This window comes from Pseudomonas sp. QLc11A (assembly GCF_052112305.1).
In the GTDB taxonomy this organism is placed as follows: Bacteria; Pseudomonadota; Gammaproteobacteria; order Pseudomonadales; family Pseudomonadaceae; genus Aquipseudomonas; species Aquipseudomonas laurylsulfatiphila.
The window spans coordinates 114,470-229,115 of record NZ_JAVAJJ010000006.1; the positions used below are offsets into that span (position 1 = coordinate 114,470).

Sequence of the window (114,646 nt, forward strand, 5' to 3'; positions counted from 1 at the left end):
GCCGAGTGCCGACCATGCGCAAAACCCGTCCGTTCTCGGCACGCTCGACCGCCCGCCCACGGTCCTCGATCCAGACCCAGTGGCCATCGCCATGGCGCACGCGATACTCGATTTGATAGTCCTCGGTGCGACCCTTCAGATGCTCGACCAGCGCCCTTTTCAGCGCTGGAAGGTCCTCGGGGTGAAGACGCGGCTTGAGATGACGCAGGATTGCCGTGACCTGGTCCGGCTCCAGGCCGAACAATTCCTGAATCTGCGTGTGATGGACTTCGTCGGTTTGCAGATTCCAGTCCCACAACCCCAACTCGCTGGCCTTCAATGCCAGCGCCAGGCGGGCTTCACTCTTGCTCAGCGCCTGATTGGCGGCGTCCAGCTCCAGGCTGCGCTGAGCGACGCGGTTTTCCAGGTCGACCTGGATCTCTCGCAATTCGTTCTCGGCGCGTCGACGCTGTTCGATCTCCTTGGCCAGCTTTTGATTGAGCTGGTCACTGCAGCTTTGCGCCTGCTGCAGATGCTCGATCAGTGCCTGGTTCTGAAAGCGTCGCATCAAGCCCCGATCGATCAATCGATTGACCTGCCAGGCAACCACACTCAATGCACCGAGCAGAATCAGCCCGAACCAGCCCCAGCCCTGCTGCTGTTCGTCACCGCCCCAAAACATATAGGCAATGGCCGGTAGCAGGCAGGGCAAAGTGAAAGACAGAAAGGCCGGCAAACTGACGGCATAAGCCACGCTGGCCGAAAGCGCTGCGGCACCGATGAGGCCGAAGACCCAGGCTTGCTGAATGAAGTTATCGGCGGGAACCAGGGCAATGCCGGCACCGGCCAGGGTCAGACCGGTGAGGCCGGAACCCAGCAAAAACATCCGCCGCCAAATGGGCTGGGCTTGACGATTGGGGATGGCCGAATCGAAGGCTGCGACCTGAATCACCCGCAATGCCACCAAGGACAACAACCACACCAGCCAGACACTGACCAGGAAATAGCGCTGCGGACTCCAGAGCAAACCGGCACAGACCAGGCCATTGATCAGCATGAACAACGTGGGCAGCAGCGAGCCCTGATACAACAGGCGCGTGCGTTCGACCGCCATTTCCATGGCGTATTGCTTTCTGATAACCCGGGGCTCCACAGTGGGGCCCGACAGGTCGAAGCTGAGGGTCATAGGCGATGTTCTTGTTCTTATAATGATGAGCATGGGCCCGAAACTGCTCGGAGCATACACAAGCAATTGCCCGGACCAAACTGCTGTTGATCAATAAATCGCCAATTTTTTCAGCCGCCGCCCCACCCTGAAAACCCTAAAGGCACGCCCCGCCAACGCCTGCAGCCGATGACTGACCGGTCGTCCCTCGCGTAACTTTCATCGGTTAATGCGAAGCGGAGTTTGCCCGGTGTGTCGCGGCCCCCTAGAATGCCCCGATGCGCGATGATCTCTCCCTTCTGCTGAACTCCCTCAACGATGCCCAACGCCAGGCCGTAGCGGCCCCCGTGGGTCGTCAGTTGGTCCTGGCCGGTGCTGGTTCCGGTAAAACCCGAGTGCTGGTGCACCGTATCGCCTGGCTGATCCAGGTTGAAAACGCCTCGCCCCACTCCATCCTGTCGGTGACCTTCACCAACAAGGCTGCTGCCGAGATGCGCCAGCGCATCGAGCAACTGATGGGCATCAACCCGGCCGGCATGTGGGTCGGCACCTTCCACGGCCTGGCGCACCGCTTGCTGCGGGCGCACTGGCAGGAAGCAGGCTTGAGCCAGACTTTCCAGATTCTCGACAGCGATGACCAGCAACGGCTGGTCAAGCGGGTGATCCGCGAACTCGGCCTGGACGAGCAACGCTGGCCGGCCCGTCAGGCCCAATGGTTCATCAATGGGCAGAAAGACGAAGGTCTGCGCCCGCAACACATTCAAGCCAGTGGCGATCTGTTCCTGGCGACCATGCGCGGCATCTATGAGGCCTACGAGGCCGCGTGCCTGCGCGCCGGTGTCATCGACTTCTCCGAACTGTTGCTGCGCGCCCTCGATCTGTGGCGCGATCACCCAGGCCTGCTCGCTCACTATCAAAAGCGCTTCCGGCACATCCTCGTGGACGAGTTCCAGGACACCAACGCCGTGCAGTACGCCTGGTTGCGCCTGCTGGCCAAGGGTGGCGACAGCCTGATGGTGGTGGGCGATGACGACCAGTCGATCTACGGCTGGCGTGGCGCGAAAATCGAGAACATCTACCAGTATTCCGAAGACTTCCCGGACGCCGAAACCATTCGCCTGGAGCAGAACTATCGCTCCACCGCCGGCATCCTGAAGGCAGCCAACGCCTTGATCGCCAACAACACCGGACGTCTGGGCAAAGAGCTGTGGACCGACGGTGGCGACGGCGAGGCAATCAACCTGTATGCAGCCTTCAACGAACACGACGAAGCACGCTACGTTGTCGAAACCATCGAAAGCGCGCTGAAAACCGGCCTGTCTCGCAGCGATATCGCAATTCTGTACCGCTCCAACGCCCAATCGCGGGTTCTGGAAGAAGCGCTGCTGCGTGAACGCATTCCGTACCGCATCTATGGCGGCCAGCGCTTCTTCGAGCGCGCCGAAATCAAGAACGCCATGGCTTACCTGCGATTACTCGAAGGGCGGGGCAACGACGCCGCGCTGGAACGGGTGATCAACGTGCCGGCCCGCGGCATCGGCGAGAAAACCGTCGAAGCGATCCGCGACCATGCGCGCCACAGCGATGTATCGATGTGGGAAGCGATGCGCCAATTGGTGGCCAACAAAGGCCTGACCGGTCGTGCGGCCGGTGCCCTTGGCGCGTTTATCGAGTTGATAGAGAACCTCGCCGCCAAGTGCATGGAAATGCCGCTGCACCTGATGACCCAGACCGTCATCGAGCAATCGGGCCTGATCGCCTATCACGAAGCGGAAAAAGGCGAAAAAGGCCAAGCCCGGGTGGAAAACCTTGAGGAACTGGTCAGCGCCGCGCGTAACTTCGAAAACAGCGAAGAAGACGAAGACCTGACGCCATTGGCAGCGTTCCTCGGTCACGCGTCGCTGGAGGCCGGCGATACGCAGGCCGACGAGCACGAAGACAGCATTCAACTGATGACCCTGCACAGCGCCAAGGGCCTGGAATTCCCTTACGTGTTCCTGGTGGGCATGGAAGAAGGCCTGTTTCCGCACAAGATGAGCCTGGAAGAGCCCGGCCGCCTTGAGGAAGAGCGTCGCCTGGCCTACGTCGGCATTACCCGGGCGATGCAGAACCTGGTAATGACCTACGCTGAAACCCGACGCCTTTATGGCAGCGAGACCTACAACAAGGTGTCGCGCTTCGTACGCGAAGTGCCCAAAGGCCTTATTCAGGAAGTACGTTTGTCCAACAGCGTCAGCCGGCCGTTCGGTGGCAACCAGTCGATGAGTGGCAGCAACCTGTTCAGCGGCAGCGAAATTCCGCAAACCGGCTTCAGTCTGGGCCAGACCGTACGCCATTCGATCTTCGGTGACGGCGTGATCCTCAACTTCGAGGGCGCCGGTGCTCAGGCCCGGGTGCAGGTGAACTTCAGCGAAGGCAGCAAGTGGCTGATGCTGGGTTACGCCAAGCTGGAAGCGATCTGAACCAGACAGAGGACCTTTGTGGGAGCGGGCTTGCCCGCGAAGAACGATGACGCGGTATTACTGCACTACCGCGGTGTACCCATTCGCGAGCAAGCCCGCTCCCACAGGGTTCCGTGTGGTCTTGCAGATATTGATCTGAATAAGGTGCAAAAAAGCATGGGCTCAGGCTTTTTTTCCTCCTGGACATTCTGGGCCCTGTTATCGGCGGCGTTCGCGGCGATGACCGCCATTTTCGCGAAAGTCGGCATCGAAAACGTCAATTCCGACTTCGCCACCCTGCTGCGTACGATCGTGGTATTGGTCAGCCTGGCCTTGATTTTGTACGCTACGGGCCAATATCAGTCATTAGGATCGATCTCGGCAAAGAGCTACCTGTTCCTGCTGTTGTCTGGCCTGGCCACCGGTGCGTCGTGGATCTGCTATTTCCGTGCACTCAAGGTCGGTCCAGCGTCACTGGTTGCCCCGGTGGACAAACTCAGCGTGGTGTTGGTGGCCGTACTTGGCGTAGTCCTGCTGGGTGAAAAACTCGACTTGCGCCAATGGGGCGCAATGGGTCTGATCACGGCCGGAGTCGTCATGCTGGCATTACGTCGCTAAGCGAGCGTCCTACAGAACTTATCCATTCATCTGACAGACCAAAGTCAAAAGGCCCTATTGCACTGATTGAAGCTGAATAAAACCTGTCAGGCAAAAGCCCGAAACACTCTGCCGCTAGCCAGTAACACTTCAGCTGTGCAACATGGCGCGCGTGCCTTCCACAAATGGGAATTCCCTTTATGAAACGTTTTCTTAGCATCGCCATGGCGTTGTGCATCGGCCTGACGATGAGTCTCGACGTCAATGCCGCCAAGCGCTTCGGTGGTGGCAAAAGCGCAGGCGCTGCGCCGACGCACCAGACCAGCCAGATGGCTCCTTCTTCTCCAGGCATGGGCGGCGCTGCGGCGACCGCTGGTGCTGCCGGTGCCGCTGGCGCCGCTGCCAAGGCCGGTGGCGCTTCGCGCTGGCTCGGCCCTCTGGCCGGTATCGCTGCCGGCGGCCTGCTGGCCTCCATGTTCATGGGCGACGGCTTCCAGGGCATGCAGATCCTCGACATCCTGATCATGGCTGTCATTGCATTCCTGGTCTTCCGCTTTATCGCCGCCCGTCGTCGCAAGCAGCAGGAGCATTACGCTCCGGCCGGTCACGCACCGATGCAACGTGAAGCGTTCGAACAAAAGCCTGCCGGCGGTTCGATTTTCGGTGGTTCGCCAGCGCCTGTTGCCGCTCGTCCAGTGATCAACGCTCCAGCCTGGTTCAACGAAAGAAACTTCGTCGAAGCAGCGCGCAATCACTTCCAGTCCCTGCAACAGCACTGGGACGCCAATGAAATGGACAAGATCGCCGAGTTCGTGACCCCGCAAATGCTGGAGTTCCTCAAGCGTGAGCGTGCCGACCTGGGTGACGGTTTCCAGTCCACCTACATTGATAACCTCAATGTACAGCTGGACGGTGTGGATGATCGCGCCGACAAGACCATTGCCACCCTGACCTTCACCGGCGTGTCGAAAACTTCGCGTTTCGACCAGGGCGAAGTCTTCAGCGAAAGCTGGAACATGGAACGTGCACAGGGCGAAAACCAGCCTTGGCTGGTGGCAGGTATCCGCCAGAACGGCTAATCCCGCACCGCGCTTCACTTGCTGAAAAGAAAACCCCAGCCCTGGCTGGGGTTTTCTATTTCGCGGTTGCATCTATAGCAAGCTACTGTATAAACCGCCCCATATAAACCGCGCCATACAAGCAAGAGGATCCCGGACGTGGAAGAAATCATCGAACAACTGCGTGAAGCCAACGAACCGGTACCGGTCCCCTTGGAGTTGCCTGACGAAGACCTGCTGGTCGAAATCGAAGAACAACTGTTCATCGACATTCCATTCGTCTTCAGAGAGTTTCTGCTGACCGTCAGCGACGTGGTCTACGGTAGCCTGGAACCGGTCACCGTGACTGACCCGCAATCCCACACCTACCTGCCCGACGTTGCCGCCAACGCCTGGGACGCCGGTGTCGATCGCAGCCTGATCCCGATCTGCCAGGACGGTGACGACTACTACTGCGTCGAAGAAGACGGCACCGTGGTGCTTTGGCAGGCCGAAGAAGAGCTGATCGCCGAAGAAACCTGGGAGTCGGTGTGGCACTGGGCACGGGACGTCTGGCTGGAAAGCTGATCCAGTCAACGCCGCGGGGTGGTCAATGCCCGGACGACTCCTTGTGATTATCAAGGGTTTCCAGCAGCGCCACCTGCATCCGCGTATGCACACGTATGAACCAGCGCCATAGCAGCGCCGCCACGGCGGCCGCGACCACGGCGATCAGTACCAGCAACTTGTTGGTCGGCAGAATACTGGCCGACAAGGCTGCCAACAGCAAAAAGATCACCAGCAGCGACAGGATCGGGATCACTTCGGAGATCACCCTGCGCACTCGCTGCGTATGGCGCCCGGCCATCTCTGGCTTGACGCCCATTTCCGCCAGCAACATCGACAGGGCTTTGAGCTTGCGGTATGCCGCAATCAAAAAAGGCAGCGACAACAATAGCGCCCCACCCCAGATCAATGCCTTCTGCCAGCTCGGGTCGCTGATCCAGCCTTGCACGTAAGCCGACATGCGCTCGGCGAAGTACGCGCCCGAGAAGAAAATCGCGATCACCAATGCCAGGTTGACCCCAACCTGCAGCAAAATCCTTCTGATCATCGACGCCAGCAACGCTCCCTCGCCCTGAGGCTGGATGCTGCGCAGCCATTCGCCGTACATCCCCAACACCCGTCCCAGGCGTTCCGGCATGACGCCCGCAAGCTTGATCGACAATGGATCAGCCGCGCGAATCAGATAAGGCGTCAGCAAGGTGGTGATAACCGACACAGCCACAGCCACCGGGTATAAAAAGTTACTGGTGACCTGCAACGTCATGCCCAGTGCAGCAATGATGAAAGAGAACTCGCCAATCTGTGAAAGACCCATCCCGACCCGCAGCGACGTGCGCCCGTCATTACCGGCGATAAATGCACCAAGGCCGCAGGACAACATCTTGCCGAGCACCACGGCTACGGTGATTACGGCGATTGGCCAGGCGTACTGAAGCAAGATCGCCGGATCGAGCATCAGCCCGATGGCGACAAAGAAAATCGCGCTGAAAAGATCTCGAACCGGTTCAATCAAGCGCTCGATTTTCAGCAGTTGCCGGGATTCAGCCATGATCGCGCCGATCAGGAACGCGCCGAGGACCATGCTGTATTCAAGCCTGACCACCAGCAGGCAGAAGCCGAAACACAGGCCCAGCACGGTAATCAGCAGCATTTCGTTGCTCTCGAACCTCGCCACGTAGGCCAGCAACCGCGGCACCAACAGAATGCCGATGACTAATGCGACGATCATGAACAGCGACAGTTTGCCCACTGTAGAAAACACTTCGCCCGAGCTGACCGTACCACTGACGGCGATGCTGGACAGAAGCGCGATGATGCCGATGCCCAGAATGTCTTCGACGATCAGCACACCGAATATCAACTGCGCAAACCGCTCGTTCTTCAACTTCAGATCATTGAGTGCCTTGACGATGATGGTGGTTGAGGAAATCGCCAGGATCGCGCCGAGGAACAGTGAATCCATGGTGTTCCAGTCAAACCAGCGACCGATCTCGTAGCCGATCCAGATCATCAGCACGATTTCCAGGAATGCCGCGATGAAGGCCGTGGCACCGACCTTGAACAACTTGCGCAGGCTGAACTCCAGGCCCAGGCAGAACATCAGGAATATCACCCCGAGTTCGGCCAGGGTCTTGATGGTTTCTTCGTCATGGATCAGGCCGAATGGCGGGGTGTGCGGGCCGATGATGAAACCGGCGACGATGTAGCCCAGCACCACCGGTTGTTTCAGGCGATGAAAAACCACGGTCACCACACCTGCGATCAACATGATCACTGCCAGATCCTGAATGAAACTGATGGCATGCATGGCGAGCGGCTCCCTGATTGAAGTTGCCCGACTCACAGACGCAGGAATGGTCTGATCAAGCCGAGCAAAAGTCTGCTTTGCGCGTAGGAAATACCCCTGTCTCCGGGCTTTTTGCAGGGTAACACCGCGACTTCTGGCAGAAAGGCGGTGCAATATATGGAAACAGATCGATCCGGCGTGACGGCGACTCCGCACCCGGCGTCCCGATAACTGTTGGTTTGAAAAAACCGCAGAGGCACCCGCAGAGGTGCATCCCTCAAACCTGGCCTTGACCCGTGAGAATGCTATGGAACCCGGAAACGCCCAGCTGTCGATGACGGTATTGATGACCCCAGACATGGCCAACTTCTCTGGCAATGTTCACGGTGGCACCCTGCTCAAATACCTCGACGAAGTGGCCTACGCCTGCGCCAGCCGTTATGCCGGCCGTTATGTGGTGACCCTGTCGGTGGACCAGGTCATTTTCCGTGAGCCGATCCATGTCGGCGAACTGGTGACCTTTCTCGCCTCGGTCAACTACACCGGCAACACTTCCATGGAGGTGGGCATCAAAGTGGTCACCGAGAACATTCGCGAGCGTTCGGTGCGTCACACCAACAGCTGCTTCTTCACCATGGTCGCGGTGGATGACCAGCGTAAACCTGCCCAGGTACCGCCGCTGCAACCGGACAACAGCGAGAGCAAGCGCCGCTTCATCCAGGCCCAGCAGCGCCGGCAGATTCGCCAGGAACTGGAAAAGCGTTATCAGGAGATCAAGGGCGACGCCTGAGTTTGTTCAGTCAGGTTGACGGTGTTCTCTAGATAGCCTTCGCGAGCAAGCCCGCTCCCACACAGGATTGTGCAAGCGGGCTTGCTCGCGAATGGGCTCAACACTCAATCAGAGGCTGATCGGGGTCGCCTCGAACCGCACCCGCGGATGGGCAATCCGGTCCTGAGCCCGAACCAGTTCCAACTCGTAGCTGGCACAGGCCTGGGTTTCCAGCAGCACTTCATGCACCGCCGACGCCGCGAACTCGAACGCGGCCACCAGGCTGTCACCCAACAGCACGCGTGCCAGGAACAGCCCGGACGTCAGATCGCCCACACCCACCGGCTGACGCGGGAACGCCAGCAACGGGCGCTGCAAATGCCAGCTGCCTTCGGCTGTCACCAGCAGCATCTCAAAGACCTCTGCCGACTTGCCTGGGTAGTCCAGATGCTTGACCAGCACCGCTTTCGGGCCGCGCGCCAGCAATGCACGCGCCATGGCCAGGCAATCGAACAGCGATTGCGGCTTGCGCCCGGAGAAACTGTCCAGCTCCAGCTGGTTCGGGCACATGAAGTCCGCTACGGCGGCGGCCTCCTCCAGCAGAAAATCACTGACTTCCGCCGGAACACTGCAGCCTTTCTCCGGATGCCCCATCACCGGGTCACACAGGTACAGTGCCTTGGGATTCATCGACTTGATCCGCGTCACACCCGTCAGGATCGCCCGGCCCTGGGCCGCACTGCCGAGGTAACCGGAGAGCACCGCATCGCAGTTGCCCAGCTCGCCAATCGCCGCGATACCCTCGACCAGCTCAGGTATCTGATGCGGCGCCAGCACTTCGCCGGCCCATTGACCGTACTGGGTGTGATTGGAGAACTGCACGGTGTTGAGCGGCCAGACATTCACCCCGACCCGTTGCATCGGGAAAACCGCGGCACTGTTGCCGGCGTGACCGAATACCACGTGGGACTGGATAGCGAGCAAATGCGGTGTACGTTTCATGCGGTGGATTTCCGTAAAACGATTGAAATTCTAGCCGCGCAGTATGCGACTAAACGCAGCCTGTACGACAGACCAGCGACGCAGTTAAGCTGACACTATCTTGTTGGAGCACCCTGTTGATGCTGACCCTTGGAAATATATTCGTGCTGATGCTGTTCGCCACTGCCGGCGCATGGCTATGGCACAACCACGGCTTGCGCGAGCGCGCGCTGGAGCGGGTCAAGCAGCATTGCACCAAGCTCGGGATCGAATTGCTGGACGGCAACGTGGCGTTGAAAAGAATCGCGTTCATCAGGGATGCCAGTGGGCGGCGACGCCTGGCCCGTGTGTATAACTTCGAATTCACCGTGACCGGCGAAACCCGCCACAACGGCACCATCACCCAGTTTGGCGCTCACAGCGCACAGATTGAACTGGCGCCCTACCCGGTCCCGTTCGACGAAACCGAACCGGTGGTCGATGTGGTAAAGCCTCGCGCAGAAGTGATCGAGCTGAGCCAGTGGCGTCAGGAACATACCAAGTGGCGGCCGTAAGCCGTTAAGCCGATTCGGCTCGGCACGCTGCCAGTTCACTCTGCAACAGTTCTGCATCCCGGGGCTCACTGAAAATCAGCTCGATGCGTGAATCCTGCCGCCACTCACTGGGCTGCCAGTCCAGCGCCGAGTTATCCACCGCGTTCGCCGAGATCCATCCGTTGGCGCCGTGGATAACCAGCTTCGCCCGCCTCCAGCCAAGGCTTTCAAGCCACTGGCCAACCAGCGCAGCATCAAATACCTGGCTTGGGTGCCAACGCCATCCGATGCTCCAGCCTCCGTCCTGCTCCTGACTCAGGCAAATGGGCAACGCGGGATCGCTCCAGACCGCCGGCAGCTGCGCCAATCCCTTGGGCAAAACGAAGTTATCCACACCTGCCTGCGCTTTGGCATTCAGCCCCGGCAACTCGCTCAAGGATAAAACAGCCTGTTGCGTCCAGCACAGAGGCGTCGGCGGCAATAGCGCGGCGACTTGCTGGCGACTGTCTTCCTCGAGACCTTCGGACTTGTTCAGCAGTAACAGTCCCGCATGGCTCAGGGCTTGCTGTTGTGCATCCGGCAACGGTTTGCCAGCGGCGAGCGCCTGGGCGTCCAGCACCAACACACAAGGCTGAACAGCCAACACGCCTTGCCAAGGTGCTTCGCTCAATTGCCTGAGCAACTGCGCCGGATGCCCCAGCCCCGAGGGCTCGATGAACAGCCGATCCGGTTGCGCCTTGCGCAACAAGCGCCCAAGGCCAATCTGAAAGGGTGCACCGTTGACGCAGCACAGGCAGCCCCCGGCCACTTCACCCAGTGCGATACCATCGGCGTCCCGGGTCAGCAGCGCAGCGTCGAGACCGATCTGGCCAAACTCGTTGATCAACACCGCCCACCGCTCGCCTGCCGGGCGCTGGGCCAACAGGTGCTTGATCAGGCTGGTCTTGCCGGCGCCCAACGGACCGGCAATGACATGAGTAGGGATATTCTGCAGCATGGTCGATGATTTCTGAGGAGGTAGTGGATGCGGTTGATTGGCTTGTCGTTGCTCCTGGCACTCGTTTCAGGCGAGGCGCTGGCCCAGGCCTGCGTGGTTCACAGCCAGGCCGAGCGGCTTGATGTCCAGGTTTGCCAGCAGAACCGCAACATCCCGCCAAAACTCTTCGCCGATGGTTTCTGCCAGCCGAATCTGGCGGGGCAGAAAGTCGATGTGCAGTATGTCGATCAATGCCCCGGCGGCGCATTTGGCATCTGCAGCAACGCCCAAGTCGCCAATATGCCCTACCGCCAGGATATTCACTATTACGGCGTTGCCACCGACGCGGCATATTTGCAGCCGTACTGCGAGGCCCAGAGCCAGGGCACCTGGCTCAAGCCATGAAGCGCCATCAGAGGATCAGGCAGCGTCTTCGTACCAAGGGCCGAATGGATCAGGCAGCAAACGCCAGCCCTCTGCGCCCAACGCCATTTCCTCATCGCTCAGCAGGCAGGCGTCCAGTTCGGCGGTGAGCTGCGTGAAGTCGATGTTCTGGCCGATGAACACCAGTTCCTGGCGACAATCCCCGCTGTCGGCGGTCCAGTTTTTCATGATCCCGGTGGTACTTTCTTCGTCCTGCGGCCATTGGTTTTTCGGTACGAAACGCCACCAGCGCCCGGCAAAACCATAGCGCATCAGTCCACCGGCCTGGGACCAGCTGCCGGCGTCCATATGCTTGCTCGCCAGCCAGAAAAAGCCCTTTGAACGCAACAGCTTGCCGTTGTCCCAAGGGCCGTCGATGAAGTTGAAGAAACGCTGTGGATGGAACGGCCGACGTGCCCGGTAAGCGCTGGAAGCAATGCCGTATTCTTCGGTTTCCGGCAGGTGCTCCCCGCGCAACTCCTGCAACCATCCCGGCGCCTGGGCAGCCTTTTCGAAGTCAAAACGACCGGTGTTGAGAATTTTATCCAAGGGGATTTCGCCCATCGTCATCGCAATGATTTCCGCCCGGGCATTGAGCCGCTCGAGGATGGCGATCAATTCCTCGCGTTGGTGGCTGCTGATCAAGTCGATCTTGCTGAGCAGAATCACATCGGCGAACTCGACCTGCTCAATCAACAGATCGGTAATCGAACGTTCGTCTTCTTCGCCAAGTGTTTCTCCCCGGGAGGCCAGGCTTTCGGCAGCCTGGTAATCGAGAAGGAAGTTCATACCGTCGACCACCGTGACCATGGTGTCGAGACGCGCGATGTCGTTGAGGCTCTGGCCGTTTTCATCGCGAAAGGTGAAGGTTTCCGCCACCGGCAGCGGTTCGGAAATGCCGGTGGATTCGATCAGCAGATAGTCGAAGCGGCCCTCCCTGGCGAGTTGGCTCACTTCCTCGAGCAAGTCTTCACGTAACGTACAGCAAATACACCCGTTACTCATTTCCACCAACCGCTCTTCAGCCCGATTAAGGCTGACATCACGCTGGACTTCGGTGCCATCGACGTTGATTTCGCTCATATCGTTGACGATGACTGCAACCCGCAGACCATCGCGATTACGTAGTATGTAATTAAGAAGTGTACTTTTTCCGGCGCCAAGAAAGCCGGAGAGAACGGTCACGGGGAGTCGGTTGGACATCTGCATATTCCTCACAGGGATGCCCGGTCGCTGTGTCGGGCTTACACAATGTTATACTGTAACAACACAAATAAACCATCCCTCTTGCCCGGCCGGGCAAAGGACAGGATCCTGAACGCCGCTTCCGACGCGATAAAGCCCATGCACAACGCCCTGAAAACTGCACTGTTCATGCTTTCCCTGCTGGTGGCAGCCGACGCGATGGCACAGGTCCCGAGCCTGGCCAGATGCACCCGCAGCGCCAACCTGCTGGCCTGCGTGGATGCGGATGGCAACACCTACAGCGTGAACACCGCTGGAAACACAATCTATCTGCGAGGTTTCGAAATGGTTGGAAAGCGCCATTGGGTGCAGACCAACAGCCGATACGGTCAGCTGGTGTTTTTCACCGGCATCGCTTCCGATGGCGAAACCTGGGTTGGCTACAACCAGCGCGTCGGCTGGACCACGATCAACCGGTTTTCCAGCTCCGGTGGCAGCAGCGCGAAGTTCACCTGCAACCGGATCACTGGCTGTTAGGCCCGCACCGGCCAAAATCAGGCTAAGCACATGGCGCCTGGGCATGATGGAGAGCTGCTCATAAAAAAAGCATCGTCGACTTGATTGTTATACTATAACATGACAAATCAACTCCCACGATGGACCTGCTCATGAATGCGCTGACTCTGCCGGATATCGCCGCGCAGGCCTCACGCCAAGCCCTGCCACTGGAGTGGGTGGGCATGTGCGGCATTGCTCTTCCCGTTTTGTTTGATGGCCAACGCTTGAATGCAAAGGCTGATGCCGGCGTGAGCCTCGACGATGGCAATGCGCGCGGCATTCACATGTCACGGCTCTATCTGGCGCTTGAATTGCTGGAGCAGGAAAGCCTTTCACCGGCTTTATTGCGACGGGTTTTGCAGCGTTTTCTTGAGAGTCATGAAGACCTGTCCAGTAGTGCGCACTTAACTATTCACGCCGATGTACTGCTGAAAAGACAGGCGCTGATCAGTCCATTGGCAGGCTGGAAAAGCTATCCGGTGAGCATCGAAGCGCGTTTGAAAAACACGATGTTCCACGTGGAACTAAAAATCGACGTGCCTTATTCCTCAACCTGTCCGTGCTCCGCGGCCCTTTCTCGACAGTTGATACAGCAGCAATTCGTCAATGATTTCGCCAACAAGTCACTGCAACACGCTGACGTTTTAGCGTGGCTGGGCTCCACGAACGGCATTGTCGCCACACCTCACAGCCAGCGCAGCAGCGCAAAGTTGCGCGTACGGTTGGCTGATTTCCTGGATAACCTGCCTCTGATCGCCATCATCAACGACGCCGAAGCCGCACTCGGCACAGCCGTTCAAACAGCGGTAAAACGCGCCGACGAACAGGCCTTCGCCTTGGCCAATGGTCAGAACCTGATGTTCTGCGAGGACGCCGCGCGCCGTTTGAATCTGGCCCTGAAACGTTCCACAGGCATCAATGCCTTCCACATTCGTGTGATCCACGCAGAAAGCCTGCACGCCCACGACGCCGTTGCCGAGACCCGTTTCAACTGGGGACAACCTCAATAACCTGTACAACGCATTGAGCAAACCATGATCCGCAAGAATCCATCCGGAGATTTACCGCTGATTGCCGAGTCTGCTTACGTCGACAAGACGGCAATCATTTGCGGCAAAGTGGTGATCGGCGAGAACGTGTTCGTCGGTCCCTACGCCGTGATCCGCGCTGACGAAGTCGACGAATCGGGCGACATGCAGCCGATCACCATCGGCGCCAACTCGAACATCCAGGACGGCGTGGTGATCCACTCCAAATCCGGCGCGGCAGTGACCATTGGCGAATTCAGTTCCATCGCCCACCGCTCGATCGTGCATGGCCCCTGCACCGTGGGTAATCGGGTGTTCATCGGCTTCAACAGCGTGCTGTTCAACTGCGTGGTCGGTGACGGTTGCGTGGTACGACACAACTCGGTGGTCGACGGGCGTGACCTGCCTGAAGCCTTCTACGTGCCCTCCACCATGCGGATCGGCCCCAACACCGATCTCTCGCAATTCCCGCCGGTAAGCGTCAGTGCTTCGGAGTTTTCCGAAGACGTGGCGCGCACCAACGTCGATCTGGTGCGCGGCTACAAAGCCCTGCAAAACGAGTTCTGACCATCAGCAGCGTGCTGATTGGCAATGCCCGGCTAGTGAATGCGCCGATACAAATTGCCTGGCAAGACGAAGGTCTTAATGACAGCGGCAAGGAATTAGCACTAGGTTTATCCGATAACGCTCGCTAGCAGCACCTGAGTACGCCGACCATGATCCAGATCACTCTGCCCGATGGTTCATTGCGTGAATTCGACCAACCGCTGTCCGTGCACGAGTTGGCCGCCAGCATCGGCCCCGGACTGGCCAGCGCGGCCGTAGCGGGCCGGGTCGATGGTGTACTGGTGGACTGCGAATACATGATCGAGGCGGATGCCCGGGTCAGCATTGTCACCCCCCGCGAGCCGGACGGACTGGAGATCCTGCGCCGCTCCTGTGCCTTGATGCTGGCCATGGCGGTCAAGCAACTCCACCCGCATGCACAAATGCGCGCGGGCAGGGAGTTGGGTGATGGCTTCTTTTACGAATTTGTCGTCGAGCGACCGCTGACTCCGGCAGACCTGCCCCTCATCGAAGCGCGCATGCAGTCACTGGCAGCGACCAATCACTCGATCCGGCGTCGGCCACCACGCGAAGAGGTATCCCTGTACCGTCTGGGGGACACCGAATACCAGAGCCATGGACCGCACGTCCCCACCACCAAAGTCTTGCAGGCGTTCGCCCTCGATCACATCAGCGGCACATTGCAACAACGGATCTACGGCACATGCTGGTCCAGCCATCAGGAGCTGCAGCACTGGAGCCTTCCACCCCATGTGGTCGTCGTCAGCATGGACGACCGCCAGGCGACTTATGCACAAGCGGTGACTGAATCCTTGCGCCAAAGGGGTGTGCGCGCAAGGGCCGACCTGCGCAACGAAAAAATCCGTTTCAAGATTCGCCAGCACAGCCGGACCGTGCCGTACCTGGTGGTGGTCGGCGAAAAAGAACAGGCCGGGGGGTTTGTCAGTGTGCGCAGCCGAACGGGGGAGGATTTTGGCCGGATGGCTGTCGAGGCGGCGTGTGAGTGGTTGAGTCAGTCGGGGATTCAGGGCGGCTGAATTGACGCCTTCGCGAGCAGGCTCGCTCCCACATTGATTTCATTAACACCACAGATCAAATGTGGGAGCGGGCTTGCTCGCGAAGCTCTTAAGCTCTCGGCTTCACAGTGCCGCAATCCTGCCCCAACCAGACAGCGCGGGATTCAAGGCTGCCCTTCTGTTGAATGCCGGTGGCGTTGAACGTCCCGTTGACCTTGGTGGTGAACTCGCGGTCGCTGAGGAATGTTGCCACGCCTGCGCCCTGGGCTCTCGGGCAGCTGAAGCGGAATTTCCACTGATTGCCTGAGCGGTCGGTGATTTCCTGCTTGCAGCCCGACTGCGGATCGGTCAGCGGAATGTCATCGGTCTTGACCTGCTCCGGTGTCAGGCACGCCCGGATCCCTTTGCCCCCCATGGTGATCCCCTGCTTTTCCAGCTGCGCACGCTGCTCAGGGGTCATCTGGCTCTGGAGCTGACCGAGGATCAATTGCAGGTCCGGCATATTCTGCTCATCGACCTTCATGTTGCTCGTGGTCAGCTCCCACAATCCCGGTTGCAGCATTTGCGCGTGAGCCGCCACAGGAAGTGCCAAACCCAGTGCCATGGCCAAACCCAGCAGACGAACGTTCATCGAGTAACTCCTGATCAGTAGTGGCCGTTAGACGTCAGCCGCAGGCTTCGGTTCAGGGGCCAATTAATTAGCGACATTCTGCACGGAACATGGTCTGTTAAGCACTGAATCTTCAGGAGCAAGGCAGCCCCCATGGATTATTTCGGACCGCATATTTTCGGTTATACCATCGCCCTGCTGCACACGCTGGGCATGATCGCGGCCATCCACGCCGTGTTGACCGTCCGTACCGCCCAGGGCTCGATCGCCTGGGCCTTGTCGCTGTTTTTCATCCCATACCTCACGCTGATCCCGTACCTGATGTTCGGCCGCAGCACCTTTGATGGCTACATCAAGGCCCGACGGCAGGCCAACGAGGAGATGCGCAAGGCGGTTTCCGAACTCAACTGGCGACCCTGGGTAGAAGAAGCCCTCACCGCCCGCGCCTCTTCTGCCTACGCCTCACTCAGAGCGATGCCCAAGCTCGGAAACATGCCCTGCCTGGCCAATAACCAGACGCGGCTGTTGATCAACGGCCAGTCGACGTTCGAGGCCATTTTCGATGCCATCAGCCAAGCGAAAGAGGCCGTGCTGATCCAGTTTTTCATCGTCCACGACGACCGCCTCGGCCAACGCCTGCAAACTTTGCTGCTGAAAAAAGCCGCCGAAGGTGTGGCGATCTATCTGTTGTATGACCGAATCGGCAGCCATTCCCTACCCAACGGCTACGTGCAGGCCCTGCGAGATGGCGGGGTCGAGGTCAAGGCTTTTGGCCCCCGTAGTGGCTGGTTCAATCGCTTTCAGGTGAACTTCCGCAACCATCGCAAGATCGTGGTGGTGGACGGCATTCTCGGCTTCGTTGGCGGGCACAACGTCGGTGATGAATACATGGGCGAGAAACCGCCCCTGGCCCCTTGGCGCGATACCCACGTGCAAGTGCGCGGACCAGTGGTGGCGTGCATGCAGGAGTCTTTCGCTGAAGACTGGTTCTGGGTGGCTCATGCCCTGCCGCCACTGATCCTGCCCGAGGTTTATCCGGAAGACGGCGTACTGTGCCAGTTGCTTGCCAGTGGGCCGGCAGACGCCTACGAAACCTGTTCTCTGTTCTTTGTCGAAGCGATCCATGCGGCGACGGAACGGGTCTGGATCACCAGCCCGTATTTCGTCCCCGATGAAGCCGTGTTCGCAGCGTTGCGCCTGGCGGTCCTGCGGGGTGTGGATGTGCGGCTGCTGTTGCCGTCGAGACCCGACCATCGAATCGTCTACGCCGCCTCCAGCCTATACGCCTTCGAAGCCGTGCGCGCCGGTGTGCGGGTGTTCCGTTACGAGCCCGGATTCCTGCACCAGAAAGTGGTGTTGATCGACCGCGAAATCAGCGCCATCGGCAGCGCCAACCTGGACAACCGTTCGTTCCGGCTGAATTTCGAAGTGATGTTGCTGACCGTCGACAGCGTCTTTGCCGCCGAGGTGGAACAGATGCTCAACGATGACTTCGCCAACGCCCACGAAATCGCCAAAGGAGAAGGCCGGGAGACCCACCGCCTGCAGCAGCTCGGCATGCGGGTCGCCCGGCTGATTTCGCCGATTCTTTAAAGGTAGATATCGTCCCGGGTCCATGGCAGTTCATGACTGCCATCGGCGTGGGCCTTCACGGCGAGAATCTGATGCAGGTTGATCCAGCCGCGGGCGAACGCGTAGGCGCAACCGGCCAGGTACAGCCGCCAGATGCGCAGGGCTTGTTCCGGTACCAGTTTGGAAGCCGCTTCGAGATTGTCTTCGAGGCGTTCGCTCCAGTGATCGAGCGTGCGGGCGTAGTGCAGGCGCAAGCTTTCGACGTCGACGATTTCCAGCCCGGCCTCACTGATCTGCGCAGAGATCATCGACAGGTGCGGCAGCTCGCCGTTGGGGAACACATATTTCCCGATGAATTCACCGGCACCGCGCCCCACCGGACGGCCATCGGTGTACTTGGCGGTGATCCCGTGATTCATCACCAGGCCGCCCTCTTTCACCGCGCCGAACAGAGTCTTGCAGTACTCCGCGAGATTGGCGTGGCCCACGTGTTCAAACATGCCGACGCTGACTACCTTGTCGAAGCGGCCATCCTGCGGCAAATCGCGATAGTCGAGCAGTTGCAGCTCGACCAGGTCCTCCAGGCCCTCCGCTTTTACGCGCTCCCGGGCCAGAGCCAACTGCTCCTTGCTGAGGGTGATACCGAACACTCTCGCGCCAAACTCTCGCGCAGCAAAACGCGCCAATCCGCCCCAACCACACCCAACATCCAGCAGGTATTCGCCGGGTTGCAGGCGCAGCTTGCGACACAAATGACGGAACTTGGCTTGCTGGGCCTGCTCGAGGCTTTCGCTGCCGGTCTCGAAGTAAGCGCAGGAATACGCCATGTCGCTGTCGAGCCACAGCTGATAGAACGCGTTGGAAAGGTCGTAGTGGTAGGAAATCGCCTTGGCGTCTGTATCTTTGTCGTGAACGCTACGAACAGGCTGATTGTCATCGTCTTCGTCCAGCAACGCCTGGCTCCATTCATCACAGACGCGGATCACATCGCTGATGGAGCCTTCGAGCTCCAGTTTGCCTTCGACAAAAGCAGCACCGAGGGCATCCAGGCTTGGATGGGTAAACTGGGAGACCATTTGTGGGTCCTTGACCACAATCGTGACGCTGGGCGTCGGCCCCAGATTGAATTCATGGCCGTCCCAGAGTCTCAGGCGAAGCGGTAACTGCAGATTCTGTAAGGCCGGTGGAAGTTGCGCGAGCATGGAGAATCCCCCTTGTTTCAGACGTCTGATCAGAGGGTAGACCATCCTTGAAAAATAGCTGGCTATCGAATTAATCGCCGTTTTCAATGATTCGCGACGCCAGAACCGACCGCCGCGAACGCACAAAATGATGTGCCCTCACTTCCAATGACTACACACCACGCCCACAGTTCTAAAAATATGAAGACGCGTAATCACCCGGTTTAGAGCATTCGCATTCAGACTTCGTCCTTGAGTTTGAGTAAGGGCTCCTGAAATCGCAGCAATCGACCGGCATTGCCCAGGACCAGCAAGGTGCTGAGGTTATGCAACAACGCTGCAATCATCGCCCCGGCAGCGCCGAGCCAGCCGAACGCGGCGAAGGCCACAATCGCCAGGGTCCAGCCCAGCCCGATGATCACATTGACCTGCAACGTCTGGCGGCACTGGCGACTCAGGCGCACGCAGGTACCGAGGCGACGCAGGTCACTGCCGATCAGCACGATGTCAGCCGATGCCAGGGCGATGTCTGCACCGCCCGCGCCCATGGCCACACCGACCACACCCGCCTTGAGGGCCAGTGAATCATTGATGCCATCTCCGACCACCATGGGCCGGAAGCCGCTGTCGATCTCCTTGAGTACGCGGTTCAGTTTGTCTTCGGGCAGAGCTTGCGCTTCGACGTCGCTGATTCCGACATCCCGGGCGAGCGTCTGTGCGACGCTGTGTCGATCGCCGGTGAGCAACAACTGGCGACCCAGACCCAACTCACGCAACTCACCCAAGGCAAACTGCGCCTCGGGTTTGACGCTGTCGGCCAGCAACAGCCAGGCTAGAAACTCCCCGTTGAGCGCCAGCCCTGCAATCGGACCATCGTGATCGGGAACTGCCGTTGTACTGATGCCCAGTTGCGCAAACAACTCCGGCCGGCCGAGCGCCGCTTCGCCCTGCCCCGTCATCGCCACCACACCCAGGCCCTGGCGTTCATGAATGTCGGTCAGCAGCAGAAAATCTTCCTGGGCCACCAACCCCGCCAGGGCGCGGCTGACCGGATGACTGCTGGCCGAGCCTAGGCTCGCCGCCAACGTCAGCACATGGCTGCGATCCTCCAGCGGGCTGTCGATGGATTGCAGACGCAAGGTGCCGAAGGTCAGCGTCCCGGTCTTGTCGACCACCAGCGAGGTCAGGTCCGCCAACTCTTCGAGGAATGCGGAACTGCGGATCAGAATCCCGTGGCGTGCCGCCACCGCCACACCCGCAATCGCCGTGGCCGGCGCCGACAACACCAGCGCACAAGGACAGGCCGCCACCAACACCGCGAGCATCGCCTGGGCGTTGTTGGTGATGAACCAGGTCACGGCCGCCAGCAGCAAAACCAGCACCATGTAGCTGCCGGCGTAGCGCTCCAGCAAACGGGTAATGGGCGGCTTCGAACGCTCGGCGTTTTGCATCAGGGCAATCACTTTGCCGAGGGTCGACTCATGGCCGGTGCGGGTCACTTCGATTCGCAGCAGACCATCGAGGTTGATCGCACCACCGAACACCGACATGCCGACACCGGCCTCCATCGGTACCGACTCGCCGGTAATGGAGGCGGTGTCCAGACTGGCCTGGCCGGACAACACCCGGCCATCCGCCGGTACCCGGTCCCCGGCGCGCACCTCGACCCGATCGCCGGCCTTGAGCGTGCCGTTGTCGACTTCGATGATGGAGCCGTCCGCCTGAATCTTGCGTGCGTGGCTGCGGGTCAGTTTGCCGAGGGCGTGAATCGCTTCCTGGGAACCGATCACGCTGCGCTCCTCCAGCACGTGACCGAAGATCATGATGATCGGCAACAGGGCCGCCGTCAGCAGATCCCCGGTGGCCCAGGCACCCAGCATGGCCAGGGCAATCAATTGATCAGTGATGCCGTGCAGGCTCGGATAACGCAGGCTGTACCAGGCCGAACGCATGACCGGTACAGCAACCAGCAACGAAGCAAGCCCCAGCAGCAACTGACTGACACCGGTCTGCTCCGGCGCCAGCCAACGCCAGATCAGGCCCAGCGCAAGCAGGCCCAATGCGAGCATGGCCAGGGTCAGCTGGCGTGCGGCGCGGCGCTGTTCAGCCGAAGACAACAGGCTCGGTGCAGCGGTTTGAGCGGTCATTGTGCAGCTCCCTGAATGATCAGGCGAGAATCGTCTTTGGGATCGACCGTGGTGACGGAACCTGCCTGGTCGAGAATTTTCGGCATGCGCTCGCGATAAATGCGCAGCAGCATTTGCGGGTCGATACCTTGCCGCTCCGCCTTGGCCAGGCTCAACACGGTAGCCGTATCGGCAGACGCTTTGGCCAGCCGTTCACTCGCCTGGGCATGGGCCACTTGCAGCGTACGGTCGGCTTGCTCGTTGGCGGCTTGCGTCAACTTCTCGGCTTCGGTGCGAGCATTGGCGACCGCCTTATCGGCTTGCTGGCTGGCGGTCAGTACCGCGTTGAAAGCGTTAACCGCAGGGCTTGGCAAACTCGATTGCACATCGACCCGTGCCACTTCGATGCCCAAGCCTTGCCCTGTTGCTGTGAGTTCGGCCAGCCGTTGATTGATGCCCTGCACCAGATCACCGCGCAAGCGCTCACGCCGCTCCGCCGCCTGGCCATCGGCGCCGATCAGTTCCGGACGAGCGACCAGAATGGTGTCCAGATCCCGTGCGGCCGTGAGCGCTAGCGCGCTGCGGGTCACCAGCCGATCCAGAGCCGGCAACACATGTTCGCCCTGAAGCACAAACGCATAGGGCTCGGTGACCTTGTAGAAAACCCGCACATCGAGTTGCACCACGCCGGCGTCACCCGTTAACAGATAACCGGAGCCTGCGAGGGCATCGCTGATGGGCGTGGCAAAACTGGCCACGCGATCAGCCTGCGTCGCGGCATCACTACGCAACAGGCTTTCCACTCGACGCTCGATCACCCGATCCGCCGCCGGCAACAAAATCACCTGCTCGAAGGGTTGCGGCCAAGCCAGAAGCAGCCCGGCATTCTGAATGCGATCCAGCGCGCCAAAATGCAAAACCACGGCGCGATTTTGTGGATCGATCTGCCGCACATTGGAAAACGCCCACGCCAATGCCGCCAACACCGTCACCGCATACAGCGCAATAAACGCCAGACGCCCGGCCTGAATCCAGGGGCTGCTCAACTCATTTGTTCCACGTGGAACCAAACTCATGGCTGCGATCCGGACTTGTTGTCGAGACTCGGCGGACCGTCAACCAGCACCCGGAACGGTGCGGCATCGGTACGCAGAATCAGCTTGGTCCCCGGCGTCACCACAGTGCCCAAGGTGTCGAGCGAACGCAGCAGGTTGTAAAGCTGCGGCGACGCCGCATAGGCGCGACCATAAATCTGCGCCGCTTCGACGCGTGATTGCGCTTCGATATCTGCCGCTTTCACTGTGGCATCAGCCTGCACAATTCGCGCATCACGTTCGGCGGCAGAACGAATTTGTGCGGCTTCACGCTTGCCGATGGCCGTACGTTCGGTGGCGATGGTTTCACGCTCGGCGCGCATCCGGTCGACGGTCGCGGTGAGCGTTACCGAAGGCAGCGTCAGTCGTTCGATGCCGACCTGCAATACGCGCACGCCATAAGTGCTGAGCAACTGCTGATCGATTTGCTTGCGCAGTTGCGCTTCGAAATCGGCGATGCGTACCTGGCTGGCATCGGTATTGACCAGGTTCGACAGATCAAAACTGCTGGCGGTGGTCTCCAGCGCGGAGCCGACAAAGGTACGAATCTGCCGCGCAGCCTCATCAGGCTGGTTCTGCACTGCACGCATGAAGCGTTGCACATTGCCCGGATCGCCCTGCACCTGCCACGCCACGTAGGCCTGGACGATGATGCGCAAACCGTCCCGGGTGCCGACATCCTGCAAACCGCTGGACGTGGTGCGCAGCCGCAGATCCACCGGGATCGCCGCCTCGAACGGTGCCGGCCAGCGCCAGCCCAGCCCCGGCTCCAGCAAGACCCGTGAAGGATTGCCGAAGCGCGTGATCACCGTGGCCTCCCCCGAACGCACCTGCACCAGGCTCGCGGCGGCGACGGCAAACGCCACCAGCAATGCCGCCCAGCCCATGCGGCGCCACGGGAATGGACCGGCCTCCTGCGGATCGCCGTGGTGATGATGGTGATGGCCGTGATGGTGGTGCCCGCCATGGCCGTGATCGTGGCCACTGTGGTCAGCGTGATCGTGCGTATGGGACTGGCTCAATTGGCAGCTCCTGGCTGAACGGTTTTACGCGACTGCGCAGGATCAACCGGCAGCGTGAAAGTACGGAGGTCGATGGTCGGCGCATTGCTGCTGCCGCCCAGACGATGATCGAGCACCAGCAATCTGGCGTTGGCCAAACCCTGGGACAACTGACTGAAATACTGCTCCAGCACGAAGGCCTGGCCAGCGCTGGCATAGGCTTTCTGCTCGGCGTTGAATTTCAGGTCCGCAGCCTGGGCGCCAGCATTGATTTCACGGGCGCTGGCCGTCGCCTGATCGCGGGCGATGCTGGCCTGCAACTGCGCCTGGTGAGTGACTTCGGCGGCGGCACCGCGCTCACGGGCAATCAAGGCTTGCACCCCAATCTGTGCCGCTTGCACGCCGTGATAGGCGTTGGCGGCACCGGCCGGCGGGTGAATCGCCTCGACCACCGTGGCGAGAATTTCCACGCCGCTGTCGAGTTTTTTCAGGTCCGCCTGTACGGCGCGGCCGATTTCTTCCGCCAGCCCTACCCTGTCCTCACCCAGTAAATCGTCGAGGGTGCGCGAGGCAAAATCGTGAACCAGGATTCGGCTGGCCGTGCTGCGAATCAACATCGGCACATCGGCACTGTTGTAGGTCGCGGCCAATGCCGCCTCATCACTCAGACCGATGCGATAGACGAAGCGCACATCCATGTTGACGATCTGAAAGCTCTGCCTGTCGGCTCGGCTGCTGGCGATCACCTGGGATTTATCGTTCACATGGCTGGCGTCCCACAGGCGATTGGCAATTGCCGGGGCCGGGCCTTCGGCAGGGTCGGCCTGAGCAGGGGACGTGGTTTCGCCAACACTGGTGGCCAACTCGTGAACTACGCCATTCTCGACGCTCAACACCCGGCCCAATGGCCAAGGCAAGCCTAGATGCAAACCCGGGCCAAACACTTCCACCGGCTTGCCGAATCGTTCATAGATACCGCGCCCTTGCAGCGCAATTTCGTGAATGCCTGTCAGCGACCAGCCAACCAACGTAACCACCCCCAAAACCGGCATGAACGCCCGACGCATGTAAGTGAAGGCCCAGATCTGCCGCAGATCTATACCGAAGCGGTTGTGTAATTCGTGCTGCAACGCCAGCAACGGCTGTGGTGGCCAGCGCAGCATGTCGGCGACAAAGCTACGCGCCAGTAACTCCGGCTCAAGGCGTTCGCGGCGAGGACTGAACAATGACAACACCGCACGCAGCAACAGCTCTGCCGCCACCAACCCCGGCAGGAGTCCGGACAACACCGCCAGGCGTACGGGCCATATCGACGACTCATCGGCAAACAACATACAAAACGCAGCGAGTAGCAGGCTGATGATCGGCACACGGGTCAATTGCGCCAACGCGGCGGCCTCAGGCCATTGCGCGGTGTTTTCTTGCGCCAGATGACGCTCCATAACCAACAGGCCGAAGGCCAACAGCAATGAGCACGCCGCCCCGACAGTGGCCGCCAGCCCCAGCCCTGCGGGGGGTAACGAAAGATCCCAGGCCTGTTCGACACCCAACACCGCCAACAACGCCCAACCGCCAAGCCACAGCGTCGGCGCGCCAATTTGCCCGAGCAGGTTGTGCGATTGCCGACTGATCCGGTCCAGCAAACGTTCATACCAGCCCAAAGGCTCGGCAGATTCCTCGACAACCACCGCCGGCGCCACGGGATTCATGGCACGAGCACGCCATTGGGCAACCCACCCGGCCGATTGCAAACCCGCCATCAGCACCACAAACGCAGCGCTCAAATTCAGCAACAACGCGGACCACAACATTTTCGAGGCGAACAGCCCGGCAAAAAACGCCAGCAACGCACCCACGGTGGCGAGTACGCCCGCACCGATGGCGAACTGGCGCAAACGCCGCCCTTGAATGAACGCCTGCTGAAAGCGCGGCAACCCGGCCAGCGGCGTTTCATCAACATCGAGATCGACTTGCATACCACCCCAGAGTGTCTTCGCTAACATGGCAATTCGTTACGATATAACGGAAATGGTGAAATTTCCGTATTCAAGCGCGCTATCTAAAGATGCCCAAGCTGTCGCTAACCTGAAGCCTTGACCGAAAGGTTGTGGCGAGCACATATTACGTTCGTAATTTTATTCAGGAACTACTTTTACCCATCCCCTTTCAATCCAGGAGTACATCCATGAGCACTTATGACGTCGTGATACTCGGCGGTGGCCCCGGCGGTTACAACGCGGCGATCCGCGCCGGACAACTGGGTCTGAAGGCGGTCTGCGTGGAAGGGCGCGCCACACTCGGCGGCACCTGCCTGAATGTCGGCTGCATGCCATCCAAGGCATTGCTGCATGCCTCCGAACTGTACGACGCGGCCATGGGCGCGGAGTTCGCCAACCTGGGGATCGACGTCAAGCCCAGCCTCAACCTCGCCCAGATGATGAAGCAAAAGGATGAAAGCGTTACCGGGCTGACCAAGGGCATCGAGTTTCTTTTCCGCAAGAACAAAGTCGACTGGATCAAGGGCTGGGGCCACATCGACGGGCCGGGCAAAGTCACGGTGACCGACAGCGCCGGCGGCAAGACCGAGCTGAGCGCCAGGGACATCATTATCGCCACCGGTTCCGAACCCACTCCCCTGCCCGGCGTGGACATCGATAACAAACGCATCCTCGACTCCACCGGCGCTCTGTCACTGACCGAGGTACCCAAACATCTGGTGGTGATCGGCGCTGGCGTGATCGGCCTGGAGCTGGGTTCGGTCTGGCGACGCCTTGGGGCACAGGTGACGGTGGTCGAGTTCCTCGACCGGATCTGCCCCGGCGTGGACATCGAAGCCGGCAAAACCCTGCAACGCTCCCTGAGCAAGCAAGGCTTGAGCTTCAAGCTGAGTTCGAAAGTGACCAGCGCCACCACCTCCGCCACCGGTGTACAGCTCAGCATCGAGCCTGCCGCCGGCGGCACTGCCGAGTTGCTGGAAGCGGATTACGTATTGGTGGCCATCGGGCGCCGACCTTATACACAGGGCCTGGGCCTGGAGAACGTCGGCCTCGCCACGGACAAACGCGGCATGCTCGCCAACAAGGGGCATCGCACCGAAGCCGCCGGGGTCTGGGTGATTGGTGACGTGACCTCCGGCCCCATGCTCGCGCACAAGGCCGAGGACGAAGCCATGGCCTGTGTCGAACAGATCGTCGGCAAGGCTGGTGAGGTTAACTACAACCTGATTCCCAGCGTGGTCTACACCAGGCCGGAACTGGCCAGCGTCGGCAAGACCGAGGAGCAGCTCAAGGCCGAAGGCCGTGCGTACAAGGTGGGCAAGTTTCCCTTCACCGCCAACAGCCGGGCGAAAATCAACCACGAGACCGAAGGCTTCGCCAAAGTGCTGGCCGATGAGCGCACGGACGAAATCCTCGGCGTGCATCTGGTCGGCCCGAGCGTCAGTGAAATGATCGGCGAGTATTGCGTGGCCATGGAATTCAGCGCCTCGGCCGAAGACATCGCCTTGACCTGCCACCCACACCCGACCCGCTCCGAGGCGTTGCGCCAGGCGGCGATGAATGTGGAGGGGATGGCGACGCAGATGTAAGACTTGAAGCGTTGCAGTGACTGATCCATAGCATTCGCGAGCAGGCTCGCTCCGACAGGTACAGCGCAACCCCTGTGGGAGCGGGCTTGCTCGCGAATCAGGCGACTCGGTTTAGAGCGGCAAATGCCCCAACGGCAACGCCCCCGGCGCCTTCACCGTGTGAATCGCAAAATTGCTGCGGATGTCGCTCACACCCGGCAGCTTCAGCAAACGCCCGGTGAGAAACCGGTCATAGCCACGCAAATCCGGCACCACCACCTGCAGCAGAAAGTCCGACTCCCCTGATACCAGGAACGCCGAAATCACCTCGGGCAATGCCGTCACCGCCAGGCGAAAGGCTTCGGCCTGTTCGTCGTTATGGCGCTCGACCTTGACCCCGACAAACACCGTCAGCCCCAACCCCACTTCGTCGCGATCCAGATTGGCCTGATAGCCGCGAATCACCCCCGCCTCTTCAAGCATACGTACCCGGCGCAAGCACGGCGATGCCGACAGGCCGATCTCGTCTGCCAGTTGCACATTGCTCAGGCGGCCGTCCCGTTGTAGTGCGGCGAGAATCTTGCGGTCGTAGGCGTCAAGTTTCATGGTTTGGCAGATTCCGATAGTGCACTCGAAAGAAAGTGGCAGATTATGCCAATAAAGCCCCCGATAGAAGCTGATAACGCAAGCACCTGCCCTGCCCTCCGGCCCTAGACTGGCATTACCGAATCGACAACGAATGGGGGTGCAACGTGGACGGACTCTGGATGTTTTTCATGGCGCTGGCAGTGGTCTATCTGTTGCCCGGGCCTGACATGATCCTGCTGTTGCAGACGGGTGCCCGCCAGGGCAAAGGCGCCGCGCTGGCCACCGCCGTGGGTTTGGGCATCGCCCGGGGTTGTCATGTTGGATTGGCAGCGCTGGGGCTGGCGGCACTGTTCAAGGCGGCGCCCTGGACCTTCGATGTGGTGCGCCTGACAGGCGCCGCGTACCTGCTGTGGATCGGCATTCAGTGCCTGCGGACGACGATGCTGCCGAACCTCGGAAGCGCCGACACAACCGGCGAAAAACCGCGCTGGAGCATAGCCATCCGGCGCGGACTGCTGACCAACCTGCTCAACCCCAAGGCACTGTTGTTCTGCTCGGTACTGCTGCCGCAATTCATCAACCCACAGTTGGGGCCAGTGCTCGGACAATTTGCGACCCTGGGTGTGGTGCTGGTCGGTGTCGGTCTGCTGTTCGACAGCGCTTACGCCCTGATCGGCGCGGCACTCGGCCGCTGGCTGCAACGCAGCCCTTCAGCCCAGCGCCTGCAACAATGGTTGTTCGGCAGCCTGTTGATCGGTTTCGCCGTGCGGCTGACCTTTGTGCAACAGGCTTAAACCTCAAGGCGCCTTGCGGCGGCGACGCTTGAACAGCAACAGCGCGGCTGCCGCGAACGCCAGTAAACTACCGACCTGCAACGGCGTCTTGTACGGGCGCAAGGCCGAACGCGCTGCGTTGGTGACTTGAGTCACGTAGCGCTTGTCGGCGTTCTCGAAGTCGGGGTATGGGCACTGGTGGCCGAAGTCGGCAGCCCATTCCACGTAAGGCCCTTCTTTGACATAACGCTGATAAATCGCACTTTGCTCTTCAAGGCTGCTGTTCCACCCCGAGGCCTCGCACAGCACCGCCGCAAACGCCTGACTGGTGTGAGGCAGGTTATCCGCCGCCCTGCTCGCCAGCGCCGTGGCCACGAAGCGATAGTGATAACGCTGATCGGGCTGGGCGGCGCTGGCCTGCTGACGCTTCACTTCGTCCTCGGCCATCAATGGACCGACCTTGAGTTCGGCGTTTTCAAGGCTGTAATTGCCACCGAACGTGGCGTAATCCGGCGCCATTTCGTAGCCCAGGATATCCATGCCCCACTCGCGCGCCGTCCAGGCGGCATTGAACAGCGCTGCGGCGCGACGGGTCGGCCACCAGGCTGAATCTGCCGCCTGGCGTTGCTCGCCATACAACCTGGCCTTGTGCCGCAAGCCGTCATTATCGAAGTACGCCAGCGCTTGCTCGTAGTGGCCTTCACGCAACAAACGCCGCCCCAGCAAATTGCGCAGGCTCGCCGCTACGGGCAAGGGCACGTAGTTGTCGCGTTCCTGCTGGCTGAGCGGTGGCGGGGCCGGCACTTGCGTGTCGACGTAGTGCTTGAGCTCTTCGAGGGTCAATACGCGCTCGGCAACGGTGGCGGCGTCGAACCAGTAAATGCTTTGGCTGCGATACAGCTGGTCGAAGGCTTGCAGGTAATCCCCGCGTTGCAGGGCGAGGATCGCACTTTCACCCTCGACCCGACATTTGGGCTGGAGCGTTTCGTAGTCGTAGTCCGGAGTCCGTCGCTCGCCCCAGGATTCATTCTTCGGGAAGGCCTGGGCCGCTTTGGCATAGGCTGCGGCGGCTGCGTTTTTATCGCCGTCGCGCACCGCCAGTTTTGCCCGCAGCCACCAGGCCAACCCGCCATCGCCGGCATGCTCGAGGAACGCCTTGGCGCTGGCGTAATCGCCCTGTTGATAATTCATCGCCGCCAGTCGGTCGGCGTTTTCGAGACTGCCGCGCGTGCTGTTTTGCAACAGCTTGATCATTTTCTGTTCGTTCGGTGGTTGCTCGCCAAACGACCAGCCCAAGCGGCTGATCAAGGACGCGGTCACCAACTGCTGCACGGGCTGGCCCTTGAGCAACTCGGCCACTTGATCATCCGGCAGCGTCATCAAGTCCGCCATCAACAGCTTCAACGAGGAATAGCCCACCGCGGAACCGTGCAGATTCTGCGTGGCGTACAGTTCGATGGCACGGTTCCAGTCGCCGGCAGCGCGCACGACCCGGGCTTCTTCGCCGAGGCTCGCGACGCCCAGTTCCAGCGGATCGCTGAAGCCGTCGATGCTCAGCTGCCGGGTGTGCTCGAAGGCTTTGCGGGATTGTTCGAGCAGATCCGGCGCCGCATTCGCTTCGGCACTCATGGCGAACAACGCGCGCCCCAGCGAGTAAGCCGCCCAGGTGCTGCGCGAAGCCCGTTGCTCGGCGGGCAAGGCCAGCACTTTCTTGAAATACCCGGCGGCCAAGGCATTATCACCCGCGCCAAATGCCACAGCGCCGGCCAGGTACCACCTGATCTCGGGCGGCAGTTGCGCGCCTTCGGTTTCAACCTGATGAGCATCCGTCAGGCCGCGCAGGTGTTTCACCAGCACTTGTTGCTCTGCGGAAAGTCCCGCCTGTTCGGCCTGATCCCGTAGCGCTACCGCGTCAGGTTGATCGCTGTAGTCGGCGCCAGCGGTGACGTTCTTCAAGCCATTGATGGCGTGGCCGAGGCGGCTGATTTCAAAGCTGAAGTTGCCTTCGGGCAGTTCCGCCAGCGACTGGCCACGGTTATCCAGCAGGCGCATGGGGAAGTCCGGGCCGCAGGCCAGCGCCGAACCCAGCGGCAGGCTGAGGCTCAGGCAAAGCAAATGACGCGGCCAGTTACGGGTGAACATTCGAACCTCCTTGATCAATGTGTGCGCAGCGAGCCCAACCGATGGCACGCTGTCCGCCGGCCGGAATCCGGCCATCGCGCAGGCGGGTGAAGGTAAGCAGATCCGGACGCTGTTGCAACGCGTAACCGGCCAAGGCATCGGCCCCTTCACAGCCGCTGACGGCGAGCGTCAGGCGTTCGGGCCAGGCGCTGTCGAGGTTGCCCTGGTTGCTGATGACGATGTCATAGAGGCCATTGTTGGCCGATAGTTGCAACGTCAACTGACTGTCGAGGACTTCAGCACGCGCCACGGCGCGCAAGGTAGTCAGGCTCCAGGCCCGGCGGTCGTTGGCCAATGGCAGACGAAACCAGATCAGGCCCGCCAGATGCTCGGGTGGATCGGCACGCAGTTCGGTGCCGAGGGTGCGCAGTGACTGCGGATCGGCGAGTAATTCCCGGCGCAGGCCTTCGCGCTCCAGCGTCACTTCACTTTCCACAACCGGTGCGCCGTCCGTCGACGGCAGCAACGCCACGCCATAAGCCGGCAGCGCCAGATAGAAAGGTTTTGTCGTGACACGGCTCCAGGCCTTCGCCCATTGCCGGGCCTGATCGGCATCAAACAAGCCACGACGCGGATCGCTCACCGCGTGCACCTGCAACACGCTGCTGTCGACTGTGGATAACAACGCTGGTAGTTCATGACTGTCGAGCCAGGACGGCAGCGCCGTGATGCTCAGCGGCAACGAAGTCGGTAATGCTTCACGCAGATGCGCGAGAAATTCGCGGTACGAAGGTAGCCGGACATTGCCGGCATCGTGGTCGATTTCTACGCCGGCGAGGTTCAACCCTTGCCCCTGCCAGTCGCTGATCACCTGGCGGATCTGCGCGGTGACCTCTTCCTGATCGAGTGCCTTGAGCTGCCCGTCCAGGCGCACCACCGCAATCACCGGCCGGCCATCGTGCCTGAGCAATACCGGATCAATGCGGGCGCGGCTCCAGCCGGCATTGGGGAAGGCCTGCAAGGCCAACACCCGCAACGTTGAAAATTCGGCACGGCTGTCCCTGAGGGCAGCGTCGTGGGCCGGCGTCCACTGCCGCTGCCAGACGTAGAGTTGCTGATCCAGCGGCGGTGCGTCGTGCCTTTCGCATCCGGCGGTCAGCACCAGCGCCAGCAGCAAGGCGATCGAGCGAGTGAAAAAAACCATTGAAACGCCTGTTCCTGAAATGCAGAAAGGGCCTCTGCGGCCCTTTTCGTTCTGCCACTACCCTACCCAGCCATCAACCAGCGGGCAATGCTCACGGGTAATCTTCCTTCAGATATCGAGCACCAACGGCTGCGCCCCCTGCGCCGGAATCGCACAGCAAATCAACACCTGTCCGTCATCCGGAACCTCCGCTGGCGGCAGTGGGTAATGCACCTGACCGCTGACCAGGCGCGTCTTGCAGGTGCCACAGGAGCCGCCGCGACAACTGAATTCCGGGCGCAGGCCACGGCTTTCCGCCAACTCCAGCAAACTGCCGCCCTCCGGCTGCCAGCGCGCTTCCTTGGCCGAGCGCTGGAACACCACGGGCACCGACGTGGTGGCGGCAGGTGGTTGCTCGATGACCACCGCATCGGGGTCCGGACGCCGGCGCAAGGTGGACGGGCCAAAGGTTTCGGCGTGAATCCGCGAGTCGCGAATGTCCAGCTCGCGCAAGCCGTCGTACAGCGCCTGGGTAAAACTTCCGGGGCCACAGACGACAAAGTCCGGCTGATCGTAGTCCTCGACGGTCAGCAGCTCCTTGAGCAGCGCGACGTCGATCCGTCCACTGAGGTCGAAGTCCGCGCCTTGCACCGCCTCGGCTTCCGGTTGGCTGAGCAGACGCACCACCCGCACCGCGTCACCGGCATCTTCGAGCAAGCGATCCAGTTCGCCGCGAAACGGCTGGTCGGCCAGCGTGCGCGAACTCTGGATAAACCATGTCGGGCGGATACGGCGGGTGCGCAATCCCTGGTAAACCACCTCGCGCAGCATCGACAACAGCGGCGTGATGCCTACCCCGGCCGCCAGCAACACCAATGGCCGACGCTCATGGGACGCCACGGTGAAATGCCCTTGCGGCGCCCGCGCCTCCAACAGGTCGCCGACCCGAATCCGCTCATGCAAATGGGTAGAGACCCGCCCGTCGCGCTTTACGCTGATGCGGAAAAAATCATCGGACGGGGCGCTCGATAAACTGTACGTGCGGATGTGCACTTCACCGTCAATGTTCAAGCGCAGGGGCAAATGCTGCCCGGCCTGGAAAAGCGGTAATCCGGCTCCGTCGGCGGGCTCCAGGTAAATCGAGCGAATGCTGTGGCTTTGCGCTTCAATGCGTGTCACCCGCAACGGCCGCCATTGATCGCCCAGGGCTTTGGCCTGCAAACGCGCCGCGGCCTGCTCCCAGGTGCCGGTGAGCAAACTGGTGGGTGATACGCCGTCGAAGCGCCAGCGTAACGCCAGGGCGGCGGGGCGACGTACGACGTGTTCGACATCGATTGTCCACAGGCGCTCAGCTCCCTGAAACGCCTCGACCTGCGGGCCCTCAAGGATGATTTCGGTGCGCCCGCTGAGCTGCAGCAAATCCCCGGTATTGAAATCGATGAACAACAACCCGGCCCGGGGATTGAGCAGCAGGTTGCCCAAGGTGTTGAAATGCAGATTGCCGGCGAAGTCCGGAATGGTCAGGCGATTGCCTTCCACGTGTACGAAACCGGTCTGACCGCCACGGTGCGATACATCCACCGAGCGCTCGCCGTCGACCTCCACATAACTGGCAACGAAGAACGTGTCCGCCTCGGCGATCATGGCCTTGGCCGCTTCATCCAGTTCGTTGAAATGTTGCGCGACTCGCGTCGAAGGGTCGGCCAGCGGCACCGAACGAAACTGGCGCAACTGAATATACTGCGGGCAATTGCCGAAGGACTGATCCACCGTCACCGCGAAACCGCCGGTCGTCATGGCGCGCACATGTCCATTGATGCGGTTGCGACGACGGGTATGCAACTCGATACCCAACAGGCCGATGGCCGCGCGATCACTCAACTGGGCGGGATCATCAAAGGCAGGCAGGCTGCTGAACTGCAACAAGCCAGGTGCTGGTGAGTGTGCGAATCCGGGCTGGCCTTCAAGGATGCTGGCCCAGGGATGACCGTCGGCATCTACCGCTCCGTACAACATGAACGGCAATTGCTGATAGAAGGTGCGGTGCTGGTCCGGCATCTCGCTGCGAATCACCTTACGACCGAAAACTTCCATTCGTTCGGCAACGCCTACATGCGCCTGCAATTGTTTCTCGCCGGCATGCCAGGGTGAACGGTCCATACGGCTTCTCCCTTGCGCCACTGGCGCAGGTCGGGGCGGCCCGGCAATACCGGGCCGCGAGCATCAGGCAGTTTTTTGCAGGCCGGCGACGGTGCGCGGCATGCCGACAAAACCTGGCAAGGCTTCGATACGGGCCAGCCACGCGCGAATATTGGGGTACTCGTCCAGCGACACATTGCCCTCCGGCGCATGGGCGATGTAGCTGTAGGCGGCGACGTCGGCAATCGTCGGTTCAGTGCCGACCAGATACGCTGTATCGGCCAGTTCGTGATCGATCACTTTGAGCACGGTATGGGCGTAGGCAATCACTTCTTCAGCGTTGTAAGGCGCACCAAATACAGTGATCAATCTGGCCCGGGCCGGGCCGAAGGCAATCGGGCCGGCAGCCACCGACAACCAGCGCTGGACGTTGGCCGCCCCCACCGGATCCGCCGGAAGCCAACGGCCGTTGCCGTACTTTTGCGCCAGATACACCAGAATCGCGTTGGAATCGGCCAATACCACACCCTCGTCATCAATCACCGGCACCTGACCGAATGCATTGAGCGCCAGGAACGCCGGTTGCTTGTGTTCGCCCTTGGCGAGGTCAACGAAGATCAATTCGGTCGGCAATTTCAGCAGGGACAGCATCAACTCGACACGATGCGCGTGGCCGGAACGTGGGAAGTTGTAGAGTTTGATCGCTTGCATGGTCGACACCTCGGGTCTGTGGTGCTGCTCAGGAAGATCAGCGCCGGTGGGTCGTATCTTCCACTCACAAGCAAATCAACAGAATCACCAGCAAACGCAATCCATTATTTCACTGGGTGAAATAAATCAACGCTCGAGCGACGGGTGCTCGCGCAGTGTCTTGACCGCGAAATCCACAAAACTGCGCACCCGGGCCGGGGCTTTGCGCCCGCCTTGATAGAGCACGTGGATGGGCAATGGCGGCAGTTCGAAGTCAGCCAGAACAATCTCCAGCTCACCGGCAGCCACCTTGCTCGCCACTTGATAAGACAGCACCCGCGTGAACCCCAACCCCAGACTGGCTGCCGTGATGGCAGCCTGATTCGCCGTCACCACCAGTCGCGGTTCAGCCCGCACACTCAGGGTTTCGCCGTCTTCAATGAATGGCCAACTCCTGAGCTGGCCAATGGCCGATGTCGCAATGATCGGCGCCTGAGCCAGTTCCTGTGGATGTCTGGGCCGACCATGGCTGGCCAGAAACTGAGGCGAGGCGCAGATCACCCGCCGCACCTCACCCACGCGGATTGCATGCTGATTGCTGTCGGGTAGCTCGCCGATACGGATGGCCACATCGACGCCCTCCTCGACCACGCTCACCACCCGGTCCACCAACAGCGCGTTGATGCAGACCTCGGGGAACTGCGTCAGGTAGCTCACCATCAGCGGCGTGACAAACAGTTCGCCAAACAAGACCGGTGCGGTGATGGTCAGTTGCCCACGAGGATGGATATGGCTACCCGCTGCCGAGTCCTCCGCTTCCTGCACCTCGGCGAGAATTCTCCGACAGTCCTCCAGATATCGCTGACCGGCCTCACTCAAATACACGCTGCGCGTCGTACGCGTGAGCAGTTGTGTGCCAATACGTTGCTCCAGCGCCGCCACTGCTCGGGTGACACTGGCCGCCGACAGCCCCAAACGCCGCGCCGCCGCCGAAAAACCCTGGTCCTGGGCGACGGCAGCGAAGACCTGCATTTCCTGGAAGCGGTCCATGGGCATGTCCTCATTTCAGATAGATAAATCACAACCGAAGGCCGGGATGTTAAGCGCGGGCGCCCAACAACATGGCTGGGCACCCGACCATCAACTAAATCAACGGGCTACTGCACTCTAGCGCCTCCACCGTAAAAACGAAGCGTGGCCCCCACAAAGAGCGGACCGGGGATTATTGATAATTAATGAGGGTTATTTTCTTGCGACGGGTGCGACTGTCCGCAATGATCCGGCCCCGCCCGCTGAAGCGGCTAATGCCAGACCGGGAAAAAGCGCCTTTGGCTCCACTCCCCACTCGCTTGCGGCATGGGTTCGTCAGCGGACTATATCCACAGCGGCAGAATTGCAGCCTGAGTAATCAGGCGGAATATTCGTCTGCTCCTATACTACAAGCCACCCTGTTACCTATTGAGATTTAGTAGGTACCTCGTTGAATTTTCCCTACATGAAAGAAGGCGTTAGTTGTTAACGCATGGATGACGGTTTATCGATCCTGCTTTCAAGATTCACCGTAGGGAAGAGTTGAACTTCAACGGCCTGGCTAACCTGTGTGACACCGCAAGGAGTTCGACAATGTTGCGCACTAACATTTCCGCTAGAGCACTGTCCGGTGGTTTGCTCGATGTACTGATACGCGCCGGGCTCATCACGGTGCTGGTACTGTTCTGCTTCCAGATCTTCCACCCCTTCCTCAACCTGATGCTCTGGGCAATGATTCTGGCGATCACCCTGTATCCACTGCATGCGCTCATCAAGCGCAAGGTGGTCAACAAGGACGGTCGCGCTGCCACCCTGATCGTGGTGGTCGCCCTGGCTTTGCTGATGGTACCGATCTACCTGCTGGGCACCTCGATCAGTGAATCGGTCCAGGGCACCCTGGCTGTGCTCAAGTCCGATACGCTGCAAATTCCGCTACCCAGCGAAAAAATCGCGTCCCTGCCGCTAATTGGCCAGCCGCTCTACGACTATTGGATGCAGGCCGCCACCAACATGAGCAGCGTGCTCATGAAGCTGATGCCCTATATCAAGTCCATCGGCCTGACCTTGTTGGGCAAAATGGCCGACGTTGGTGTGGGTTTTCTGTTGTTCATCGGCGCCCTGATCATTGCCGGCGTGTTCATGGCCTATGGCGAAAACGGCGAAAGAAGCGCCCTGGCCATCACCTCGCGCCTTTCCGGACCGGAGCGCGGCCCACGCATCACCGAGCTCTGCACCGCAACCATCCGCGCGGTGGCCCAGGGCGTGGTAGGCATCGCGTTCATTCAGATGTTGCTGGTCGGTGTGGGTTTCGTGCTCATGGGCGTCCCCGGTGCCGGACTGCTGGCGATGGTTGCGCTGCTGATGGGGATCATGCAATTGCCGGTGCTGCTGGTGACCCTTCCGGTGATCGCTTATGTCTTCGCCACCGAAGGGACGAGCTTGGCCACTGTTGTGTTTGGCATCTATAGCCTTATCGCCGGGATGGCCGACAACGTCCTCAAACCGTTGATGCTTGGCCGCGGCGTCGATGTCCCCATGCCGGTGATTCTGATTGGCGCCCTGGGCGGCATGGTCAGTGGTGGTTTCATTGGTTTGTTCATCGGCCCGGTTGCGCTGGCAGTGGGCTACCAACTGTTCTGGCAATGGGTCCAGGACCAACCGTCCGCCGAGCTACTGAACGAAACACCAGAGATCGAGGCCTTGAACGAGACACCGCACATCGAGGCCATAAACGATCAGCGTCCCCTCTGAGGAGTTTGCGCTTGATGCCATGTCCTGCTCGCATCAGCCGGCTGCTGCTCTGTGGGACTGCCTTTCTGGGGGGCTGCGTGCAACTGGGCCCGGACTTCCAGTCGCCGGCCCAGCCTTGGGTCGATCACTGGAACAGCCCGGCCCTGGAGCTCGCCGGCCAACAACACGCGCAACCTGACAGCCGCCAATGGTGGCGCGTGTTTAACGACCCGGTGCTGGACCACTTGATGGCCGAAGCCGATGCCCACAACCCCGACCTGCACGTCGCTGGCCTGCGGGTCATGGAGTCGAGAGCGCAATTGGGCATCGCCCTGAGTGGACGCTACCCGCAATTGCAGCAGGCCAGCGCCGACAGCCTGTACCTGAACCGTCGACAATCGGGCGGCGCCAACCCACAGGACACACATTTCTGGCAACACAGCGTCGGCTTCGATATTGGTTGGGAGCTGGATTTCTGGGGTCGTTTCAGCCGAGCCATCGAGTCAGCCGACGCCTCCTGGTTTGCCGCCCAGGCCAACTATGAAAATGCCCTGGTGCTGTTGCACGCCCAGCTTGCGCAAAACTACTACGCCTTGCGCACCGCCGAGGCACGCTTGGCCATCGCCCGCAGTAACGCTGCCTTGCAAAAACGCAGCTACGAGATCACCGAGCGCCTGTTCAAAAGCGGGGCCGAGGCTGAACTCGACCTGCAACAGGCCAAGACCCAGTACCTGGGCACCCTGAGTACCATCCCGGATTTCGAGAGCCAGGTGGCGAGCTTGCGAAATGCATTGTCCACCCTGATCGGCCAGCCACCCGGCTCCATCCCTGAACTGGATCGCTACACCGGGGTGGTGCCATTACTCGATACGGCTGTGCTGCAGGATGTACCGGCGAATCTGCTGGTGCGGCGTCCCGATGTTCGTGCGGCCGAGTTGCAAGTGGCGGCGCAGTCGGCGTTGATCGGTGTGGCCGAGACTGACTTGTACCCCTCCATCAGCCTGCTGGGCAGCATCGTCTGGTCTGCCAGCTCGCTCAACGGTGCATCCAATACCCTCGACATGGTGGCCGGTCCCAGCCTGCGCTGGGACATCTTCGACCATGGCCGGATCACCAACAACGTCCGCGTGCAGGATGCGCGCTTGCAGCAGTTGATCGTTATCTACCAGGACAGCGTACGCCAGGCTGCACGCGAGGCAGACGATGCCGCGACCGGTTTGATCAAGGCGCTGGAGCGCGACCGGATCCTCAGCGATGCATCGGTGGCCGCCGAACGTTCGGTGACCCTGGCCAATGCCCAGTACCGCGAAGGCTATTCGGATTTCCAGCGCGTACTGGATGCCCAGCGCGCCCTGTTTGCCCAGCAGGATATCTACCTGGTCAACCGTGGCACCGCCGTCAACAGCCTGATCGCCCTGTACAAGGCGCTGGGCGGTGGCTGGTACAGCGACCAGCCGATGATCGACCCGGCCACACGCCAACAGATGCAACAACGGACCGATTGGGGCGACCTGCTCGACGAACCGAAGGAAAATGCCCATGAATGACAGCCCACAACCGGCCGCCGAGAACACCTCGGCACCCGCCGCCGACCCGGCCAGAAAAGCCATCAACTGGGTAGTACTGCTGATCATCCTGAGCCTGGTCTGGTACCTGATGGCCGACCGTTACACGCCCTACACGCAACAGGCACGGGTGCAGGCCTTCATTGTGCCGGTGGCGGCCGAGGTATCCGGCCGGGTGACCAAGGTGCACGTACGCAACAACCAGGACGTCAAGGCTGGCGAATTGCTGTTTGAAGTCAATCCGGAGCAGTACCAGATTGCCGTCGATCGCGCCCGCGCCGACCTTGAGTCGACCCGTCGCCAGGTGGGCGCCAACACCGCTGGCGTCGATTCCAAGCTAGCGTCCCTGCGCGCGTCCCAGGCCAATGAGCTCAAGGCTCGCCAGGATAGCCAGCGGCTGGAGCGGCTGTATCGCGAAGACCCGGGCACCATCTCGCTGCGCCGCCTCGAGATCTCCCGCGCCACCCTGGAAGAGTCCATCAGTCAGGTCGCTGCGGCCAAGGCCGAAGTGCAACGGGCGCGGGAACAACAAGGCGGTAACGAAGACGAAAACGCCCAGTTGCTCAGCGCCGCCAGCAACCTCGAAAAAGCCGAGCTGGATTTGAGCAACACGAAGGTCCATGCACGTTCGGCCGGCCTGATCACCGATCTACGCACCGACGTCGGCCAATTCGCTGCCGCCGGTGCGCCGGTGATGACCCTGATCGCCATCCACGACGTGTGGATCAGCGCCGACATGACCGAAAACAACCTCGGCAGTGTCCAGCCCGGGACGCCGGTGTCCATCGTCCTCGACGCCCTGCCAGGGAAAATCTACAAAGGCCATGTGCGCAGCGTCGGCTATGGCGTCGATATCGGCCAGACCACCCAGCCGGGCAGCCTGCCGAAGGTGGAGAACAGTCGCGACTGGCTCCGCCCGGCCCAGCGCTTCCCGGTCATCATCGAGTTCGAACCCGGTGAGTTGACCGGTCCACAAGGCATCCGCTCCGGCGGACAGGCCGAAGTCATGGCCTTCCCGAGCGAAGGCAACCCGCTGAATGTTCTTGGGCGCGTGTTTCTGCGCCTGATGAGCTGGATGTCCTATGCGTACTGAGCGCCCGGCCCGGGTCCAGCGCGCGCTGCGCCTGGGTTTCGGTACAGCGCTGTGCCTGGCGGCGAGCTTCGGTCTGGCCCTGCCCATTCCGTTCCTCGCACCGATGCTGGCGCTGATGATGCTGGCAGCGATGAACCGGCCGTTGCCGTTCAAGGCCAGCCTGGGCCTGATCCTGATCCTGATGTTGACCACCGGGACCGGCCTGCTGCTGATCCCCCTACTGCGTTACTACCCGTTCAGTGGCGTGTTGCTGGTCGGACTGTGCCTGTTCATGGCTTTCGGTTACGGCCTGCGTGGTGGCAACCCGCTGGTGGCGACGTTCCTGGTGGTGGGCCTGACCTTGATCAGTGCCGCCGGAACCGCTGAATTCGCCCTGGCGCTCGAGGTGATCGTGGCCCTGGTCAAGGGACTGTTCCTGGCCGTCATGACACTGACCATCAGCCATTGGCTATTTCCCGACCCCGCCAGCGCCCCACCGGCCAAGCCCGGCCCGAACCTTACGCCCACCGAAAGCAGCTGGCTGGCGCTACGGGCCACGCTGGTGGTGCTGCCGACGTTCCTGCTGGCCATGATCGACCCGGCCAGCTATCTGCCGATCATCATGAAAGCCGTCAGCCTCGGCCAACAGAGCTGCGCAACCAGCGCCCGCAACGCCGGCCAGGAATTACTCGGCTCGACCCTGCTCGGCGGCCTGATGGCGATCCTTTTCTGGTGCGCGCTGAGCCTGTTCGTGAACCTGTGGATGTTTTTTCTGTGGATGCTGCTGTTCGGTTTGCTGGTGGCCAGAAAACTCTACGGCCTGGCCCAAACCCGACAACCACCAAGTTTCTGGCTCAACAGCCTGGCAACCCTGATCATTCTGCTCGGCCAATCGGTACAGGACAGCGCAGCGGGCAAGGACGTCTACACCGCCTTCGCCATCCGCATGGGGTTGTTCATTCTGGTGACTTTGTATGCCTGTGTGATGGTGTATTTGCTCGACACGCGGCGGCGACGGCGAATTACGCTCTCCTAGAAACAGAAAAACCCCCTGAAGAGGGGGTTTTTCGTTGTGGATAACTTATTCCACAGTAACCGACTTCGCCAGGTTGCGCGGCTGGTCGACGTCAGTGCCTTTGAGTACGGCAACGTAATACGACAGTAGCTGCAGCGGGATGGTGTAAAGGATCGGCGACAGGATGTCGTGGATGTGCGGCATGTGCACCACGTGGGTGCCTTCACCGTTGGTCATGCCGGCCTTCTCGTCGGCGAAGACGATCAACTGGCCACCGCGGGCGCGAACTTCCTGGAGGTTGGACTTCAACTTCTCCAGCAGCTCGTTGTTCGGCGCCACGGTCACCACGGGCATGTCGTTATCCACAAGCGCCAACGGGCCGTGTTTCAGCTCGCCGGCCGGGTAGGCTTCGGCGTGGATGTAGGAGATTTCCTTGAGTTTGAGTGCGCCTTCCATCGCTACCGGGAACTGCGCGCCACGACCGAGGAACAGAGTGTGGTTTTTCTCGGCGAACAGCTCGGAGATTTTTTCCACAGTGCTGTCCATGGCCAGCGCCTCGCCCAGGCGGGTTGGCAAACGACGCAGTTCTTCGACCAGGGTTGCTTCTACGTCTTTGGCCAAGGTGCCACGAACCTGGCCCAGGGAAAGCGTCAGCAACAACAGGCCGACCAATTGCGTGGTGAAGGCTTTGGTCGAGGCCACGCCGATTTCGCGGCCGGCCTGGGTCAACAGGGTCAGGTCGGACTCACGCACCAGCGAGCTGATGCCGACGTTGCAGATCGCCAGGCTGGCGAGGAAGCCCAGCTCCTTGGCGTTGCGCAGCGCGGCCAGGGTGTCGGCGGTTTCGCCGGACTGGGAAATGGTCACGAACAAGGTGTCGGGCTGCACCACCACCTTGCGGTAGCGGAATTCGCTGGCGACTTCGACCTGGCAAGGAATGCCGGCCAGCTCTTCAAGCCAGTAACGCGCGACCATGCCGGCGTGGTAACTGGTGCCGCACGCGACGATCTGTACGTTGCGCACTTTGGCAAACAGCTCGGCCGCCTGTGGGCCGAATGCCTGTACCAGCACCTGGTTCTGGCTCAGGCGACCTTCCAGGGTGCGCTGCACCACGGACGGTTGCTCGTGGATTTCCTTGAGCATGAAGTGGCGGAACTCGCCCTTTTCAGCGGCTTCGGCGCCATCACGGTATTGCACGGCTTCGCGCTCGACAGCCTTGCCGTCAACGTCCCAGATCTGCACGCTGTCGCGGCGGATTTCGGCGATATCGCCTTCTTCCAGGTACATGAAGCGATCAGTGACCTGACGCAGGGCCAACTGGTCGGAGGCCAGGAAGTTTTCCCCAAGGCCCAGGCCGATCACCAGCGGGCTGCCACTGCGGGCCGCGACCAGGCGATCAGGTTGCTTGGCGCTGATCACCGCCAGGCCGTAAGCACCATGCAGCTCTTTGACGGTCGCCTTGAGGGCCACGGTCAGGTCGTTCAGATCCTTGAGTTTGTGGTTCAGCAGGTGGGCGATGACTTCGGTGTCGGTGTCCGAGGTGAACACATAACCCAGGGCCTTGAGTTGCTCACGCAGGGCTTCGTGGTTTTCGATGATGCCGTTGTGCACTACCGCCAGGTCACCGGAGAAATGCGGGTGGGCATTGCGCTCGCACGGGGCACCGTGGGTAGCCCAGCGGGTGTGGGCGATGCCCAGGCGACCCACCAGCGGTTCGGTGGTCAATGCCTGCTCCAGCTCACTGACCTTGCCCGGGCGACGCAGACGCTCGAGTTTTTCATCGTTGGTGTAGACCGCCACGCCAGCGCTGTCATACCCACGGTATTCGAGGCGTTTCAGGCCTTCGACGAGGATGGCGGTGATGTTACGTTCTGCGACTGCGCCGACAATTCCACACATGCTATTTCTCCTGACTGACAGCCGCGCATATCAAATTGATGCCGCGGGCCTGAATCTGAGCGCGAGCCTCAAGCGGCAGGCGTTCATCGGTAATAAGGGTATGGACGCTGCTCCAGGGCAGCTCCAGGTTGGGAATCTTGCGGCCGATCTTGTCGGCCTCCACCATCACGACCACTTCGCGGGCGACTTCGGCCATGACCCGGCTCAGTCCGAGCAGTTCGTTGAAGGTGGTTGTACCGCGAACCAGATCGATGCCATCGGCACCGATAAACAGCTGGTCGAAGTCGTAGGAGCGCAGTACCTGCTCGGCAACCTGCCCCTGGAAAGACTCGGAGTGCGGGTCCCAGGTGCCACCGGTCATCAACAGCACCGGTTCATGCTCAAGTTCGCTCAAGGCATTGGCGACATGCAGCGAGTTGGTCATCACCACCAGGCCGGGTTGTTGGCCGAGTTCCGGGATCATGGAAGCGGTGGTACTGCCACTGTCGATAATGATGCGCGCATGCTCGCGAATCCGCGCGACGGCGGCACGGGCGATGGCTTGTTTGTACTTGGAAACCGGCTGACCAAGATCGGCCACCAGTTCCTGAGGCATGGTGATCGCCCCGCCGTAACGACGCAGCAACAGACCATTGCTTTCAAGTGCCGCCAGATCCTTGCGAATCGTAACTTCCGACGTTTCGAAACGCTTGGCCAACTCATCCACACTGACTTCGCCCTGCTCAGTGAGCAAGGCGAGGATGTTGTGACGGCGTTGAGGCGTGTTGCGCTTCGACATGACTTGGTAAGTTTCGATTCGAAAGATAACGGAAGCAATCAAAACCTATCGGCGAAATTTCGTCAAGCGCGGAGTGATGAAAAGACCTGTGGATAACTTGTAGGAGCGAGCTTGCTCGCGATGGGCGTGAACGATAATGCATTCTTTCTGGAAAAATGCGCCGCTCTCGAAATCATCGCGAGCAAGCTCGCTCCTACAAGGAGGGTTGTGGATAACTCAGCCCTTCTTGACCTTCTCCGGCCGCTTCCAGCCATCGATGTTCTTCTGGCGAGCACGCCCGATGGCCAACTGGGATTTATCCACAGTCGACGTAATGGTCGAACCAGCCGCTGTGGTCGCGCCGTCGAGGATATCCACAGGCGCCACCAACGAGTTGTTGGAGCCAATGAACACATCTTCGCCCAACACGGTTTTCCACTTGTTGACGCCGTCGTAGTTGCAGGTGATGGTGCCAGCACCAATGTTGGTGCGCGCGCCGATCTCGGCATCGCCCAGATAAGTCAGGTGACCGGCCTTGGCGCCTTCGCCCAGGTGCGCGTTTTTCAATTCGACGAAGTTACCCACATGCGCGCGGGCTTCCAGCACGGTACCTGGACGCAGACGAGCGAACGGACCGGCGTCGCTGCCTTCACCCAGGATTGCACCTTCGATATGGCTGTTGGCCTTGATGACCACGCCTTTGCGCAGGGTGCTGTCCCTGATCACGCAGTTCGGGCCGATCACCACGTCGTCTTCGATGACGACCTTACCTTCGAGGATCACGTTGATGTCGATCAGCACGTCGCGGCCAACTGTGACTTCACCGCGGATATCGAAACGAGCCGGGTCACGCAGCGTCACACCTTGAGCCATCAAACGACGACCGGCGCGCAATTGATAATGCCGTTCCAGTTCGGAAAGCTGCTTGCGATCGTTGGCGCCCTGCACTTCCATGGCGTCGTGCGGTTGCTCGGTGGCCACCACCAGACCATCGCTCACGGCCATGGCAATGATGTCGGTCAGGTAGTACTCGCCCTGGGCGTTGTTATTGGAGAGACGGCTCATCCAGTCGCCAAGACGGGCAAAAGGCAGCGCCAGAATGCCGGTATTGCCTTCGGTGATTTTGCGCTCGGCTTCATTGGCATCTTTCTGCTCGACAATGGCCGTGACCTTGCCCTGCACATCACGAACAATGCGGCCGTAACCGGTCGGGTCATCCAGCTCTACGGTCAGCAAGCCCAATTGCTCTGGCCCCACCTGCTTGAGCAGACGTTGCAGGGTATCGACTTCGATCAACGGCACATCGCCATAAAGCACCAGCACGGTGTCGGACTGAATGAACGGCACGGCTTGAGCAACGGCGTGACCGGTACCCAGCTGCTTATCCTGCAGGACGAAGTTCAGATCATCCGCCGCCAGACGTTCGCGCACGGCATCGGCGCCGTGGCCGATCACCACGTGAATGCGCTGTGGATCAAGTTGCCGGGCGCTGTGGATAACATGGCCGAGCATGGAGTTGCCGGCAATCGGGTGCAAAACTTTCGGCAAAGCTGAACGCATACGCGTGCCTTGGCCAGCAGCGAGAATAACGATTTCAAGTGACATGACTGGCTACCAATCCTGGGTGGTCAGCGGCTGCGACCAGGTTGTAAAAAACGGAAAAGAAAAAAGGGTAGCCGAGGCTACCCTTTTTAATCAATCGCACAACAAGCGCAACCTTAGTGGCCGAACTTCTTGCGGATCTGCTGGACGGTGCGCAGCTGGGCTGCAGCCTCGGCCAGACGTGCGGCAGCAGAACCGTAATCGAATTCAGCGCCACGTTCATGCAAGGCCTTCTCGGCAGCCTTAACGGCTTCCTGAGCGGAGGCTTCATCCAGATCGGCAGCACGTTGCACGGTGTCGGCAAGTACCTTGACCATGTTCGGCTGAACCTCGAGGAAACCACCGGAGATGTAATACACCTCCTCTTCCCCGCCCTGCTTGACCAGGCGGATCGGACCTGGCTTCAGATTAGTGATCAGCGGCGCGTGACCCAGGGCGATACCAAGATCACCCAGTGCACCGTGCGCAATCACCATCTCGACCAGACCGGAAAAGATTTCCCCTTCCGCGCTGACGATATCGCAATGGACTGTCATAGCCATCTGATTGCCTCAACCTAAATTAGCGCCCGTTGCCGGGCGCCGGGATTACAGTTTCTTGGCTTTCTCGATCGCTTCTTCGATGCCGCCAACCATGTAGAACGCTTGTTCTGGCAGGTGGTCGTAGTCACCGTTGAGGATGCCTTTGAAGCCAGCAATGGTGTCTTTCAGGGAAACGTATTTACCCGATGCACCGGTGAAGACTTCAGCCACGAAGAACGGCTGCGACAAGAAGCGCTGGATCTTACGAGCACGGTTTACCAACTGCTTGTCGGCTTCCGACAGCTCGTCCATACCCAGGATCGCAATGATGTCCTTCAGTTCTTTGTAACGCTGCAGCACGTACTGAACACCGCGAGCGGTTTCGTAGTGGTCGTTGCCGATCACGTTCGGGTCCAGCTGACGCGAAGTCGAGTCCAGTGGGTCTACCGCCGGGTAGATACCCAGGGAAGCGATGTCACGGGACAGAACGACGGTGGCGTCCAAGTGGGCGAAGGTGGTCGCTGGCGACGGGTCGGTCAAGTCGTCCGCTGGTACGTATACCGCCTGGATCGAAGTAATCGAACCTTGCTTGGTCGAAGTGATGCGCTCTTGCAGCACGCCCATCTCTTCAGCCAGGGTCGGCTGGTAACCTACTGCCGAAGGCATACGGCCCAGCAGTGCGGATACTTCAGTACCGGCCAGGGTGTAACGATAGATGTTGTCGACGAACAGCAGAACGTCGTTACCTTCGTCACGGAACTTCTCGGCCATGGTCAGGCCGGTCAGTGCTACGCGCAGACGGTTTCCCGGCGGCTCGTTCATCTGACCGTAAACCAGTGCCACTTTGTCCAGAACGTTGGAGTCCTTCATCTCGTGGTAGAAGTCGTTACCCTCACGAGTACGCTCACCCACACCGGCGAACACGGAATAACCGCTGTGCTCGATGGCGATGTTACGGATCAGTTCCATCATGTTTACGGTCTTGCCTACACCGGCACCACCGAACAGACCGACTTTACCACCCTTGGCGAACGGGCAAACCAGGTCGATAACCTTGATGCCCGTTTCCAGCAGCTCGTTGCCACCGGCTTGTTCAGCGAAGGTTGGCGCAGGACGGTGAATGCCCCAACGCTCTTCTTCGCCGATCGGGCCAGCTTCGTCGATCGGGTTGCCCAGTACGTCCATGATCCGGCCCAGGGTCGCTTTACCGACCGGTACGGAGATGGCTGCGCCAGTGTTGTTGACGTCCAGACCGCGCTTCAAGCCTTCGGTGGAGCCCATCGCAATGGTACGAACCACGCCGTCGCCCAGCTGCTGCTGAACTTCCAGAGTGGTTTCGGCGCCTTGAACTTTCAAGGCGTCGTAGATGCTCGGTACGCTGTCGCGTGGGAATTCCACGTCGATAACGGCGCCGATGATTTGAACGATACGTCCGCTACTCATAGCTGGATCCTCTGAATATTTGAACCGTTAAACCGCGGCAGCGCCGCCGACGATTTCCGAGATCTCTTGGGTGATCGCAGCCTGACGCGCCTTGTTGTAGACCAGCTGCAAATCGCTGATCAAATCACCGGCGTTGTCGGTAGCGTTCTTCATCGCGATCATCCGCGCAGCTTGTTCAGCCGCGTTGTTCTCGACCACCGCCTGGTAGACCTGCGACTCCACGTAACGGACCATCAAGCCGTCGAGCAGCTCCTTGGCATCCGGTTCGTAGAGATAGTCCCAGTGGTGCTTGAGTTCTTGATCCGGGGTTGCCACCAGTGGAATCAACTGCTCCACGGTAGGCTGTTGCGTCATGGTGTTGATGAACTTGTTGGACACCACGGACAGGCGGTCAATACGGCCGTCCAGGTAGGCATCCAGCATCACCTTGACGCTGCCGATCAGATCATTGATCGACGGCTCTTCACCCAGGTGGCTGATAGCTGCAACGACGTTACCGCCGAAGTTGCGGAAGAAAGCCGCACCCTTGCTACCAACTACACACAGATCGATCTCGACGCCGTTTTCGCGGTTTACCGCCATGTCCTTGACCAAAGCCTTGAACAGGTTGGTGTTCAAGCCACCACACAGACCACGGTCACTGCTCACTACGACATAACCGACACGCTTTACTTCACGGTCGATCATGAACGGGTGGCGATATTCCGGGTTAGCGTTGGCCAGATGGCCAATAACCTGGCGGATGCGCTCCGCATAAGGACGGCTAGCAGCCATGCGCATTTGTGCCTTGCGCATTTTGCTGACCGCCACTTTTTCCATGGCGCTGGTAATCTTTTGCGTGCTTTTGATGCTCGCAATCTTACTGCGAATCTCTTTTGCGCCTGCCATGTAACACCTATCAGGTTAGCAAGCGGGAGCCGCTAGGCTCCCGCTGCGGCTTACCAGGTTTGGGTGGCCTTGAACTTCTCGATACCGGCTTTCAGGCCGCCATCGATTTCGTCATTGAAGTCACCCTTCACGTTGATCTTCGCCATCAAGTCGGCGTGATCGCGGTTGAAGTAAGCAATCAGCGCTTGTTCGAAGCTGCCGATCTTGGCGATTTCAACGTCGGTCAGGAACCCACGCTCAGCGGCATACAGCGACAGCGACATGTCGGCGATCGACATTGGCGCGTATTGCTTCTGCTTCATCAGCTCGGTAACGCGCTGACCATGCTCAAGTTGCTTACGGGTCGCTTCGTCCAGGTCAGAAGCGAACTGGGCGAATGCCGCCAGTTCACGGTACTGAGCCAGAGCGGTACGGATACCACCGGACAGCTTCTTGATGATCTTGGTCTGAGCGGCACCACCCACACGGGATACCGAAACACCGGCGTTCACTGCAGGGCGGATGCCCGAGTTGAACATGGCCGATTCCAGGAAGATCTGACCGTCGGTGATGGAAATCACGTTGGTCGGAACGAACGCGGAAACGTCGCCAGCCTGGGTTTCGATGATCGGCAGTGCGGTCAGGGAACCGGTTTTGCCGGTTACTGCGCCGTTGGTGAACTTCTCTACGTACTCTTCCGAAACGCGGGATGCGCGCTCCAGCAGACGGGAGTGGAGATAGAACACGTCGCCTGGGTAAGCTTCACGGCCTGGTGGACGGCGCAGCAGCAGGGAAATCTGGCGGTAAGCCACTGCTTGCTTGGACAGATCGTCATAAACGATCAGCGCGTCTTCACCGCGGTCGCGGAAGTATTCGCCCATGGTGCAACCGGAGTACGGAGCCAGGAACTGCAGTGCTGCAGATTCCGAAGCGCTCGCTGCAACGATGATGGTGTTAGCCAGTGCACCGTTTTCTTCCAGCTTGCGAACAACGTTGGCGATGGTCGATTGTTTCTGACCGATCGCTACGTAGACGCAGAAAATGCCGCTGTCTTTCTGGTTGATGATCGCGTCGATCGCCAGAGCGGTTTTACCGATCTGACGGTCACCGATGATCAGCTCACGCTGGCCACGGCCGACAGGGATCATGGCATCGACAGCCTTGTAGCCAGTCTGTACAGGCTGGTCTACCGACTTACGCCAGATCACGCCTGGAGCAACTTTCTCGACCGCGTCGGTCTCGGTGTTGTTCAGCGGACCTTTACCGTCAACTGGGTTACCCAGTGCGTCGACTACGCGACCCAGCAGTTCCTTACCAACCGGAACTTCCAGGATGCGGCCAGTGCACTTGGCGCTCATGCCTTCAGCCAGAGTCTGGTATGCGCCCAATACAACGGCACCTACAGAGTCTTGCTCAAGGTTGAGGGCCATACCGAAGACGCCGCCCGGAAACTCGATCATCTCGCCGTACATTACGTCGGCCAGACCGTGAATCCGCACGATGCCGTCAGATACGCTGACGACAGTGCCTTCGTTACGGGCTTGGGAGGTCACATCGAGCTTGTCGATGCGGCCCTTGATAATTTCACTTATTTCGGAAGGATTGAGTTGCTGCATTGCTCTGCTGCCCCTTCAAACTCAAGATTTCAATGCTTCGGCAAGTTTCGCGATTTTTCCGCGAATCGAGCCATCGATAACCAGGTCGCCGGCGCGGATGACAACACCCCCAATAAGGGATGAATCTTCCTCGACTTGCAGGCGCACTTCCCGGTTGAGTCGTGCACTGAGAACCTTGGCGAGTTTGTCTTGCTGTTCTTGGTTCAATGCGAAGGCACTGGTCACTTCAACGTCTACCGATTTCTCTTGTTCGGCCTTGTACAGGTCGAACAGAGCGGCGATCTCCGGCAACAGCGGGAGACGGTCGTTTTCGGCAACGACGTGAATGAAGTTCTGTGCCTTTACATCAAACTTGTCGCCGCACACGTCAATGAACGTGGCGGCCTTTTCTGCGCTCGTCAGTCGCGGGGCCTTGAGCACGCGCTGCATGGTGTCGTCTTGCGACACCGCTGCTGCCAGGCCGAGCATGGCTGACCAATTGGCCAGTTGCTGGTGGGCCTGAGCGTGCTCGAAGGCCGCCTTAGCGTAAGGTCGGGCCAACGTGGTCAGTTCTGCCATGATCGCCCTCGCTTAGATTTCAGCAGCCAGTTGGTTAACCAGCTCTGCGTGCGCGTTTTGATCGATTGCTTTGCCCAGGATCTTCGAAGCACCGCCAACGGCCAGGCTACCCACTTGGGCGCGCAGCGCGTCTTTGACGCTGTTCAGTTCCTGTTCGATCTCGGCCTGAGCCTGAGCCTTCACACGGTCAGCTTCGACGCGAGCCTGTTCACGGGCTTCGTCGACAATCTGGGTACCGCGTTTCTTGGCTTGCTCGATGATTTCAGCTGCCTGAGCTTTCGCTTCGCGCAGTTGCTGACCCGCTTTTTCTTGGGCCAACTCCAGGTCGCGAGCTGCTCGGCTGGCAGCGTCCAGACCATCAGCGATCTTCTTTTGACGTTCGTGCAGAGCCGTGATGACCGGAGGCCATACGAACTTCATGCAGAACAGTACAAAAATCAGGAACGCAACGGACTGGCCAATCAGGGTCGCATTAATGTTCACGCCAACACCTCGCAGTTACGTTGTCCATCACACCAAATTACCCGGAAGATCCGAGTAATTAGCCAGCGATCTGACCAACGAACGGGTTCGCAAAGGTGAAGAACAGAGCGATACCAACACCGATCATGGTTACGGCGTCGAGCAGACCGGCAACGATGAACATTTTAACTTGCAGCATTGGAACCATTTCTGGCTGACGCGCTGCGCCTTCCAGGAACTTGCCGCCCAGCAGGCCGAAACCAATTGCGGTACCCAGTGCGCCCAGGCCGATCAACAGTGCAACAGCGATAGCGGTTAGACCAACTACAGTTTCCATCTTTCCTCCCGACTTTTACGTCGTATGGTTTAGGTTTTTTTAATTTAAAGCGGTAAAACAAATCGTTTCAGAGGCCCTGTGAAGAGCCCCTTCCCGTTTGACCGGGAAGGACATCAGACTAGTCGAGACTGGTCTTAATGGTTTTCTTCGTGCGCCATCGACAGGTAGACGATGGTCAACATCATGAAGATGAACGCCTGCAGGGTGATGATCAGGATGTGGAACACAGCCCACGCCCACTGCAGAACGACGCCCAGGCCGCTGAGCCAGAGCAGACCGCTGCCGAACATAACAGCAATCAGGATGAAGACCAGTTCGCCGGCATACATGTTGCCGAACAGACGCAGAGCCAGGGAGATCGGCTTGGCGATCAGGGTCACGAATTCCAGCAGGAAGTTCACCGGGATCAGCAGGGCCTGAACGAAGATGTTCTTGCTGCCGAACGGGTGCAGGGTCAACTCGCCGATGAAGCCGCCGAGGCCCTTGACCTTGATGCTGTAGAAAATGATCAGTGCGAAAACCGAGAACGCCATGCCCAGGGTCGCGTTCGGGTCGGTGGTCGACACGGCACGGAACGGGATGTGTGCGTCGCCGGAGATCAGGATGGCCAGTTGAGGAATCCAGTCGACCGGTACCAGGTCGACGGCGTTCATCAGGAACACCCAGACGAAGATGGTCAGCGCCAGCGGTGCAATCACCGGGCTACGGCCATGGAAGCTGTCTTTCACGCTGCCATCGACGAATTCGACCAATACTTCAACGAAGTTCTGCAAAGCACCAGGCTGACCCGAGGTCGCTTTCTTTGCCGCCATGCGGAAAAGAAGAACGAAGATCAGACCCAATGCGACCGACCAGCCGAGGGTATCGACGTGGAAAGCCCAGAAGCCCATTTCCTTGGCTTCTGCTGCGGTGTGGGCAAAGCCCCAGCCGCCGGTAGGGTGCTGACCGAAGGTCAGGTTCTGCAAGTGGTGCTGGATATAGCCCGAAGCGGTTGTTTCTGCCATGGTTGCCTCAAACGCCCTAAGGTCTCGAAAGTCTTGTTCTCATCAGCAGGGGAGCGAACCAGCTGACTGACTGAGTCAGCACGAAGACACCGAATACTGCAATCGGCGCCAATGGCTTCACACCTGCAAACACCAGTGCAAACAGCACTGCCGTCAAAATCAGTTTGCCTGCCTCGCCGGCATAAAAAGACCGGACGATGGACTGGGCTGCTCGGGCGCCGGAAAACCGAAATGCCCTGTGAGCGAAATAAACATTGGGCAGCAAGGCTATCAGGCCTCCGCAAAGTCCCGAGTACCCGGCAACGACTCCCCGCCATTGCCAGAGCGCCAAAGCAGCGATGAGCAAAACGACAAATTGAGCCATTAACACCGGAAAAACTGCCAGGCGATGGAAGGGCAAGCGGTTTGGCGTGCGGGTTTCCATCACTTTTACTCTCCAATGGTCGGCTGCCAGAATTCAATAACTTGGCATAATTTGTGCCGACAAAATGCGCGCAGAGTATAGGGGCGGTTCTGCCCCTATTCAACTGTCAGGTAGTGATTTCCGACTGCGCGCTACATGAGGAAATGTTTCAGCGTATATGTGCAAGTACGCCTTGAAGCTCATCCAGGGAGTTGTAGCCAATCACCAACTGCCCTTTACCCTTCTTGCCGTGGCGGATCTGCACCGCAGAGCCTAGGCGCTCGGCCAGGCGCTGTTCGAGGCGGGCGATATCCGGGTCCGTTTTTTGGGGTTCCACAGGCTCCGGTTTGCCACTCAACCACTGGCGAACCAGTGCTTCAGTCTGGCGCACGGTCAGCCCGCGTGCGACAACATGTCGCGCCCCTTCAACCTGTTGATTTTCCGGTAAACCGAGCAAAGCACGGGCATGACCCATTTCCAGGTCGCCGTGGGACAACATGGTCTTGATGACTTCCGGCAAGGAAATCAGGCGCAGCAGGTTGGCCACGGTCACCCGGGACTTGCCCACGGCCTCGGCGACCTGTTGCTGGGTCAGCTGGAACTCCTGCTGCAAACGCTGCAGGGCCACCGCCTCTTCAATCGGGTTCAGGTCTTCGCGCTGGATGTTCTCGATCAGGGCGATGGCGATCGCGGTTTCATCGGGTACATCGCGAACCATCGCCGGGATGGTTTCCTGCCCCGCCTGCTGGCTGGCACGCCAGCGACGTTCGCCAGCAATGATTTCAAAACGACCACTACCGATCGGGCGAACCACGATGGGCTGCATGACACCCTGGGCCCTGATCGACTGCGCCAGTTCTTCCAGCGCCTGCGGGTCCATGTCACGACGCGGCTGGTATTTGCCGCGCTGGAGCAGATCCAGGGGAAGGTGTTGCAGCTCACGCTGATCGGCTTGCGCCGCTTGTTCTTCCAGCGAGCTGACAGTCGGACCACTCAACAGAGCATCCAGTCCACGTCCGAGACCTCGTTTCTTGACGGCCATGGGGATTCCTTAAGTTGCCTGAGCGGCGGCGATGCGTGAGTTTTTGCGTTGACGACGAACCATTTCGCCCGCCAATGCCAGATAGGCAACGGCACCTCGCGACGATTTGTCGTACGCCAGCGCCGGCATGCCGTAGCTTGGCGCTTCGGCCAGACGGATGTTGCGCGGAATGACGGTGTCGTAGAGCTGTTCGCCGAAGTGTTCCTTGAGCTGCGCCGAGACATCGTTCATCAGGCTCAGGCGCGGGTCGTACATCGTCCGCAGCAAGCCTTCGACCTTGAGGTTCGGATTGAGCAGTTCAGCGATACGCTTGATGTTATCCACAAGGTCGCTCAAGCCTTCGAGTGCGAAGTACTCGCACTGCATGGGGATAATGACCCCATCGGCGGCAACCAGTGCGTTCAAGGTCAGCATCGACAGCGACGGCGGGCAGTCGATCAGGATGTAATCGTAGTTTTCCCGGATCGGCGCCAGCGCACTGCGCAGACGGCTTTCCTTCATCTGCATTTCCAGCAGCACCACTTCGGCCGCGGTAAGGTCGCGGTTGGCCGGCAACAGCTGGTAACCACCGTGTTCGGAGAAGTGCATGGCCTGGGCCAGGTCGCACTCACCGATCAACAGGTCGTAGACCGAGTTTTCCAGACCATGTTTATCCACACCGCTACCCATGGTGGCGTTGCCCTGTGGATCGAGGTCGATCAACAGCACCCGGCGCTTGGTCGCGACCAGGGATGCTGCGAGGTTGATGCAGGTGGTGGTTTTGCCCACGCCACCTTTTTGGTTCGCTATCGCGAATACCTTAGCCATTCTTGCTTGTGTTCCCAATCATGCCGTGCGGCGCAGTATCAGCAGATGGCGTTGGCCTTGGCAACCAGGTACGGCCAGGGCGTGTTCGCTATCGAGGTGGAAGTCTGCCGGCAATGCTACCAGCTCATCGGCCGGATGAACGCCCTTCATTGCCAGCCAGCGTGTTTCGGCGTCGCCGAGGTGGCGAGTCCAGTTGCTGAAGTTTTCCATGCTGCTGAACGCCCGGGAAATGATCCCGTTGAAGGGCTGGGCAGGCTGGAACGCTTCGACGCGACTGTGGATAACTTGCAGGTTATCCAGTTTGAGTTCGAGTTTGACCTGGGTCAGGAAGCGGGTTTTCTTGCCGTTGCTGTCCAGGCACGTCACCTGGGACTCGGGAAACAGGATAGCCAGCGGAATGCCGGGCATGCCGCCGCCACTGCCAACGTCGAGCCAGCGTCCGTTTTCGATGAATGACATCACGCTCAGACTGTCGAGCAGGTGACGGGAGACCATTTCGTCCGGATCACGCACGGCGGTGAGGTTGTAAGCCTTGTTCCATTTGATCAACAGGGCCAGATAACCCAGCAGTTGCGCGTGCTGGGTTTCTGTCAGCGTGACGCCAAGCTGGCGGGCACCTGTGGATAACTCTTCTGCATGTTGCGAAGTGACCAACGAACTCAAGCGCTTTGCTCCAACTGACGGCCCGCGCCGCGTTTTTTCAAATGAATCATCAACAGCGAAATGGCTGCCGGCGTTACGCCCGGGATACGCGAGGCCTGGCCCAAGGTTTCAGGGCGAGTCGCACCGAGCTTGCTCTGGATCTCTTTGGAGAGACCGGAAATATTCGTGTAATCGATATCCACAGGCAGTTTGGTGTCTTCGCTGGCGCGCAGCCGGGCGATTTCATCCTGTTGACGATCGATGTAGCCGGCGTACTTGGTCTTGATTTCGACCTGTTCGGCGACTTGTGGATCTTCTGCGCCGCCTCCGGTCACGGCGATCAGACCAGCGTAGTCGATTTCCGGACGACTCAAGAGATTCAGCAAGTTGTATTCGTGGGTCAGCGGCGTGCCGAATTTTTCGGCAATCGCATCGCCCTGTTCGGTGCCCGGGCGAACCCAGGTGCTTTTCAGGCGCTGCTCCTCCAGTTCGATGCTTTCGCGTTTTTTGCAGAAAGCCGCCCAACGCACGTCATCCACCAGGCCAAGTTCGCGACCTTTTTCGGTCAAGCGCAGGTCGGCGTTGTCTTCGCGCAGGATCAAACGGTATTCGGCGCGGGAGGTGAACATCCGGTACGGCTCTTGGGTGCCGAGGGTAATCAGGTCGTCGACCAACACGCCGATATAGGCCTCGTCGCGACGCGGGCACCAGGCGTCTTTGCCCTGCGCGCGCAGTGCCGCGTTGGTTCCGGCGAGCAAACCCTGGGCGCCGGCTTCTTCGTAACCGGTCGTGCCGTTGATTTGCCCGGCGAAGAACAGGCCGCCGATCACTTTGGTTTCCAGGCTGTACTTCAGGTCGCGCGGATCGAAGTAGTCGTACTCGATGGCGTAGCCCGGGCGCACGATGTGTGCGTTTTCCATGCCGCGGATCGATTGCACGATCTGCAATTGCACATCGAACGGCAAGGATGTGGATATCCCGTTCGGGTACAGCTCGTTCGTGGTCAAACCTTCCGGTTCGATGAAGACCTGGTGGCTTTCCTTGTCGGCAAAGCGATGAATCTTGTCTTCGATCGACGGGCAGTAACGCGGACCGATGCCTTCGATCTCGCCTGCATCGGAATACATCGGCGAACGGTCGAGGTTCGCCGCAATGATCTCGTGGGTACGGGCGTTGGTATGAGTAATCCAGCAACTGATCTGCCGTGGATGCTGCTCTTTGGAACCCATGAACGACATCACCGGGATCGGCGTATCGCCGGCCTGCTCGGTCATCACCGAGAAATCCACAGAACGGGCGTCGATACGCGGCGGCGTACCTGTCTTCAGGCGACCGACCCGCAAAGGCAATTCACGTAGACGGTGAGCCAGGGCAATCGACGGAGGATCACCGGCACGGCCGCCGGAGAAATTCTGCAAACCAATGTGGATAAGTCCACCAAGGAAGGTGCCGGTGGTCAAAACCACCGAGTCGGCGAGGAAACGCAGGCCCATCTGGGTCACTACGCCGCGCACTTGCTCCTGCTCGACGATCAGGTCATCAGCGGCCTGTTGAAATATCCACAGGTTCGGCTGGTTTTCCAGGATTTCGCGGACAGCGGCCTTGTACAGAATCCGGTCGGCTTGTGCACGGGTTGCACGCACGGCCGGGCCTTTGCGGCTGTTCAACACACGAAACTGGATGCCGCCTTTATCGGTAGCGATGGCCATCGCGCCGCCGAGGGCGTCAATTTCCTTGACCAGGTGGCTTTTGCCGATCCCGCCAATGGCCGGGTTGCAACTCATGGCACCGAGGGTTTCCACGTTATGCGTCAGCAAAAGGGTTTTCACCCCCATACGTGCTGAGGCCAGTGCTGCCTCGGTACCGGCATGACCGCCGCCGATGACGATCACTTCAAAACGGGAAGGGAAATCCACCACGCACCTCGTGCCTGCTTAAGTAGGTAATTCAGGAATAGTTTGAGCTCAGGTTTTCGGACCTGGTCGACAAGTATAGGGACTTCGCCCTTCCTAAAGAACCCTTTGCACAAAATTTAACCAGCTGTGGAAAAGTCGGAGTTATAGAAATTAAAAAGAGAGAAATTTATTAAATCTTTGTTTTTATGTTTATTTCTATGCACCTGCCTTTCTGTGGATAGATCTCTACAGGCCTTTATTTTCAATATGTACAGCGATTCAAAACCCTGTGTTCATGTACCAATGAGGCCCTTGGATAACCGGTGTAAGCCTGTGGATGAAAGGGGTGGTTATCCACAGTGGCGGTTATGTTCAGTTTTCAGGCCCTGTTATCAACTGACCTTAGCGGCGGTTATTCACAGGGCTTAATCCACAGAAAAGTGTCGTTTGCCCGAAATTCAGGCACGAGAATTCCGCTCAAGCAGGCAAAGTCCGCTCGGCACTGGAGGGGTTATTCAGAAAAAGAGAGAGCAGACAGGCACGAACGGCCTGTCTGTGAATACCAGGAGGGCTACTTGCCGATACAGAAGCTGGAGAAAATTCGCCCCAACAGGTCGTCAGAGCTGAAGGCGCCGGTGATTTCTCCCAGCGACTGCTGAGCCTGGCGCAGATCTTCGGCCAGCAACTCGCCAGCACCGGCCAAGGTCAACTGGGCACGACCATGCTCGAGGGCAGTACTGGCATGACGTAGCGCCTCCAGGTGGCGCCGGCGAGCACTGAAGCTGCTTTCGGACGTTTGCTCGTAGCCCATGCAGGCCTTGAGGTGATCACGCAGCAGCTCCAGACCGACACCTCCGGACCTGGCGCTCAGGCTGATGGTGACGTGGCCGTCGTCGCTGATCTCCATGGCAGTGGCTTCGCCCGTAAGGTCGGCCTTGTTGCGGATCAGGGTAACTTTCGCGGGATCGGGACGGGTTTCGAGAAATTCCGGCCACAGTGCGAACGGATCGATGGCTTCCGGCGCGGTGGCATCGACCACCAGCAGTACCCGATCCGCTTCACCGATGGCTTTCAAGGCACGTTCCACGCCGATTTTTTCCACATGGTCATCGGTATCGCGCAGACCGGCGGTATCCACCACATGCAGCGGCATGCCATCGATGTGGATATGTTCACGCAGTACGTCCCGGGTGGTGCCGGCAATTTCGGTCACGATCGCCGCTTCGCGCCCGGCCAGTGCATTGAGCAGGCTGGATTTACCGGCATTCGGACGACCTGCAATGACCACTGTCATGCCGTCTCGCAGCAAGGCACCCTGCCCGGCTTCACGCATGACAGTGGATAACTCGTCGCGCACTTTGTCGAGCATGCTCAGGACATGGCCATCGGCGAGGAAGTCGATTTCCTCTTCCGGGAAATCGATGGCCGCTTCGACGTAGATGCGCAGGCCGATCAGTTGCTCGGTGAGGTTATGCACACGTGACGAGAAAGCACCTTGCAGGGAGCGCAACGCATTTCGCGCAGCCTGGGCAGAACTGGCTTCAATCAAGTCGGCAATGGCCTCGGCCTGGGCCAGGTCAAGCTTGTCGTTGAGGAACGCACGCTCGCTGAATTCCCCCGGCCGGGCAAGCCGGCAACCCAGTTCCAGGCAGCGCTTGAGCAACATATCCAGAACAATCGGGCCACCATGTCCCTGGAGTTCCAGCACATCTTCCCCGGTAAACGAGTTTGGCCCCGGAAAATACAGCGCGATGCCCTGGTCCAGCACCTCGTCGTGTTCACCAAAAAAGGGACCGTAGTGGGCAAATCGCGGCTTGAGCTCGCGACCACTGAAAGCCTTGGCCGCAACGCTGGCCAACGGCCCGGAGATACGCACGATGCCTACACCGCCACGACCTTGAGCGGTGGCGACGGCGGCGATGGTTTCACGAGGAACGCTCATAAACCGGTATCCAGACAAAAGTGACAGATAGCAAAACGCCCCACTAGGGGGCGTCTTGAGTGGTTATCCACAGTGTAAATCAGGCAGCTGCTTTGGCAGCCGCTTCGATCTTACGAGTGATGTACCACTGTTGGGCGATCGACAATACGTTGTTCACTACCCAGTACAGCACCAGACCCGCCGGGAACCACAGGAAGAAGAAGGTGAAGATGATTGGCATCATTTTCATGACCTTCGCCTGCATCGGATCCGGAGGAGTCGGGTTCAACTGCTGCTGGATGAACATGGTTGCACCCATGATGATCGGCAGAATGAAGAACGGATCCTTGATCGACAGGTCAGTAATCCACAGCATGAACGGCGCCTGGCGCATTTCAACGCTTTCCAGCAGAACCCAGTACAGCGAGAGGAAAACCGGCATCTGCACGAGGATTGGCAAGCAACCACCCAGCGGATTGATCTTCTCTTTCTTGTACAGCTCCATCATGGCTTGCGACATTTTCTGCCGGTCATCGCCATGTTGCTCTTTCAGCGCGGCCAGTTTCGGTGCCACTGCACGCATGCGCGCCATGGATTTGTAGCTGGCAGCCGACAACGGGAAGAAGATCCCCTTGATCAGCATGGTCAGGAAGATGATCGACCAGCCCCAGTTACCGACCAGCGCGTGGATATGTTGCAGCAACCAGAAGATTGGCTGGGCAATGAACCACAGAATGCCGTAGTCGACGGTCAATTCCAGACCTGGGGACAACTCTTTCAGCACGGCCTGGCTTTTCGGGCCGGCGTACAGAACAGCGCTGGTCTCGGCCTTGGCGCCCGGGGCAACACTCATCGATGGGCCGGTGTAGCCGATGATGTAGTTGCCTTTGCTGTCTTTACGGGTCTGGACGACGTTGTTTTCGCCCTTGGCCGGAATCCATGCGGTCACGAAGTAGTGCTGCAACCAGGCAACCCAACCGCCAGTGACGGTTTCTTTCACCGGCGCCTTGTCCATGTCCTTCATGGACACTTTCTTGTACGGCTCCGAACTTGTCCACAGGGCGGCGCCCAGGTAAGTCGCGGTGCCGGTGGCCGTGGTCGACGAAGGATCGGCGCTGGCGTCACGCTTCAACTGGGCGAACATCGCACCGGTCCAGGGCTGGGCGCTCTGGTTGTCGATCAGGTAGGAAACGGTTACGTCATACAAGCCGCGTTTCAGGGTGAAACGCTTGATGTAGTTGACGCCGTCCTTGCTGAACTTCAGGTCCACGACCAATTGGTCCTGACCGTCAGCCAGCTGATAAACCTTCTTCTCCGAGGAATAAACCGGACGACCGGCCGGATTTGCATCCGGACCGTTGGTGCCGATCAGACCGCTTTGTGCCAGATAAGTACGTTCGCCGCCGTTATCGAACAGCTGGAACGGAATTTCCGGGTGATCCTGACGACGCGGATACAGCGGCAGGGTCAACTGGGCAACATCACCACCTTGTGGATCGATAGCCAGGTCCAGTACATCCGTTTTGATCTGGATGAGGTCCTTGCTCACAGCCACCGGTGTTTCGGCAGGTGCGCTGGTGTCGCTAGCAGCACGTGGAATGTCGTCACTGGCGGAAGCGTTGGAGCCAGATGCCGTATCCGGCAGGCCCGATGCAGTCGTATTGGTGGCAACATTCTGAGTCGGCAGGGCAGCCTGGCCATAGTCCTGGTTCCATTTAAGAACCATAACGTAGGACACGATTGCCAGGGCGACGATCAGGATCGTGCGTTTGATATCCATGATTACTCGGCCATCGAAGAAGAACGGGAGGTAGGGATAGGTGGAACCGGGTCATAACCACCGGGATTCCACGGATGACAGCGACCTAAACGACGAAAGGTCAGCCAGCCACCGCGAAGAAGGCCATGATTTTCGATGGCTTCTAACGCGTAGCAGGAACAACTGGGGTAGAAACGACAGTGACTGGCCATCAGGGGACTAATGGCATAGCGATAAAACTGAATCGGAACGAGTGCCAGTTTACGCATCTGGACTGTCTACCCCTACAGTTTCGGTTTTGACTGCTGGTACCGGCGAACTGCGAGCCAGGCGTTTCCAGAGTTTGCCGAAATGCTGAATCAATTCGGGGTTTTCTACGTCACCCAAACCTTTGCGCGCGACGATAACAATGTCCCAGCCGACCAGTGAATCCTGGTTCAGACGAAACGATTCGCGCATAAGACGTTTGAGGCGATTGCGCTCGACGGAGAGCTTTACGCTCTTTTTCCCGATAACCAACCCGAGACGGGGGTGATCAAGATCGTTGTTGCGCGCAAGGAGCAGGAGATTTTTCCCCGGAACCTTGCCGGTAGGGGAGTCAAAGACTGCCTTGAAATGCCGGGGAGTAAGCAGACGCTTTTCCCGACTGAAGTCCTGACTCACCTCCAGTGCCGGCTTATCAAACTGCCAGACGCGCACGACCTTTGGCGCGACGACGCGACAGTACGGCACGACCGTTCTTGGTAGCCATGCGAGCACGGAAACCGTGGGTACGAGCGCGTTTGATAGTGCTTGGTTGGAAAGTACGTTTCATTGTCGTGTTACCTGGTTCGTCCACAACGGGCCGGAATGGCCCCCGTTTTAAGAGACCGGGGATTCTAGAGAAAGCAAGCCTTCAGGTCAATTTCCAACCAGCGTTTCCTTATAAATAGATCTCCAGGCGTTTTGCGCTGAACGAACCGCGGGTAAATATAAAAATAAGAAAGGAAAGTATTTAAAGCTTTTCTGTAAAGCTTATAAAAGCTACGCCCGGACTCTTCTGTGGATAAGTGCCTTTAGCCCTTGTTTTACCTGCTGTACAGAGAATGACAACTACAGTGGAAAACCGTGTTCAGCCTGTGCTGCGCTATCGGATAACCTGTGTGTGGAAAGCCGGTTTATCCACAGGCCGGTTATCCACCGAGTTTCGCTCCCACTTGTGCAATGACCTTAACCCCGGTTATCCACAGAGCTTATGCACAGACCACTGGTCGTCTTTTTTGCGTATGAAACGGCGATTCTTCTTGGTCGATGAACCACCTTCGTGTGGATAAGTCGGCGTCTGGTCGCTACAATGGCCGCTTGTTTTTGCCTCACCGGCTTTCAACTTAGGGGATATCCGTGTCAGTGGAACTTTGGCAGCAGTGCGTGGAGCTTCTGCGCGATGAGCTGCCTGCCCAACAATTCAACACTTGGATCCGTCCACTACAGGTCGAAGCCGAAGGCGACGAGTTGCGTGTCTATGCACCCAATCGTTTTGTTCTGGACTGGGTCAACGAAAAGTACCTGGGGCGTGTTCTCGAATTGCTCGATGAGCACGGCAATGGCATGGCGCCTGCGCTTTCCTTATTAATAGGCAGCAAACGCAGTTCGGCACCGCGTGCCGCGCCAAATGCTCCCCTGGCAGCCGCCGCTTCCCAGGCCCAGGCTGCTCAAGCACCCGCCAGTCCGCCGCCAGCACCTGCTGCGGCTTCGACCAAGCGCACCACGCAAAAAATGGCCGAGGTCACCGAGGAAGAACCTTCCCGTGACAGCTTCGATCCGATGGCCGGCGCCAGTTCGCAACAGGCCCCGGTTCGTGCCGAGCAACGTACCGTGCAAGTCGAAGGTGCGCTCAAGCACACCAGTTACCTGAACCGCACCTTTACCTTCGAGAATTTCGTCGAAGGTAAATCCAACCAGTTGGCACGCGCCGCCGCCTGGCAGGTGGCCGACAACCCCAAGCACGGTTACAACCCGCTCTTCCTTTATGGTGGCGTTGGCCTGGGTAAAACCCACTTGATGCACGCTGTGGGTAACCACCTATTAAAGAAGAACCCGAACGCCAAGGTGGTGTACCTGCATTCCGAGCGTTTCGTGGCGGACATGGTCAAGGCCCTGCAACTGAACGCGATCAACGAATTCAAACGCTTCTACCGTTCGGTGGATGCGTTGCTGATCGATGACATTCAGTTCTTCGCCCGTAAAGAGCGTTCCCAGGAAGAGTTTTTCCACACCTTCAACGCCCTGCTCGAAGGTGGCCAGCAGGTCATTCTCACCAGTGACCGCTACCCGAAAGAAATCGAAGGCCTTGAAGAACGCCTCAAATCCCGCTTTGGCTGGGGCCTGACCGTAGCGGTCGAACCACCGGAGCTGGAAACCCGCGTGGCGATCCTGATGAAGAAGGCCGATCAGGCCAAGGTCGAGCTGCCGCATGACGCCGCGTTCTTCATTGCCCAGCGTATCCGCTCCAACGTCCGTGAGCTGGAAGGCGCGCTCAAACGCGTGATCGCCCACTCGCACTTCATGGGGCGCGATATCACCATCGAGTTGATTCGCGAATCCCTGAAGGACTTGTTGGCGTTGCAGGATAAACTGGTCTCTGTGGATAACATTCAGCGCACCGTCGCCGAGTACTACAAGATCAAGATCTCCGACTTGCTGTCCAAGCGTCGTTCTCGCTCGGTCGCACGTCCGCGTCAGGTTGCAATGGCCTTGTCCAAAGAGTTGACTAACCACAGCCTGCCGGAAATCGGCGACGTGTTTGGCGGCCGCGACCATACGACTGTTTTGCACGCCTGTCGCAAGATCAACGAACTTAAGGAATCCGACGCGGACATCCGCGAGGACTACAAGAACCTGCTGCGTACACTGACCACTTGATGAACACCAGCGCAGCTAATTAAGGCAAGGGACTAGACCATGCATTTCACCATTCAACGCGAAGCCCTGTTGAAACCCCTGCAACTGGTCGCAGGCGTCGTCGAACGCCGCCAGACCTTGCCGGTGCTCTCCAACGTGCTGCTGGTTGTCGAAGGCCAGCAATTGTCGCTGACCGGTACCGACCTGGAAGTCGAGCTGGTTGGTCGTGTTCAACTCGAAGAGCCGGCGGATCCGGGTTCCATCACCGTGCCTGCGCGCAAGCTGATGGACATCTGCAAGAGCCTGCCAAACGATGCGCTGATCGACATCAAGGTCGATGAGCAGAAGCTTGTGGTCAAGGCCGGCCGTAGCCGCTTCACCTTGTCGACGCTGCCGGCCAACGACTTCCCAACCGTGGAAGAAGGCCCGGGCTCGCTGACCTGCAGTCTGGAGCAAAGCAAGCTGCGCCGTCTGATCGAGCGCACCAGCTTCGCCATGGCCCAGCAGGACGTGCGTTACTACCTCAACGGCATGTTGCTGGAAGTTTCCGCTGGTGTGATCCGCGCCGTGGCCACCGATGGTCACCGCCTGGCCATGTGCTCGATGCAGGCCGATATCGGTCAACCGGATCGTCACCAGGTGATCGTACCGCGCAAAGGTATCCTCGAACTGGCACGCCTGCTCACCGAGCCGGATGGCAATGTCAGCATCGTTCTGGGTCAGCACCACATCCGCGCCACCACCGGTGAGTTCACCTTCACCTCGAAACTGGTCGACGGCAAATTCCCGGACTACGAACGCGTTCTGCCAAAAGGCGGCGACAAGCTGGTACTGGGCGATCGCCAGGCGCTGCGCGAAGCGTTCAGCCGTACCGCGATCCTGTCCAACGAGAAGTACCGTGGTATCCGTCTGCAACTGGCCAGCGGTCAGCTGAAGATTCAGGCGAACAACCCGGAGCAGGAAGAAGCGGAAGAAGAAGTGGGCGTTGAATACAACGGTGGCTCTCTGGAAATCGGCTTCAACGTGAGCTACCTGCTCGACGTGCTGGGCGTGATGACCACTGAGCAGGTTCGTCTGATCCTGTCCGACTCCAACAGCAGTGCGCTGGTGCAGGAATCGGATAACGACGACTCGGCCTACGTTGTCATGCCGATGCGTCTGTAATCATGCCCAGCAGAAGCTAGATGTCCTTAAGTCGCGTCTCGGTCACCGCGGTGCGCAATTTGCACCCGGTGACCTTCTCCCCCTCCCCACGCATCAATATCCTTTACGGCGCCAACGGCAGCGGCAAAACCAGTGTTCTGGAAGCCATCCATCTGCTGGGGCTTGCCCGTTCGTTTCGCAGCACCCGACTGTTGCCGGTCATTCAATACGAGCAACTGGCGTGCACCGTCTTTGGCCAGGTTGAACTTGCGGAGGGTGGGCACAGCGCCTTGGGCATTTCGCGGGATCGCCAAGGCGAATTCCAGATCCGTATCGATGGGCAGAACGCCCGCAGCGCCGCGCAACTGGCGGAAATCCTGCCACTGCAACTGATCAATCCTGACAGCTTTCGATTGCTGGAAGGTGCGCCGAAGATTCGCCGACAGTTTCTCGACTGGGGCGTGTTCCACGTGGAACCGCGCTTCATGTCAACCTGGCAGCGCCTGCAGAAGGCCCTGCGCCAGAGAAACTCTTGGCTGCGGCATGGTACACTTGACGCCGTTTCGCAAGCGGTTTGGGACAGGGAACTGTGCCAGGCCAGCGCTGAAATTGATGAATACCGCCGCGCTTATATCAAAGCCTTGAAACCAGTCTTTGAACAAACCTTGAGCGATCTGGTTGAGCTTGAAGGCTTGACGCTCAGCTATTACCGCGGCTGGGACAAGGACCGTGAACTGAGTGCTGTGCTCGCCGGGTCTCTGCAGCGGGACCAGCAAATGGGGCATACCCAGGCCGGACCACAACGTGCTGATTTGCGTCTCAGACTGGGCGCACATAACGCCGCGGACATCTTGTCCCGTGGCCAGCAGAAGTTGGTGGTTTGCGCATTGCGGATTGCCCAAGGGCACCTGGTCAGTCAGGCTCGACGCGGTCAGTGTATTTATCTGGTGGATGACTTGCCGTCCGAGCTGGACGAGCACCACCGTCGCGCGCTTTGCCGCTTGTTGGAAGACTTACGCTGCCAGGTATTTATCACCTGTGTAGATCACGAATTATTGAGGGAAGGCTGGCAGACGGAAACGCCAGTCGCTCTGTTCCACGTGGAACAGGGCCGTATCACCCAGACCCACGACCATCGGGAGTGAAGGCATTGAGCGAAGAAAATACGTACGACTCAACGAGCATTAAAGTGCTGAAAGGCCTGGATGCCGTACGCAAACGTCCCGGTATGTACATTGGTGATACCGACGATGGCAGCGGTCTGCACCACATGGTGTTCGAGGTGGTCGATAACTCGATCGACGAAGCGCTCGCCGGCTACTGCGACGACATCAGCATCATCATCCACCCGGATGAGTCCATCACCGTTCGCGACAACGGCCGTGGCATCCCGGTAGACGTACACAAAGAAGAAGGCGTTTCGGCAGCCGAGGTCATCATGACCGTGCTGCACGCCGGCGGTAAATTCGACGACAACTCCTATAAGGTTTCCGGCGGTCTGCACGGTGTGGGTGTGTCGGTCGTTAATGCCCTGTCGGAAGAGCTGGTCCTGACCGTTCGCCGTAGTGGCAAGATCTGGGAACAGACTTACGTCCACGGTGTTCCGCAAGAGCCGATGAAAATCGTTGGCGACTCCGAAACCACCGGTACGCAGATCCACTTCAAGGCTTCCAGCGAAACCTTCAAGAACATCCACTTCAGCTGGGACATCCTGGCCAAGCGGATTCGTGAACTGTCTTTCCTCAACTCCGGTGTCGGTATCGTCCTCAAGGATGAGCGCAGCGGCAAGGAAGAGCTGTTCAAGTATGAAGGCGGCCTGCGTGCGTTCGTTGAATACCTGAACACCAACAAGACCCCGGTCAACCAGGTTTTCCACTTCAACATCCAGCGTGAAGACGGCATCGGCGTGGAAATCGCCTTGCAGTGGAACGACAGCTTCAACGAGAACCTGTTGTGCTTCACCAACAACATTCCACAGCGCGACGGCGGCACTCACCTGGTGGGTTTCCGTTCCGCACTGACGCGTAACCTGAACACCTACATCGAAGCAGAAGGCCTGGCGAAGAAGCACAAGGTTGCCACTACCGGTGACGATGCCCGTGAAGGCCTGACCGCGATCATTTCGGTGAAGGTACCGGATCCGAAGTTCAGCTCCCAGACCAAAGACAAGCTGGTGTCTTCCGAAGTGAAGACCGCGGTCGAACAGGAAATGGGCAAGTACTTCTCCGACTTCCTGCTGGAAAACCCGAACGAAGCCAAGCTGGTCGTCGGCAAGATGATCGACGCGGCACGTGCCCGTGAAGCGGCGCGCAAGGCCCGTGAGATGACCCGCCGCAAAGGCGCACTGGACATCGCCGGCCTGCCGGGCAAACTGGCGGACTGCCAGGAAAAGGACCCTGCCCTGTCCGAACTGTACCTCGTGGAAGGTGACTCCGCGGGCGGCTCTGCCAAGCAGGGACGTAACCGCAGGACCCAGGCAATTCTGCCCCTCAAGGGTAAAATCCTGAACGTCGAGAAGGCACGCTTCGACAAGATGATCTCTTCCCAGGAAGTAGGCACCTTGATCACCGCGCTGGGCTGTGGCATCGGTCGCGAAGAGTACAACATCGACAAGCTGCGCTATCACAACATCATCATCATGACTGATGCTGACGTCGACGGTTCGCACATCCGTACCTTGCTGCTGACCTTCTTCTTCCGTCAACTGCCGGAGCTGATCGAGCGTGGCTACATCTACATCGCCCAGCCGCCGCTGTACAAAGTGAAGAAAGGCAAGCAAGAGCAATACATCAAGGACGACGACGCCATGGAAGAGTACATGACGCAGTCGGCCCTGGAAGATGCGAGCCTGCACCTGAACGAGGAAGCACCGGGTATCTCCGGCGAAGCCCTTGAGCGTCTGGTGAACGACTTCCGTCTGGTCATGAAGACCCTCAAGCGTCTGTCGCGCCTGTACCCACAGGAACTGACCGAGCACTTCATCTACCTGCCGGCGGTCAGCATGGATCAACTGTCCGATCACGCAGCGATGCAGGATTGGCTGGCCCAGTACGAAGTGCGTCTGCGCACCGTCGAGAAGTCGGGCCTGGTCTACAAGGCCAGCCTGCGTGAAGATCGTGAACGTAACGTCTGGCTGCCAGAGGTCGAACTGATCTCCCACGGCCTGTCGAACTACGTCACCTTCAACCGCGACTTCTTCGGCAGCAACGACTACAAGACCGTGGTTTCCCTGGGCGCTCAACTGAGCACCTTGCTGGACGACGGCGCGTACATCCAGCGTGGCGAGCGCAAGAAGCAGGTCACCGAGTTCAAGGAAGCCCTTGAGTGGTTGATGGCCGAAAGCACCAAGCGTCACACCATCCAGCGATACAAAGGACTGGGCGAGATGAACCCGGATCAGCTGTGGGAAACCACCATGGACCCGGGCTCGCGCCGCATGCTCAAAGTGACCATCGAAGACGCCATTGGCGCGGACCAGATCTTCAACACCCTGATGGGTGATGCGGTCGAACCTCGCCGTGACTTCATCGAGAGCAACGCCCTGGCGGTGTCCAACCTGGATTTCTGATCACCGGTTGACGCCAACGAAAAGGCCAACGCATTGCGTTGGCCTTTTTTTTGCCTATTTCACTGGCTTGAGCATGGGCACAGTCCGTCGTAGGAGCCAGCTTGCTGGCGATGGTCGTTAACGATAACGCGGGTGAACTGGATAAACGCGGCGCACTTGAGTCCATCGCCAGCAGGCTGGCTCCTACAGTTTCCCGGGAATGCGTGAAGAACCTTTTTTATTGCCTGTGTTTTACTCGCTCGCCGGTGCCACACTCTCCAACCGATACCCATAAATCGTCAGCAACTGCCAACCGCAATCCGCTGTCAGCCAAGCTTGTTGCGCAGGCGGTAGATGTGGGTGGCCAGCGTCCGGGACGAGGATATTTCTTCGTGAATCGAACGATCCAGGTTGCTCCGTCATGTCGACTGCCGATGATTATTCCGGGCATAAAAAAACCGGCTATATCAGCCGGTTTTTTTACGTCCGAAAAAAACTTATGCACGTTTTTATGGGATTTATCATTCTAAGAAATATGTAAAAGAATCATAAAGTTACGTACAAATAACGACGGTTTTCGATGAAACGGTACACAGGTTATCCACAGAATCTCAGACAGCCACCTGGTCGTTTGAAACCGGTGCTTGCGGAGCCGGTGGCAGTGAGCCCATTTCCCGTTGCATCTGCTCGTTCCAGGCCTGGACCCGGTCGTTCAATTCAGCAATGGCTCGTGGTCCGGTGCCTTCGGCATACATCGGTGTACCAATGATCACGGTGATGACGCCCTGCTTCTTCGCCCAACCGGTTTTCGGCCAGAACTTGCCGGCGTTGTGCGCAATCGGCAACACGGGCAATTCGGCGTTGACCGCCAATGCACTGCCACCGCGCGAGAACTTTCCGATGGTGCCATAGGGAACTCGCGTGCCTTCGGGGAAGATCAGCACCCAGACATTGTCCTTGAGCAACTCATCGCCTTTCTGCGCCACATGCTTGAGTGCGGCTTTCGGGTTGTCGCGATCGATGGCGATCGGTCGCAGCATGGCCATGGCCCAACCGAAGAACGGCACATAGAGCAATTCGCGTTTGAGCACCTGGCTGAGCGGCGAGAAGTAGGCAGAGAGAAAGAACGTCTCCCACGTGCTCTGGTGGTTCGACTGAATGACGCAAGGCCGTTCAGGGACGTTCTCGGCACCCTTCACTTCGTAGCGGATACCCAGAAACACTTTGCTCAGCCACAAGGCGCAGCGGCACCAGTACACGTTGATGAAGCGATAGCGCGCCTTGAACGGCAGAAACGGCGCGATAAAAAAACTCAGGCTGCACCACAGCAAGGAGCTGGTGCCCAGCAGCAGGTAAAAGAGGAAGGTTCTGATGGCCTGCAGTATCGACATGGTGACGGTTACCGTGCGGGCTTTGCCCGTCTATATAAAGCGCACTTCCGATCACTCCCTGGTCAGGAGTCTCGAAAACGCTCTAATTGTGGATAAGTTCTGCGGCAATCGCCGCCAGATCGTCAAAAATCAAGGTGCCTGCCGGTAAGGTCTTGCCCAAGGTTTTTTCGCCTTTTCCGGTCTTAACCAAAACTGGCTGTGAATCGACGGCTTTAGCGGCTTCCAGGTCACCAAGGCTATCGCCGACGAACCATAGATCAGTCAGCGATACGTTGTAATGTGCGGCGATGCTTTTCAACATCCCGGGTTTCGGCTTGCGGCATTCGCAGCCTTCGTCCGGCCCGTGGGGGCAGTAGACGATCAGGCCGACTTCACCACCCTGCTCCGCCACCAGCGCGCGCAAGCGCTCGTGCATGGCATCGAGGGTAGCGAGGTCGTAGTAGCCGCGAGCGATGCCCGACTGGTTGGTAGCGACTGCTACCGTCCAGCCGGCCTTGCTCAACTGCGCGATGGCTTCGATCGAACCGGGGAGTGGAATCCACTCCTCCACCGACTTGATGTAAGCGTCGGAGTCGTAATTGATCACCCCGTCCCGATCGAGAATCAGCAGTTTCAAACAGTCTTACCCCAGCAACGAAATATCGGCGACGCCGAGGAACAACCCACGCAGACGCGCCAGCAATGCATAACGGTTGGCGCGGACTTTCGCGTCTTCCGCGTTGACCATCACGGCTTCGAAGAACGCATCCACCGGCTCGCGCAATGCAGCCAGGCGTGCCAGGGACTCGCTGTACTGACGCGAGGCGGCCATTGGCTGTACAGCCTGGTCAGCCTGCTGGATCGCCGAGTACAGGGAGAACTCATTGGCATTGTCGAAGTACTTGGCTTCCACGACGGTAGGCACCGAACCTTCGACCTTGCTCAGCAGGTTCGACACACGCTTGTTCACCGCGGCCAGGGCAGCGGCTTCCGGCAATTTGCGGAAGGCCTCTACCGCTTGCACGCGCTGGTCGAAGTCCAGGGCCGAGCCTGGCTTCAGGGCACGCACCGACAGGTAGGTGGCGACATCGACGCCTTCGTCTTCGTAACGGGCACGCAGACGGTCGAAGATGAACTCCAGCACCGAGTCATTGAGGCCGGCAGCCTTGACCTTGGTACCGAACGCCTCCACGGCGAAGGCCACGGCCTCGGTCAGGTCCAGGTCCAGTTGTTTCTCGATCAGGATGCGCAACACGCCAAGTGCCGCACGGCGCAGGGCATACGGGTCCTTGCTACCGGTTGGCAGCATGCCGATGCCGAAAATACCGACCAGCGTATCGAGCTTGTCGGCGATGGCCACGGCCGCACCGGTCAGGGTGGACGGCAGTTCAGCGCCGGCACCGCGCGGCATGTACTGCTCGTTCAGGGCCAGGGCGACATCTTCCGGCTCGCCATCGTTGAGGGCGTAGTAGTAACCGGCGACACCTTGCATCTCCGGGAACTCGCCGACCATTTCGGTCGACAGGTCGCACTTGGACAGCAGGCCGGCACGAGCGGCCCACGCGGCGTTGCCGCCGATGCGTTGAGCGATGAACGCAGCCAGTCTGGAAACACGCTCGGCCTTGTCGTAGACGCTGCCGAGCTTTTCCTGGAACACCACGTTCTGCAGGCGCAGGTTGAAGTCTTCGAGCTTCTGCTTCTTGTCTTGCTTGAAGAAGAACTCGGCGTCGGTCAGGCGTGGGCGAACCACTTTCTCGTTACCGGCGATGATCTGCTGCGGGTCTTTGCTTTCGATGTTGGCCACGGTGATGAAACGTGGCAGCAACTTGCCGTCGGCATCCAGCAGGCAGAAGTACTTCTGGTTGTCCTGCATGGTGGTGATCAGGGCTTCCTGCGGCACGTCGAGGAAACGCTCCTCGAACGAGCACACCAGCGGCACCGGCCACTCGACCAGCGCAGTCACTTCATCGAGCAGGGCCGGCGGAACGATTGCCGTGCCTTCCTGACGGGTGGCCAGCTCTTCGGTGCGCTTGCTGATGATCTCGCGACGCTCGTTGGCATCGGCCAGCACGTAGGCGGCACGCAGGTCGGCCAGGTAGCTGGACGGCGAACCGATACGCACGCTTTCCGGGTGATGGAAGCGGTGACCACGGGAATCGCGACCGGCTTTCTGGGCGAGGATGGTGCAGTCGATGACCTGGTCACCGAGCAGCATCACCAGCCATTGGGTCGGACGCACGAACTCTTCCTTGCGCGCACCCCAACGCATGCGTTTCGGGATCGGCAGGTCGTTCAGGGAATCTTCGACGATGGTCGGCAGCAGGCTCGCGGTCGGCTTGCCGGCGATGCTCTGGCTGTAGCGCAGTTTCGGGCCGCTCTGATCGATTTCGCTCAGCTCGACGCCGCACTTTTTGGCAAAACCCAGTGCTGCCTGGGTCGGGTTGCCTTCGGCATCGAATGCAGCCTGACGTGGCGGGCCATCGAGGTTGATGCTGCGATCCGGCTGCTGGGTGGCCAGCGAGGTGATCAGCACAGCCAGGCGGCGTGGCGCGGCATAAACGGTTTTGGTCTCGTAGTTCAGGCCGGCAGCTTGCAGGCCCTTGTCGATACCGGCAAGAAACGCCTCGGCCAGGGTGTTCAGGGCTTTGGGTGGCAGTTCTTCAGTGCCCAGTTCAACCAGAAAATCCAGAGCACTCATTGTGCAGCCTCCAGCTTGGCCAGTACTTCGTCACGCAGGTCCGGGGTCGCCATTGGGAAGCCCAGCTTGGCGCGAGCCAGCAGGTAGGCTTGCGCAACGGAACGCGCCAGGGTGCGTACACGCAGGATGTATTGCTGACGCGCGGTCACCGAGATTGCCCGGCGCGCATCCAGCAGGTTGAAGGTATGGGAAGCCTTCAACACCATTTCGTAGCTCGGCAACGGCAGCGGCTGGTCGAGCTCGATCAGGCGCTTGGCTTCGCTTTCGTAGAAATCGAACAGTTCGAACAGCTTGTCGACATTGGCGTGTTCGAAGTTGTAGGTCGATTGCTCCACTTCGTTCTGGTGGAACACGTCGCCGTAGGTCACTTTGCCGAACGGACCGTCAGCCCAGACCAGGTCGTAGACCGAGTCCACGCCTTGCAGGTACATGGCCAGACGCTCGAGGCCGTAGGTGATCTCGCCGGTCACCGGGTAGCACTCGATGCCGCCCGCTTGCTGGAAGTAAGTGAACTGCGTCACTTCCATGCCGTTGAGCCAGACTTCCCAGCCCAGACCCCAGGCGCCGAGGGTCGGCGATTCCCAGTTGTCTTCGACGAAGCGGATGTCGTGGACCAGCGGGTCCAGGCCGACGTGCTTAAGGGAGCCCAGGTACAGTTCCTGGAAGTTGTCCGGGTTCGGCTTCAGGACCACCTGGAACTGGTAGTAGTGCTGCAGACGGTTCGGGTTTTCGCCGTAGCGGCCGTCAGTCGGACGGCGGCTTGGCTGCACGTAGGCGGCGTTCCAGGTTTCCGGGCCAATGGCGCGCAGGAATGTAGCGGTGTGGAAAGTGCCGGCGCCTACTTCCATATCGTAGGGCTGAAGTACCACACAACCTTGCTCGGCCCAGTATTGCTGGAGGGCGAGGATCAAGTCTTGGAAGGTACGCACGGCTGGCGTAGGCTGGCTCACGAAATTCACCTGTTTCTTGGGCTGCGATTTAAAGAGCGGGAGTATACCCGATTCATTGCTGCGCACGCCCCCTGGAGCCTTATGCCACGCTGCTTTTGGTGTTCCGAAGATCCGCTGTACATGGCTTATCACGATCAGGAGTGGGGCACGCCGCTACGCGATGCGCAGGGATTGTTCGAGTTGCTTTTGCTCGAAGGGTTCCAGGCCGGGCTTTCCTGGATCACCGTGCTGCGCAAACGCGAGCATTATCGTCAGGTGATGTTTGGTTTTGATGTCCAGCGCGTGGCGCAGATGAGCGATGCCGAAATCGACGAACTGATGCTCGATCCGGGCATCATCCGCAACCGCCTCAAGCTCAACGCGGCCCGGCGCAATGCCCAGGCCTGGCTGGCGCTGGAGGACCCGGTGGCGTTTCTCTGGTCGTTCGTCGGTGGCACGCCTGTGATCAATCATTTCAAGGACCGCAGCGAAGTCCCGGCCGTGACGCCGACCGCCGTGGAAATGAGCAAAGGCCTGAAAAAAGCCGGTTTCACCTTCGTCGGGCCGACCATTTGCTACGCACTGATGCAGGCCTCGGGCATGGTCATGGATCACACTCGGGACTGCGACCGCTACGCGCAGTTGGCGAACGGCGGTTAGAATGGCCGCCTCGCGCACAGCACAAGATCAGGAGTGACCTGTGGATAAGTTGAAAGGCGCCTTGCTGGTAGGCGCTCTGCGGCTGTTTGCCCTGCTTCCGTGGCGGGCCGTGCAGGCCGTGGGCTCGGCGATTGGCTGGGTCATGTGGAAAACCCCGAACCGTTCCCGCGACGTGGTACGTATCAACCTGTCCAAGTGTTTTCCGGACATGGACCCCGCCGCGCGTGAACGTTTAGTCGGACAGAGCCTTAAGGACATCGGCAAGTCCCTGACTGAAAGCGCCTGCGCCTGGATCTGGCCGGCCCAGCGCTCCATCGACCTGGTGCGCGAGGTCGAAGGCCTCGACATTTTGAAGGACGCCCTCGCCTCCGGCAAAGGCGTGGTTGGCATCACCAGCCATCTGGGCAATTGGGAAGTGCTCAATCACTTCTATTGCAGCCAGTGCAAACCGATCATTTTCTACCGCCCGCCAAAATTGAAGGCGGTGGACGAATTGCTGCAAAAGCAACGGGTGCAACTGGGTAACAAGGTCGCTGCTTCCACCAAGGAAGGGATCCTCAGCGTCATCAAGGAAGTGCGCAAAGGTGGTGCAGTGGGCATTCCCGCCGACCCGGAACCGGCCGAATCCGCCGGGATCTTCGTGCCGTTCTTCGCCACCCAGGCACTGACCAGCAAATTCGTACCCAACATGCTCGCTGGCGGCAAAGCGGTCGGCGTGTTCCTGCATGCGCTGCGCCTGCCCGACGGTTCAGGCTACAAAGTGATCCTCGAAGCCGCGCCAGAGGCCATGTACAGCACCGATACGGCGGAGTCCTGTGCGGCCATGAGTAAAGTGGTCGAGCGTTATGTCGGGGCCTACCCGAGCCAGTACATGTGGAGCATGAAGCGCTTCAAGAAGCGGCCACCGGGTGAAGAGCGCTGGTACTGACTTACTTGGCACACTCTGTGGATAACCTTGTAGGAGCGAGCTTGCTCGCGATGGACGTTAACGATGATGCGGGCTGCCTGGCTGAATGCGGCGCCCTTGCATCCATCGCGAGCAAGCTCGCTCCTACACGTATCCACCACCCGTTCTCAAGGGCGCAGAAGATGTCCGAACATCGTAAGTCATTCCGCATCAAGATCAGTCACGAAAACATCGGCGAATGCCTGGGCCAGACGCGCAACCTGTCGACCACCGGGGTTTACGTCAAGCATCCGAAACTGTCGGCGTTGCCTCAGGGCGCGGTGGTCTACGGGCAGGTGCAAGACTTACCCACAGGCGCACCGCGAGTACGCATGGAAGTGGTGTTGGTGGATGCCGAAGGGATTGGCTTGCGCTATCTCTGAACGGAGCGATCCAGCTTTTTCAGAAACACCGTCATTTCCTTTTCTGCCTGCTTGTCGCCATGGTTGCGAGCGGCTTCCAGGCCTTGTTCCCAGGCCTGCCGCGCGGCCGCAGAGTCCGCCAGCGCCAGATGGGCCTTGCCCAGCAGTTTCCACGCAGCCGAATACTTCGGATCGAATTCGACGCAGCGTTGAAAATGCTCCGCCGCCTTGGCGTTTTCCCCCAGATCCAGATATCCCTTGCCCAGGCCGAAGCGCAGCAAAGCGTTATCCACACCCTTGGCGAGCATTTTTTCCAGGGATTCGATCATCTTTTGTGCCTTGGCTTATGTGGTGGTTGTGAGATTGCCTTCGCGGGCAAGCCCGCTCCCACAGTAATTGAAGTGAACATACATCTTGTGTATGACCGAAACTCCTGTGGGAGCGGGCTTGCCCGCGAAGAGGTCAGTCTGATCACCGAAAAATCCTGGATCAGAAAAAGCTCAGCCCCACATGAAACAACTTCTCCACATCGCGAATATGTTTTTTATCCACAAGGAACAGAATTACATGGTCGCCTGCTTCGATCACGGTGTCATCGTGGGCGATGATCACTTCTTCGTCGCGGATAATCGCACCGATGGTGGTGCCCGGCGGCAGGCCGATGTTCTCGATGGCCTTGCCGATCACCTTGCTTGATTTCGCATCGCCATGGGCAATCGCCTCGATGGCTTCCGCCGCGCCACGGCGCAGCGAGTGCACGCTGACGATGTCGCCCCGGCGCACGTGGGCCAGCAAGGTGCCGATGGTCGCCAGTTGCGGGCTGATGGCGATGTCGATGTCGCCGCCCTGGATCAGATCGACATAGGCCGGGTTGTTGATGATGGTCATCACCTTCTTCGCACCGAGGCGCTTGGCCAGCAGCGACGACATGATATTGGCTTCGTCGTCGTTGGTCAGGGCCAGGAAAAGGTCGGCGTCGGCAATGTTCTCTTCCATCAGCAGGTCGCGGTCCGAAGCACTGCCCTGCAATACCACGGTGCTGTCGAGGTGGTCCGAGAGGTGACGGCAGCGTGCCGGATTCATCTCGATGATCTTTACCTGATAACGGCTTTCGATGGCCTCGGCCAGACGCTCCCCGATCTGCCCGCCACCGGCGATGACAATGCGCTTGTAGGTTTCGTCGAGACGGCGCATTTCGCTCATCACCGCGCGAATGTTCGCTTTGGCGGCGATGAAAAACACCTCGTCGTCGGCCTCGATCACGGTATCGCCCTGGGGCAGGATCGGCCGGTCGCGACGGAAAATGGCGGCCACGCGGGTTTCGACGTTCGGCATGTGTTCACGCAACTGTCGCAGTTGCTGGCCCACCAGCGGCCCGCCGTAATAGGCGCGAACCGCGACCAGTTGCGCCTTGCCTTCGGCGAAGTCGATCACTTGCAAGGCGCCCGGATGCTGGATCAGACGCTTGATGTAGTTGGTGACCACTTGTTCCGGGCTGATCAGCACGTCCACCGGAATCGCTTCGTTCTGGAACAGCTGCTCTTCGCGGGTCAGGTACGCGGCCTCACGAACCCGGGCGATCTTGGTCGGGGTGTGGAACAGGGTATGGGCGACCTGGCAGGCGACCATGTTGGTTTCGTCGCTGTTGGTCACGGCGACCAGCATGTCGGCGTCGTCGGCGCCGGCCTGGCGCAGCACGGTCGGAAACGAACCGCGGCCCTGCACCGTGCGGATGTCCAGACGGTCGCCGAGGTCGCGCAGGCGTTCGCCATCGGTGTCGACCACGGTGATGTCGTTGGCTTCGCTGGCCAGGTGTTCCGCCAGCGAACCGCCGACCTGCCCTGCACCGAGGATGATGATTTTCATCCAGTCACTCCATTGAATCCGTTTAACCGCGCGCGGCGGCGATCTTGATCAGCTTGGCGTAGTAGAACCCGTCGTGGCCGCCTTCCTGGGCGAGCAACTGGCGACCATGGGGCTGCTTGATGCCGGCCGCCGTGGCGAGGTCCAGTTCACGGGCGCCCGGCGTGCGGGCGAGGAACGCTTCGATGACTTCGGTGTTCTCGGTCGGCAGCGTCGAGCAGGTGGCGTAAAGCAGAATGCCGCCGACTTCCAGGGTGGTCCACATGGCGTCGAGCAGCTCGCCTTGCAGCAGCGCCAGCGCGGCGATGTCGTCGGGCTGGCGGGTCAGCTTGATGTCCGGATGACGACGGATCACGCCCGTCGCCGAGCATGGCGCGTCCAGCAGGATGCGCTGGAACGGCTTGCCGTCCCACCACGCCTGAGTGTCGCGGCCGTCGGCGGCAATCAGTTCGGCGCTCAGTTTCAGGCGTTCGAGGTTTTCCCGCACCCGCACCAGACGCTTGGCTTCCAGGTCTACCGCCACCACCCCGGCCAGTTTTGGCTCGGCTTCGAGAATATGGCAGGTCTTGCCGCCGGGTGCGCAGCAGGCATCCAGTACCCGTTGGCCCGGTGCCAGATCGAGCAGATCAGCGGCCAGTTGCGCCGCTTCGTCCTGCACGCTGATCCAGCCCTCGGCGAAACCCGGCAGGCTGCGCACGTCGGCGGCGGCTTCGAGCACGATACCGTCACGGCTGTAGACACAAGGTGTGGCGGCGATACCGGCGTCGGTCAGCAAACCGAGGTAGGCATCCCGGCTGTGATGGCGACGGTTGACCCGCAGGATCATTGGCGGATGCGCGTTGTTGGCGGCGCAGATGGCTTCCCATTGCTCTGGCCAGAACGCCTTCAGGGATTTCTGCAGCCAACGCGGGTGGGCAGTGCGCACCACCGGATCGCGTTCCAGTTCGGCGAAAATCGTTTCGCTTTCGCGCTGAGCGTTACGCAGCACCGCATTGAGCAAGGCCTTGGCCCATGGCTTTTTCAACTTGTCGGCGCAACCGACCGTCTCGCCAATCGCGGCATGGGCCGGGACGCGGGTGTAGAGCAACTGATAGAGGCCGACCAGCAGCAGCGCCTCAACATCGGCATCGGCAGCCTTGAACGGCTTTTGCAGCAACTTGGCCGCCAGCGCCGACAAACGTGGCTGCCAGCGCGCGGTGCCGAACGCCAGGTCCTGGGTGAACCCGCGATCACGGTCCTCGACCTTGTCCAACTGCGTTGGCAGCGAACTGTTGAGCGAGGCTTTCCCGTTCAGGACAGCGGCAAGTGCCTTGGCGGCGGCCAGACGCGGATTCATTGAGCGTCCGCCGCTTGACCGAGGACAGTGCCAGTGGCGAATTTCTCACGGCGGCTGTTGAACAGGTCGCTGAAGTTCAGCGCCTTGCCGCCGGGCAATTGCAGACGGGTCAGGCACAACGCCTGCTCGCCGCACGCGACGATCAGGCCGTCCTTACTGGCGCTGAGGATTTCACCGGGTGCACCTTTGCCTTCGGCCAGGTTCGCGGCCAGCACTTTCAGGGCTTCGCCATTCAAGGTGCTGTGGGTGATCGGCCACGGGTTGAAGGCACGCACCAGACGCTCCAGCTCAACCGCCGGACGAGTCCAGTCGATGCGTGCTTCGTCCTTGTTCAATTTGTGCGCGTAGGTGGCCAGGCTGTCGTCTTGCACTTCGCCTTCCAGCGTACCCGCGGCGAGGCCGGCAATCGCCTGAACCACGGCCGGTGGACCCATTTCGGCCAGACGGTCGTGAAGGCTGCCGCCAGTGTCTTCGGCGATGATCGGCGTGATGACTTTAAGCAGCATCGGCCCGGTGTCGAGGCCGGCTTCCATGCGCATCACGGTCACGCCGCTTTCGGCATCACCTGCTTGCACGGCACGCTGGATCGGCGCCGCACCGCGCCAGCGCGGTAACAGCGAGGCGTGGCTGTTGATGCAACCCAGGCGCGGAATATCCAGCACCACTTGCGGCAGGATCAGGCCGTAGGCGACCACCACCATCAAGTCCGGTTTCAGCGCGGCCAGTTCGGCTTGCGCGTCTTCGTTGCGCAGGGTTGGCGGCTGCAGCACCGGGATGTTGTTCTCCAGCGCAAGCTGCTTGACCGGGCTCGGCATCAGTTTTTGCCCGCGACCGGCCGGACGATCCGGTTGGGTGTAGACCGCGACGATCTCGTAAGGGCTGCTCAGCAGGGCCTTGAGGTGTTCGGCGGCGAATTCCGGGGTGCCGGCAAAGACAATGCGCAGTGGCTCAGTCATGGGTGACGTCTCTTGAAAAGAAAAAGGCTTGCCGCAGCAAGCCTTTGAAGATGGGCATCAGGCGTTCTGGCGATGAAGCTTTTCCAGTTTCTTCTTGATGCGGTCGCGTTTGAGCGTGGACAGGTAATCGACGAACAATTTGCCATTGAGGTGGTCGCATTCGTGCTGGATGCACACCGCGAGCAAATCTTCGGCGATCAGTTCGTATGGCTTGCCGTCGCGGTCCAGCGCCTTGACCTTGACCCGTTGCGGGCGATCGACGTTTTCGTAGAAGCCCGGCACCGACAGGCAGCCTTCCTGGTACTGGCCCATGTCGTCGGTCAGCGGTTCGAGCTCGGGGTTGATGAACACTCGAGGCTCGGTGCGGTCTTCGGAGAGGTCCATCACGACGATACGTTTGTGCACGTTGACCTGGGTAGCGGCGAGGCCGATGCCAGGCGCTTCATACATTGTTTCAAACATGTCGTCGACCAACTGACGCACTTCGTCGTCCACTACGGCCACTGGCTTGGCGATAGTGCGCAGACGCGGATCAGGGAATTCGAGGATGTTTAAAATGGCCATAAGCTTGATCAGTGCACGTGTGAAGTAAGGTCGGGTCGATGGCCTGGCGGGTCCGAAGAAATGCAGGCTACCGTTGTAAAACGTAGCTCCCTTCTGTTGACAAGCAAGTTTTGACAAGCATGCCGGGAGCGAGCCACTGACGGCTCTGGCGTTTCACGCGAATGCACATAATAAAGGGATTCACCGCATGAGGAAATCACTACTCGCCCTGCTGCTCCTGGCTTCGGCAGGTTGGGCGTACGGGCAGGTGCAACTTCGGGAAGATATTCCCACCATAAAGCTGTCGCCTCAGGTTCGCAGCAGCCCGGTGACCGAGGTTATCCCCGGCATTGCGCTGAAATCGATCAACAGCTTTCTGCTGAGCAACCGCATCGTCGACAAGGCCGAGGATTTCACCAAGGCGCCTTACATCGTCGCTGGTGATTCCGAACGGGTACTCAGCGGCGCGGGTGACCGCATCTTTGCCCGCGGCCATTTCGATCCGGCGCAACCGGCGTACGGTATCTTCCGCCAAGGCAAGGTCTACACCGATCCGCAGAGCAAGGAAATCCTGGGGATCAACGCCGACGACATCGGCGGCGGCGATGTCGTGGCCATCGAAGGTGACGTCGCCACTCTGGAGTTGCAACGCACGACCCAGGAGGTCCGCCTCGGCGATCGTTTGTTCAGCGGTGAAGAGCAGGCGATCAACTCGACCTTCACGCTCAGGGCACCGAGCCATGAAATCAACGGGTTGATCATCGATGTTCCGCGCGGGGTCACGCAGATCGGCGAGTTGGACGTGGTTACCCTGAACAAGGGGCAGCGCGACGGTCTGGCCGAAGGCAATCTGCTGGCAGTGATGAAAACCGGCGAAACAGTGCGGGACCGGATCACTGGTCAGCCGTTGAAAATTCCTGATGAGCGCGCCGGTCTGCTGATGGTTTTCCGTACCTACGACAAGCTCAGTTATGGGCTGGTGCTCAGCGCTTCGCGCTCGCTGTCGGTGATGGACAAGGTACGAAATCCGTAAGAGTGCTTCACAAGTTACCAACAGAGTTATCCACAGCTTATTCCCGTTTGTACGGGTGCTCATAACGATCAAGGATGATCCATGTCGCTGCCTGCCGTTACACCGGTTTCCCCCGCGGAACTGGAAGCTCGTTTACGCCTGCACCGTTTGCCGGAACTCGGCCAGGCGCGCTTCAAGAAATTGCTCGAAGCCTTCGGCTCGGCATCCAAAGCCCTCAGTGCACCGGCCAGTGCCTGGCGCGCGCTGGGTTTGCCACTGGCCTGTTCCGAGGCCAGGCGTAGCGCTGAGATCCGTGACGGCGCCAGTCATGCATTGGCCTGGCTGGAGCATCCGGCCCAGCATTTGCTGATGTGGGACCAACCGGACTACCCGGCGCTGCTGGCACAAATCAGCGATGCACCACCGCTGTTATTTGTCGCCGGCGATCCCGGCATTCTGGAAAAACCACAACTGGCGATGGTTGGCAGCCGTCGCGCTTCCCGGCCGGGGATGGACACCGCTGCCGCGTTTTCCCGAAGCCTGGCGGGTGCCGGTTTTGTCATTACCAGCGGCCTGGCCCTGGGCATTGACGCCGCCGCACATCAGGCCGCATTGGACGTTGGCGGGCAAACGGTCGGTGTGCTCGGCACGGGGCTCGAGAAGTTTTATCCACAGCGAAATAGACGCCTGGCGGACGCCATGATCGCCTCGGGCAGCGCGGTACTTTCGGAGTTTCCGCTGGATGCAGGCCCCAGCGCCGGCAACTTCCCTCGGCGCAACCGGATCATCAGCGGTTTGTCCCTCGGGGTGCTGGTGGTCGAAGCCAGTGTCGCCAGTGGGTCACTGATTACCGCGAGGCTGGCAGCGGAACAGGGGCGCGAGGTGTTTGCGATGCCCGGGTCGATCCATCATCCCGGTGCCCGCGGCTGCCATCAGTTGATTCGCGACGGTGCGGTGCTGGTGGAAACCATCGAACATATCCTCGAAGCCTTGCGCGGCTGGCAACGACTACCGTTATCCACAGAATCCTTCACCCCTGAAACGACTCACCCCCTGTTGAAGTTGCTGCATGCCGCACCTCTGACCAGTGAAGCGTTGGCCGACGCAAGCGGCTGGGCCTTGCCGAAAGTGCTGGCGGCGTTGACGGAACTTGAGATGGACGGTCGCGCTATTTGCGAAAGCGGGCGCTGGTTTGCACGGGTGAGCTAGGTTTTATAAACAAGATCGGTAAACTGCGCAGAGCCTTATTCTGGAGAGTTTTTCATGGTCAACAGTTGGCGTGTGCAACAAGCCGCGCAAGCAATTCGCGCCGGGGCGGTGATTGCCTACCCAACCGAAGCAGTCTGGGGCCTGGGTTGCGACCCGTGGGACGAGGAAGCGGTGGAGCGTCTGCTGCTGATCAAGGGGCGGTCTGAGGATAAAGGGCTGATCCTGGTCGCCGACAACATCCGTCAGTTCGATTTCCTCTTCGATGACTTCCCCGAATTGTGGATGGACCGCATGGCCAGTACCTGGCCGGGACCGAACACCTGGCTGGTGCCGCACCAGAACCTGCTGCCGCAGTGGATTACCGGCGTGCATGAAACTGTGGCGCTGCGGGTCAGTGATCACCCACTGGTGCGGGACTTGTGCGCGCTGGTCGGGCCGCTGGTATCGACGTCGGCCAACCCGCAGGGGCGCCCGGCGGCACGTACGCGGATTCGCGTCGAGCAGTACTTCCGTGGGCAGCTCGATCTGGTACTGGGTGGCAATCTGGGTGGGCGCAAGAACCCGAGCGTGATTCGCGATCTGGCGACCGGCAAGGTTGTGCGTCCGGATTGAGACCGGGTTAACCTCATTCGCGAGCAAGCCCGCTCCCACACTGGATCTGTGTCGTTCACAAATTCAGTGTGGGAGCGGGCTTGCTCGCGAAGGGGCCCTACCAGTCAACTACCCATTCAGGGCAACAGAACAACCGAACCCGTTGTACGCCGTGCCGACAACTCGGTCTGCGCCTTCGCCGCGTCAGCCAGTGGAAAACGCTGACTGATGTCCACGGTCAGCTTGCCGCTGATGATCATCTCGAACAACTCGTCGGCCATGCGTTGCAGGTTCTCGGCGTTGTTCGCATAAGTGCCCAGGGTTGGCCGGGTTACGTACAGCGAGCCTTTACCCGCCAGGATCCCCAGGTTCACGCCATCGACCGCGCCGGACGCATTGCCGAAGCTCACCACCAGGCCACGCGGTGCGGCGCTGTCGAGAGACGTCAGCCAGGTGTCCTTGCCAACGCCGTCGTACACCACCGGGACTTTTTTGCCGTCGGTCAATTCCAGCACGCGCTGGGCGACGTTTTCATGGCTGTAGTCGATGGTCGCCCAAGCGCCGTTGGCCTTGGCCAGTGCGGCTTTCTCAGCCGAGCTGACCGTACCGATCAGCTTCACGTCCAAGGCCCTTGCCCATTGGCAGGCCAGTGAGCCTACCCCGCCGGCTGCGGCGTGGAACAGGATGGTTTCGCCACCCTTGAGTTCATAAGTCTGACGCAGCAGGTACTGCACGGTCAGGCCCTTGAGCATCACGCCAGCGGCCTGTTCGAAGCTGATGGCGTCCGGCAGTTTCACCAGATTGGCCTCGGGCAACACATGAACTTCGCTATAGGCGCCCAGATGGCCGCTGCCATAGGCCACGCGATCGCCGATCTTGAAGCGGGACACGTCGCTGCCGACCGCCTCGACCACGCCTGCACCCTCTGAGCCGAGGCCCGATGGCAGGGATGGCGGCGGGTACAGGCCGCTACGGTAATAGGTGTCGATGAAGTTCAGGCCGATGGCCTTGTTGGTCACGCGCACTTCCTTCGGACCTGGCTCGGCGGGTTGGTAATCCACATACTCGAGCATTTCGGGGCCGCCATGGGCGCGGAACTGGATACGCTTTGCCATCGGAACTCTCCATAGGTCGTTTTACCAAGCGCCCTATCGGACTCCTAAGCTTGATCTTCGTCAACTGCGACGGGTGGACTTGCGATGGTATGCTACGGGCCCATTTGCGCTGACCCCCGCTCCAATGGAGCGCCGCGTTGTTTTGCCCGATTCAAGGTGATGACATGACGACCCGCACCGAGGCCGTAAAAGCCTACCTGCTCGACCTGCAAGACCGTATCTGCGCCGCCCTGGAGGCCGAAGACGGTGGCACGCAATTCGTTGAAGACGCCTGGACCAGGCCGGCCGGCGGTGGCGGTCGCACCCGCGTGATTGAAAACGGCACGGTGATTGAAAAGGGTGGCGTGAACTTTTCCCACGTCTTCGGCAGCGGTCTCCCACCCTCAGCCAGCGCCCACCGGCCGGAACTGGCGGGTCGTGGTTTTGAAGCCTTGGGCGTGTCGCTGGTGATTCACCCGCACAACCCCCATGTGCCGACTTCCCACGCCAACGTGCGCTTTTTCATCGCTGAAAAAGAAGGTGAAGAACCGGTCTGGTGGTTTGGCGGCGGCTTCGACCTGACCCCGTATTACGGTAACGAAGAAGACTGCATCCACTGGCATCGCATCGCCGAGCAGGCCTGTGCGCCGTTCGGCCCGGACGTCTACCCGCGTTACAAGGCCTGGTGCGACAGCTACTTCCACATCAAGCATCGTCACGAGCCGCGTGGCATCGGTGGGTTGTTTTTTGACGACCTGAACGAGTGGGATTTCGACACCAGTTTCGCCTTCATGCGTGCCATCGGTGACGCCTACATCGATGCTTACCTGCCGATCGTGCAGCGTCGCAAGAACGACGCGTTCACGGCTAAACAGCGCGAGTTCCAGGAGTTCCGCCGTGGCCGCTACGTTGAATTCAATCTGGTCTACGACCGCGGCACGTTGTTCGGCCTGCAATCGGGCGGGCGTACCGAGTCGATCTTGATGTCGCTGCCACCGCAAGTGCGCTGGGGCTACGACTGGAAGGCCGAGCCTGGCAGCGAAGAAGCGCGCCTGACCGAATACTTCCTGCAGGACCGCGATTGGTTGGCCGAAGCTTGAACGAGGAATCCTGATGGACCGTTATGTCGTATTCGGTAACCCGATTGGCCACAGCAAATCACCGTTGATCCACCGTCTGTTCGCCGAGCAGACCGCGCAAAAGCTGGACTACAACACGCTGCTGGCGCCGCTGGACGACTTTTCCACCTGTGCCCGGACGTTTTTCCTTGAAGGACGCGGCGCCAATGTGACGGTGCCATTCAAGGAAGAAGCCTACCGGCTGGCGAACAGCCTGACGGCGCGGGCGCAGCGCGCCGGTGCGGTCAATACCTTGAGCAAACTGGCCGATGGCAGTCTGTTGGGCGACAACACCGACGGTGCCGGGCTGGTGCGGGACCTGACGGTCAACGCCGGATTCAACCTCAAGGGCAAACGTATCCTGCTGCTCGGCGCTGGTGGCGCGGTGCGCGGTGCTTTGGAGCCGTTGCTGGCCGAAGAACCCGCCTCGGTGATCATCGCCAACCGCACGGTGGACAAGGCCGAGCTGCTGGCGGAGCTGTTCTGCGATCTGGGGCCGGTCTCGGCCAGTGGCTACGACTGGTTGCAGGAGTCGGTGGACCTGATCATCAACGCGACCTCCGCGAGCCTCACGGGCGATGTGCCGCCGATTGCACCGAGCCTGATCGAACCAGGCAAAACGGTGTGCTACGACATGATGTACGGCAAGGAGCCGACCTCGTTCTGCCGCTGGGCCAGCGAACACGGGGCGGCGGTGGTGATGGATGGCTTGGGGATGTTGGCCGAGCAGGCCGCGGAAGCGTTTTTCCTGTGGCGCGGCGTGCGACCGGATACAACGCCGGTGCTGGCTGAGTTGCGTCGGCAGTTGGCCCTTTAAAAGCTTCGCGAGCAGGCTCGCTCCCACAGGGGGTCACCAAGAACCTGTGGGAGCGAGCCTGCTCGCGAATGGCGCGACACCGATTTCGGCTCAATCCTCAAACTGAATCGGGCACTTTTCCGCGCCCTCAAGCTTCCTCAGCTCTTCCACCACCTGCGGCCGGGCCCGGCGCAAGGTCAGGCTGCGGTCCTGGCGCAGCAATCGTCGCGCCTCCTGGTGCAGCATTTCCACCCCTGAGTAGTCGATGAAGTTGATCTGCTGCGCCTCGATCACCACGCGCGCACCGTGCATGCGTTGCAGGCGTACTTGCAGGTAGTGGCTGGCACCGAAAAAGATCGAACCGCCAACCCGCAGAATGTCCTCATCGCCATCACGTACATGCTGCACCCGTGGCTGCGATGTGCGTTTGAGATAGAAAAAAAGCGAGGCCAATACGCCGGCGTAGATCGCCGTCTGCAATTCCAGCAGCAGCGTAGCGACGCAGGTCAGCGCCATGACCACGAACTCGGCGCGGCTGACCCGCAATAACGCGCGAATGCCGCGATGGTCCACCAGGCCCCAGGCGATCAACAGAATGCTGCCGGCCATGGCCGGTATCGGGATATGCGCAATCAGGCTCGCGCCGAAGATCGCGAACAGCGCAACCCACAATGCCGAAAAGATCCCGGCCAGTGGCGAACAGGCGCCCGCTTCATAGCTCAGGCCTGAGCGAGTGAAAGAGCCGGCCGACAGCGATCCGGAAAAAAACGCGCCGACCATGTTCGACAAGCCCTGGGCGCGAACTTCCTGGTTGGCGTCGAGTAGTTGCTGCGAACGTGCCGAGATCGAGCGGGCAATCGACAGGCTGGTGACCAGCCCGAGCATGCCAACCGCCACGGCGCTGGGCAGCAGGCGCAGGATCAGATCGAGATCCAGCGGCAACGGACTGAAAGGCGGCAGCTTGCCGGTGAAGGCGCTGACCAGTTGCACATGGCCGAACATCGACGGCCAAAGCCAGACCAGCAGTCCGCCAAGGATCAGGGTGATCAGTAGCGTCGGCCAGCGTGGCAACCACAGTTTGAGGAGCACGCCCACCACCACCGTTGCCAGCCCCAGCGCCAGCGAAGCTTTGTCCATTTCGCCGAGATGGCGCAATAACGTGATGAAACTGTCCAGCGCGGTGGCTTGGCTGGGCAAGTCCAGTCCCAGCAGGTTAGGCAATTGACCGATGGCAATCACCACGGCAGCACCAAGGGTGAAGCCGAGTACCACCGAGTGCGAGACGAAATTCACCAGCGCGCCAAATCGCAGCAAACCCAGCAGCCATTGAAAGATGCCTGCCAGGAAGGTGAGCAACAGGATAACGGTGACGTAGTCCTGCGTCGCCGGAACGGCCAGAGGACTGACGCTGGCGTACAGGACAATCGAGATGGCCGCTGTAGGACCGCAGATCAAATGCCACGACGAACCCCAGAGGCAGGCGATCAGCACCGGGATGATTGCGGCATAGAGGCCGTATTCCGGAGGGAGGCCGGCAATCAGCGCGTAGGCAATGGATTGTGGCAACGCGAGAATTGCGCCGCTGAGGCCGACGACCAGGTCGCGCCCGACACTGGCGCGGGTTTGCTTGGGCAACCAACTGAGGAAGGGAAAGAGTGAATGGCGGCTTGGCAGGGCCATGGGGCCTCTCGGTGAATAAACGGCGCAATTATGTCAGGGTGGTGGGTCAGAACCAGTTGTGCAAGGGCGACCATCGAATCGCGGGCAAGCCCGCTCCCACAAGGATCTCCGAAAACCTGTGGGAGCGGGCTTGCCCGCGATGGCGTCCTTGAACGTTACAACTTGGCTTTGACCGCCGGCAGCGCGTCCTTGCCATCCACGGTCTTCACTCCATCAAGCCACTTGTCCAGCACCGCAGGGTTGGCCTTGATCCACGCCCTGGCTGCGTCGGCGTTGCTGACCTTGTTGTTCACCACCTCGGCCATGATGCTGTTTTCCATATCCTGGGTGAAACTCAGGTTGGTCAGCAGTTTGCCAACGTTCGGGCAGGCCTGTGCATAACCTTTGCGGGTCAGCGTGTGCACGCTGCCGGTGTCACCGAAGTACTTCTCGCCACCCTTGAGGTAATGCATTTTCAGTTGCACGTTCATCGGGTGCGGGGTCCAGCCGAGGAAGGTCACGAATTTCTGCTTTTTCACCGCGCGGGACACTTCCGCCAGCATGGCTTGCTCGCTGGACTCCACCAGTTTCCACTGGCCCATGTCGAAATCGTTTTTCTTGATGATCTCTTGCAGCGAGATGTTCGCCGGTGCACCGGAGCCGATGCCGTAGATCTTGCGGTCGAACTTGTCGGCGTATTTGTTCAGGTCGGCAAAGTTACGCACACCTGCATTCCATACGTAATCCGGAACAGCGAGGGTGAACTCGGTGCCGTCGAGGTTCTTCGCCAGTTGCGTGACATCGCCGTTGGCGACGAACTTGTCGTAAAAACCCTGCTGCGCTGGCATCCAGTTACCCAGGAACACATCGACCTGGCCATCCTTGAGCCCGCCAAAAGTGATTGGCACTGCGAGGGTGTCGATCTTGGCCTTGTAGCCCATGCCGTCCAGCAGGAACCCGGTGATGGCATTGGTCGCGGCGATGTCGCTCCAACCCGGGTCGGCCATCTTCACGGTCTCGCAACTCTGATCGGCAAACGCCGATGCACTGCCCAGAGCCAGGAGCCCGACCGTCAGTACTGTGGATAACCTTTGCATGGACTTCCCCTTACATTATTGGTTTTGGCAGGGTTGTGGATAACGTGCTTTACGTTCCAGATCGTCGAGGTCGATGTGGTTGCGCATGTATTGCTGACTGGCGTCCACCAGCGGCTGGTGATCCCAGCTCTTCAGCTTGCCGAGGGTCAGCGCCTGGGCCACGAAACGCCGGCGCCGCTGGCTGGCGAGCACCTGCTGGTGGATTGCCGGAATATTCCATTTCGCCCGCGCCTCAGCGAGAAAATCGTCGAACAGCTGGCGATGTTGCGGCGAATGGCTGAGTTCTTCCAGTTCGCGAGGGTCATTGTGTACGTCGAAGAGCAGGCAAGGGTCATCTTCGCTGTAGATGAATTTATAGGCACCGCGGCGGATCATCATCAGCGGGCTGATGGTGCCTTCGGCCATGTATTCACCGAACACTTCATCGTGGCCACCCTGCCCTTGCAGGTGCGGCACCAGCGAACGGCCGTCCAGCGGCAGGCCCGGTTCCAGCGAGCCGCCGGCCAGTTCGACGAATGTCGGTAACAGGTCCGCCGTGGAAACACTGGCGCTGACCCGGCCGGCACCGAACTGTCCCGGTGCGCTGATCAGTAGTGGCACCCGTGCGGCCATTTCATACCAGTGCATTTTGTACCAGAGGCCGCGCTCGCCGAGCATGTCGCCGTGGTCGCCGGAAAACACGATGATGGTGTCGTCGATCAATCCGGTATCTTCCAAGGTTTGCAGGAGTTTGCCGACGTTGCTGTCGATATAGCTGCACGCGCCGAAATAGGCGCGGCGGGCATCGCGAATCTTGTCCACAGGCAGTGGCTTGTCCCACAGGTCATAGACCTTGAGCAAACGCTGCGAGTGCGGATCGAGATCATGCGGGTCCGGGGTTGCAGGCAGCGGGATATCGGCATCGTCGTACAAATCCCAGAAAGCCTTGGGAATCGTGTACGGATCGTGTGGGTGAGTCATGGAAACGGTCAGGCAGAACGGCTGGTCGCCATCCTCGCGGATATGGTCGAACAGGTACTGCTGGGCCTTGAATACCACCTCTTCGTCAAAATCCAGCTGGTTGGTGCGCACGCACGGGCCGGCTTGCAGCACCGAGGACATGTTGTGGTACCAGGTCGGACGCACGTCCGGCTCATCCCAGTTCACTGCCCAGCCGTAGTCGGCCGGGTAGATGTCACTGGTCAGGCGCTCTTCGTAGCCGTGCAACTGGTCCGGCCCGCAGAAATGCATCTTGCCCGACAGGGCGGTGCGGTAGCCGAGGCGGCGTAAATAATGGGCATAAGTTGGTACGTCGGCGGGGAAATCGGCAGCGTTGTCGTAGGCGCCGATCTTGCTCGGCAACTGGCCGCTGACCAGGGTGAAACGCGACGGCGCACACAGGGGGCTGTTGCAATAAGCCGAGTCGAACACCACGCCTTGTGCGGCGAGGCGGCTGAGATTGGGCAGCTTGATGGGCGATGGACCGTAGAACGGCAACATTGGCGCGGCCATTTGATCGGCCATGATGAAAAGAATGTTCTTGCGCTTCATGTGATCGCGGCATTCCATAGTGGATGTTTATGCGAGAGTGCTGGCTTCGAGAATGAAACCCAAGCTCTTTGCGGTAAAGCCCATGCACGGCAATGACTAGGATAAGCACAGCTTATGTATGACGCCCTTGGTGACCTGTCACTGGATCTGCTTCGTGCCTTCGAAGCGGCAGCCCGTCAGCGCAGCTTCACCGCGGCGGCGGTTGAACTCGGCACCACGCAGCCGGCCATCAGTCAGCAGATCAAGCGCCTTGAAGAACAACTGGCGACCCGATTGTTCGATCGCATTTATCGCGGTATCGAGCTGACCGAAGCCGGGCTGATACTTTTTCAGCAGGTTCAGCTCGGATTGCAGAATATCGACGCGGGATTGAGCGCAATCAGTGCCCAGCAACAGCATGAAGTGCTGCAGGTGGCCACGGATTTTGCCTTCGCCGCCTATTGGTTGATGCCGCGTCTGCACCGTTTTCACGCGGCCAATCCGCAGGTGGATGTCAGCCTGGTCACCAGTGAACGCAGCCATAACATGCTACGTACCGATATCGACGTGGCGGTACTGTTCGGCGATGGCCGCTTCAAGCAGGGTGAAAGCCATTGGCTGTTCAGTGAGGAAGTGTTTCCGGTGTGCAGCCCGCAGTTGCTCAGTGAGCGTTCCCTGCCTTTGCCCCCCCAGGCCTTGCTCGAGTTTCCATTGCTGCATCTGCGCGGGGAAAACAGCAGTAACTGGTTCGACTGGAGCGGCGTATTCCGCGAATTGGGCATCACCTCGCCCCCGGCGCCCGGGCAACTGCGTTTCGACAATTACACCTTGCTGATTCAGGCGGCGATTGGTGGTCAGGGCGTGGCCATCGGCTGGCGCCACCTTGTGGATAACTTGCTGGCGCAAGGGTTGTTGTGTCGGCCGATCGGCGAAACGGTGATGTCCCGGCTGGGCTATTACGTGGTTTTGCCCCAGCGTAAACGGCGTGGGGTGTTGATCCAGCAGTTTGTGGATTGGTTGATGGCTGAACAGGCGGGCAGCGCGGAGTCGTTAACGGGGTTGGCGTTTCCTTCGATTGCGGTTTGAGCGTTAAAAGATCGCAGCCTGCCTGCGGCAGCTCAGGAGCAGCCAATTCAAGGTTCCGAGGTCGCGATGAAACTGACGTGCTCGCGGATGTGCAGTTTCAGGTGCAATTCATCGGCAATGCCCACGGCGGTGCGAGCCAATCGCCCGAGCGGTTCGGCCAGCCCCGGCTCGAGGTTGCCACCGGGTTTGGCGAAATGTTCGATGGTCAGCCCTGGTACCCCGCGCGGCTCGTTGACCAGCGTCCACTGCAAAGGACTGCTTTGCAGTGCCTCGCGGATTTCCTCTGCTGCGTGACGTTGCAGGCTGTCCTCGAGTTCCGGCTCGTCCAGCACCGCGAAATCTCCCACCAGAAACAGCCGGGCAACGCCTGCTCCTTGCAGGCCTTCAATCAAGGCGTCGACTGCCAGCACTTGCTCGACCGGACCCGGTACGATGGTTTTTTCCACGTGTTCGCTGTTGAACGGTAAGCCTGGAGCGTCCAGCAAGCAGATGACCACGGAGCTGCCGGCCACACTCTGCTTGACCCGTTGCGCGTCGAACAGGTCGCCAGTCTTGGTGCGTAGCCCCGGACGGGGTGCCAGCGCATTGAGGTCATCGAGAATCGCGATCACTTCATGCTGGCGCCGAAGCATTTCAGCCATCAGCGCACTGCCCAGGCTACTCATGGCACCATAAAGCACCACTTTCACAACGGGGGTTTCGGCATTTTTCATGGCTGAACCCTTTTTCCAGCGTCTATATGACGTGTGACCCGCAGGAAAGGGTGAGGGTTCGAACAGCTTTCAGAGGGATTGCAATGCAGCAGATCACGGGCTATCACGCCCATGTTTACTTCGATGCCGACTCGATCGGACAGGCGCGGGCCCTGTGTGAGCAGGCGGCGCAATTGTTTCCAGTGAAAATGGGCCGTGTGCACGAGCGCCCGGTCGGTCCGCACCCGGACTGGAGCTGCCAGTTGGCGTTCGAGCCGCAGGTGCTGGGCGACGTGCTGCCGTGGCTGGCGCTCAACCGCAAGGGCCTGGTGGTGTTTTTACACCCGGACACCGGCGACGATCTGCGTGACCACACCGAGCATGCGATCTGGATGGGCGCGATTCGACCGCTGGACCTGTCTATTTTTTGATCAGAGTGTTTCTTCAGCCTCGCCGGGCAAGTGTTCGTCCAGATGCAGCCACGGCAAGCGGCTGTCGGTCCAGATGTGCCGCTGCGCCGGTGCCTGCTCGGGGTGGTCGAGGGTGGCGATGGTCAGGTCGATGCTGTCCGGGCTCAGGTGCGTTACCACCGCCAGTTGCGCCCCGCAGTGACCGCAGAAATAACGCGCGCAGGTGGATGAAGAGTCGTACCGCGACGGCGTCCCGGCCAGCCATTGAAAGGCGGATGCCGGCACGGTGATCCAGGTGGTCACGATGCCGCCGCTGACCCGTCGGCAAATAGAACAATGACAGTGGACGATATCGTGCAGTGGCCCGCTGAATTGATAGCGCAGCTGCCCGCAGTGGCAACCTCCGGTGTGAACTTCGCCCATGTTTCGACCTCCCGCCCTGTGTTCAGGGACCAGAAATCCAATCCGACGATCGGTTGCACATCCGGTCTTTGCTTTCATTGGCGAAAGCTGGCTGAAAGCTTCCCCGATTAGGATCGCCGCCACTACCGGCAAAAGACCGGTGGCCAATGCGAGTGTTCGATTGCTCGAAAGGCCCATTTAACAACAACAATGGTGATTCTGATGCCCTCTCCTACCCGCCACTTCGCTGTGCCTCCGTCCGTACATCTCGTGCTTCCCGTTCTGCGCTGATCCCGCCCGATCCGCCCATTCCCTAGCCGCGCTACGCCTGGAGTACTCCCATGCTGACTTTCCTTGGCTTCGCCATGGTCATCACGTTCATGTTCCTGATCATGACCAAGCGCCTGTCCGCGCTGATCGCCCTGATCCTCATTCCAATCATCTTCGCCCTGTTCGGTGGCTTCGGTCCCAAAATCGGCCCGATGATGCTCGAAGGCATCACCAAGCTCGCGCCGACCGGCGTGATGCTGATGTTCGCTATCTTGTATTTCGCCCTGATGATCGACTCCGGCCTGTTCGACCCGGCCGTGCGCAAGATCCTCAAAATGGTCAAGGGCGACCCGCTGAAAGTTTCGGTCGGCACCGCTGTACTGGCGCTCGTCGTTTCCCTCGATGGTGACGGCGCGACCACTTACATGATCTGTGTGGCCGCCATGCTGCCGCTCTACAGCCGTATCGGCATGAGCCCGCGGATCATGGCCGGCCTGATCATCCTCGCCGGTGGCGTGATGAACATGACCCCATGGGGCGGTCCGACCGCCCGTGCCGCCAGCGCACTGCACGTGGACCCGTCGGCTATTTTCGTACCGATGATCCCGGCGATGCTGGCCGGTGTGGTGGCGATCCTGGCCATCGCTTACTTCTACGGCAAACGTGAACGTGCGCGCCTGGGTGAACTGCACCTGGTGGGCGATGAAGTCGACCACAGCGAAATCAGTGTTTCGCAGTTCCCGGATGCCCGTCGTCCGAAGCTGATCTGGTTCAACGGTGCCCTGACGCTAGGCCTGATGTGCACCCTGATCGCCGGCCTGCTGCCGTTGCCGGTGTTGTTCATGGTGGCGTTCAGTATCGCCATGATCGTCAACTATCCTTGCCTGCAACAGCAGAAGGATCGCGTTGCGGCTCACGCCGGTAGCGTACTGGCCGTGGTCGGGCTGATCTTTGCGGCCGGCATCTTCACAGGTATCCTGACGGGCACCGGCATGGTCGATGCCATGTCGAAAAGTCTGTTGTCGGTGATTCCGGATTTCCTCGGCCCGTACCTGGCAGTGATCACGGCGCTGGTAAGCATGCCGTTCACCTTCTTCATGTCGAACGATGCATTTTATTACGGCGTGTTACCAGTACTTGCCGAAGCCGCCAGTCACTACGGTATAACCGCGGTGGAAATGGCACGTGCCTCGATCGTCGGTCAGCCCGTCCACCTGTTGAGCCCGCTGGTTCCATCGACCTATCTGTTGGTGGCCCTGGCCGGTATCGATTTCGGTGACCACCAGCGCTTCACCCTGAAGTGGGCAGTGCTGGTTTGTATCTGCATACTGATTGCTGCACTGCTGTTGGGGACTTTCCCGATGTTCAGCACCCTATAAGCCCAAGACTCACCACTTCGGGTCCAGGCTTCGCTGTTTGAAGCCCGGGCCCTTTGTGGTTTAACAATCGCTCAAAGGAATACACATGGAATGGCTGACCAACCCTGAAATCTGGGTTGCCTTCTTAACCCTGACCGCCCTGGAAATCGTCCTGGGCATCGATAACATCATCATGATTTCGATCCTGGTCAGCCGCATGCCCAAACACATGCAGGCGCGTACCCGGATTTTCGGTCTGGCGCTGGCCATGATCACGCGAATTCTGCTCCTGTTGTCGATCACCTGGGTCATGCGCCTCACCGACGACCTGTTCGTCATGTTCGGCCAGGGCATCTCCGGACGTGACCTGATCCTGTTCTTCGGTGGTCTGTTCCTGCTGTGGAAGAGCTCGCAAGAGATGTACCACGCCCTGGAAGGTGAAGACGAAACCAACGAAGAGCCTTCGGGCAAGGGCGGCAACTTCCTCTACACCATCATCCAGATCGCGATCATCGACATCGTGTTCTCCCTGGACTCGGTCATCACCGCGGTCGGCATGGTCTCCCACGTACCGGTCATGGTCGCGGCGATCATCGTGGCGGTGTTGGTGATGATGTGGGCTTCCGGCACCATCAGCGAGTTCATCGACAAGCACCCGTCGCTGAAGATGCTGGCGCTGTCGTTCCTGTTGATCGTCGGCACCGTGCTGATTGCCGAATCCCTGGACGTGCACGTGCCAAAAGGCTACGTCTACTTCGCCATGGCGTTCTCGCTGGCGGTGGAAGCGATCAACATCAAGATGCGCACTGCCATCGCGAAAAAGAAGAAACAGCAGGATCCGGTAAAACTGCGCAAGGACATTCCGGGCCAGTAACCCTGTAGCGCTAAATACGCAAAACCTGTGGGAGCGAGCTTGCTCGCGATGGCGGTCCGTCAGTCAACATCGATGTTGGATCTGATGGCCTCATCGCGAGCAAGCTCGCTCCCACAGTGCTTTGTGTGGCTGGAAGATCGCCGTTTTCATGACAGTTTTGTTTCAATCCCTTCTTTGGCTATGCGATGCTGGCGCGCAGACCGTTAGCCAACTACAGCTTAAGTACAGAACGTAGAACGTCGCGCGGTACCGTTAACTTGCTCCTTTGGGGCGCTACACCACAGGGGGTCATTATGCTCACCCTGCTCAATTTGCTTTCCGCCGTGGCCCTGCTGATCTGGGGCACGCACATCGTCCGAACCGGCATCCTGCGGGTCTACGGCACCAATTTGCGCCATGTCATCAGCCATAACATGGCCAACCGCTGGCTGGCTTTCGCCTCCGGGATCGCCGTGACGGCGATGGTCCAGAGCAGTAACGCCACTGCCATGCTCGTCACCTCCTTTGTCGGCCAGGGTCTGATGGCGCTGACCCCGGCGCTGGCCACCATGCTTGGCGCGGACGTCGGTACGGCGCTGATGGCACGAGTGCTGACTTTCGATCTGTCGTGGCTGTCGCCCTTGCTGATTTTTGTCGGGGTGATTTTCTTTCTGTCGCGCAAACAGACCCGACTCGGGCAGTTGGGCCGTGTCGCCATTGGCTTGGGGTTGATCATTCTGGCGCTGCAACTAATTGTCGAGGCGGCGCATCCGATTACCCACGCCAAAGGAGTGAAGGTGATTTTCGCCTCACTCACTGGTGACATCCTGCTCGACGCCTTGGTTGGCGCGCTGTTCGCGATGATTTCCTATTCAAGCCTGGCCGCCGTGCTGCTGACGGCGACCCTGGCGGGTGCCAACGTGATCAGCCTGCCGGTGGCCATCGGACTGGTGATCGGCGCCAATATCGGCAGCGGCATACTCGCCTTCCTCAGCACCAGCATGCAGAACGCCGCCGGACGCCAAGTGGCGCTGGGCAGCCTGTTGTACAAACTGATTGGCCTTTTATTGATCATTCCGGTGCTCGACCCTCTGGTGCGCTGGCTCGATGGCCTGGATTTCAGCCCTCAGGAAATGGTCATTGGCTTTCACCTGCTCTACAACACTGTGCGCTGCCTGATCCTGCTGCCCAGCCTCAAACCGATGGCCAGGTTTTGCGCCTGGGTGCTGCCGGAGCGCCCGCTGGCCAACGGCACGGCCAAGCCCCGGCATCTTGACCCCACGGCGTTGGTCACGCCCGGTCTGGCGCTGGCCAACGCGGCCCGGGAAACCTTGCGCATGGGCGACCTGATCGACAACATGCTCGAAGCCATGCTCGACGTGTTGCATGGCAAGCAAACCGCAGTCACCCAGGAAGTCCGCCGCCTGAGCGACGATGTCGAAGCGCTCTACAGCGCGATCAAGTTGTACCTGGCGCAAATGCCCCGGGAAGACCTCAGCGATCAGGACAGCCGGCGCTGGGCGGAAATCATTGAGCTGGCGATCAACCTGAAGCTCTCCAGCGACTTGATCGAACGCATGCTGCGCAAGATTCAGCAGCAGAAAACCTCGCAGCGCCGGTCGTTTTCCGACGTCGGGCTGGAGGAACTGACCGGACTGCACACTCAGTTGATTTCCAGCCTGCGGCTCGGGATGTCGGTGTTTCTCAGTGGTGACCCGGAAAGTGCGCGCCAACTGGTGCGTGAAAAACGTCGTTTCCGCGCACAGGAACGGCGTCTGGCCCACGCTCATGTCAGCCGTTTGCAACGTAAAATCGTACAAAGTATCGAAACCAGCTCGTTGCACCTGGAGCTGATCGCCGACATGAAGCGTCTGAATTCGCTGTTTTGCAGCAGTGCCTACGTGGTGCTGGAAACATCGGACACCGGTGCGCTGGTGGTCGACGATTTGAGCGACATCACTCATTCACCCTGAACGTCCACAGTCGCCTGAAGTCTGTTGAACTTACGCTGGTCGTATGGAAGCTTGTTATGCGTTGTCTGTTGTTCGCCTGCCTGTTGCTTGGTTCACTCCCGTCATTCGCCCTGGATCGCTTTCAGGTCGAGGGCTACACGCTGCGCAATGGCTTGCAGTTGCTGCTCAAACCCGGCACTGATCGCGGGCATGTGGCAATCCGGCTGGTGGTCGGCGTTGGCCTGGATGATTTCGGCTGCGAAGAAAAGGAACTGCCACATCTGCTGGAACACTTACTGTTCAGCGGCATCGACGCCAGTGGCGAAGGTGGCCTGGAGGAGCGCATGCAGGCCTTGGGCGGTGAGTGGAATGCCTTCACCAGCAATGCCGATACGACTTTCGTCATCGAGGCCCCGGCGAAAAACCAGCGCAAGGTACTCGACCTGTTGCTGGCGCTGTTGACCCAGACCCGCTTCGACGACAGTGCGATCAACGCGGCCAAGCAAGTGGTCGAGCGTGAAGATGGCGGCCACTACTCGCACCTGCAACGCTGGCTCGATCGTCAGGACCTCGGCCACACGGCCAGCAACCAGTTGGCCGTCGAGTTGGGCCTCAAATGCCCGGAGCGTGCGCAAGTCGATGGCCTGACCCGTGAACAACTGGAGCAGGTGCGCAAGGACTGGTATGCGCCGAACAACATGACCCTGATCGTGGTCGGCGATCTCGACAAGCTGCTGCCCGCCTATCTGGAGCGGGCCTATGGCGTGCTGGAAGCGATCACCCCCGGCGAGCATCCGCCGCTACCGCAAATCCAGACCAGCGCCGCCCATGAGCGCACCTTGCCCCGTGGCCTGGTCGGCAACGGCGCCAAGCTGCACTGGCTGGTGCCGGAGCCGGTGCTGGAAGATGGGCACGACCAAACCTTCGATTTACTCAAGGACTATCTGGATTGGGCGCTCTATCGCCAGCTGCGCCTGGCTCATGGTTTGTCCTATGGCCCCTGGGCGGAACGCGAAGTGTTCGGCGGCGTGGGTTTCATGAGCCTCAATGCCGACCTTGAACGCGACGACGTGCCCGAGGCCGAACAAGTGCTCGACGACTTGAAGGCCGGACTGCTCAGGGACGGCCTCAATGCCGACACCTTCAACCGCCTGAAGCAGGCTGCGATCGCCCGCCAGGCCTGGGCCGCACAAGGCAACAGTGCGTTGGCCGACTACTATTGGAGCGCAATCGGAAACTACGAGGACGGCCGTTTCGCCAACCCGTCCCGGGAGCTGCAAGGGGTGACGCTGGAAGAGGCGAACAAGGCCGTGCGTGAACTGCTGTTGCAGCCGGGTTATTTGCGGATCGAGAGGCCGTTGTTCAGCTATGACCAGTTGATGTGGTTGGTGGTTGGTGGGGTGGGCTTGATCGTGTTGATGCTGGTGGGCTGGCGTTTGCATCGCAGGAAGTAATCATTCTGTTTGGCAAGAAAACTCCTTGTGGGAAACACAATCCTCTGTGGGAGCGAGCTTGCTCGCGATGAGGCCATGTCATTCAACATCAAAGTTGACTGATCCGCCGCCATCGCGAGCAGGTTGCGTGGTGCAACTGACCGCAAACTCTCGCCACAGCGCCGCACCAGCGGTACCCTGTCGAGGTTTTTTCCTACAACCACTGTGAAACCGCCGAATGCAAAATCTGCCCCGTTTCGTACAGCGCATCCTCGAATTGATGAAGCGCTACCCCGGGGTCATTGCGCTTGCTGGTTTCATCTCCGGGGTAGGCAGTTTCATCCTGGTCGATCGCCAGCAAGGCCTGGCGAGCTGGATCACCACCATCATGCTGATCAGCTGGATCTGGCTGATGCTGGAGAACACCCTGACCAAGTTGTTCACGCGCATTTTCAAGCGCGAAATCCCGGAACCCTTGCTGCGTTACGCAACGCAGATGATCCATCAGGAAAGCCTGTTTTTTGTCCTGCCGTTCTTCTTCATCACCACGACGTGGAACAGCGGCCAGTTGTTTTTCACCGGGCTGCTGGGCGTCGCGGCACTGATTTCGATCATCGACCCGCTGTACTACAAGTGGCTGGCTCCACGGCGCTGGGCGTTTCTGGCCCTGCACACCCTGACCCTGTTCGCCGCGCTGCTCACCGCGTTGCCGGTGATCATGCACCTGACTACAGCGCAAAGTTTCAAATGGGCGCTGGGTATCTCGGTGCTGCTGTCGTTCCCGAGTCTGGCGTCGATCTTCCCTATTCGTACCCTGCGCAGTGCGCTGGCGATTTTGAGCATCACTCTGGGCATTGGCGCCGTCGGGTGGGAGCTGCGCTCGTGGGTGCCACCGGCGACGCTGTGGATGACCGACGTGGCCATCAGTACGCAGATGCAGGACCGCACGCCTGGCGCCAGCCTCGACGAAGTCAGCGCCGAGCAGATACGCAACGGCGGGCTTTACGCCTACACCGCGATCAATGCCCCGCGTGGCCTGGACGAGCGGATTTATCACGTCTGGCAGTTCAACGGCAAAGAGGTCGACCGCATCCCTCTGGATATTCGTGGTGGGCGCAAGGAAGGTTACCGGGCCTGGACCCACAAGCAGAATTTCCCGGGCAATCCGGCCGGCAAATGGCAGGTCCGGGTGCTGACCGAAGATGGCCAGGTCATCGGCGTGCTGCGTTTCAAGGTCACGGACAGCACAGCGATCAAAGAAAAGTAGTGCGGTTCGTGCTATTACGTAGAGCTGCCTAATCACGGAACAAGCACGGAGCTTATGATCAGCAGCACGATGGCCGGCAACGCCCGATTGGACACGTCGCTCACTCCTGCACGGCTGCGGGTGACGGGCGACTGGACGCTTGCCCATTACGCTGACCTCAAGCTGTTGAGCGAAAAACTCCACGGCCAGTACGACGCCAACACCCCTATCGACCTCAATGGTCTCGGCGCCCTCGACACCGCTGGCGCCTCGCTGTTGGTCGAGCTGCTCGGCTCCGAGCGCCTCGGTCGCTCCGCCGAACATCCTGATTGCACACTCTCCGCCGCCGATCGGGCGTTGCTGCAAACCGTCTACTGCTCGTTGACCGATTTCTGCGTGCCGATCAAGGAACCGGAAGTCAGCGTTTCCATTCAGTTGCTGACCCGCATTGGCCGCGCGGTGGACACCGTCTGGCAGGACACCCTGCAACTGCTGGGTTTCGTTGGCCTGATCATCGAAACCATCGCCCGCGGCCTGTTCCGTCCCAAGCGCTGGCGCGTCACGCCGATGATCGCCCACATCGAACAGACCGGTCTCGACGCCGCGCCCATCGTTGCCCTGCTGACTTTTCTGGTGGGCGCCGTGGTGGCGTTCCTCGGGTCGACGGTGTTGGCCACCTTCGGCGCCACGGTCTTCACCGTGGACCTGGTGGGATTTGCCTTCCTGCGCGAATTCGGTGTGTTGTTGACGGCAATCCTGATGGCCGGGCGCACCGCCAGTGCGTTCACGGCGCAAATCGGTTCGATGAAGGCCAACGAGGAAATCGACGCCATCCGCACTTTGGGCCTCGACCCCGTGGAGTTGCTGGTGGTGCCGCGGGTCCTGGCGTTGCTGATCGCCCTGCCGATGTTGACCTTTCTGGCGATGCTGTCGGGGATTATCGGCGGCGCGGTGGTCTGTGCGGTGAAGCTGGATATCTCGCCGGCGATGTTCATCTCGCTGTTGCAATCGGACATCGGCGTTCAGCACTTTCTGGTGGGGATCGTCAAAGCCCCGATCTTCGCCTTCCTCATCGCCGCCATCGGTTGCCTCGAAGGCTTCAAGGTCAGTGGTAGCGCTGAATCTGTGGGCGCGCACACCACGTCGAGTGTGGTGCAGTCGATTTTCGTGGTGATCGTGATGGATGCGATCGCCGCGATGTTTTTCATGGAGATGGGTTGGTGAGTCGTATCCCCAGAGCGCCTTCCGAGGCGGTGATTGAAGTCCGTGGACTGTGCAACCGCTTTGGAAGCCAGAGCGTGCACGAAAACCTCGATCTGGATTTGTACAAGGGTGAAATCCTCGCCGTGGTCGGCGGCTCCGGCAGCGGCAAATCGGTGCTGCTGCGCAGCATTGTCGGGCTGCGCCAGCCCAGCGAAGGGGTGGTGAAAGTCTTCGGCAAGAATCTGCCGACCTTGCCGGAGCACGAGCGCTCGCTGGTGGAACGGCGATTCGGCGTGCTGTTCCAGAAAGGCGCGCTGTTCTCTTCGCTCACCGTGACCGAGAACGTCGCCCTGCCACTGATCGAGCACGCAGGCCTGAGCCGCAACGATGCCGAGCACCTCGCGGCAGTGAAAATGGCCCTGGCCGGGTTGCCGTTGTCGGCGGCAGAGAAGTACCCCGCGTCGCTGTCCGGCGGCATGATCAAGCGTGCCGCGCTGGCCCGGGCATTGGCGCTGGACCCGGACATCCTGTTTCTCGACGAGCCCACCGCCGGTCTCGACCCGATCGGCGCTGCCGCGTTCGACCAATTGATCCTGACCCTGCGCGATGCCCTGGGCCTGAGTGTCTTTCTGGTGACACACGACCTCGACACGCTCTACACCATCACCGACCGGGTGGCGGTGCTGGCGCAGAAAAAGGTGCTGGTGGCGGACGCCATCGACCAGGTCTCGGAAACCAACGATCCGTGGATTCACGAATACTTCCATGGCCCTCGCGGCCGCGCGGCGTTGACAGCCGCCCAACAGCTCAACGAGGTCTGACATGGAAACCCGAGCCCATCATGTATTGATCGGCCTGTTCACCGTGATTGTGGTGACGGCCGCGCTGTTGTTCGGTCTGTGGCTGGCGAAGTCCAGTGTCGACACCGAGTTCAAGGACTACGAGGTTGTGTTCAACGAGGCGGTCAGCGGTTTGTCCAAGGGCAGTTCGGTGCAGTACAGCGGGATCAAGGTCGGCGATGTGATCTCGCTGCGCCTGGACCCGAAAGACCCGCGCCGGGTGTTGGCGCGAATTCGCCTGGCTGGCGATACCCCGGTCAAGGAGGACACCCAGGCCAAACTGGCCCTGACCGGCGTTACCGGGACCTCGATCATCCAGCTCAGCGGCGGCACGCCACAGAGCCCGACGCTCAAGGGCAAGGACGGCCACCTGCCGACCATTGTCGCCTCGCCATCGCCCATCGCCCGCCTGCTCAATGACAGCGAAGACCTGATGGCCGGAGTCAGCACGCTGATGCATAACGCCAACCTGATGTTCTCCACGGAAAACATCGCGCGCATCAGCAGCACCCTGGAGCATCTGGAGCAAACCACCGGAACCATCGCCGATCAGCGCGGCGATATCCGCCAGGCCATGCAGCAACTGGCCTCGGTGGGCAAGCAGGCCAACAACATGCTGGAGCAGACCACGACGCTGATGCGCAATGCCAACGGGCTGCTCAACGAGCATGGCAAGGAAGCGCTGGGCAGCGCCGAGCAGGCGATGAAGTCGCTGCAGGAAAGTAGCGCCACCCTCAACACACTGATCAGCGCCAATCAGGAGTCGCTCAACAGCGGCATGCAAGGCCTCAATGGCCTGGGCCCGGCCGTGCGCGAGATGCGCGAAACCCTGTCGTCGTTGCGCGTCATTACCAAACGTCTGGAGGCCGACCCCAGCGGTTACCTGCTGGGCAGTGACAAGACCAAGGAATTCACGCCATGAAGCTGATCCGGATTGCCCTCCTCGCTGGCTTTACGCTGATCGGCTCGTGCTCGATCCTGCCCAAGCCAGAGCTTTTCGAGGTCTATCGATTGCCCTCAGCCCAGAGCAGCACGCCAGCCAGTCATGGCACGCTGCAGCACTGGTCGCTGCGCCTGACCAAGTTCCAGTCCAGTGAAGCGTTGAACAGTCCGAACATTGCAGTCATTCCTCAGGGCGACGTGATCAGCCACTACAAGGGCTCGCGCTGGAGCGACCCGGCGCCGGTGCTGGTGCGCAATCGCCTGCTGCAAGGTTTCCAGCATGACGGGCGTGTGCCGTTGTTGAGCACCGATGACAGCATTTTCCAGACCGATCTTGAATTGGGCGGCAGCCTGCAGGCGTTCCAGACGGAATACCAGGGTACGAGTGCCAGCGTGGTCGTGCGTCTGGATGCATTGCTGGTGCGCAGCTACGACCAGCGCATCCTCGCCAGTCGCCGCTTCGAAGTGCACCAGCCGTTGAGCAATGTGCAGGTCCCGGCGGCGGTGGCCGGGTTCGGTCAGGCGAATGATCAGTTGACCGCGCAAGTGGTGAACTGGGCGGTGGAGCAAGGACAGAAACTGGCGCCACCACCTCGACCATGAAGGCCTGCGCAATTCCTTTGTAGGAGCGAGCTTGCTCGCGAAAAACCTGAGAGCGCCGCGGGGCGTCAGGCTTCCAGCGTTATCGTTCACGACCATCGCGAGCAGGCTCGCTCCTACAGGGATACGTCGTATCAGTGCAAAAACGCCTGATGCAACTCAGCCAGCGTTTCAAAGTGATACGCCGGCGCTTCGGCGTTCAGTTCTTCGTAGCTGCCAAACCCGTAACCCACTGCCGCCGCATCCAGGCCATTGCTGCGCGCACCGATCAGGTCGTGCTTGCGGTCGCCGATCATCAGGGTATTGGCCGGGTCCAGGTTTTCTTCGGCCATCAGGTGAGCGATCAGATCGACCTTGTTGGTCCGGGTGCCATCCAGTTCGCTGCCGTAAATCACCTTGAAGTGCCTGGCAAAATCGAAATGCCGGGCGATTTCACGAGCGAACACCCAGGGTTTCGAGGTTGCGATGTACAGCTGCCGGCCTTGCCCGCTCAGGGTTTCCAGTAGCGGTGTGACGCCGTCGAACACGCGGTTCTCGTAGAGTCCGGTGACCTTGAAGCGTTCGCGGTAAAAATTCACCGCCTCCCACGCCCTGGCTTCATCGAAGTCGTAGAACTGCATGAAGGCCTGCAACAGTGGCGGGCCTATGAAGTGTTCGAGTTTGCCCAGATCCGGTTCATCGATACCCAGTTTGCCCAAGGCGAACTGGATCGAACGGGTGATGCCCTCGCGCGGGTCGGTCAGGGTGCCATCGAGGTCGAACAAAACGGTTTGGTAATGCATGTTGAGTCCTGAATTAGGGAGCCAGGTCAAAGCTGGTCGTAGCCTTCGGCCAGATGCAGGTCCTTGAGCTTCACGTAGTTCGCCGCGCTATAGGTGAAAAAGGCGCGCTCCTTGTCCGTCAGCGGGCGGATCTGCTTCACCGGGCTGCCCACATACAGGAAGCCGCTTTGCAGGTGCTTGCCCGGTGGCACCAGGCTGCCGGCACCGATGATCACGTCATCGTCGACCACGGCGCCGTCCATGACAATGCTGCCCATGCCGATCAACACCCGGCTGCCCACCGAACAGCCATGCAGCATGACCTTGTGGGCGATGGTCACGTCATCGCCGATCAGCAACGGAAAGCCATCAGGGTTGAACGGACCGGCGTGGGTGATGTGCAACACACAACCATCCTGCACGCTGGTGCGCGCGCCGATGCGGATGCGGTGCATGTCGCCTCGGATCACCGTCAGCGGCCAGACCGAGCTGTCTTCGCCGATTTCGACGTCGCCGATCACCACTGCCGAGCCATCGACAAAAGCGCCTTTACCCAGCAGCGGCGTGTGGTTCTGATACTTGCGAAGGTTCACGATAGGGTTTCTCTCTGTTGCTGATAGCTGCGGTGAACGTCGATTGTAATTAAGATGGCTGCATGTTTCTCCAGCCAAGGTATCAACCGTGAGCGTGAACAACCCTCTTTTGCAGTCCTATGACCTGCCGCCGTTCTCCGCCATCCGCGCCGAACACGTACAACCGGCCATTGAACAGATCCTGGCTGACAACCGCGCCGCCATCGTCGAGATCCTCAAGACCCAGGCCAAGCAGCCAACGTGGGCCGGCCTGGTGCTGGCGATGGACGAACTCAACGACCGCCTGGGTGCCGCCTGGAGCCCGGTCAGCCACCTCAATGCCGTGTGCAACAGCGCCGAACTGCGTGAAGCCTACGAGTCGTGCCTGCCTGCCTTGAGCGCCTACTCCACCGAAATGGGCCAGAACCGCGAGCTGTTCCAGGCCTTCGAAGCCCTGGCCAGCAGTCCTGAAGCCGCCGGTTTCGACGTGGCGCAGAAAACTATCCTGGAACACTCCCTGCGTGACTTCCGTCTGTCGGGTATCGATCTGCCGGAAGCCGAACAGAAACGTTACGCCGAAGTGCAGAGCAAGTTGTCGGAACTGGGCAGTCGTTTCTCTAACCAGTTGCTCGATGCCACTCAGGCGTGGACCAAGCACGTCACCGATGAAGCCGCCCTCGCCGGCCTGACCGATTCGGCCAAGGCGCAAATGGCTGCCGCGGCACAGGCCAAGGACCTGGACGGCTGGCTGATCACCCTGGAATTCCCGAGCTATTACGCGGTGATGACCTATGCCCAGGACCGCGCACTGCGCGAAGAGGTCTACGCGGCTTACTGTACCCGTGCGTCGGACCAGGGACCGAATGCCGGCCAAAACGACAACGGCCCGGTCATGGAAGAAATCCTCGATCTGCGCCAGGAGTTGGCAAAACTGTTGGGGTTCAGCAGTTTCTCCGAGCTGAGCCTGGCGACCAAAATGGCTGAGTCCAGCGATCAGGTGCTGAGCTTCCTGCGCGACCTGGCCAAGCGAAGCAAGCCGTTCGCCGCCCAGGATCTGGAACAGCTCAAGGCCTACGCGGCCGAGCAAGGTTGCCCGGACCTGCAAAGCTGGGACAGCGGTTTCTACGGCGAAAAACTCCGTGAACAACGTTACAGCGTGGCTCAGGAAGCCCTGCGTGCCTACTTCCCGATCGACAAGGTGCTCAGCGGCCTGTTCGCCATCGTCCAGCGCCTGTACGGCATCGAGATTGCCGAACTCAAAGGCTTCGACACCTGGCACCCGGATGTTCGCCTGTTCGAAATCAAGGAAAACGGCCAGCACGTCGGCCGCTTCTTCTTCGACCTCTACGCTCGCGCCAACAAGCGCGGTGGTGCCTGGATGGATGGCGCTCGCGACCGTCGCCGCACGGCTGGCGGCGTGCTGCAAAGCCCAGTGGCGAACCTGGTGTGCAACTTCACCCCGGCTGACAGCGGTAAACCTGCGCTGCTAACCCATGATGAAGTCACCACCCTGTTCCATGAGTTCGGTCACGGCCTGCATCACCTGCTGACCCGCGTCGAACATGCTGGCGTGTCCGGCATCAACGGTGTGGCATGGGATGCCGTCGAACTGCCAAGTCAGTTCATGGAAAACTGGTGCTGGGAGCCGGAAGGCCTGGCGCTGATTTCCGGTCATTACGAAACCGGCGAGCCACTGCCTCAGGACCTGCTCGGGAAAATGCTCGCGGCGAAAAACTTCCAGTCCGGCCTGATGATGGTCCGCCAACTGGAGTTCTCGTTGTTCGACTTCGAACTGCACGCGACCCATGGCGACGGCCGCAGCGTGCTGCAAGTGCTCGAAGGCGTACGCGACGAGGTCTCGGTGATGCGTCCGCCGGCCTACAACCGCTTCCCCAACAGCTTTGCGCACATCTTCGCCGGCGGTTATGCCGCGGGTTACTACAGCTACAAATGGGCTGAAGTGCTCTCGGCCGATGCGTTCTCGAAGTTCGAAGAAGAAGGCGTGCTCAACGCCGACACCGGTCGTGCCTTCCGCGAAGCGATCCTCGCCCGTGGCGGTTCCCAGGAGCCGATGGTGCTGTTCGTCGACTTCCGTGGCCGTGAGCCATCGATTGACGCACTCTTGCGCCACAGCGGCCTGAGTGAGGACGCAGCAGCATGAGTGAGGGGCCTGTGATTACGAAAAAACGCTTTATCGCCGGGGCGGTCTGCCCGGCATGCAGCGAGCCGGACAAGTTGATGATGTGGAACGAAGACCAGGTCCCGCACCGAGAGTGCGTGGCCTGCGGTTACTCCGACACACTCAATGAGCAAGGGCTGTCGGTACCCAGGGAGCTTGGCACGCGGGTCAACACCACCGCGCCCAAAGCCCCGGACACCAAGGTCCAGGCGGTTCAGTTCTTCCCGAATCCGAAGCTGAAGAAAAAGCCCGACGAACAGCACTGAGTGTAAAAAAGCCCCCGTTGCTCCATGCAACGGGGGCTTTTTTATTCGATATGAGCGGACTTGAACCAGCTCTTCATCGAGCACGCGGCAAACGGGCTGGTGCTGCAATCGCCATTGGCCAGGGCCGTGCGCAGTTTGTCGACATCGACCTGCATCATGTAGCGGATGCCGTCCTTGAAGTGGGTACTGTCACCAAAGCCGCCCTCGGTCATTTCGTTCAGGGCCTCTTCCTTGCTCCAGCCCTGGATGACAACCCGGTACATGGCCGCCATCAGGCCGGTACGGTCAGAGCCGTGTTTGCAGTGCATCAGCACCGGGCCTTTGGCTTCGGCAGACTGGATGGCGCGCAAGGCCTTGAGCACGTCGGCGTCATCCACATGGTTGGTGCGATAAGGCAGCTGCACTTGCGTGATGCCTGGTGTGGACAACCAACTGGAGTCCGCTTCAGGCAAAAAGTTGATCACTGTGCCGACCTTGAGTTTCTCCAGCAGCGGCACTGCGTCCTTGTCCGGCAAGGCGCTGCGGTAGAGGGTTGGCGAGATTTGAAAGAGGTTGTATTGCTTCTCGATCGGTTGAGCCCAATCTGCCGGACGGTGCATCGCGCTGTTGTCAGCAAATGCCGGTGTCAGGTTAACAAGTACAACGAGCGACAGGCATATTGCAGATATGAATCGTGGTAAGGGCATGCTTGAGCGACCGTTCTGAAAGGGACGGGAAGATGCTGGCAAGGATCAGCTACGCCCGGTCAAAGGCCTGTGAGAGGGCTGTCAAAGAATCGTGAAGCTGACGGGATGATGAATGTTTCATCAAGGATCGAGCCTCGCTCATTGAAAGAGCATTGTTATAGGCGACAAAAAAATCAAACCCGATCGATTATTAACTTCGACCGGACCTGATAAATAAAAATATAGTTGCCTGGACCTTTGGTTCAATATTTCGCAATGCTGGCGTACGCTTTGGCCAGAGCCAGCAGTTTTTCCTTATCATCGGAATTGATGGTCCCGTAACCATCAATATTTTTGTCGACACTGCCGATACTAAAAGACTGGCCGCCGTCGTATGAGGACGCAATCAGTGTGGTGGAGTCCAGCAAAGAGGTGGTCGTGACCGAGTTTTCTTCATCCCAGCCTTCTTCCTTGAGTGCGAACTGCATTGATACCAGTACTTCATCGGGGTCGACTACAGTCGGTCCAAGTTTTTGCAAAAATATACCGCGGCGATTAAAAAACGACATAAATAAATCCTTTTATAGAATATCGGTGTTTATGTTTTGCAGCGAAAAAAATGGTACATGCGGCTTTGTCGAAACAGCCAGGCTTTATATGTTTCTCCCGGTTGCTTCACGCAAGCGTGCATGACAAATAATCAGAAAGTGCCGAACGGCGCTGGTCGAGCGGTTTTGATCGATGTACTGTATGCACATACAGTCATTGGGTGTTTTTCATGCACACGCCATTTCCTCCCCGTGGCCGCGGCACTGCGACCAACCCGCACAACCGTTTCGCCCCCAGTCATTCGGTGGTCGAAGACGACGGCTGGTACCAGGAAGTGCCGCTGACCCAAGGCACCGAGGTGCGCATTGAAACGGCGAAAACCATCATCACCCGCAACACGTCGCCGGACTTGCCCTTCGATCGCTCGATCAACCCTTATCGCGGCTGCGAGCACGGTTGCATTTATTGTTATGCGCGCCCCAGTCATGCCTATTGGGACATGTCGCCCGGGCTGGATTTCGAGACAAAACTGATCGCCAAGACCAACGCCGTGGATGTGCTGGAAGAGCAGTTGTCCAAACGTGGCTATCAATGTGCACCGATCAACCTCGGCTCCAACACCGACCCCTATCAGCCGATCGAGCGTGAATACAAGATCACCCGCCGAACCCTCGAAGTACTCCTGCGTTACCGGCACCCGGTGACCATCGTGACCAAGGGCTCGCTGATTCTTCGTGACCTGGACCTGCTGACCGAGCTCGCCAGCCAAAGACTGGTGGCGGTCATGATCAGCCTGACCACGCTGGACGACGAACTCAAGCGCATCCTCGAACCCCGCGCCGCAGCGCCCAAGGCGCGGCTGCGGGCGATCAGGGTCATGCGCGAGGCGGGTATCCCGGTCGGTGTTCTGTGTTCACCGATGATCCCGATGATCAACGACAGCGAACTCGAAAGTCTGCTCACTGAGGCCCATGCGGCCGGGGCGCAGAGTGCCGCCTACATGATGCTGCGCTTGCCGCTTGAAGTGGCGCCTCTGTTCGAGGAATGGTTGGCGACCCACTACCCTCAACGGACGGCGCATGTGCTGAGCCTGATTCGCCAGAGCCGTGGCGGTGAACTCTACGACAGCCGCTTTGGCGCTCGAATGCGCGGCGAAGGCCCCTTCGCCGACCTGCTGGCACAGCGCTTTGCCAAAACCATCAAACGCCTGGGGCTCAATCATCGGGAAGGCTTTGATCTGGACTGCAATGCCTTTTGTCCGCCCGGTCGCCAAATGTCGTTGATTTGAGGACAATTGGCCTATGGTTGAGTACTGAAGATCGCACTCGCGCCTTAAGCTGGTCACGTTTTTTGTGACCTGGAACACGCATTCTAGAGCGTTTTATTCAGTTTCAATTAAGATTCGGCCGCTACCTTGTTCATCGAGTGACTGATGGGTCGAGATGTTTGGCCTGGATGTTTTTTAACCAGCCACTGGCTTCACACCGGACCACACGGGATGACTCCCTGAGCCCGCCAATGAGGATGAATTGATGAGTGACAAGGATAAACAGCCGTTGGCTGCGTCGGCTTCAGCCCAACCCGAGGCCGAAACCGCCGATGCAGCGTTGAAGCATATCGTTGACGGCTTTTTGCATTTTCATCATGAGATCTTTCCTCAGCAGGAAGAGCTCTTCAAGAAACTCGCCACGGCCCAGCGGCCACGAGCGATGTTCATCGCCTGCGCCGATTCGCGCATCGTTCCTGAATTAATCACACAAAGCTCCCCGGGCGATCTGTTCGTGACCCGTAACGTCGGCAACGTTGTGCCGCCTTACGGGCAAATGAACGGTGGTGTTTCCACGGCCATCGAGTACGCCGTACTGGCTCTGGGGGTGCATCACATCATCATCTGCGGGCATTCCGATTGCGGCGCCATGCGCGCGGTACTCAACCCGGACAGTCTGGAGAAAATGCCCACGGTCAAAGCCTGGCTGCGTCATGCCGAAGTGGCCAAGACCATGGTGCAGGAGAACTGCAACTGCTCTAACGAAAGCGAAAGCATGCACATCCTCACCGAGGAGAATGTGATCGCCCAATTGCAGCATCTGCGTACCCATCCGTCGGTTGCCTCGCGCATGGCCAACGGTCAGCTGTTTATCCACGGCTGGGTCTACAACATCGAAACCAGCGAAATCAAAGCGTACGACGCCGATCAAGGCTGTTTCCTGCCGCTCAATGGCAGCCTGCCAATTCCCGTGGCGACGCCCAAAGCGCGCTTCTAAATCCTCCTAAATCGTTGTGTGGTTTAGCCGAGGCTGCCGTTCAGGCAGCCTGGCTTTGCCATGCCTGAAGAAAACTTCGGGAGACTCACCATGCGTGCTGCTCGACTCAAAGCTGTTCTGCCACGGGAGCTGTTGGCTTCGGTGGTCGTGTTTCTGGTCGCCCTGCCCCTGTGCATGGGCATTGCCATTGCCTCGGGGCTGCCACCGGCCAAAGGTCTGATCACCGGCATCATCGGCGGTCTGGTGGTCGGCTGGTTGGCCGGCTCGCCGCTGCAAGTCAGTGGCCCGGCAGCGGGCCTGGCCGTTCTGGTCTTCGAGTTGGTCCGCCAACACGGTATCGCCATGCTTGGGCCCATCCTGTTACTGGCGGGTTTGCTGCAACTGGTGGCGGGTCGATTGAAGCTGGGATGCTGGTTTCGGGTGACGGCGCCTGCGGTGGTGTACGGCATGCTGGCCGGGATTGGTGTACTGATTGTCCTGTCCCAAGTGCATGTAATGCTGGATGCGGTGCCCAAACCCTCGGGTCTCGATAACCTGGCAGCCTTCCCGGCGGCGTTGGCTCAGGCATTGCCCACGTTTGGCTGGCAAGCCGGCTTGCTCGGTCTGTCAACGATTGCTGTCATGTGGCTGTGGGATAAATTCCGTCCGCAATCCTTGCGTTTCATTCCCGGGGCGCTACTGGGTGTCGGTCTGGCCACGCTGGCCAGCCTGGTGCTGGCGTTGCAGGTCAAACGGGTTGAGGTGCCGGCCAACCTGGCAGAGGCCATCGACTGGCTGAAGCCGGTTGACCTGCTCAACCTGGCCGATCCGACACTGCTGATCGCGGCGTTTGCCGTGGCCTTTATCGCCAGCGCCGAAACTTTGCTCTCAGCCGCGGCAGTTGATCGGATGCACAGTGGTCAGCGTTCGGACTTCGACCGGGAACTGACGGCGCAAGGTATCGGCAACATGCTGTGCGGTGTGCTTGGGGCACTACCGATGACCGGCGTTATCGTGCGCAGTTCGGCGAATGTTCAGGCCGGGGCAACCACACGGTTTTCGACCATATTCCACGGCCTGTGGCTGCTGGCGTTCGTGCTGTTGCTGTCCAGCGTCCTGCAAAGCATTCCGGTGGCAAGCCTGGCGGGCGTGCTGGTGTACACCGGTTTCAAACTGGTGGATCTCAAGGTCTTTCGGGGTTTGGGCCGGTATGGTCGGGCGCCGATGTTCACTTACGCGGCAACCGCGTTGGCCATCGTTTTTACCGACCTGCTGACGGGCGTGTTGATTGGCTTTGGCCTGACCATGGTGAAACTGGCGCTGAAAGCATCGCGCTTGAAGATCAGCCTGATCGACTTGCCCCGGGAAGGGGAAATGGAGTTGCGCCTGACGGGCGCGGCGACCTTCCTCAAAGTGCCGGCGCTGACCCAGGTGCTGGGCAGCATTCCGGTGGGTACGACGGTGCATGTGCCGCTCAATAACCTGAGCTACATCGATCACTCGTGTCTGGAGTTACTGGAGGAATGGGGGCGAGCCAATGCGGGCAAGGGTTCGAAGCTGTTGATTGAGTCGCGGGGATTGAAGCGTCGGCTTGAGGGGCGGGTGCGGACGAATACCGGCGTCGGTGCGCTTGGCTGAACCTTTGTGGGAGCGGGCTTGCGAATACGGTCAATCATTCAACGTTTATGTCGACTGACACGCCGCATTCGCGAGCAAGCCCGCTCCCACAGGTTTCAGGGATCAGGCAGCCGGCTGATCCAGCTCCAGGCCTACGCCCAGGCGGCGGGACATGCACGGCCAGCGTTTCCATGCGGCGCCGGTGTCCGGGCTGCTGAGCTTCTCGCGATAGGCTTCCACCGACTCCAGCGCAAAGCTTTCGTCGTTGAGCATTTCGTCCACCGCGTGATGCACCACCTCGTCCAGTTGGTTGGCGAACTCCTCACCGATCAATTGGTGAGCAATCAGGTTGGCGACAGTCATGTCCAAGGGGATCAGTGGCTGGCCGAAATGCTTGATGTACAGGTCGTTGACCTCTTCGACAAACCTGTGCGCCAGGTAGGCTTCATCCAGCAGGCTGTCGAGCCCGACGTGACCGTTCAGGACGGTCGGCGGCTGGAGGAAGTACTGTTCGGCGATTTTCAGCACCGGTTTGATCTGTGACTCGATGCCCGCTTCCCTGGCAACTTCATTGGCTGCATCCAGCAGATCAGGTACTTCTTCGATATAGGCGGCGACAAAACGCGTCAACACGCCATTGGCATCCGCTTCCGGTAACTGGATCGACGGGTGCAGGTGAGGCAATTTACTTTCCAGCTGACGCGTCAGCAGGCCGGTCTCGGCTTCGTGTTGTTGGGCTTTTTGGATCTGCTCGCGCAATGCGGCGGTGTTCATGAAAACTCCAGGAAACAAGGCAATGAAATAGGGAAGACATAACTTAGCTGGCTTACGAAAAATGCTAAGACGCATTTGTCATAATTATTTCATCCTTGAGACGGCTCCGTTATATCGGTTTGCCACCACTCGTCTGCATCCTTCTCCATTCGTGCCCTGCAAAGCAAGTGAATGCTGTTTCAGATGATTTACGCCTTCGCATTGCGAGGTCAGTGGTGCTGTCTATACTCGGGTTGGAATGGAGTTAGCTGATGACGCCCGACTGCATATGCAGCAAGGCCCGGTGCTCAAGTTCGTAGTCTGATGCAGCCGCTCCCTTGCCGCAGGTGAAAGCCGGCGGGATAACAAGAACGATAAGGGGAACCCGCAATGATGCGACATCCACATGTCTGGATGGGCCTCCTGTTGTGGTCGATTTTCAGTCAGGCGCAAGCGGCCTGGACTGTGAATATGGCGCCTGGAGCGACTGAAATCAGTCACGCAGTATTCGACCTGCACATGACCATTTTCTGGATCTGTGTGGTGATCGGCATCATCGTTTTTGGTGCCATGTTCTGGTCGATGATTCTCCACCGCCGCTCGACCGGGCAGGTGGCCGCCAAATTTCATGAAAGCACCACCGTCGAAATCCTCTGGACCATCGTGCCCTTCCTGATCCTGGTGGCCATGGCGGTTCCCGCTACCGCGACCCTGATCAAAATGTACGACGCCAGCGAGCCGGAGATCGATATCCAGGTCACCGGCTACCAGTGGAAGTGGCACTACAAATACCTGGGCCAGGACGTCGAGTTCTTCAGCAACCTGACCACCCCCCAGGATCAAATCCACAACAAGGAAGCCAAGAGTGAGCACTACCTGCTCGAGGTCGACAAGCCATTGGTGCTGCCGGTCGGCACCAAAGTGCGCTTCCTGGTGACCTCCGCCGACGTGATCCACTCCTGGTGGGTGCCGGCTTTCGCGGTCAAGCGCGATGCGATACCCGGGTTCGTCAATGAAGCCTGGACCCGTATCGACAAGCCCGGCATCTACCGTGGCCAATGTGCCGAGTTGTGCGGTAAGGATCACGGCTTCATGCCGACCGTGGTCGAGGTCAAGGAAAAGGCCGATTACGAAAAATGGCTGGCCGATCGCAAGGTCGAGGCCGCGCAGCTCAAAGAGCTGACCAGCAAGGAATGGACCCTCGACGAGCTCAAGGAGCGCGGCGATAAGGTCTATCACACCACTTGCGTGGCCTGTCACCAGGCCGAAGGCCAGGGCCTGCCGCCGATGTTCCCGGCACTCAAGGGCTCGAAAATCGCCACCGGACCGAAAGAAGATCACCTGAGCATTGTCTTCCACGGCAAGCCTGGCACTTCCATGGCCGCATTCGGCAAACAGCTCTCGGAAGTCGATATCGCAGCGGTCGTGACCTATGAACGTAACGCCTGGGGCAACAACAAGGGCGACATGGTCACGCCAAAAGAAGTGCTGGAGCTGAAACAGGCGGAAAGCAAATGACCCGGTCTATTGCGCACGTAAGGAACCGGTCGGGGCTACGCACCCCGGCCTGCCCAGCCCATCTGTTTGCAGGAGACAGGACATGACTGCTGTAATCGATGAACATGTTCATACCGCCACCGACCACGCCCACGGCCCCGCCAAAGGCCTGATGCGCTGGGTGCTGACCACCAACCACAAGGACATCGGCACCCTGTACCTGTGGTTTGCGTTCTCCATGTTCCTGCTTGGCGGTTCGTTCGCGATGGTGATTCGCGCCGAGCTGTTCCAGCCGGGGCTGCAGATCGTCCAGCCGGAATTCTTCAACCAGATGACCACCATGCACGGTCTGGTGATGGTCTTCGGTGCGGTGATGCCGGCCTTCGTCGGCCTCGCCAACTGGATGATCCCGCTGATGATCGGCGCGCCGGACATGGCCCTGCCGCGGATGAACAACTTCAGCTTCTGGCTGTTGCCGGCGGCGTTCCTGATGCTGGTGTCGACCCTGTTCACACCCGGTGGCGGGCCGAACTTCGGCTGGACATTCTACGCGCCGCTGTCGACGACCTATGCGCCCGAAAGCGTGACCTTCTTCATTTTCGCCATCCACTTGATGGGGATCAGTTCGATCATGGGGGCGATCAACGTGATCGCCACCATCCTCAACCTGCGCGCCCCCGGCATGACGCTGATGAAAATGCCGCTGTTCGTCTGGACCTGGCTGATCACGGCGTTCCTGCTG

At 59.7% G+C, this 114,646-nt stretch carries 106 protein-coding genes and 2 pseudogenes (2 of these 108 cut by a window edge); 48 read left to right on the forward strand and 60 right to left on the reverse strand.

Annotated features, from left to right (window positions below; all coding sequences use genetic code 11):
• Positions 1-1,165, reverse strand: the 5' end (the start) of a protein-coding gene (locus Q8X48_RS11240; RefSeq protein ID WP_407800744.1) for an EAL domain-containing protein. Its footprint begins 1,706 nt before the window's first position; 1,165 of the gene's 2,871 nt are visible here — the first part of the coding sequence; it begins with the start codon at positions 1,163-1,165; its stop codon lies off the left edge, out of view.
• Between the two features lie 257 nt (positions 1,166-1,422).
• Between Q8X48_RS11240 and uvrD the strand changes: the two genes are divergently transcribed.
• The 4 genes from uvrD (at position 1,423) to Q8X48_RS11260 (ending at position 5,807) form a co-directional block, all read left to right on the forward strand.
• On the forward strand, positions 1,423-3,606 hold the full coding sequence (uvrD, locus tag Q8X48_RS11245; protein WP_095964375.1) for a DNA helicase II: 2,184 nt from the start codon (positions 1,423-1,425) through the stop codon (positions 3,604-3,606).
• A gap of 156 nt (positions 3,607-3,762) precedes the next feature.
• Entirely contained in the window at positions 3,763-4,203 is a 441-nt protein-coding gene (locus Q8X48_RS11250) for an EamA family transporter (RefSeq protein ID WP_095964376.1), read from the forward strand.
• Between the two features lie 179 nt (positions 4,204-4,382).
• Complete coding sequence (locus tag Q8X48_RS11255) at positions 4,383-5,261, forward strand: Tim44 domain-containing protein (protein ID WP_126048363.1); 879 nt, start codon at positions 4,383-4,385, stop codon at positions 5,259-5,261.
• A 138-nt stretch (positions 5,262-5,399) separates the two neighbouring features.
• Positions 5,400-5,807, forward strand: a complete 408-nt coding sequence (locus Q8X48_RS11260) for an SMI1/KNR4 family protein (protein WP_003187120.1) — start codon at positions 5,400-5,402, stop codon at positions 5,805-5,807.
• A gap of 22 nt (positions 5,808-5,829) precedes the next feature.
• On the opposite strand, the gene Q8X48_RS11265 is transcribed toward Q8X48_RS11260, so the two are convergent.
• Positions 5,830-7,593, reverse strand: a complete 1,764-nt coding sequence (locus tag Q8X48_RS11265) for a cation:proton antiporter (protein ID WP_407800743.1) — start codon at positions 7,591-7,593, stop codon at positions 5,830-5,832.
• A gap of 286 nt (positions 7,594-7,879) precedes the next feature.
• Between Q8X48_RS11265 and Q8X48_RS11270 the strand changes: the two genes are divergently transcribed.
• Positions 7,880-8,362: an acyl-CoA thioesterase gene (locus tag Q8X48_RS11270; RefSeq protein WP_007971685.1), complete on the forward strand. Its 483-nt coding sequence runs from the start codon at positions 7,880-7,882 to the stop codon at positions 8,360-8,362.
• 108 nt (positions 8,363-8,470) lie between these two features.
• Here the strand turns inward: Q8X48_RS11270 and pdxY are convergent, their stop codons facing one another.
• A complete protein-coding gene (gene pdxY / locus Q8X48_RS11275) occupies positions 8,471-9,343 on the reverse strand; it encodes a pyridoxal kinase PdxY (RefSeq protein WP_007971684.1) in 873 nt (290 codons plus the stop codon).
• A 119-nt stretch (positions 9,344-9,462) separates the two neighbouring features.
• On the opposite strand from pdxY, the gene Q8X48_RS11280 reads away from it, so the two are divergent.
• A complete protein-coding gene (locus Q8X48_RS11280; protein ID WP_007971681.1) occupies positions 9,463-9,876 on the forward strand; it encodes a DUF3301 domain-containing protein in 414 nt (137 codons plus the stop codon).
• A gap of 4 nt (positions 9,877-9,880) precedes the next feature.
• On the opposite strand, the gene Q8X48_RS11285 is transcribed toward Q8X48_RS11280, so the two are convergent.
• Positions 9,881-10,852 (reverse strand): CobW family GTP-binding protein, encoded by a 972-nt coding sequence (locus Q8X48_RS11285; RefSeq protein ID WP_407800742.1) that lies wholly within the window; start codon positions 10,850-10,852, stop codon positions 9,881-9,883.
• Positions 10,853-10,879: 27 nt separating this feature from the next.
• Here Q8X48_RS11285 and Q8X48_RS11290 point away from each other — a divergent pair, with 27 nt between their 5' ends.
• Positions 10,880-11,236 carry a hypothetical protein gene (locus Q8X48_RS11290; protein ID WP_041474970.1) on the forward strand — a complete coding sequence of 119 codons (357 nt, stop codon included), beginning with the start codon at positions 10,880-10,882 and terminating at the stop codon, positions 11,234-11,236.
• 15 nt (positions 11,237-11,251) lie between these two features.
• Here Q8X48_RS11290 and zigA read toward each other — a convergent pair whose 3' ends face one another.
• On the reverse strand, positions 11,252-12,457 hold the full coding sequence (gene zigA, locus Q8X48_RS11295) for a zinc metallochaperone GTPase ZigA (RefSeq protein ID WP_407800741.1): 1,206 nt from the start codon (positions 12,455-12,457) through the stop codon (positions 11,252-11,254).
• A 141-nt stretch (positions 12,458-12,598) separates the two neighbouring features.
• Between zigA and Q8X48_RS11300 the strand changes: the two genes are divergently transcribed.
• The 4 genes from Q8X48_RS11300 (at position 12,599) to Q8X48_RS11315 (ending at position 15,629) form a co-directional block, all read left to right on the forward strand.
• Positions 12,599-12,976 (forward strand): glutamine synthetase, encoded by a 378-nt coding sequence (locus Q8X48_RS11300; RefSeq protein ID WP_407800740.1) that lies wholly within the window; start codon positions 12,599-12,601, stop codon positions 12,974-12,976.
• Positions 12,977-13,107: 131 nt separating this feature from the next.
• On the forward strand, positions 13,108-14,007 hold the full coding sequence (gene folE2, locus Q8X48_RS11305) for a GTP cyclohydrolase FolE2 (protein WP_407800739.1): 900 nt from the start codon (positions 13,108-13,110) through the stop codon (positions 14,005-14,007).
• 24 nt (positions 14,008-14,031) lie between these two features.
• Complete coding sequence (locus Q8X48_RS11310) at positions 14,032-14,592, forward strand: gamma carbonic anhydrase family protein (RefSeq protein ID WP_015097421.1); 561 nt, start codon at positions 14,032-14,034, stop codon at positions 14,590-14,592.
• Positions 14,593-14,741: 149 nt separating this feature from the next.
• Positions 14,742-15,629, forward strand: coding sequence for a His/Gly/Thr/Pro-type tRNA ligase C-terminal domain-containing protein (locus tag Q8X48_RS11315; RefSeq protein ID WP_407800738.1), 888 nt, complete (start codon positions 14,742-14,744; stop codon positions 15,627-15,629).
• A gap of 88 nt (positions 15,630-15,717) precedes the next feature.
• Here the strand turns inward: Q8X48_RS11315 and Q8X48_RS11320 are convergent, their stop codons facing one another.
• A complete protein-coding gene (locus Q8X48_RS11320; protein WP_116579809.1) occupies positions 15,718-16,239 on the reverse strand; it encodes a DUF3617 domain-containing protein in 522 nt (173 codons plus the stop codon).
• 132 nt (positions 16,240-16,371) lie between these two features.
• Between Q8X48_RS11320 and cls the strand changes: the two genes are divergently transcribed.
• Entirely contained in the window at positions 16,372-17,811 is a 1,440-nt protein-coding gene (cls, locus tag Q8X48_RS11325; RefSeq protein ID WP_102673725.1) for a cardiolipin synthase, read from the forward strand.
• On the opposite strand, the gene cfaB is transcribed toward cls, so the two are convergent.
• The 5 genes from cfaB to hflK (Q8X48_RS11350) form a co-directional block, all read right to left on the reverse strand.
• Positions 17,808-18,992 carry a C17 cyclopropane fatty acid synthase CfaB gene (cfaB, locus tag Q8X48_RS11330; protein ID WP_407800737.1) on the reverse strand — a complete coding sequence of 395 codons (1,185 nt, stop codon included), beginning with the start codon at positions 18,990-18,992 and terminating at the stop codon, positions 17,808-17,810. The two genes, cls and cfaB, sit on opposite strands and share 4 nt — an antisense overlap.
• Before the next feature lie 218 nt (positions 18,993-19,210).
• Positions 19,211-21,118, reverse strand: a complete 1,908-nt coding sequence (locus tag Q8X48_RS11335; RefSeq protein WP_407800736.1) for a cation-translocating P-type ATPase — start codon at positions 21,116-21,118, stop codon at positions 19,211-19,213.
• Positions 21,115-22,173 (reverse strand): protease modulator HflK, encoded by a 1,059-nt coding sequence (hflK, locus tag Q8X48_RS11340; RefSeq protein ID WP_407800735.1) that lies wholly within the window; start codon positions 22,171-22,173, stop codon positions 21,115-21,117. Before hflK (Q8X48_RS11340) ends, Q8X48_RS11335 begins: the two co-directional genes overlap by 4 nt.
• Positions 22,170-23,213, reverse strand: coding sequence for a protease modulator HflC (gene hflC, locus Q8X48_RS11345; protein ID WP_407800734.1), 1,044 nt, complete (start codon positions 23,211-23,213; stop codon positions 22,170-22,172). The genes hflK (Q8X48_RS11340) and hflC overlap by 4 nt, the downstream gene beginning before the upstream one ends.
• Positions 23,210-25,168 (reverse strand): protease modulator HflK, encoded by a 1,959-nt coding sequence (gene hflK, locus Q8X48_RS11350; protein ID WP_407800778.1) that lies wholly within the window; start codon positions 25,166-25,168, stop codon positions 23,210-23,212. The genes hflC and hflK (Q8X48_RS11350) overlap by 4 nt, the downstream gene beginning before the upstream one ends.
• Positions 25,169-25,377: 209 nt before the next feature.
• Here hflK (Q8X48_RS11350) and lpdA point away from each other — a divergent pair, with 209 nt between their 5' ends.
• Positions 25,378-26,778, forward strand: a complete 1,401-nt coding sequence (lpdA, locus tag Q8X48_RS11355; RefSeq protein ID WP_126048387.1) for a dihydrolipoyl dehydrogenase — start codon at positions 25,378-25,380, stop codon at positions 26,776-26,778.
• A gap of 111 nt (positions 26,779-26,889) precedes the next feature.
• On the opposite strand, the gene Q8X48_RS11360 is transcribed toward lpdA, so the two are convergent.
• A complete protein-coding gene (locus Q8X48_RS11360; RefSeq protein ID WP_407800733.1) occupies positions 26,890-27,363 on the reverse strand; it encodes an Lrp/AsnC family transcriptional regulator in 474 nt (157 codons plus the stop codon).
• Positions 27,364-27,509: 146 nt separating this feature from the next.
• Between Q8X48_RS11360 and Q8X48_RS11365 the strand changes: the two genes are divergently transcribed.
• Entirely contained in the window at positions 27,510-28,139 is a 630-nt protein-coding gene (locus tag Q8X48_RS11365; protein ID WP_407800732.1) for a LysE family translocator, read from the forward strand.
• Positions 28,140-28,142: 3 nt separating this feature from the next.
• Here Q8X48_RS11365 and Q8X48_RS11370 read toward each other — a convergent pair whose 3' ends face one another.
• From Q8X48_RS11370 to Q8X48_RS11390, 5 genes are all read right to left on the reverse strand, one after another.
• On the reverse strand, positions 28,143-30,260 hold the full coding sequence (locus Q8X48_RS11370) for a hypothetical protein (protein ID WP_407800731.1): 2,118 nt from the start codon (positions 30,258-30,260) through the stop codon (positions 28,143-28,145).
• The gene (locus Q8X48_RS11375) at positions 30,247-31,443 is read right to left on the reverse strand and encodes a DUF3142 domain-containing protein (protein ID WP_407800730.1); all 1,197 of its coding nucleotides are present in this window, start codon (positions 31,441-31,443) and stop codon (positions 30,247-30,249) included. The genes Q8X48_RS11370 and Q8X48_RS11375 overlap by 14 nt, the downstream gene beginning before the upstream one ends.
• Before the next feature lie 108 nt (positions 31,444-31,551).
• Positions 31,552-33,582, reverse strand: coding sequence for a pyridoxamine 5'-phosphate oxidase family protein (locus Q8X48_RS11380; protein WP_407800729.1), 2,031 nt, complete (start codon positions 33,580-33,582; stop codon positions 31,552-31,554).
• Between the two features lie 63 nt (positions 33,583-33,645).
• Complete coding sequence (locus Q8X48_RS11385; protein WP_126048396.1) at positions 33,646-34,272, reverse strand: glutathione S-transferase family protein; 627 nt, start codon at positions 34,270-34,272, stop codon at positions 33,646-33,648.
• 126 nt (positions 34,273-34,398) lie between these two features.
• Positions 34,399-35,301 carry a LysR family transcriptional regulator gene (locus Q8X48_RS11390; RefSeq protein ID WP_095964399.1) on the reverse strand — a complete coding sequence of 301 codons (903 nt, stop codon included), beginning with the start codon at positions 35,299-35,301 and terminating at the stop codon, positions 34,399-34,401.
• Between the two features lie 573 nt (positions 35,302-35,874).
• Here Q8X48_RS11390 and Q8X48_RS11395 point away from each other — a divergent pair.
• From Q8X48_RS11395 to Q8X48_RS11410, 4 genes are read left to right on the forward strand one after another with little or no spacing between them, the layout of a single operon-like run.
• Positions 35,875-37,032, forward strand: a complete 1,158-nt coding sequence (locus Q8X48_RS11395; protein ID WP_407800728.1) for an AI-2E family transporter — start codon at positions 35,875-35,877, stop codon at positions 37,030-37,032.
• A 14-nt stretch (positions 37,033-37,046) separates the two neighbouring features.
• Complete coding sequence (locus Q8X48_RS11400) at positions 37,047-38,558, forward strand: efflux transporter outer membrane subunit (RefSeq protein ID WP_407800727.1); 1,512 nt, start codon at positions 37,047-37,049, stop codon at positions 38,556-38,558.
• Positions 38,551-39,669, forward strand: a complete 1,119-nt coding sequence (locus Q8X48_RS11405; RefSeq protein ID WP_126048401.1) for an HlyD family secretion protein — start codon at positions 38,551-38,553, stop codon at positions 39,667-39,669. Before Q8X48_RS11400 ends, Q8X48_RS11405 begins: the two co-directional genes overlap by 8 nt.
• On the forward strand, positions 39,659-40,684 hold the full coding sequence (locus Q8X48_RS11410) for a DUF2955 domain-containing protein (RefSeq protein WP_407800726.1): 1,026 nt from the start codon (positions 39,659-39,661) through the stop codon (positions 40,682-40,684). The genes Q8X48_RS11405 and Q8X48_RS11410 overlap by 11 nt, the downstream gene beginning before the upstream one ends.
• 45 nt (positions 40,685-40,729) lie before the next feature.
• Here Q8X48_RS11410 and glmS read toward each other — a convergent pair whose 3' ends face one another.
• From glmS to rpmH, 21 genes are all read right to left on the reverse strand, one after another.
• A complete protein-coding gene (gene glmS / locus Q8X48_RS11415; RefSeq protein WP_407800725.1) occupies positions 40,730-42,562 on the reverse strand; it encodes a glutamine--fructose-6-phosphate transaminase (isomerizing) in 1,833 nt (610 codons plus the stop codon).
• 1 nt (position 42,563) lies between these two features.
• The gene (locus tag Q8X48_RS11420; protein ID WP_095964407.1) at positions 42,564-43,340 is read right to left on the reverse strand and encodes a DeoR family transcriptional regulator; all 777 of its coding nucleotides are present in this window, start codon (positions 43,338-43,340) and stop codon (positions 42,564-42,566) included.
• Positions 43,341-43,556: 216 nt separating this feature from the next.
• Entirely contained in the window at positions 43,557-44,924 is a 1,368-nt protein-coding gene (gene glmU / locus Q8X48_RS11425) for a bifunctional UDP-N-acetylglucosamine diphosphorylase/glucosamine-1-phosphate N-acetyltransferase GlmU (RefSeq protein ID WP_407800724.1), read from the reverse strand.
• A gap of 113 nt (positions 44,925-45,037) precedes the next feature.
• The gene (locus Q8X48_RS11430; protein WP_007969909.1) at positions 45,038-45,463 is read right to left on the reverse strand and encodes a F0F1 ATP synthase subunit epsilon; all 426 of its coding nucleotides are present in this window, start codon (positions 45,461-45,463) and stop codon (positions 45,038-45,040) included.
• 45 nt (positions 45,464-45,508) lie between these two features.
• Positions 45,509-46,885 (reverse strand): F0F1 ATP synthase subunit beta, encoded by a 1,377-nt coding sequence (gene atpD / locus Q8X48_RS11435; RefSeq protein WP_007969907.1) that lies wholly within the window; start codon positions 46,883-46,885, stop codon positions 45,509-45,511.
• Between the two features lie 27 nt (positions 46,886-46,912).
• The gene (gene atpG, locus Q8X48_RS11440) at positions 46,913-47,773 is read right to left on the reverse strand and encodes a F0F1 ATP synthase subunit gamma (RefSeq protein ID WP_007934344.1); all 861 of its coding nucleotides are present in this window, start codon (positions 47,771-47,773) and stop codon (positions 46,913-46,915) included.
• 50 nt (positions 47,774-47,823) lie between these two features.
• Entirely contained in the window at positions 47,824-49,368 is a 1,545-nt protein-coding gene (gene atpA / locus Q8X48_RS11445; RefSeq protein WP_007969905.1) for a F0F1 ATP synthase subunit alpha, read from the reverse strand.
• 21 nt (positions 49,369-49,389) lie between these two features.
• The gene (locus tag Q8X48_RS11450; protein ID WP_007969904.1) at positions 49,390-49,926 is read right to left on the reverse strand and encodes a F0F1 ATP synthase subunit delta; all 537 of its coding nucleotides are present in this window, start codon (positions 49,924-49,926) and stop codon (positions 49,390-49,392) included.
• Positions 49,927-49,938: 12 nt separating this feature from the next.
• The gene (locus Q8X48_RS11455) at positions 49,939-50,409 is read right to left on the reverse strand and encodes a F0F1 ATP synthase subunit B (RefSeq protein WP_007969903.1); all 471 of its coding nucleotides are present in this window, start codon (positions 50,407-50,409) and stop codon (positions 49,939-49,941) included.
• Positions 50,410-50,467: 58 nt separating this feature from the next.
• The gene (atpE, locus tag Q8X48_RS11460) at positions 50,468-50,725 is read right to left on the reverse strand and encodes a F0F1 ATP synthase subunit C (RefSeq protein WP_003097235.1); all 258 of its coding nucleotides are present in this window, start codon (positions 50,723-50,725) and stop codon (positions 50,468-50,470) included.
• A 134-nt stretch (positions 50,726-50,859) separates the two neighbouring features.
• Positions 50,860-51,729: a F0F1 ATP synthase subunit A gene (atpB, locus tag Q8X48_RS11465; RefSeq protein WP_015097443.1), complete on the reverse strand. Its 870-nt coding sequence runs from the start codon at positions 51,727-51,729 to the stop codon at positions 50,860-50,862.
• Positions 51,730-51,745: 16 nt separating this feature from the next.
• Positions 51,746-52,153, reverse strand: coding sequence for a F0F1 ATP synthase subunit I (locus Q8X48_RS11470; protein ID WP_007969901.1), 408 nt, complete (start codon positions 52,151-52,153; stop codon positions 51,746-51,748).
• Between the two features lie 148 nt (positions 52,154-52,301).
• Positions 52,302-53,174, reverse strand: coding sequence for a ParB/RepB/Spo0J family partition protein (locus Q8X48_RS11475; protein ID WP_095964409.1), 873 nt, complete (start codon positions 53,172-53,174; stop codon positions 52,302-52,304).
• 9 nt (positions 53,175-53,183) lie between these two features.
• Positions 53,184-53,981: a ParA family protein gene (locus Q8X48_RS11480; RefSeq protein WP_008002319.1), complete on the reverse strand. Its 798-nt coding sequence runs from the start codon at positions 53,979-53,981 to the stop codon at positions 53,184-53,186.
• 18 nt (positions 53,982-53,999) lie between these two features.
• The gene (gene rsmG / locus Q8X48_RS11485; RefSeq protein ID WP_407800723.1) at positions 54,000-54,644 is read right to left on the reverse strand and encodes a 16S rRNA (guanine(527)-N(7))-methyltransferase RsmG; all 645 of its coding nucleotides are present in this window, start codon (positions 54,642-54,644) and stop codon (positions 54,000-54,002) included.
• Entirely contained in the window at positions 54,641-56,539 is a 1,899-nt protein-coding gene (gene mnmG, locus Q8X48_RS11490; RefSeq protein WP_407800722.1) for a tRNA uridine-5-carboxymethylaminomethyl(34) synthesis enzyme MnmG, read from the reverse strand. The genes rsmG and mnmG overlap by 4 nt, the downstream gene beginning before the upstream one ends.
• 550 nt (positions 56,540-57,089) lie before the next feature.
• A complete protein-coding gene (gene mnmE / locus Q8X48_RS11495) occupies positions 57,090-58,460 on the reverse strand; it encodes a tRNA uridine-5-carboxymethylaminomethyl(34) synthesis GTPase MnmE (protein WP_407800721.1) in 1,371 nt (456 codons plus the stop codon).
• A 79-nt stretch (positions 58,461-58,539) separates the two neighbouring features.
• Positions 58,540-60,219, reverse strand: a complete 1,680-nt coding sequence (gene yidC / locus Q8X48_RS11500) for a membrane protein insertase YidC (RefSeq protein WP_015097447.1) — start codon at positions 60,217-60,219, stop codon at positions 58,540-58,542.
• A 2-nt stretch (positions 60,220-60,221) separates the two neighbouring features.
• Positions 60,222-60,467 (reverse strand): membrane protein insertion efficiency factor YidD, encoded by a 246-nt coding sequence (gene yidD / locus Q8X48_RS11505; RefSeq protein WP_010207715.1) that lies wholly within the window; start codon positions 60,465-60,467, stop codon positions 60,222-60,224.
• Positions 60,460-60,861 (reverse strand): ribonuclease P protein component, encoded by a 402-nt coding sequence (gene rnpA, locus Q8X48_RS11510; RefSeq protein WP_015097448.1) that lies wholly within the window; start codon positions 60,859-60,861, stop codon positions 60,460-60,462. Before rnpA ends, yidD begins: the two co-directional genes overlap by 8 nt.
• A 16-nt stretch (positions 60,862-60,877) precedes the next feature.
• Positions 60,878-61,012, reverse strand: coding sequence for a 50S ribosomal protein L34 (gene rpmH / locus Q8X48_RS11515; protein ID WP_003213577.1), 135 nt, complete (start codon positions 61,010-61,012; stop codon positions 60,878-60,880).
• Between the two features lie 566 nt (positions 61,013-61,578).
• Here rpmH and dnaA point away from each other — a divergent pair.
• Genes dnaA through gyrB form a run of 4 tightly spaced genes read left to right on the forward strand, consistent with a single transcriptional unit; the run spans position 61,579 to position 67,789 of the window.
• Entirely contained in the window at positions 61,579-63,099 is a 1,521-nt protein-coding gene (gene dnaA, locus Q8X48_RS11520; RefSeq protein ID WP_407800720.1) for a chromosomal replication initiator protein DnaA, read from the forward strand.
• 39 nt (positions 63,100-63,138) lie between these two features.
• Complete coding sequence (gene dnaN, locus Q8X48_RS11525) at positions 63,139-64,242, forward strand: DNA polymerase III subunit beta (RefSeq protein ID WP_007969885.1); 1,104 nt, start codon at positions 63,139-63,141, stop codon at positions 64,240-64,242.
• Positions 64,243-64,262: 20 nt separating this feature from the next.
• Entirely contained in the window at positions 64,263-65,366 is a 1,104-nt protein-coding gene (gene recF / locus Q8X48_RS11530; protein WP_007985068.1) for a DNA replication/repair protein RecF, read from the forward strand.
• A gap of 5 nt (positions 65,367-65,371) precedes the next feature.
• Positions 65,372-67,789 (forward strand): DNA topoisomerase (ATP-hydrolyzing) subunit B, encoded by a 2,418-nt coding sequence (gene gyrB, locus Q8X48_RS11535; RefSeq protein WP_007969881.1) that lies wholly within the window; start codon positions 65,372-65,374, stop codon positions 67,787-67,789.
• A gap of 231 nt (positions 67,790-68,020) precedes the next feature.
• Here gyrB and Q8X48_RS11540 read toward each other — a convergent pair.
• The 5 genes and pseudogenes from Q8X48_RS11540 to glyQ all read right to left on the reverse strand — a co-directional run.
• Positions 68,021-68,163, reverse strand: a pseudogene (locus Q8X48_RS11540) (winged helix-turn-helix domain-containing protein); the annotation flags it as partial.
• Between the two features lie 216 nt (positions 68,164-68,379).
• Entirely contained in the window at positions 68,380-69,159 is a 780-nt protein-coding gene (locus Q8X48_RS11545; RefSeq protein ID WP_126048410.1) for a lysophospholipid acyltransferase family protein, read from the reverse strand.
• Between the two features lie 82 nt (positions 69,160-69,241).
• Positions 69,242-69,775, reverse strand: coding sequence for a D-glycero-beta-D-manno-heptose 1,7-bisphosphate 7-phosphatase (gene gmhB, locus Q8X48_RS11550; RefSeq protein WP_095964418.1), 534 nt, complete (start codon positions 69,773-69,775; stop codon positions 69,242-69,244).
• Between the two features lie 6 nt (positions 69,776-69,781).
• Entirely contained in the window at positions 69,782-71,836 is a 2,055-nt protein-coding gene (glyS, locus tag Q8X48_RS11555; protein WP_407800719.1) for a glycine--tRNA ligase subunit beta, read from the reverse strand.
• Entirely contained in the window at positions 71,833-72,786 is a 954-nt protein-coding gene (glyQ, locus tag Q8X48_RS11560) for a glycine--tRNA ligase subunit alpha (RefSeq protein ID WP_003187265.1), read from the reverse strand. Before glyQ ends, glyS begins: the two co-directional genes overlap by 4 nt.
• A gap of 81 nt (positions 72,787-72,867) precedes the next feature.
• Between glyQ and Q8X48_RS11565 the strand changes: the two genes are divergently transcribed.
• From Q8X48_RS11565 to Q8X48_RS11575, 3 genes are all read left to right on the forward strand, one after another.
• A complete protein-coding gene (locus Q8X48_RS11565; protein ID WP_007985082.1) occupies positions 72,868-73,425 on the forward strand; it encodes a DNA-3-methyladenine glycosylase I in 558 nt (185 codons plus the stop codon).
• A gap of 40 nt (positions 73,426-73,465) precedes the next feature.
• On the forward strand, positions 73,466-74,353 hold the full coding sequence (locus Q8X48_RS11570) for a lysophospholipid acyltransferase (protein WP_007969875.1): 888 nt from the start codon (positions 73,466-73,468) through the stop codon (positions 74,351-74,353).
• A gap of 161 nt (positions 74,354-74,514) precedes the next feature.
• Complete coding sequence (locus Q8X48_RS11575; protein WP_217836763.1) at positions 74,515-74,754, forward strand: PilZ domain-containing protein; 240 nt, start codon at positions 74,515-74,517, stop codon at positions 74,752-74,754.
• Here Q8X48_RS11575 and Q8X48_RS11580 read toward each other — a convergent pair.
• The 5 genes from Q8X48_RS11580 to def all read right to left on the reverse strand — a co-directional run bounded on the left by Q8X48_RS11580 (position 74,745) and on the right by def (position 79,452).
• Positions 74,745-75,062: a tetratricopeptide repeat protein gene (locus Q8X48_RS11580; protein ID WP_217836764.1), complete on the reverse strand. Its 318-nt coding sequence runs from the start codon at positions 75,060-75,062 to the stop codon at positions 74,745-74,747. The two genes, Q8X48_RS11575 and Q8X48_RS11580, sit on opposite strands and share 10 nt — an antisense overlap.
• Positions 75,063-75,222: 160 nt before the next feature.
• Positions 75,223-76,599, reverse strand: coding sequence for a Trk system potassium transporter TrkA (gene trkA, locus Q8X48_RS11585; protein ID WP_046042728.1), 1,377 nt, complete (start codon positions 76,597-76,599; stop codon positions 75,223-75,225).
• A gap of 22 nt (positions 76,600-76,621) precedes the next feature.
• Positions 76,622-77,932 carry a 16S rRNA (cytosine(967)-C(5))-methyltransferase RsmB gene (gene rsmB, locus Q8X48_RS11590; RefSeq protein ID WP_407800718.1) on the reverse strand — a complete coding sequence of 437 codons (1,311 nt, stop codon included), beginning with the start codon at positions 77,930-77,932 and terminating at the stop codon, positions 76,622-76,624.
• Positions 77,929-78,888: a methionyl-tRNA formyltransferase gene (gene fmt, locus Q8X48_RS11595; protein WP_407800717.1), complete on the reverse strand. Its 960-nt coding sequence runs from the start codon at positions 78,886-78,888 to the stop codon at positions 77,929-77,931. The genes rsmB and fmt overlap by 4 nt, the downstream gene beginning before the upstream one ends.
• Before the next feature lie 57 nt (positions 78,889-78,945).
• Positions 78,946-79,452 carry a peptide deformylase gene (gene def / locus Q8X48_RS11600; RefSeq protein WP_007969867.1) on the reverse strand — a complete coding sequence of 169 codons (507 nt, stop codon included), beginning with the start codon at positions 79,450-79,452 and terminating at the stop codon, positions 78,946-78,948.
• Positions 79,453-79,639: 187 nt separating this feature from the next.
• Here def and Q8X48_RS11605 point away from each other — a divergent pair, with 187 nt between their 5' ends.
• From Q8X48_RS11605 to Q8X48_RS11615, 3 genes are all read left to right on the forward strand, one after another.
• Positions 79,640-80,464, forward strand: coding sequence for a peptidoglycan-binding protein (locus Q8X48_RS11605; protein ID WP_407800716.1), 825 nt, complete (start codon positions 79,640-79,642; stop codon positions 80,462-80,464).
• An 81-nt stretch (positions 80,465-80,545) separates the two neighbouring features.
• Positions 80,546-81,652: a DNA-processing protein DprA gene (dprA, locus tag Q8X48_RS11610; protein ID WP_407800715.1), complete on the forward strand. Its 1,107-nt coding sequence runs from the start codon at positions 80,546-80,548 to the stop codon at positions 81,650-81,652.
• A 54-nt stretch (positions 81,653-81,706) separates the two neighbouring features.
• Positions 81,707-82,264 carry an L-threonylcarbamoyladenylate synthase gene (locus Q8X48_RS11615; protein ID WP_126048420.1) on the forward strand — a complete coding sequence of 186 codons (558 nt, stop codon included), beginning with the start codon at positions 81,707-81,709 and terminating at the stop codon, positions 82,262-82,264.
• Positions 82,265-82,380: 116 nt separating this feature from the next.
• Here Q8X48_RS11615 and Q8X48_RS11620 read toward each other — a convergent pair whose 3' ends face one another.
• Positions 82,381-83,358: an NADPH:quinone reductase gene (locus Q8X48_RS11620; protein ID WP_126048422.1), complete on the reverse strand. Its 978-nt coding sequence runs from the start codon at positions 83,356-83,358 to the stop codon at positions 82,381-82,383.
• A 164-nt stretch (positions 83,359-83,522) separates the two neighbouring features.
• Between Q8X48_RS11620 and hemF the strand changes: the two genes are divergently transcribed.
• Both hemF and aroE read left to right on the forward strand, forming a co-directional pair.
• A complete protein-coding gene (gene hemF / locus Q8X48_RS11625; protein ID WP_015092863.1) occupies positions 83,523-84,437 on the forward strand; it encodes an oxygen-dependent coproporphyrinogen oxidase in 915 nt (304 codons plus the stop codon).
• 13 nt (positions 84,438-84,450) lie between these two features.
• Entirely contained in the window at positions 84,451-85,272 is an 822-nt protein-coding gene (gene aroE, locus Q8X48_RS11630; protein ID WP_407800714.1) for a shikimate dehydrogenase, read from the forward strand.
• Between the two features lie 90 nt (positions 85,273-85,362).
• Here the strand turns inward: aroE and Q8X48_RS11635 are convergent, their stop codons facing one another.
• From Q8X48_RS11635 to betC, 3 genes are all read right to left on the reverse strand, one after another.
• A complete protein-coding gene (locus Q8X48_RS11635; RefSeq protein ID WP_407800713.1) occupies positions 85,363-86,931 on the reverse strand; it encodes a SulP family inorganic anion transporter in 1,569 nt (522 codons plus the stop codon).
• Between the two features lie 155 nt (positions 86,932-87,086).
• The gene (gene choX / locus Q8X48_RS11640; protein WP_126048429.1) at positions 87,087-88,007 is read right to left on the reverse strand and encodes a choline ABC transporter substrate-binding protein; all 921 of its coding nucleotides are present in this window, start codon (positions 88,005-88,007) and stop codon (positions 87,087-87,089) included.
• A 15-nt stretch (positions 88,008-88,022) separates the two neighbouring features.
• Positions 88,023-89,537 (reverse strand): choline-sulfatase, encoded by a 1,515-nt coding sequence (gene betC / locus Q8X48_RS11645; protein WP_407800712.1) that lies wholly within the window; start codon positions 89,535-89,537, stop codon positions 88,023-88,025.
• 114 nt (positions 89,538-89,651) lie between these two features.
• Between betC and Q8X48_RS11650 the strand changes: the two genes are divergently transcribed.
• Positions 89,652-90,602: a choline sulfate utilization transcriptional regulator gene (locus Q8X48_RS11650; RefSeq protein WP_015092868.1), complete on the forward strand. Its 951-nt coding sequence runs from the start codon at positions 89,652-89,654 to the stop codon at positions 90,600-90,602.
• 47 nt (positions 90,603-90,649) lie between these two features.
• On the opposite strand, the gene Q8X48_RS11655 is transcribed toward Q8X48_RS11650, so the two are convergent.
• The gene (locus Q8X48_RS11655) at positions 90,650-91,315 is read right to left on the reverse strand and encodes an NAD(P)-dependent oxidoreductase (RefSeq protein WP_126048435.1); all 666 of its coding nucleotides are present in this window, start codon (positions 91,313-91,315) and stop codon (positions 90,650-90,652) included.
• Positions 91,316-91,398: 83 nt separating this feature from the next.
• Between Q8X48_RS11655 and Q8X48_RS11660 the strand changes: the two genes are divergently transcribed.
• Entirely contained in the window at positions 91,399-91,725 is a 327-nt protein-coding gene (locus Q8X48_RS11660) for a DOPA 4,5-dioxygenase family protein (protein ID WP_015092870.1), read from the forward strand.
• Here the strand turns inward: Q8X48_RS11660 and Q8X48_RS11665 are convergent, their stop codons facing one another.
• Entirely contained in the window at positions 91,726-92,127 is a 402-nt protein-coding gene (locus tag Q8X48_RS11665; protein ID WP_126048437.1) for a GFA family protein, read from the reverse strand.
• Positions 92,128-92,447: 320 nt separating this feature from the next.
• On the opposite strand from Q8X48_RS11665, the gene Q8X48_RS11670 reads away from it, so the two are divergent.
• The 9 genes from Q8X48_RS11670 to Q8X48_RS11710 all read left to right on the forward strand — a co-directional run bounded on the left by Q8X48_RS11670 (position 92,448) and on the right by Q8X48_RS11710 (position 102,805).
• Positions 92,448-93,755: a CitMHS family transporter gene (locus Q8X48_RS11670; protein WP_015092872.1), complete on the forward strand. Its 1,308-nt coding sequence runs from the start codon at positions 92,448-92,450 to the stop codon at positions 93,753-93,755.
• Between the two features lie 85 nt (positions 93,756-93,840).
• On the forward strand, positions 93,841-94,608 hold the full coding sequence (locus Q8X48_RS11675; protein ID WP_015092873.1) for a TerC family protein: 768 nt from the start codon (positions 93,841-93,843) through the stop codon (positions 94,606-94,608).
• Positions 94,609-94,901: 293 nt separating this feature from the next.
• Complete coding sequence (locus Q8X48_RS11680; protein WP_126052810.1) at positions 94,902-96,560, forward strand: Na/Pi cotransporter family protein; 1,659 nt, start codon at positions 94,902-94,904, stop codon at positions 96,558-96,560.
• A 56-nt stretch (positions 96,561-96,616) separates the two neighbouring features.
• Positions 96,617-97,993, forward strand: a complete 1,377-nt coding sequence (locus tag Q8X48_RS11685) for a M16 family metallopeptidase (protein ID WP_407800711.1) — start codon at positions 96,617-96,619, stop codon at positions 97,991-97,993.
• Positions 97,994-98,210: 217 nt separating this feature from the next.
• Positions 98,211-99,239, forward strand: coding sequence for a DUF5924 family protein (locus tag Q8X48_RS11690; protein ID WP_095967879.1), 1,029 nt, complete (start codon positions 98,211-98,213; stop codon positions 99,237-99,239).
• Between the two features lie 54 nt (positions 99,240-99,293).
• Positions 99,294-100,442 carry an ABC transporter permease gene (locus tag Q8X48_RS11695; protein ID WP_407800710.1) on the forward strand — a complete coding sequence of 383 codons (1,149 nt, stop codon included), beginning with the start codon at positions 99,294-99,296 and terminating at the stop codon, positions 100,440-100,442.
• Complete coding sequence (locus tag Q8X48_RS11700; RefSeq protein WP_407800709.1) at positions 100,439-101,242, forward strand: ABC transporter ATP-binding protein; 804 nt, start codon at positions 100,439-100,441, stop codon at positions 101,240-101,242. The genes Q8X48_RS11695 and Q8X48_RS11700 overlap by 4 nt, the downstream gene beginning before the upstream one ends.
• A 1-nt stretch (position 101,243) precedes the next feature.
• Positions 101,244-102,182 (forward strand): MlaD family protein, encoded by a 939-nt coding sequence (locus Q8X48_RS11705; RefSeq protein ID WP_102674478.1) that lies wholly within the window; start codon positions 101,244-101,246, stop codon positions 102,180-102,182.
• The gene (locus Q8X48_RS11710; protein WP_102674479.1) at positions 102,179-102,805 is read left to right on the forward strand and encodes an ABC-type transport auxiliary lipoprotein family protein; all 627 of its coding nucleotides are present in this window, start codon (positions 102,179-102,181) and stop codon (positions 102,803-102,805) included. Before Q8X48_RS11705 ends, Q8X48_RS11710 begins: the two co-directional genes overlap by 4 nt.
• Positions 102,806-102,823: 18 nt before the next feature.
• Here Q8X48_RS11710 and Q8X48_RS11715 read toward each other — a convergent pair.
• From Q8X48_RS11715 to Q8X48_RS11725, 3 genes and pseudogenes are all read right to left on the reverse strand, one after another.
• A pseudogene (locus tag Q8X48_RS11715) lies at positions 102,824-102,901 on the reverse strand (outer membrane lipoprotein carrier protein LolA); the annotation flags it as partial.
• Positions 102,902-102,936: 35 nt separating this feature from the next.
• Positions 102,937-103,584, reverse strand: coding sequence for an HAD family hydrolase (locus Q8X48_RS11720; RefSeq protein ID WP_407800708.1), 648 nt, complete (start codon positions 103,582-103,584; stop codon positions 102,937-102,939).
• Between the two features lie 26 nt (positions 103,585-103,610).
• Positions 103,611-104,156 carry a gamma carbonic anhydrase family protein gene (locus Q8X48_RS11725; RefSeq protein WP_056726737.1) on the reverse strand — a complete coding sequence of 182 codons (546 nt, stop codon included), beginning with the start codon at positions 104,154-104,156 and terminating at the stop codon, positions 103,611-103,613.
• 88 nt (positions 104,157-104,244) lie between these two features.
• On the opposite strand from Q8X48_RS11725, the gene prlC reads away from it, so the two are divergent.
• Both prlC and Q8X48_RS11735 read left to right on the forward strand, forming a co-directional pair.
• Positions 104,245-106,296 (forward strand): oligopeptidase A, encoded by a 2,052-nt coding sequence (gene prlC / locus Q8X48_RS11730; protein WP_007969832.1) that lies wholly within the window; start codon positions 104,245-104,247, stop codon positions 106,294-106,296.
• On the forward strand, positions 106,293-106,580 hold the full coding sequence (locus Q8X48_RS11735) for a YheV family putative zinc ribbon protein (RefSeq protein ID WP_217836783.1): 288 nt from the start codon (positions 106,293-106,295) through the stop codon (positions 106,578-106,580). Before prlC ends, Q8X48_RS11735 begins: the two co-directional genes overlap by 4 nt.
• Before the next feature lie 41 nt (positions 106,581-106,621).
• Here Q8X48_RS11735 and Q8X48_RS11740 read toward each other — a convergent pair whose 3' ends face one another.
• The gene (locus Q8X48_RS11740; protein ID WP_407800707.1) at positions 106,622-107,266 is read right to left on the reverse strand and encodes a dual specificity protein phosphatase family protein; all 645 of its coding nucleotides are present in this window, start codon (positions 107,264-107,266) and stop codon (positions 106,622-106,624) included.
• A 242-nt stretch (positions 107,267-107,508) separates the two neighbouring features.
• On the reverse strand, positions 107,509-107,814 hold the full coding sequence (locus Q8X48_RS11745; RefSeq protein ID WP_407800706.1) for a hypothetical protein: 306 nt from the start codon (positions 107,812-107,814) through the stop codon (positions 107,509-107,511).
• A 209-nt stretch (positions 107,815-108,023) separates the two neighbouring features.
• On the opposite strand from Q8X48_RS11745, the gene Q8X48_RS11750 reads away from it, so the two are divergent.
• The 3 genes from Q8X48_RS11750 to Q8X48_RS11760 all read left to right on the forward strand — a co-directional run bounded on the left by Q8X48_RS11750 (position 108,024) and on the right by Q8X48_RS11760 (position 111,675).
• On the forward strand, positions 108,024-109,082 hold the full coding sequence (locus Q8X48_RS11750) for a PA0069 family radical SAM protein (RefSeq protein ID WP_407800705.1): 1,059 nt from the start codon (positions 108,024-108,026) through the stop codon (positions 109,080-109,082).
• Between the two features lie 244 nt (positions 109,083-109,326).
• Complete coding sequence (locus Q8X48_RS11755; RefSeq protein WP_015092887.1) at positions 109,327-110,058, forward strand: carbonic anhydrase; 732 nt, start codon at positions 109,327-109,329, stop codon at positions 110,056-110,058.
• 90 nt (positions 110,059-110,148) lie between these two features.
• Positions 110,149-111,675, forward strand: coding sequence for a SulP family inorganic anion transporter (locus Q8X48_RS11760; RefSeq protein ID WP_407800704.1), 1,527 nt, complete (start codon positions 110,149-110,151; stop codon positions 111,673-111,675).
• A 102-nt stretch (positions 111,676-111,777) separates the two neighbouring features.
• On the opposite strand, the gene Q8X48_RS11765 is transcribed toward Q8X48_RS11760, so the two are convergent.
• Positions 111,778-112,428: a hypothetical protein gene (locus Q8X48_RS11765; RefSeq protein ID WP_218472952.1), complete on the reverse strand. Its 651-nt coding sequence runs from the start codon at positions 112,426-112,428 to the stop codon at positions 111,778-111,780.
• 369 nt (positions 112,429-112,797) lie between these two features.
• On the opposite strand from Q8X48_RS11765, the gene coxB reads away from it, so the two are divergent.
• Together coxB and ctaD are read left to right on the forward strand one after the other, a co-directional pair.
• Positions 112,798-113,925, forward strand: a complete 1,128-nt coding sequence (coxB, locus tag Q8X48_RS11770; protein WP_095967866.1) for a cytochrome c oxidase subunit II — start codon at positions 112,798-112,800, stop codon at positions 113,923-113,925.
• 82 nt (positions 113,926-114,007) lie between these two features.
• A protein-coding gene (ctaD, locus tag Q8X48_RS11775; RefSeq protein WP_407800703.1) for a cytochrome c oxidase subunit I crosses the window boundary here: on the forward strand, positions 114,008-114,646 show its beginning. It continues 954 nt past the right edge of the window; only the first 639 of its 1,593 coding nucleotides appear in the window; it begins with the start codon at positions 114,008-114,010; its stop codon lies beyond the right edge, outside the window.

Excerpts from the sequence above, each read along its gene's own strand:
- Q8X48_RS11400 (WP_407800727.1), top strand. The coding sequence starts at position 37,047 with ATGCCATGTCCTGCTCGCATCAGCCGGCTGCTGCTCTGTGGGACTGCC.
- Q8X48_RS11740 (WP_407800707.1), bottom strand. The coding sequence starts at position 107,266 with ATGCCCTTACCACGATTCATATCTGCAATATGCCTGTCGCTCGTTGTA.
- atpA (WP_007969905.1), bottom strand. The coding sequence starts at position 49,368 with ATGCAGCAACTCAATCCTTCCGAAATAAGTGAAATTATCAAGGGCCGC.
- Q8X48_RS11665 (WP_126048437.1), bottom strand. The coding sequence starts at position 92,127 with ATGGGCGAAGTTCACACCGGAGGTTGCCACTGCGGGCAGCTGCGCTAT.
- Q8X48_RS11760 (WP_407800704.1), top strand. The coding sequence starts at position 110,149 with ATGCGTGCTGCTCGACTCAAAGCTGTTCTGCCACGGGAGCTGTTGGCT.
- Q8X48_RS11375 (WP_407800730.1), bottom strand. The coding sequence starts at position 31,443 with ATGGTTTTTTTCACTCGCTCGATCGCCTTGCTGCTGGCGCTGGTGCTG.
- trkA (WP_046042728.1), bottom strand. The coding sequence starts at position 76,599 with ATGAAAATCATCATCCTCGGTGCAGGGCAGGTCGGCGGTTCGCTGGCG.
- glmS (WP_407800725.1), bottom strand. The coding sequence starts at position 42,562 with ATGTGTGGAATTGTCGGCGCAGTCGCAGAACGTAACATCACCGCCATC.
- Q8X48_RS11650 (WP_015092868.1), top strand. The coding sequence starts at position 89,652 with ATGTATGACGCCCTTGGTGACCTGTCACTGGATCTGCTTCGTGCCTTC.
- yidD (WP_010207715.1), bottom strand. The coding sequence starts at position 60,467 with ATGCGTAAACTGGCACTCGTTCCGATTCAGTTTTATCGCTATGCCATT.
- glyS (WP_407800719.1), bottom strand. The coding sequence starts at position 71,836 with ATGAGTGCTCTGGATTTTCTGGTTGAACTGGGCACTGAAGAACTGCCA.
- Q8X48_RS11300 (WP_407800740.1), top strand. The coding sequence starts at position 12,599 with ATGCACAACGCCCTGAAAACTGCACTGTTCATGCTTTCCCTGCTGGTG.
- Q8X48_RS11545 (WP_126048410.1), bottom strand. The coding sequence starts at position 69,159 with ATGTCGATACTGCAGGCCATCAGAACCTTCCTCTTTTACCTGCTGCTG.
- betC (WP_407800712.1), bottom strand. The coding sequence starts at position 89,537 with ATGAAGCGCAAGAACATTCTTTTCATCATGGCCGATCAAATGGCCGCG.
- Q8X48_RS11680 (WP_126052810.1), top strand. The coding sequence starts at position 94,902 with ATGCTCACCCTGCTCAATTTGCTTTCCGCCGTGGCCCTGCTGATCTGG.
- cls (WP_102673725.1), top strand. The coding sequence starts at position 16,372 with ATGGATTATTTCGGACCGCATATTTTCGGTTATACCATCGCCCTGCTG.
- pdxY (WP_007971684.1), bottom strand. The coding sequence starts at position 9,343 with ATGAAACGTACACCGCATTTGCTCGCTATCCAGTCCCACGTGGTATTC.
- atpD (WP_007969907.1), bottom strand. The coding sequence starts at position 46,885 with ATGAGTAGCGGACGTATCGTTCAAATCATCGGCGCCGTTATCGACGTG.
- hflK (WP_407800735.1), bottom strand. The coding sequence starts at position 22,173 with ATGAGTTTGGTTCCACGTGGAACAAATGAGTTGAGCAGCCCCTGGATT.
- Q8X48_RS11690 (WP_095967879.1), top strand. The coding sequence starts at position 98,211 with ATGCAAAATCTGCCCCGTTTCGTACAGCGCATCCTCGAATTGATGAAG.
- Q8X48_RS11410 (WP_407800726.1), top strand. The coding sequence starts at position 39,659 with ATGCGTACTGAGCGCCCGGCCCGGGTCCAGCGCGCGCTGCGCCTGGGT.
- zigA (WP_407800741.1), bottom strand. The coding sequence starts at position 12,457 with ATGTCCAACCGACTCCCCGTGACCGTTCTCTCCGGCTTTCTTGGCGCC.
- Q8X48_RS11280 (WP_007971681.1), top strand. The coding sequence starts at position 9,463 with ATGCTGACCCTTGGAAATATATTCGTGCTGATGCTGTTCGCCACTGCC.
- Q8X48_RS11450 (WP_007969904.1), bottom strand. The coding sequence starts at position 49,926 with ATGGCAGAACTGACCACGTTGGCCCGACCTTACGCTAAGGCGGCCTTC.
- Q8X48_RS11565 (WP_007985082.1), top strand. The coding sequence starts at position 72,868 with ATGCCACGCTGCTTTTGGTGTTCCGAAGATCCGCTGTACATGGCTTAT.
- Q8X48_RS11475 (WP_095964409.1), bottom strand. The coding sequence starts at position 53,174 with ATGGCCGTCAAGAAACGAGGTCTCGGACGTGGACTGGATGCTCTGTTG.
- Q8X48_RS11675 (WP_015092873.1), top strand. The coding sequence starts at position 93,841 with ATGGAATGGCTGACCAACCCTGAAATCTGGGTTGCCTTCTTAACCCTG.
- rpmH (WP_003213577.1), bottom strand. The coding sequence starts at position 61,012 with ATGAAACGTACTTTCCAACCAAGCACTATCAAACGCGCTCGTACCCAC.
- atpE (WP_003097235.1), bottom strand. The coding sequence starts at position 50,725 with ATGGAAACTGTAGTTGGTCTAACCGCTATCGCTGTTGCACTGTTGATC.
- Q8X48_RS11395 (WP_407800728.1), top strand. The coding sequence starts at position 35,875 with ATGTTGCGCACTAACATTTCCGCTAGAGCACTGTCCGGTGGTTTGCTC.
- Q8X48_RS11580 (WP_217836764.1), bottom strand. The coding sequence starts at position 75,062 with ATGATCGAATCCCTGGAAAAAATGCTCGCCAAGGGTGTGGATAACGCT.
- rsmB (WP_407800718.1), bottom strand. The coding sequence starts at position 77,932 with ATGAATCCGCGTCTGGCCGCCGCCAAGGCACTTGCCGCTGTCCTGAAC.
- uvrD (WP_095964375.1), top strand. The coding sequence starts at position 1,423 with ATGCGCGATGATCTCTCCCTTCTGCTGAACTCCCTCAACGATGCCCAA.
- Q8X48_RS11750 (WP_407800705.1), top strand. The coding sequence starts at position 108,024 with ATGCACACGCCATTTCCTCCCCGTGGCCGCGGCACTGCGACCAACCCG.
- Q8X48_RS11710 (WP_102674479.1), top strand. The coding sequence starts at position 102,179 with ATGAAGCTGATCCGGATTGCCCTCCTCGCTGGCTTTACGCTGATCGGC.
- cfaB (WP_407800737.1), bottom strand. The coding sequence starts at position 18,992 with ATGCTCGCGCAACTTCCACCGGCCTTACAGAATCTGCAGTTACCGCTT.
- recF (WP_007985068.1), top strand. The coding sequence starts at position 64,263 with ATGTCCTTAAGTCGCGTCTCGGTCACCGCGGTGCGCAATTTGCACCCG.
- hflK (WP_407800778.1), bottom strand. The coding sequence starts at position 25,168 with ATGCAAGTCGATCTCGATGTTGATGAAACGCCGCTGGCCGGGTTGCCG.
- Q8X48_RS11735 (WP_217836783.1), top strand. The coding sequence starts at position 106,293 with ATGAGTGAGGGGCCTGTGATTACGAAAAAACGCTTTATCGCCGGGGCG.
- aroE (WP_407800714.1), top strand. The coding sequence starts at position 84,451 with ATGGACCGTTATGTCGTATTCGGTAACCCGATTGGCCACAGCAAATCA.
- Q8X48_RS11575 (WP_217836763.1), top strand. The coding sequence starts at position 74,515 with ATGTCCGAACATCGTAAGTCATTCCGCATCAAGATCAGTCACGAAAAC.
- Q8X48_RS11265 (WP_407800743.1), bottom strand. The coding sequence starts at position 7,593 with ATGCATGCCATCAGTTTCATTCAGGATCTGGCAGTGATCATGTTGATC.
- Q8X48_RS11405 (WP_126048401.1), top strand. The coding sequence starts at position 38,551 with ATGAATGACAGCCCACAACCGGCCGCCGAGAACACCTCGGCACCCGCC.
- Q8X48_RS11290 (WP_041474970.1), top strand. The coding sequence starts at position 10,880 with ATGCGGTTGATTGGCTTGTCGTTGCTCCTGGCACTCGTTTCAGGCGAG.
- Q8X48_RS11480 (WP_008002319.1), bottom strand. The coding sequence starts at position 53,981 with ATGGCTAAGGTATTCGCGATAGCGAACCAAAAAGGTGGCGTGGGCAAA.
- Q8X48_RS11285 (WP_407800742.1), bottom strand. The coding sequence starts at position 10,852 with ATGCTGCAGAATATCCCTACTCATGTCATTGCCGGTCCGTTGGGCGCC.
- yidC (WP_015097447.1), bottom strand. The coding sequence starts at position 60,219 with ATGGATATCAAACGCACGATCCTGATCGTCGCCCTGGCAATCGTGTCC.
- Q8X48_RS11695 (WP_407800710.1), top strand. The coding sequence starts at position 99,294 with ATGATCAGCAGCACGATGGCCGGCAACGCCCGATTGGACACGTCGCTC.
- Q8X48_RS11385 (WP_126048396.1), bottom strand. The coding sequence starts at position 34,272 with ATGCAAGCGATCAAACTCTACAACTTCCCACGTTCCGGCCACGCGCAT.
- Q8X48_RS11320 (WP_116579809.1), bottom strand. The coding sequence starts at position 16,239 with ATGAACGTTCGTCTGCTGGGTTTGGCCATGGCACTGGGTTTGGCACTT.
- hemF (WP_015092863.1), top strand. The coding sequence starts at position 83,523 with ATGACGACCCGCACCGAGGCCGTAAAAGCCTACCTGCTCGACCTGCAA.
- Q8X48_RS11660 (WP_015092870.1), top strand. The coding sequence starts at position 91,399 with ATGCAGCAGATCACGGGCTATCACGCCCATGTTTACTTCGATGCCGAC.
- Q8X48_RS11745 (WP_407800706.1), bottom strand. The coding sequence starts at position 107,814 with ATGTCGTTTTTTAATCGCCGCGGTATATTTTTGCAAAAACTTGGACCG.
- Q8X48_RS11390 (WP_095964399.1), bottom strand. The coding sequence starts at position 35,301 with ATGGACCGCTTCCAGGAAATGCAGGTCTTCGCTGCCGTCGCCCAGGAC.
- Q8X48_RS11605 (WP_407800716.1), top strand. The coding sequence starts at position 79,640 with ATGAGGAAATCACTACTCGCCCTGCTGCTCCTGGCTTCGGCAGGTTGG.
- choX (WP_126048429.1), bottom strand. The coding sequence starts at position 88,007 with ATGCAAAGGTTATCCACAGTACTGACGGTCGGGCTCCTGGCTCTGGGC.
- Q8X48_RS11655 (WP_126048435.1), bottom strand. The coding sequence starts at position 91,315 with ATGAAAAATGCCGAAACCCCCGTTGTGAAAGTGGTGCTTTATGGTGCC.
- Q8X48_RS11755 (WP_015092887.1), top strand. The coding sequence starts at position 109,327 with ATGAGTGACAAGGATAAACAGCCGTTGGCTGCGTCGGCTTCAGCCCAA.
- atpB (WP_015097443.1), bottom strand. The coding sequence starts at position 51,729 with ATGGCAGAAACAACCGCTTCGGGCTATATCCAGCACCACTTGCAGAAC.
- Q8X48_RS11255 (WP_126048363.1), top strand. The coding sequence starts at position 4,383 with ATGAAACGTTTTCTTAGCATCGCCATGGCGTTGTGCATCGGCCTGACG.
- fmt (WP_407800717.1), bottom strand. The coding sequence starts at position 78,888 with ATGACTGAGCCACTGCGCATTGTCTTTGCCGGCACCCCGGAATTCGCC.
- Q8X48_RS11620 (WP_126048422.1), bottom strand. The coding sequence starts at position 83,358 with ATGGCAAAGCGTATCCAGTTCCGCGCCCATGGCGGCCCCGAAATGCTC.
- def (WP_007969867.1), bottom strand. The coding sequence starts at position 79,452 with ATGGCCATTTTAAACATCCTCGAATTCCCTGATCCGCGTCTGCGCACT.
- Q8X48_RS11310 (WP_015097421.1), top strand. The coding sequence starts at position 14,032 with ATGATCCGCAAGAATCCATCCGGAGATTTACCGCTGATTGCCGAGTCT.
- dnaN (WP_007969885.1), top strand. The coding sequence starts at position 63,139 with ATGCATTTCACCATTCAACGCGAAGCCCTGTTGAAACCCCTGCAACTG.
- Q8X48_RS11720 (WP_407800708.1), bottom strand. The coding sequence starts at position 103,584 with ATGCATTACCAAACCGTTTTGTTCGACCTCGATGGCACCCTGACCGAC.
- Q8X48_RS11270 (WP_007971685.1), top strand. The coding sequence starts at position 7,880 with ATGGAACCCGGAAACGCCCAGCTGTCGATGACGGTATTGATGACCCCA.
- Q8X48_RS11470 (WP_007969901.1), bottom strand. The coding sequence starts at position 52,153 with ATGGAAACCCGCACGCCAAACCGCTTGCCCTTCCATCGCCTGGCAGTT.
- coxB (WP_095967866.1), top strand. The coding sequence starts at position 112,798 with ATGATGCGACATCCACATGTCTGGATGGGCCTCCTGTTGTGGTCGATT.
- Q8X48_RS11380 (WP_407800729.1), bottom strand. The coding sequence starts at position 33,582 with ATGGACCGTTCACCCTGGCATGCCGGCGAGAAACAATTGCAGGCGCAT.
- Q8X48_RS11360 (WP_407800733.1), bottom strand. The coding sequence starts at position 27,363 with ATGAAACTTGACGCCTACGACCGCAAGATTCTCGCCGCACTACAACGG.
- folE2 (WP_407800739.1), top strand. The coding sequence starts at position 13,108 with ATGAATGCGCTGACTCTGCCGGATATCGCCGCGCAGGCCTCACGCCAA.
- Q8X48_RS11685 (WP_407800711.1), top strand. The coding sequence starts at position 96,617 with ATGCGTTGTCTGTTGTTCGCCTGCCTGTTGCTTGGTTCACTCCCGTCA.
- Q8X48_RS11430 (WP_007969909.1), bottom strand. The coding sequence starts at position 45,463 with ATGGCTATGACAGTCCATTGCGATATCGTCAGCGCGGAAGGGGAAATC.
- Q8X48_RS11370 (WP_407800731.1), bottom strand. The coding sequence starts at position 30,260 with ATGTTCACCCGTAACTGGCCGCGTCATTTGCTTTGCCTGAGCCTCAGC.
- Q8X48_RS11250 (WP_095964376.1), top strand. The coding sequence starts at position 3,763 with ATGGGCTCAGGCTTTTTTTCCTCCTGGACATTCTGGGCCCTGTTATCG.
- Q8X48_RS11315 (WP_407800738.1), top strand. The coding sequence starts at position 14,742 with ATGATCCAGATCACTCTGCCCGATGGTTCATTGCGTGAATTCGACCAA.
- Q8X48_RS11705 (WP_102674478.1), top strand. The coding sequence starts at position 101,244 with ATGGAAACCCGAGCCCATCATGTATTGATCGGCCTGTTCACCGTGATT.
- atpG (WP_007934344.1), bottom strand. The coding sequence starts at position 47,773 with ATGGCAGGCGCAAAAGAGATTCGCAGTAAGATTGCGAGCATCAAAAGC.
- Q8X48_RS11765 (WP_218472952.1), bottom strand. The coding sequence starts at position 112,428 with ATGAACACCGCCGCATTGCGCGAGCAGATCCAAAAAGCCCAACAACAC.
- Q8X48_RS11615 (WP_126048420.1), top strand. The coding sequence starts at position 81,707 with ATGGTCAACAGTTGGCGTGTGCAACAAGCCGCGCAAGCAATTCGCGCC.
- Q8X48_RS11420 (WP_095964407.1), bottom strand. The coding sequence starts at position 43,340 with ATGTCGAAGCGCAACACGCCTCAACGCCGTCACAACATCCTCGCCTTG.
- glmU (WP_407800724.1), bottom strand. The coding sequence starts at position 44,924 with ATGTCACTTGAAATCGTTATTCTCGCTGCTGGCCAAGGCACGCGTATG.
- lpdA (WP_126048387.1), top strand. The coding sequence starts at position 25,378 with ATGAGCACTTATGACGTCGTGATACTCGGCGGTGGCCCCGGCGGTTAC.
- dprA (WP_407800715.1), top strand. The coding sequence starts at position 80,546 with ATGTCGCTGCCTGCCGTTACACCGGTTTCCCCCGCGGAACTGGAAGCT.
- mnmE (WP_407800721.1), bottom strand. The coding sequence starts at position 58,460 with ATGAGCGTTCCTCGTGAAACCATCGCCGCCGTCGCCACCGCTCAAGGT.
- Q8X48_RS11335 (WP_407800736.1), bottom strand. The coding sequence starts at position 21,118 with ATGACCGCTCAAACCGCTGCACCGAGCCTGTTGTCTTCGGCTGAACAG.
- Q8X48_RS11635 (WP_407800713.1), bottom strand. The coding sequence starts at position 86,931 with ATGGCCCTGCCAAGCCGCCATTCACTCTTTCCCTTCCTCAGTTGGTTG.
- Q8X48_RS11670 (WP_015092872.1), top strand. The coding sequence starts at position 92,448 with ATGCTGACTTTCCTTGGCTTCGCCATGGTCATCACGTTCATGTTCCTG.